Annotated in this window: 95 protein-coding genes, 2 tRNA genes and 1 pseudogene (2 of these 98 only partly in view); 40 read left to right on the top strand and 58 right to left on the bottom strand. The window is 70.1% G+C overall.

Annotation, left to right across the window (positions count from 1 at the left end):
* Window positions 1–628, top strand: partial view of an MFS transporter gene (locus tag FB384_RS11410; RefSeq protein ID WP_183785360.1) — the 3' portion only. 587 nt of this gene lie to the left of the window's left edge; the window shows 628 of its 1,215 coding nt (coding positions 588–1,215); its start codon lies off the left edge, out of view; the stop codon is at window positions 626–628.
* A 133-nt stretch (window positions 629–761) separates the two neighbouring features.
* Here the strand turns inward: FB384_RS11410 and FB384_RS11405 are convergent, their stop codons facing one another.
* Window positions 762–1,544 carry a metal-dependent hydrolase gene (locus FB384_RS11405; protein WP_183782509.1) on the bottom strand — a complete coding sequence of 261 codons (783 nt, stop codon included), beginning with the start codon at window positions 1,542–1,544 and terminating at the stop codon, window positions 762–764.
* Window positions 1,545–1,767: 223 nt separating this feature from the next.
* Here FB384_RS11405 and ligD (FB384_RS11400) point away from each other — a divergent pair, with 223 nt between their 5' ends.
* From ligD (FB384_RS11400) to FB384_RS11385, 4 genes are all read left to right on the top strand, one after another.
* Window positions 1,768–2,787 (top strand): non-homologous end-joining DNA ligase, encoded by a 1,020-nt coding sequence (ligD, locus tag FB384_RS11400; protein WP_183782506.1) that lies wholly within the window; start codon window positions 1,768–1,770, stop codon window positions 2,785–2,787.
* The gene (ligD, locus tag FB384_RS11395) at window positions 2,784–3,725 is read left to right on the top strand and encodes a non-homologous end-joining DNA ligase (protein WP_183782503.1); all 942 of its coding nucleotides are present in this window, start codon (window positions 2,784–2,786) and stop codon (window positions 3,723–3,725) included. Before ligD (FB384_RS11400) ends, ligD (FB384_RS11395) begins: the two co-directional genes overlap by 4 nt.
* Window positions 3,726–3,833: 108 nt before the next feature.
* Window positions 3,834–5,435, top strand: a complete 1,602-nt coding sequence (locus tag FB384_RS11390) for an ATP-binding SpoIIE family protein phosphatase (protein ID WP_183782500.1) — start codon at window positions 3,834–3,836, stop codon at window positions 5,433–5,435.
* Window positions 5,432–5,755, top strand: coding sequence for an STAS domain-containing protein (locus tag FB384_RS11385; protein ID WP_183782497.1), 324 nt, complete (start codon window positions 5,432–5,434; stop codon window positions 5,753–5,755). The genes FB384_RS11390 and FB384_RS11385 overlap by 4 nt, the downstream gene beginning before the upstream one ends.
* A gap of 116 nt (window positions 5,756–5,871) precedes the next feature.
* Here the strand turns inward: FB384_RS11385 and FB384_RS11380 are convergent, their stop codons facing one another.
* The 3 genes from FB384_RS11380 to FB384_RS11370 form a co-directional block, all read right to left on the bottom strand.
* Window positions 5,872–6,591, bottom strand: coding sequence for an SIS domain-containing protein (locus tag FB384_RS11380; RefSeq protein ID WP_183782495.1), 720 nt, complete (start codon window positions 6,589–6,591; stop codon window positions 5,872–5,874).
* Between the two features lie 124 nt (window positions 6,592–6,715).
* On the bottom strand, window positions 6,716–8,347 hold the full coding sequence (locus FB384_RS11375; RefSeq protein WP_183782493.1) for an amidohydrolase: 1,632 nt from the start codon (window positions 8,345–8,347) through the stop codon (window positions 6,716–6,718).
* A 259-nt stretch (window positions 8,348–8,606) separates the two neighbouring features.
* A complete protein-coding gene (locus FB384_RS11370; protein WP_183782491.1) occupies window positions 8,607–10,043 on the bottom strand; it encodes an FAD-dependent oxidoreductase in 1,437 nt (478 codons plus the stop codon).
* A gap of 107 nt (window positions 10,044–10,150) precedes the next feature.
* On the opposite strand from FB384_RS11370, the gene FB384_RS11365 reads away from it, so the two are divergent.
* From FB384_RS11365 to FB384_RS11350, 4 genes are all read left to right on the top strand, one after another.
* Window positions 10,151–10,885: a TetR/AcrR family transcriptional regulator gene (locus FB384_RS11365; RefSeq protein ID WP_183782489.1), complete on the top strand. Its 735-nt coding sequence runs from the start codon at window positions 10,151–10,153 to the stop codon at window positions 10,883–10,885.
* 156 nt (window positions 10,886–11,041) lie between these two features.
* On the top strand, window positions 11,042–12,388 hold the full coding sequence (locus FB384_RS11360; RefSeq protein ID WP_183782486.1) for a DUF2252 domain-containing protein: 1,347 nt from the start codon (window positions 11,042–11,044) through the stop codon (window positions 12,386–12,388).
* An 11-nt stretch (window positions 12,389–12,399) separates the two neighbouring features.
* Complete coding sequence (locus tag FB384_RS11355) at window positions 12,400–13,992, top strand: alkaline phosphatase D family protein (protein WP_323985196.1); 1,593 nt, start codon at window positions 12,400–12,402, stop codon at window positions 13,990–13,992.
* 58 nt (window positions 13,993–14,050) lie between these two features.
* Window positions 14,051–14,446 (top strand): hypothetical protein, encoded by a 396-nt coding sequence (locus tag FB384_RS11350; protein ID WP_183782484.1) that lies wholly within the window; start codon window positions 14,051–14,053, stop codon window positions 14,444–14,446.
* A gap of 42 nt (window positions 14,447–14,488) precedes the next feature.
* Here FB384_RS11350 and FB384_RS11345 read toward each other — a convergent pair.
* Window positions 14,489–14,561, bottom strand: a tRNA-Thr gene (locus FB384_RS11345).
* A gap of 269 nt (window positions 14,562–14,830) precedes the next feature.
* Between FB384_RS11345 and FB384_RS11340 the strand changes: the two genes are divergently transcribed.
* From FB384_RS11340 to otsB, 3 genes are all read left to right on the top strand, one after another.
* Window positions 14,831–16,357 carry a threonine/serine exporter family protein gene (locus FB384_RS11340; RefSeq protein WP_183782481.1) on the top strand — a complete coding sequence of 509 codons (1,527 nt, stop codon included), beginning with the start codon at window positions 14,831–14,833 and terminating at the stop codon, window positions 16,355–16,357.
* Window positions 16,358–16,591: 234 nt separating this feature from the next.
* Window positions 16,592–17,995, top strand: a complete 1,404-nt coding sequence (locus tag FB384_RS11335; RefSeq protein ID WP_183782478.1) for an alpha,alpha-trehalose-phosphate synthase (UDP-forming) — start codon at window positions 16,592–16,594, stop codon at window positions 17,993–17,995.
* A 201-nt stretch (window positions 17,996–18,196) separates the two neighbouring features.
* A complete protein-coding gene (gene otsB / locus FB384_RS11330) occupies window positions 18,197–20,725 on the top strand; it encodes a trehalose-phosphatase (protein ID WP_228726008.1) in 2,529 nt (842 codons plus the stop codon).
* Between the two features lie 252 nt (window positions 20,726–20,977).
* On the opposite strand, the gene FB384_RS11325 is transcribed toward otsB, so the two are convergent.
* The 3 genes from FB384_RS11325 to FB384_RS11315 form a co-directional block, all read right to left on the bottom strand.
* Window positions 20,978–21,334 carry an iron chaperone gene (locus tag FB384_RS11325; protein ID WP_183782475.1) on the bottom strand — a complete coding sequence of 119 codons (357 nt, stop codon included), beginning with the start codon at window positions 21,332–21,334 and terminating at the stop codon, window positions 20,978–20,980.
* Window positions 21,335–21,510: 176 nt separating this feature from the next.
* The gene (gene radA, locus FB384_RS11320) at window positions 21,511–22,878 is read right to left on the bottom strand and encodes a DNA repair protein RadA (protein WP_183782472.1); all 1,368 of its coding nucleotides are present in this window, start codon (window positions 22,876–22,878) and stop codon (window positions 21,511–21,513) included.
* Between the two features lie 129 nt (window positions 22,879–23,007).
* The gene (locus FB384_RS11315; RefSeq protein WP_258937092.1) at window positions 23,008–23,553 is read right to left on the bottom strand and encodes a copper chaperone PCu(A)C; all 546 of its coding nucleotides are present in this window, start codon (window positions 23,551–23,553) and stop codon (window positions 23,008–23,010) included.
* Between the two features lie 361 nt (window positions 23,554–23,914).
* Between FB384_RS11315 and FB384_RS11310 the strand changes: the two genes are divergently transcribed.
* The 7 genes from FB384_RS11310 to FB384_RS11280 all read left to right on the top strand — a co-directional run bounded on the left by FB384_RS11310 (window position 23,915) and on the right by FB384_RS11280 (window position 30,460).
* Entirely contained in the window at window positions 23,915–24,406 is a 492-nt protein-coding gene (locus FB384_RS11310) for a CarD family transcriptional regulator (RefSeq protein ID WP_030532268.1), read from the top strand.
* A gap of 86 nt (window positions 24,407–24,492) precedes the next feature.
* Window positions 24,493–25,128 (top strand): IspD/TarI family cytidylyltransferase, encoded by a 636-nt coding sequence (locus FB384_RS11305; RefSeq protein WP_228726007.1) that lies wholly within the window; start codon window positions 24,493–24,495, stop codon window positions 25,126–25,128.
* A complete protein-coding gene (gene ispF, locus FB384_RS11300; protein ID WP_183782469.1) occupies window positions 25,125–25,592 on the top strand; it encodes a 2-C-methyl-D-erythritol 2,4-cyclodiphosphate synthase in 468 nt (155 codons plus the stop codon). The genes FB384_RS11305 and ispF overlap by 4 nt, the downstream gene beginning before the upstream one ends.
* Window positions 25,593–25,664: 72 nt before the next feature.
* On the top strand, window positions 25,665–26,351 hold the full coding sequence (locus FB384_RS11295) for an HAD family hydrolase (protein ID WP_183782466.1): 687 nt from the start codon (window positions 25,665–25,667) through the stop codon (window positions 26,349–26,351).
* A gap of 17 nt (window positions 26,352–26,368) precedes the next feature.
* Window positions 26,369–27,751 carry a cysteine--tRNA ligase gene (cysS, locus tag FB384_RS11290; protein ID WP_183782463.1) on the top strand — a complete coding sequence of 461 codons (1,383 nt, stop codon included), beginning with the start codon at window positions 26,369–26,371 and terminating at the stop codon, window positions 27,749–27,751.
* A 4-nt stretch (window positions 27,752–27,755) separates the two neighbouring features.
* Window positions 27,756–28,724: a 23S rRNA (guanosine(2251)-2'-O)-methyltransferase RlmB gene (rlmB, locus tag FB384_RS11285; protein WP_183782460.1), complete on the top strand. Its 969-nt coding sequence runs from the start codon at window positions 27,756–27,758 to the stop codon at window positions 28,722–28,724.
* A gap of 299 nt (window positions 28,725–29,023) precedes the next feature.
* The gene (locus FB384_RS11280) at window positions 29,024–30,460 is read left to right on the top strand and encodes an MBOAT family O-acyltransferase (RefSeq protein WP_183782457.1); all 1,437 of its coding nucleotides are present in this window, start codon (window positions 29,024–29,026) and stop codon (window positions 30,458–30,460) included.
* Between the two features lie 273 nt (window positions 30,461–30,733).
* On the opposite strand, the gene FB384_RS11275 is transcribed toward FB384_RS11280, so the two are convergent.
* From FB384_RS11275 to FB384_RS11260, 4 genes are all read right to left on the bottom strand, one after another.
* Window positions 30,734–31,285, bottom strand: a complete 552-nt coding sequence (locus FB384_RS11275; RefSeq protein ID WP_221212698.1) for a DUF1697 domain-containing protein — start codon at window positions 31,283–31,285, stop codon at window positions 30,734–30,736.
* Between the two features lie 98 nt (window positions 31,286–31,383).
* A complete protein-coding gene (locus FB384_RS11270; protein ID WP_183782453.1) occupies window positions 31,384–32,424 on the bottom strand; it encodes a methyltransferase in 1,041 nt (346 codons plus the stop codon).
* A 203-nt stretch (window positions 32,425–32,627) separates the two neighbouring features.
* The gene (locus FB384_RS11265; RefSeq protein ID WP_323985194.1) at window positions 32,628–33,566 is read right to left on the bottom strand and encodes a hypothetical protein; all 939 of its coding nucleotides are present in this window, start codon (window positions 33,564–33,566) and stop codon (window positions 32,628–32,630) included.
* Between the two features lie 137 nt (window positions 33,567–33,703).
* Complete coding sequence (locus FB384_RS11260) at window positions 33,704–34,804, bottom strand: DivIVA domain-containing protein (RefSeq protein WP_183782450.1); 1,101 nt, start codon at window positions 34,802–34,804, stop codon at window positions 33,704–33,706.
* 111 nt (window positions 34,805–34,915) lie between these two features.
* On the opposite strand from FB384_RS11260, the gene FB384_RS11255 reads away from it, so the two are divergent.
* From FB384_RS11255 to FB384_RS11245, 3 genes are all read left to right on the top strand, one after another.
* Window positions 34,916–36,145, top strand: coding sequence for a DUF445 domain-containing protein (locus FB384_RS11255; RefSeq protein WP_183785346.1), 1,230 nt, complete (start codon window positions 34,916–34,918; stop codon window positions 36,143–36,145).
* A 712-nt stretch (window positions 36,146–36,857) separates the two neighbouring features.
* A complete protein-coding gene (locus FB384_RS11250; protein ID WP_183782447.1) occupies window positions 36,858–37,061 on the top strand; it encodes a hypothetical protein in 204 nt (67 codons plus the stop codon).
* A gap of 45 nt (window positions 37,062–37,106) precedes the next feature.
* Window positions 37,107–38,423 (top strand): alginate O-acetyltransferase AlgX-related protein, encoded by a 1,317-nt coding sequence (locus FB384_RS11245; RefSeq protein WP_183782444.1) that lies wholly within the window; start codon window positions 37,107–37,109, stop codon window positions 38,421–38,423.
* Here FB384_RS11245 and FB384_RS11240 read toward each other — a convergent pair.
* The 3 genes from FB384_RS11240 to FB384_RS11230 are packed head-to-tail and all read right to left on the bottom strand — an operon-like array spanning window position 38,377 to window position 41,343.
* Entirely contained in the window at window positions 38,377–39,270 is an 894-nt protein-coding gene (locus FB384_RS11240) for a metal ABC transporter permease (RefSeq protein WP_183782441.1), read from the bottom strand. The two genes, FB384_RS11245 and FB384_RS11240, sit on opposite strands and share 47 nt — an antisense overlap.
* Window positions 39,271–39,322: 52 nt before the next feature.
* On the bottom strand, window positions 39,323–40,183 hold the full coding sequence (locus FB384_RS11235; RefSeq protein ID WP_183782438.1) for a metal ABC transporter ATP-binding protein: 861 nt from the start codon (window positions 40,181–40,183) through the stop codon (window positions 39,323–39,325).
* Window positions 40,180–41,343 (bottom strand): metal ABC transporter solute-binding protein, Zn/Mn family, encoded by a 1,164-nt coding sequence (locus FB384_RS11230; RefSeq protein ID WP_183782435.1) that lies wholly within the window; start codon window positions 41,341–41,343, stop codon window positions 40,180–40,182. The genes FB384_RS11235 and FB384_RS11230 overlap by 4 nt, the downstream gene beginning before the upstream one ends.
* A gap of 446 nt (window positions 41,344–41,789) precedes the next feature.
* Between FB384_RS11230 and FB384_RS11225 the strand changes: the two genes are divergently transcribed.
* From FB384_RS11225 to FB384_RS11210, 4 genes are all read left to right on the top strand, one after another.
* Entirely contained in the window at window positions 41,790–42,890 is a 1,101-nt protein-coding gene (locus FB384_RS11225) for a LacI family DNA-binding transcriptional regulator (RefSeq protein ID WP_183782431.1), read from the top strand.
* A gap of 71 nt (window positions 42,891–42,961) precedes the next feature.
* Complete coding sequence (locus tag FB384_RS11220) at window positions 42,962–43,465, top strand: beta-class carbonic anhydrase (RefSeq protein ID WP_183782428.1); 504 nt, start codon at window positions 42,962–42,964, stop codon at window positions 43,463–43,465.
* 57 nt (window positions 43,466–43,522) lie between these two features.
* On the top strand, window positions 43,523–44,392 hold the full coding sequence (locus FB384_RS11215) for an HhH-GPD family protein (protein ID WP_258937211.1): 870 nt from the start codon (window positions 43,523–43,525) through the stop codon (window positions 44,390–44,392).
* Window positions 44,393–44,631: 239 nt separating this feature from the next.
* Complete coding sequence (locus FB384_RS11210) at window positions 44,632–45,630, top strand: peptidoglycan recognition protein family protein (RefSeq protein WP_183782425.1); 999 nt, start codon at window positions 44,632–44,634, stop codon at window positions 45,628–45,630.
* A 119-nt stretch (window positions 45,631–45,749) separates the two neighbouring features.
* Here the strand turns inward: FB384_RS11210 and FB384_RS11205 are convergent, their stop codons facing one another.
* The gene (locus tag FB384_RS11205) at window positions 45,750–46,511 is read right to left on the bottom strand and encodes an alpha/beta fold hydrolase (RefSeq protein WP_183782422.1); all 762 of its coding nucleotides are present in this window, start codon (window positions 46,509–46,511) and stop codon (window positions 45,750–45,752) included.
* 13 nt (window positions 46,512–46,524) lie between these two features.
* On the opposite strand from FB384_RS11205, the gene FB384_RS11200 reads away from it, so the two are divergent.
* The 4 genes from FB384_RS11200 (at window position 46,525) to FB384_RS11185 (ending at window position 50,340) form a co-directional block, all read left to right on the top strand.
* Window positions 46,525–47,997 (top strand): M1 family metallopeptidase, encoded by a 1,473-nt coding sequence (locus tag FB384_RS11200; RefSeq protein ID WP_183782419.1) that lies wholly within the window; start codon window positions 46,525–46,527, stop codon window positions 47,995–47,997.
* 352 nt (window positions 47,998–48,349) lie between these two features.
* Window positions 48,350–48,667, top strand: a complete 318-nt coding sequence (locus FB384_RS11195; RefSeq protein WP_183782416.1) for an antibiotic biosynthesis monooxygenase family protein — start codon at window positions 48,350–48,352, stop codon at window positions 48,665–48,667.
* Window positions 48,664–49,500 (top strand): SIR2 family NAD-dependent protein deacylase, encoded by an 837-nt coding sequence (locus FB384_RS11190; RefSeq protein ID WP_323985193.1) that lies wholly within the window; start codon window positions 48,664–48,666, stop codon window positions 49,498–49,500. The genes FB384_RS11195 and FB384_RS11190 overlap by 4 nt, the downstream gene beginning before the upstream one ends.
* 36 nt (window positions 49,501–49,536) lie before the next feature.
* Entirely contained in the window at window positions 49,537–50,340 is an 804-nt protein-coding gene (locus FB384_RS11185; RefSeq protein ID WP_183782413.1) for an SDR family oxidoreductase, read from the top strand.
* A gap of 477 nt (window positions 50,341–50,817) precedes the next feature.
* Here the strand turns inward: FB384_RS11185 and FB384_RS11180 are convergent, their stop codons facing one another.
* Window positions 50,818–53,379 carry an ATP-dependent Clp protease ATP-binding subunit gene (locus tag FB384_RS11180; RefSeq protein WP_183782410.1) on the bottom strand — a complete coding sequence of 854 codons (2,562 nt, stop codon included), beginning with the start codon at window positions 53,377–53,379 and terminating at the stop codon, window positions 50,818–50,820.
* 426 nt (window positions 53,380–53,805) lie between these two features.
* Between FB384_RS11180 and FB384_RS11175 the strand changes: the two genes are divergently transcribed.
* Window positions 53,806–54,870 carry a (2Fe-2S)-binding protein gene (locus FB384_RS11175; protein ID WP_228726006.1) on the top strand — a complete coding sequence of 355 codons (1,065 nt, stop codon included), beginning with the start codon at window positions 53,806–53,808 and terminating at the stop codon, window positions 54,868–54,870.
* 494 nt (window positions 54,871–55,364) lie between these two features.
* Here the strand turns inward: FB384_RS11175 and FB384_RS11170 are convergent, their stop codons facing one another.
* From FB384_RS11170 to FB384_RS11130, 9 genes and pseudogenes are all read right to left on the bottom strand, one after another.
* A complete protein-coding gene (locus FB384_RS11170; protein WP_183649029.1) occupies window positions 55,365–55,715 on the bottom strand; it encodes a histone-like nucleoid-structuring protein Lsr2 in 351 nt (116 codons plus the stop codon).
* Window positions 55,716–55,979: 264 nt separating this feature from the next.
* On the bottom strand, window positions 55,980–57,485 hold the full coding sequence (gene lysS / locus FB384_RS11165; RefSeq protein WP_183782407.1) for a lysine--tRNA ligase: 1,506 nt from the start codon (window positions 57,483–57,485) through the stop codon (window positions 55,980–55,982).
* A 74-nt stretch (window positions 57,486–57,559) separates the two neighbouring features.
* A complete protein-coding gene (locus tag FB384_RS11160; RefSeq protein WP_183782404.1) occupies window positions 57,560–58,366 on the bottom strand; it encodes a type III pantothenate kinase in 807 nt (268 codons plus the stop codon).
* A 7-nt stretch (window positions 58,367–58,373) separates the two neighbouring features.
* On the bottom strand, window positions 58,374–58,889 hold the full coding sequence (gene panD, locus FB384_RS11155) for an aspartate 1-decarboxylase (RefSeq protein WP_183782401.1): 516 nt from the start codon (window positions 58,887–58,889) through the stop codon (window positions 58,374–58,376).
* Between the two features lie 11 nt (window positions 58,890–58,900).
* On the bottom strand, window positions 58,901–59,923 hold the full coding sequence (gene panC / locus FB384_RS11150) for a pantoate--beta-alanine ligase (protein WP_183782397.1): 1,023 nt from the start codon (window positions 59,921–59,923) through the stop codon (window positions 58,901–58,903).
* 17 nt (window positions 59,924–59,940) lie between these two features.
* Window positions 59,941–60,837: pseudogene (locus FB384_RS11145) on the bottom strand (Rossmann-like and DUF2520 domain-containing protein); the annotation flags it as partial.
* A 124-nt stretch (window positions 60,838–60,961) separates the two neighbouring features.
* The gene (locus FB384_RS11140; RefSeq protein WP_183785340.1) at window positions 60,962–62,080 is read right to left on the bottom strand and encodes a PrsW family intramembrane metalloprotease; all 1,119 of its coding nucleotides are present in this window, start codon (window positions 62,078–62,080) and stop codon (window positions 60,962–60,964) included.
* Window positions 62,081–62,276: 196 nt separating this feature from the next.
* The gene (locus FB384_RS11135) at window positions 62,277–64,721 is read right to left on the bottom strand and encodes a DUF6779 domain-containing protein (RefSeq protein ID WP_183782391.1); all 2,445 of its coding nucleotides are present in this window, start codon (window positions 64,719–64,721) and stop codon (window positions 62,277–62,279) included.
* Window positions 64,722–64,808: 87 nt separating this feature from the next.
* A complete protein-coding gene (locus FB384_RS11130; protein WP_183782388.1) occupies window positions 64,809–65,252 on the bottom strand; it encodes a DUF3180 domain-containing protein in 444 nt (147 codons plus the stop codon).
* Between the two features lie 230 nt (window positions 65,253–65,482).
* Between FB384_RS11130 and FB384_RS11125 the strand changes: the two genes are divergently transcribed.
* Entirely contained in the window at window positions 65,483–66,463 is a 981-nt protein-coding gene (locus FB384_RS11125; RefSeq protein WP_183782385.1) for a MerR family transcriptional regulator, read from the top strand.
* 133 nt (window positions 66,464–66,596) lie between these two features.
* On the opposite strand, the gene folK is transcribed toward FB384_RS11125, so the two are convergent.
* The 13 genes from folK to dacB form a co-directional block, all read right to left on the bottom strand.
* Window positions 66,597–67,088 carry a 2-amino-4-hydroxy-6-hydroxymethyldihydropteridine diphosphokinase gene (gene folK, locus FB384_RS11120; RefSeq protein ID WP_183782382.1) on the bottom strand — a complete coding sequence of 164 codons (492 nt, stop codon included), beginning with the start codon at window positions 67,086–67,088 and terminating at the stop codon, window positions 66,597–66,599.
* Between the two features lie 199 nt (window positions 67,089–67,287).
* Window positions 67,288–67,647 carry a dihydroneopterin aldolase gene (folB, locus tag FB384_RS11115; protein WP_183785338.1) on the bottom strand — a complete coding sequence of 120 codons (360 nt, stop codon included), beginning with the start codon at window positions 67,645–67,647 and terminating at the stop codon, window positions 67,288–67,290.
* A gap of 23 nt (window positions 67,648–67,670) precedes the next feature.
* Complete coding sequence (folP, locus tag FB384_RS11110) at window positions 67,671–68,471, bottom strand: dihydropteroate synthase (protein WP_183785336.1); 801 nt, start codon at window positions 68,469–68,471, stop codon at window positions 67,671–67,673.
* A 35-nt stretch (window positions 68,472–68,506) separates the two neighbouring features.
* Window positions 68,507–69,121 (bottom strand): GTP cyclohydrolase I FolE, encoded by a 615-nt coding sequence (gene folE, locus FB384_RS11105; protein WP_258937076.1) that lies wholly within the window; start codon window positions 69,119–69,121, stop codon window positions 68,507–68,509.
* A gap of 25 nt (window positions 69,122–69,146) precedes the next feature.
* Window positions 69,147–71,636 carry an ATP-dependent zinc metalloprotease FtsH gene (ftsH, locus tag FB384_RS11100; protein WP_183782380.1) on the bottom strand — a complete coding sequence of 830 codons (2,490 nt, stop codon included), beginning with the start codon at window positions 71,634–71,636 and terminating at the stop codon, window positions 69,147–69,149.
* A gap of 315 nt (window positions 71,637–71,951) precedes the next feature.
* Entirely contained in the window at window positions 71,952–72,737 is a 786-nt protein-coding gene (locus tag FB384_RS11095) for an ESX secretion-associated protein EspG (RefSeq protein ID WP_183785332.1), read from the bottom strand.
* Window positions 72,738–72,826: 89 nt separating this feature from the next.
* Complete coding sequence (locus FB384_RS11090) at window positions 72,827–73,621, bottom strand: ESX secretion-associated protein EspG (protein WP_183782377.1); 795 nt, start codon at window positions 73,619–73,621, stop codon at window positions 72,827–72,829.
* 6 nt (window positions 73,622–73,627) lie between these two features.
* Entirely contained in the window at window positions 73,628–75,136 is a 1,509-nt protein-coding gene (locus tag FB384_RS11085) for a hypothetical protein (RefSeq protein ID WP_323985192.1), read from the bottom strand.
* An 18-nt stretch (window positions 75,137–75,154) separates the two neighbouring features.
* On the bottom strand, window positions 75,155–75,520 hold the full coding sequence (locus FB384_RS11080; protein ID WP_183782374.1) for a hypothetical protein: 366 nt from the start codon (window positions 75,518–75,520) through the stop codon (window positions 75,155–75,157).
* Between the two features lie 184 nt (window positions 75,521–75,704).
* Entirely contained in the window at window positions 75,705–76,283 is a 579-nt protein-coding gene (hpt, locus tag FB384_RS11075; protein ID WP_183782370.1) for a hypoxanthine phosphoribosyltransferase, read from the bottom strand.
* Window positions 76,284–76,297: 14 nt separating this feature from the next.
* Window positions 76,298–77,353 (bottom strand): tRNA lysidine(34) synthetase TilS, encoded by a 1,056-nt coding sequence (tilS, locus tag FB384_RS11070; RefSeq protein ID WP_183782367.1) that lies wholly within the window; start codon window positions 77,351–77,353, stop codon window positions 76,298–76,300.
* Entirely contained in the window at window positions 77,332–78,393 is a 1,062-nt protein-coding gene (locus FB384_RS11065; protein WP_323985191.1) for a zinc-dependent metalloprotease, read from the bottom strand. The genes tilS and FB384_RS11065 overlap by 22 nt, the downstream gene beginning before the upstream one ends.
* Before the next feature lie 106 nt (window positions 78,394–78,499).
* Entirely contained in the window at window positions 78,500–80,467 is a 1,968-nt protein-coding gene (gene dacB, locus FB384_RS11060) for a D-alanyl-D-alanine carboxypeptidase/D-alanyl-D-alanine endopeptidase (RefSeq protein ID WP_183782364.1), read from the bottom strand.
* Between the two features lie 705 nt (window positions 80,468–81,172).
* Between dacB and FB384_RS11055 the strand changes: the two genes are divergently transcribed.
* Entirely contained in the window at window positions 81,173–81,688 is a 516-nt protein-coding gene (locus tag FB384_RS11055) for an inorganic diphosphatase (protein ID WP_183650962.1), read from the top strand.
* A 129-nt stretch (window positions 81,689–81,817) separates the two neighbouring features.
* Here the strand turns inward: FB384_RS11055 and FB384_RS11050 are convergent, their stop codons facing one another.
* From FB384_RS11050 to FB384_RS11030, 5 genes are all read right to left on the bottom strand, one after another.
* Window positions 81,818–82,999: a benzoate/H(+) symporter BenE family transporter gene (locus FB384_RS11050; RefSeq protein WP_183782355.1), complete on the bottom strand. Its 1,182-nt coding sequence runs from the start codon at window positions 82,997–82,999 to the stop codon at window positions 81,818–81,820.
* Window positions 83,000–83,038: 39 nt separating this feature from the next.
* The gene (locus tag FB384_RS11045; protein ID WP_183782352.1) at window positions 83,039–83,716 is read right to left on the bottom strand and encodes a hypothetical protein; all 678 of its coding nucleotides are present in this window, start codon (window positions 83,714–83,716) and stop codon (window positions 83,039–83,041) included.
* Window positions 83,717–83,765: 49 nt separating this feature from the next.
* Window positions 83,766–84,305 carry a gamma carbonic anhydrase family protein gene (locus FB384_RS11040; protein ID WP_183782349.1) on the bottom strand — a complete coding sequence of 180 codons (540 nt, stop codon included), beginning with the start codon at window positions 84,303–84,305 and terminating at the stop codon, window positions 83,766–83,768.
* 64 nt (window positions 84,306–84,369) lie between these two features.
* Window positions 84,370–85,188, bottom strand: a complete 819-nt coding sequence (locus FB384_RS11035) for an IclR family transcriptional regulator (RefSeq protein ID WP_183782346.1) — start codon at window positions 85,186–85,188, stop codon at window positions 84,370–84,372.
* 94 nt (window positions 85,189–85,282) lie between these two features.
* Window positions 85,283–86,893: a long-chain-fatty-acid--CoA ligase gene (locus FB384_RS11030; protein ID WP_183782343.1), complete on the bottom strand. Its 1,611-nt coding sequence runs from the start codon at window positions 86,891–86,893 to the stop codon at window positions 85,283–85,285.
* A gap of 124 nt (window positions 86,894–87,017) precedes the next feature.
* On the opposite strand from FB384_RS11030, the gene FB384_RS11025 reads away from it, so the two are divergent.
* The 4 genes from FB384_RS11025 to FB384_RS11010 are packed head-to-tail and all read left to right on the top strand — an operon-like array spanning window position 87,018 to window position 91,024.
* Window positions 87,018–87,893: an isocitrate lyase/PEP mutase family protein gene (locus tag FB384_RS11025; protein ID WP_183782340.1), complete on the top strand. Its 876-nt coding sequence runs from the start codon at window positions 87,018–87,020 to the stop codon at window positions 87,891–87,893.
* 5 nt (window positions 87,894–87,898) lie between these two features.
* Complete coding sequence (locus FB384_RS11020) at window positions 87,899–89,167, top strand: 3-isopropylmalate dehydratase large subunit (RefSeq protein WP_183782337.1); 1,269 nt, start codon at window positions 87,899–87,901, stop codon at window positions 89,165–89,167.
* Complete coding sequence (locus tag FB384_RS11015) at window positions 89,164–89,685, top strand: 3-isopropylmalate dehydratase small subunit (RefSeq protein WP_183782333.1); 522 nt, start codon at window positions 89,164–89,166, stop codon at window positions 89,683–89,685. The genes FB384_RS11020 and FB384_RS11015 overlap by 4 nt, the downstream gene beginning before the upstream one ends.
* 22 nt (window positions 89,686–89,707) lie before the next feature.
* Window positions 89,708–91,024: an MFS transporter gene (locus tag FB384_RS11010; RefSeq protein WP_183782330.1), complete on the top strand. Its 1,317-nt coding sequence runs from the start codon at window positions 89,708–89,710 to the stop codon at window positions 91,022–91,024.
* An 80-nt stretch (window positions 91,025–91,104) separates the two neighbouring features.
* Here FB384_RS11010 and FB384_RS11005 read toward each other — a convergent pair whose 3' ends face one another.
* The gene (locus FB384_RS11005; RefSeq protein WP_183782327.1) at window positions 91,105–93,729 is read right to left on the bottom strand and encodes a helix-turn-helix transcriptional regulator; all 2,625 of its coding nucleotides are present in this window, start codon (window positions 93,727–93,729) and stop codon (window positions 91,105–91,107) included.
* A 160-nt stretch (window positions 93,730–93,889) separates the two neighbouring features.
* Here FB384_RS11005 and FB384_RS11000 point away from each other — a divergent pair, with 160 nt between their 5' ends.
* Window positions 93,890–94,756 carry an alpha/beta hydrolase family protein gene (locus FB384_RS11000; protein ID WP_323985190.1) on the top strand — a complete coding sequence of 289 codons (867 nt, stop codon included), beginning with the start codon at window positions 93,890–93,892 and terminating at the stop codon, window positions 94,754–94,756.
* A 560-nt stretch (window positions 94,757–95,316) separates the two neighbouring features.
* On the opposite strand, the gene FB384_RS10995 is transcribed toward FB384_RS11000, so the two are convergent.
* A tRNA-Thr gene (locus FB384_RS10995) sits at window positions 95,317–95,390 on the bottom strand.
* 132 nt (window positions 95,391–95,522) lie between these two features.
* Between FB384_RS10995 and FB384_RS10990 the strand changes: the two genes are divergently transcribed.
* A complete protein-coding gene (locus FB384_RS10990; RefSeq protein WP_183782324.1) occupies window positions 95,523–97,187 on the top strand; it encodes a hypothetical protein in 1,665 nt (554 codons plus the stop codon).
* Between the two features lie 294 nt (window positions 97,188–97,481).
* Here FB384_RS10990 and FB384_RS10985 read toward each other — a convergent pair whose 3' ends face one another.
* The 6 genes from FB384_RS10985 to FB384_RS10960 all read right to left on the bottom strand — a co-directional run bounded on the left by FB384_RS10985 (window position 97,482) and on the right by FB384_RS10960 (window position 109,053).
* A complete protein-coding gene (locus FB384_RS10985; protein WP_183785324.1) occupies window positions 97,482–98,675 on the bottom strand; it encodes a DNA polymerase III subunit delta' in 1,194 nt (397 codons plus the stop codon).
* The gene (locus FB384_RS10980) at window positions 98,669–100,837 is read right to left on the bottom strand and encodes a bifunctional MFS transporter/dTMP kinase (RefSeq protein WP_183785321.1); all 2,169 of its coding nucleotides are present in this window, start codon (window positions 100,835–100,837) and stop codon (window positions 98,669–98,671) included. The genes FB384_RS10985 and FB384_RS10980 overlap by 7 nt, the downstream gene beginning before the upstream one ends.
* Window positions 100,838–101,253: 416 nt before the next feature.
* Window positions 101,254–101,835, bottom strand: coding sequence for a hypothetical protein (locus FB384_RS10975; RefSeq protein ID WP_183782321.1), 582 nt, complete (start codon window positions 101,833–101,835; stop codon window positions 101,254–101,256).
* Window positions 101,836–102,219: 384 nt separating this feature from the next.
* On the bottom strand, window positions 102,220–105,294 hold the full coding sequence (gene topA / locus FB384_RS10970; RefSeq protein WP_183782318.1) for a type I DNA topoisomerase: 3,075 nt from the start codon (window positions 105,292–105,294) through the stop codon (window positions 102,220–102,222).
* A gap of 577 nt (window positions 105,295–105,871) precedes the next feature.
* Entirely contained in the window at window positions 105,872–106,465 is a 594-nt protein-coding gene (locus tag FB384_RS10965) for a hypothetical protein (protein ID WP_183782315.1), read from the bottom strand.
* Between the two features lie 305 nt (window positions 106,466–106,770).
* Window positions 106,771–109,053, bottom strand: a complete 2,283-nt coding sequence (locus FB384_RS10960; protein ID WP_183782312.1) for a sodium-translocating pyrophosphatase — start codon at window positions 109,051–109,053, stop codon at window positions 106,771–106,773.
* 242 nt (window positions 109,054–109,295) lie between these two features.
* On the opposite strand from FB384_RS10960, the gene FB384_RS10955 reads away from it, so the two are divergent.
* A complete protein-coding gene (locus FB384_RS10955) occupies window positions 109,296–111,986 on the top strand; it encodes a DEAD/DEAH box helicase (RefSeq protein ID WP_183782309.1) in 2,691 nt (896 codons plus the stop codon).
* Here the strand turns inward: FB384_RS10955 and FB384_RS10950 are convergent.
* From FB384_RS10950 to FB384_RS10925, 6 genes are all read right to left on the bottom strand, one after another.
* The gene (locus FB384_RS10950; protein ID WP_183782306.1) at window positions 111,956–112,609 is read right to left on the bottom strand and encodes a bifunctional DNA primase/polymerase; all 654 of its coding nucleotides are present in this window, start codon (window positions 112,607–112,609) and stop codon (window positions 111,956–111,958) included. The genes FB384_RS10955 and FB384_RS10950 overlap by 31 nt on opposite strands.
* A 163-nt stretch (window positions 112,610–112,772) precedes the next feature.
* A complete protein-coding gene (locus FB384_RS10945; RefSeq protein WP_323985189.1) occupies window positions 112,773–113,441 on the bottom strand; it encodes an Rv3654c family TadE-like protein in 669 nt (222 codons plus the stop codon).
* Window positions 113,438–113,857 (bottom strand): TadE family type IV pilus minor pilin, encoded by a 420-nt coding sequence (locus FB384_RS10940; protein ID WP_308216693.1) that lies wholly within the window; start codon window positions 113,855–113,857, stop codon window positions 113,438–113,440. The genes FB384_RS10945 and FB384_RS10940 overlap by 4 nt, the downstream gene beginning before the upstream one ends.
* A gap of 128 nt (window positions 113,858–113,985) precedes the next feature.
* Window positions 113,986–114,498, bottom strand: coding sequence for a DUF4244 domain-containing protein (locus tag FB384_RS27100; protein ID WP_267459324.1), 513 nt, complete (start codon window positions 114,496–114,498; stop codon window positions 113,986–113,988).
* Window positions 114,499–114,583: 85 nt separating this feature from the next.
* Window positions 114,584–115,303 (bottom strand): type II secretion system F family protein, encoded by a 720-nt coding sequence (locus FB384_RS10930; RefSeq protein WP_183782303.1) that lies wholly within the window; start codon window positions 115,301–115,303, stop codon window positions 114,584–114,586.
* Window positions 115,300–115,343: the 3' portion of a type II secretion system F family protein gene (locus FB384_RS10925; protein WP_183782300.1), read on the bottom strand. 805 nt of this gene lie beyond the right edge of the window; only the last 44 of its 849 coding nucleotides appear in the window; its start codon lies beyond the right edge, outside the window; its stop codon occupies window positions 115,300–115,302. The genes FB384_RS10930 and FB384_RS10925 overlap by 4 nt, the downstream gene beginning before the upstream one ends.

Genomic DNA, 115,343 nt, shown 5'->3' with positions numbered 1-115,343 from the left:
GCGGTACCTGGTCGCCGCCCCGCTGCTGCGGTCGGTCACGATCACGGTCGCCCTCGGCTCGTTCGCCTCCAGCGCTGCGACCACCATGCTCGTCCTGTACGCCACGGAGGAGCTGGGCATCGGCCAGGTCGGCTACGGCGCGCTGCTGGCGTGTTTCGCGGTCGGCTGGGTCGTCACGTCCCTGTTCGTGCGCCGGCTCGTCGACCGGTTCGGCTACGCGTGGGCGATGCGCGGCGCGCAGACCGGAGCCGCGGTGACGCCGGTGCTGATCGCCGTCGCACCGCCGTGGCCGCTGTTCGTCGGCGCGGTGCTCGTGGCGCAGTCGTCGTCGGTGCTGGTGTGGAACGTCTGCTCGCAGTCGACGCGGCAACGCTTCACGCCCAACCGCCTGCTCGGGCGGGTCCTGACGAGTCACAAGGCGCTCGCCTGGGGCCTCACCCCGCTGGGCGCGCTGACGGGCGGATTCGTTGCGGCGCACTGGAATCTTCGCGGGGTGTGGTGGATCGCCGCGATCATCCACGCCGTCGGTGCCGTGATCGTGTGGCGCACCATGACGCCCGCCGCCTTCCGGCAGGCCGAACACGATCACGAGGACCTCGAAGCCGAAGGGCACGCCGACCGCGCGTGACCCGCCGGCCCGGCGACGCCGGTGCCGACCTCGCACGACACGCCTGGGATCCGCAACACGGCCCCCGGAATCCGCGACACGGGCCCCGGAGAACGCAACACGGCGGGCACGGGCTGCCGTCCGGGCGGGACCGTCAGCCGTTTGCCGCGGGGGTGCCGGACAGCAACGGGGACACGAGGTCGATCAGCCACGGCAGCACGCCGGGCAGCAACAGCACCGCGAGTACCGAGAACAGCGGGAAGATCAGCTTGTTCTCGACGCCCTTGCCGGTGCGGAACCTCAGCAGCGAGGGCGGCCGCAGCTCGTACCAGGTCTCACCCGCGATGGGCAGGGGAAACAGGAACGGGCAGCCGGATTCGGTGAGCGCGTCGCCGAGACAGTGCGTGACACAGCCGACCGCGACGGCCAGCCCGAGGAGTCCGCCCATGGCCTCGAGTTCGGCGAGTGCGTGCGGGTTCACCTCCCACGCCCACCAGATCGCCGCCCCGCCCGCCACGGGCAGCAGCCAGTCACCGAGCGCGTCCTCGGCGAGCAGCAGGCCGAACACGACCACGCCGGCCACGACCCATGCGCCGCCCGCCTCCGTTCCCATGGCCACCGCGAATCCGAGCACCGCCGCGAACAACACGGTGTGGGAAAGATGCCGGTGCATACCGCTGTGGTCCTCGTCGCGCGGGCCCTTGGTCACCGAGTACACCGCCGACGACGCCGCGCGCAACATCCGCGAGACGAGCCGGGTCAGTGGGCCGAGCAGTTTCGACGCGCGGGCGCCCGGATGGTCGAGGTCCGGGAGCAGGGCGTAGCCCGCGGTCGTGGCGGCGAACACCAGTGTCTGGGCGAGCGAGGTGACGCCGGCCAGCGGTGCGACGGCGAGCCCGGCGCACCAGCCGGTGAGCGCGTGCGTGCGGCCCATCATCGGGGAGCGGTCCTCCGGTGAGTCGGGAGCAAGATCATCACGCAGTCTTTCGCACGCCTGCCGGCAGGTGAGCGAGCCCCTACGAAAGTCGGGAATCGGCCCACGAGGTAGGCAGGCGTGAACCACTCGGTGATACTGGCCGGGCTCGCCGGGTCGCGGCGCAGCGAGGGCGCGCCGCCGGCTCGGCGGGTGGACGTCGGCCGGATCGGGTAGACCTCATCTCATGACGGCGGACGACGACGATCCCGTGGGGCACGAACCGCTTCCCCCTGTCCTGCTGCCGATGCTGGCCACGCCGGGCACGCTGCCCGAGGGCGAGGGCTGGTCGTACGAATTCAAGTGGGACGGCGTGCGCGCACTCGTCCGCGCCGACGGTGACGAGTTCGCCGTGTTCTCCCGACGGGGCGGCGACATCACCGACACCTATCCGGAGCTGGCCGGACTGGCCTCGCAGTTGACCACGCCGGTGTGGCTCGACGGCGAGATCGTGGCGCTGTCCGGTGGTGTGCCCAGTTTCGCGGCGCTGCAGAAGCGCATGCACGCCGGACGGGACCGTGTGGCGCAGCTGGCGGTGCGGACGCCGGTGACCTATGTCGTGTTCGACGTGCTGCACCACGACGGCCGCGGGTTGCTCGCCTCGCCGTACGCCGAACGTCGCGAGCTGCTCGAATCACTCGGTCTCGCCGGATCGCACTGGACGGTGTCCCCGTGTTTCGACGATGGTGCGGCCGTCGCCGACACCGCGGCGCGGCAGGGGCTCGAAGGCGTGGTCGCCAAACGGTCGTGTTCGCCGTACCGGCCGGGCCGGCGCAGCGAGGACTGGGTGAAGGTCACCGAGAACACCACGCTCGAGGCCGTCATCGGTGGCTGGCGCACCGGCGAGGGCCGGCGGGCCGACACGTTCGGCTCGCTGCTGCTGGGCCTGCCGCGCGAAGACCCCGGCGACGCCGATTCCGGCCCGGACGATCCCGCCCACCCGCTGCGCTACATCGGACAGGTGGGAACGGGATTCACCGACGACGTGCTCGAGGAGCTGTCCGCCCGGCTTCGGGAGCTCGAAACGGCCGACCGCCCGTTCGCCGCCGACGAGGTTCCGCGCGAGCGCGCCCGCGGCGCACACTGGGTGCGCCCGGTGCTCGTCGGCGAGGTCGAGTTCAAGGCGTGGACCGACGACGGCAGGCTGCGCGCGCCGTCCTGGCGCGGGCTCCGCCCCGATCGCACCCCGGAGGAGTTGTCGCAGTGAGCACGGACCCGAACAACCCGGTCGTCGACATCGAAGGCCGCTCGCTTCGATTGTCCAATCTGGACAAGGTGTTGTATCCGGAAGCGGGGTTCACCAAGGGCGAGGTCATCGACTTCTACGCCGCGATGGCACCCGTGCTGCTGCCGCACGTGCGCGACCGGCCGCTGACACTGAAGCGCTTCCCGGACGGCGTCGAGGCCACGTCGTTCTTCGAGAAGAACGTCGCCCGGCACGCACCGGACTGGGTCCGAACGGTGCGCATCGACACGCCGGGCAGCTCCCGTGGTGCGGAGTACGCGGATTTCGCACTGGTACAGGATTTGCCGACGCTGGTGTGGACGGCGAACCTCGCGAGCCTCGAACTACACGTGCCACAGTGGACGGTCGGACCGCGGGGCGGCGTGCGCGAACCCGACCTCCTGGTGTTCGACCTCGATCCCGGGCAGCCGGCCACGATCGTCGAGTGCTGCCGGGTCGCGGAGCTCCTACGGGAGGCGCTGGCCGACGACGGTTTCGAGGCGTACCCCAAAACCAGCGGATCCAAGGGGATGCAGCTCTACTCGCCCATCCGCACCAACGATTCGGGCCACCCGCGGGAGTACGCCAGACGGCTCGCGCAACGCCTCGAGAACGACCACCCGGACCTCGTCGTGTCCCGCATGACGAAGAAGCTCCGTGAAGGCAAGGTGCTCATCGACTGGAGTCAGAACAATCCGCAGAAGACGACGGTCGCACCGTACTCGCTGCGCGCGCGCCCTCACCCGACCGTCTCAATTCCGCTTGCATGGAATGAAGTTGCACATTGCAGCAACCAGGTTGACTTGACATTCACCGCTGCGGACGCCAAGGACCGCGTAGCGTCACACGGTGACCTGTTCGAACCCCTCCTCGGCGGGGAGCGACCCCTACTGCGAGCAGACACGGGCAACCATGGGTAGCGCGAGGTCGACGCTGCGTGAAAACGCGTGAAGCCGAAACCGTAGGCACCGAGGTGGAGTCGCGGCGAACGAATGCTGTGGCCCCGCCGGAGGGTTAGCCTGAAACACATGCCGAAGTCCCGTGCGGGCAGCGCCACTGATCGCCTCCACCGGATCGAGGTGGTCACCGATGCCGCGCTCGCCCACCTGGAGGTCGAACGGCTGCTCGAGGAAATCCTCGAACGGATCAGGGAACTACTCGCAGCCGACACCGCCACCGTGCTACTCCTCGATTCGAGCGCACACCATCTCGTCGCCAGAGCCTCGGCGGGCATGAAGGAGGCCGTCCGCCAGGGCGCGCGCGTGCGCGTCGGCGAGGGGTTCGCGGGCAGGATCGCGGCCACCCGCGAACCGCTCGTGCTCGACCACGTCGACGAGACCACGGTCGTCAGTCCCATCCTGTGGCACCGCGGAATTCGGTCATTGGCGGGCGTTCCTCTCATAGCGGACGGCGAGCTGCTCGGCGTATTGCACGTCGGTGCACTATCGACGCGCGCGTTCGACGACACCGACGTCGAGTTCCTCCGAGTGGCAGGCGATCGCGTCGCGATGGCGACCCGCAACCGGTTGACCGGATCCGGGCAGGCCGCCGCGCTGTCACTGCAGCGCACCCTGCTTCCGGGCGCACTTCCCGAGATCTCCGGTCTCGACATGGCGGCGCGATACGCGCCGGGCGAGGCTGGCGGTGTCAGCGGCGACTGGTACGACGTGTTCAAACTGCCGTCCGGCTGGCTGTGCGCCACCATGGGCGACGTGGTCGGCCGCGGCCTCGATGCCTCCACCGTCATGGCGCGGCTGCGCACCGCCATCCGTTCGTACGCGCTCGATTCGGCCGACCCGGCCGAGGTCCTGACCAAACTCGACCGCCACATCCGACACTTCGAACCGAACATGATGGCGACCGTGGCCTACGCGATGTGGGAGCCCTCGCTCGACCGCATCCATCTCTCGCTCGCAGGCCACCTGACTCCGGTGATCGCGCCCGACTCCGAACCGGCCGAACTGCCGGACGTTCCCGTCGACCCGCCCGTCGGCGCGGGTACCGTGCCCCGGCCGCGCCGGACGACCGCCATCGATGTCGCCGCGGGCACGACGGTGCTGTTCTACACCGACGGCCTCATCGAACGCAGGCACCGGCCGCTCGACGAAGGACTGGCGTTGTTGCGCGGCGTCGTCCGGTCCGGCCCCGCCGAGTCGCTGTGCTCCGACGTGATGTTGCGCCTCGTCGGTACCGACCCGACCGACGACGACATCGCGTTGCTGGCGATCCGCCGCCCTCCCGACGCGATTCAGCCCGAACTGACACTGACACTGGAGGCCGTCCCCGAGTCGCTCGCGGAGGTCCGCGCTGCGTTGCGCCGGTGGCTGCTCACCGTCGGCGCCACCGAAGAAGACCTCGACGACCTGCTGGTCATCATCGGCGAGGCGGGCGCGAACGTCATCGAACACGCCTACGGGCCCGGCGGCGGCCGGTTCCAGGTGCAGCTGACGGCTTCCGACGGGCACATCGAAGGAACGGTGCGGGATCAGGGCAACTGGCGGGCCGCACGAGGAACGAACAGAGGCAGGGGGACGCAGCTGATGCAGCAACTGAGCGATGAGCTGCGCATCGACCACGATGACGAAGGCACGACGGTACATCTGCGCAGAAGTCTGGGGAGCCGGTCATGACGGTGGCTCATGTCGAGCTCCGCCGCGACACCGAATCGCAGTCGGTCGAGATCACCGTCACGGGCGAGATCGACCTCTCCAACGCCGAACAGGTACGAAGCGAGCTGTACGGCGCGATCGCGAACAATCTCATACGAGTGTCGCTCGACCTGACCGGAGTGTCCTATCTGGACAGTTCTGGCCTGCGTATCCTGTTCACACTCGCCGACCGGCTGCAGCGCATGCAGACCGAACTGGACATCGTCGCACCGCCCAGGACGCCCGTGCGGCGGATCGTCGAGCTCGCCGGGTTCGACGCGGTGGCGACACTGCGTCCCTGACGGCGCAGGTCTCACCGGCGTCCTGCCTGCAGCATCGCGGGCGGACCGCAACCGGGCGGCGCACCGCGACCCGGGCCCACCGCCCGGCCGTGGCGGTGGGCCCGGGTCGGCCGCGATCAGCCCAGGTCGGCCGTCAGCTCGGGAATCCGCTCCGAGTAACGGGCGAACAGTTCCGCGTTGCGCTCGTCGCCACCGGCGACGTTGGCGCTCGTCCACAGTGGAAGAACACTGCCGCGCTGCTCCGCCTGCCGGTGCAGCTCCGCCAGCACGGCCGACCAGGTGTACGCGCCGAGGACGGTCGACACCGCCGACGTACGCGGCGAACCCGCCGGATGGACGGCGTCACCCGCCGGCACGCCCGTGTCGAGCACGAGGTCGGCATGGTCCGCGACCCGCGTCCCGGACCGGTCCGTCGACCCGGCCGACGCGGCGATCGACGTGACGGCGATCACCGGAACGTCGCGCGCCACCGACTCCTGCGCGATCTCCACCGGATACGGGTTCCGCCCGCTCGTGGAGAACACGACGACCACGTCCGGCGGCGTCGGCTGCGCCTCCTTGATCAGCGCCCTGCCACGGCCGATCTCCCGTTCCGCGGCCGTGCTGCGCAGTGCGCCGCCGAGCGGTACGACCTCCGGGTCCCACAGCGGCCGCACCGCGGCGAGCCCGCCGGCGCGGTAGAACGTCTCACACACCATCGCCACCGAGTGGCCGGCACCCGCCGTGTGGATGACGCCACCGTCGTCCACGCAGTCGAGCAGCATCGACGCAGCCCGTTCGATCGCGGCCGAGTCCTCGTCGACCGCGTCGAGCAGCTCCCGCACGGTATCCCTCATCGCGTGCACCTCCCAGGTTCGCTCTCGCAGGCGCCAGGTTCGCACCACGCGCCGGGCACAGCGGGCGGCACCCACGTACCGTGTCGGCTTCGTCTCACTCCGTGTGCCGAGGTTTGGCGGCCGATCAGCCGGGGAACGAGAACCGGTCGGCCCCGTGCACGGCCTCGCCGGCGACGAGCGTGGCCTGCACGCCGATCTCACCGATCTTCGAGTCCGGCACGGCCGTGGGGTCGTCGTCGAGCAGCACGAGGTCGGCATACGTGCCGCGGTCGATGCGCCCGCGCACGTTCTCCTGCCCAGCGGCATAGGCGGCACCGGTGGTGAAGGCCCGCAGCGCCTGTTCGGCGTCGACGCGTTCGTCGGGCGAGGCGACGGCGCCGCTCTTGGTCTTGCGTTCGACGAGCGACTGCATGCCCAGCAACGGCGCTCCCGCCGACACGCACGGCCGGTCCGAGCTGCCCACGACAGGGAGCCCCGCGTCCACGAACGACTTGCTGCGGTACACCCACGGCATGCGCTCCTGGCCGACGGCGTCGGCGATCGTGTCGCCGATCTCGTAGAGGAACCGCGCCTGCGGCACCGGAACGACGTCGAGGGCGGCCATCCGTGCGAGGTGCTCGGGCCGCGTCATGGCGGCGTGCTCGATCCGGTGCCGCACACCGGGACGCGGCAGTTCCCGCTGCGCCTGCTCGAAGATGTCGAGGGTGAGGTCGATGGCGCGGTCGCCGATCGCGTGGGCGGCGACCCGCCAACCGCCGTGGTGCGCAGCGAGGATGGCCTTGCGCAGCACCTCGGGGTCGTCGCCCAGCAAGCCGTGGTCGTCGGCGCCGCCGTGCCCGCAGAACGGCGCCGTCACGGCGGCGGTCCGGCTCGACAGTGCACCGTCGGTGAAGATCTTCATGGGGCCGATGCGGAGGAACTCGTCGCCGAATCCGGTGCGCAGGCCCAGATCGAGGCCGAAAGCCTCGTCGACCTCGTGCAGCACCTCGCGCGCGGGCATCAGTTCGACGCGCTGGTTGAGGTCCCCGCGGGCGCGCGCGATCTGATAGGCGGCCGCCTCGGCGGGGCTGTGGCCGATCCAGCCGCCGCCGATACCCGCCTCGGTGACGTGGGTGAGGCCCTCGGCCGCGTACACGGCGGAGGCCCGCGTGATCGCGTCGGCCAACTCGCCGACCGGGTACGGCTTCACCAGCCGGTCGACCAGCTGCTGGGCCTGCTCCGCGAGCAACCCGGTGGGCTCCCCGTCGGCGCCCCGTTCGACCGCGCCGCCCGCGGGGACCACGGCCGAACCGTCCAGCACGCCGGTGAGCTCAAGGATCTTCGTGCTCACCGTGGCCATGTGCGCCGAGCGGTGCTTGAGCCACACCGGCCTCCCACCGCCCGCACGGTCGAGCGCCGCGCGGTCCGGATGCCCGCCCAGCGCGAAATCGTCGTATCCCGAACCGATGACCCAGCCGTCGGCCGGCAACTTCGCCGCCTCCGCCGCGACGATGTCGTAGAGCTGCTCCGGCGTCGCCACGGTCGACAGATCCGTCTCCGCGAGCGAGAGGCCGTACCAGACCATGTGGTTGTGGGCGTCGGAGAAGCCCGGGGTGACGATCGCACCGTCGCCGTCGACGACGTGGCGGGCGGGCAGCTCCGCGACCTCGTCGTCCACCCCGACGATGCGCCCTCCCAGCACTCCGATCGTGTGAGCACTCGGGTGGGCGGGGTTCAGCGTGAGGGCGCGCACGTCGCGCAGCAGCAGATCCAGCATGGCGACAGGGTAGGCGCATCCCGACCCGGCACGCCCCGAATCCCGCCACCCTCTCGCGTGTCCTGCACCCAGCACCGCGTGTCCTGCACCCGGCACCGCGTGTCCTGCACTCGGCACCGCGTGTCCTGCGCCCGCCCCGTTACCCGACCACCACCCCCCAACGCCGCGCTGACGCGCGACTGCGCCCGCCCGTCGCCCAACCGCCAACCCCCCAACGCCGCGCTGACGCGCGACTGCGCCCACTCAGCCGGACCGCAACTCACGCCGGCGGGCCGGCTCCCGCCTCGGTCGCTGCGGGGGCCGCGGTCGGACGGCGGGGCACGGGAGCCTCGTTCGCCTCCGCCGACGACGGCGCGACCGTCCGGCCGTGCCGACGGCGACGCAGCGACGCGCGGGCCACGCGCAGCCCGGTACTCGGCGTCAGCAGCCGGGTCGGCGGCGCGAACAGTGTGAACACCTGGAGGAACCGGTCCAGCAGCACGGGGTCGGCTGCGATCGCCGCGAAGAACGTGTCCCCGAACGGCGCAAGCGCGCGAATCGGCCACGGCAGGGGGCCGGTGGCCCCGCCGAGGATGGCCCGGTCGGCGACGGCGGCCAGGTGCCACGTGTCGCCGATCGGTTTCGCGGCGGCGCGGAAGTACCGGCGCGGCAGGTCGTGCGGCCCGTCCAGCAGCGTCGCGGCCAGCGCCTCGGCCTGCATCGCTGCGACCGTCATGCCCTGGCCGTACGTCGGGTTGAGGCTGCACACACCGTCGCCGAGCACGAGCAGCCCGTCGGGGAACGTGCGCATCCGGTCGTAGCGGCGCCAACGGCTGGTCGGGAACGTGCGCGAGTTCGGTTCGGTCAACGGTTCGGCGGAGCGCAGCGCGTCGACCACGTGCACGGGTGCGAACTCGGCGGCGAAGTCGACCATGTCCGTCGTGGCCGACGGAGGCGCGTGGCCGCCGACGCCGAACACCGAGACGTCCCACATCTCGCCCTCGTGGCGGAACATCGCGGTGCCGGTCGGGCGGTCGGCCGTGGCGCTGATCAACACCATTTTCTCGGTCAGCGCGCCGGAGTCGATGCGCAGCTGCACGCTGGAGTAGGCGCCTCTGACCTTGACGGAGTCCTCTGCCGGGCGCGGGAAGCCGAGCTCGTCCAGCCACACCGGGGTGCGGGACCCGCGACCCAGCGCGTCGACGACGAGGTCGGCGTCGAGCTCGAACGGTCCGTCGGGCGCCGTGGCGCGCACCCCCGCCACGCGTCCGATTTCAGCCCTGAGTCCGTCCACAGTGCACTGTTCGAGGATCCGCACGGTGGACAACGCCGCCAGGTGCTCACGAACCCGGTGTTCCAGCATCGGACGACTGGGCACGTGGATCGCGGCTTCCGGCCCGGGCGCCGTCCCCACGAGGTGATGCCCCAGGGGTTCGAAGTGGATCTCGTCGGCGTCGTCGCGGATCACCGGCACGCCGCGGCCTTCGAGGTCGGCGAGCAGCCCGGGGAAGAACGCCTCGAGGGCCGCGCCGCCCCGGGGCAGCAACGTGTGCCCGTGCGGCCCCTGCGGGACTCCCCGTCGCGGGCGCGGGGCGGATGGGAGTGCGTCGCGATCGAGCACGGTCACCGACTCGTAGTGCCCGGCGAGCACGCGTGCGGCGAGCAGCCCGCCCATTCCGGCGCCCATGACGACGGCGTGTGCCCCGTGTGTCTGCATTACTGGCCTCCTTGACCGATCGAATCCCTGTTCCGGGGTGTCGCCCGAGGCAGGAAAAACATTGTTATGTTGCTATCCATAACATAGTTACGGCAGGGTTGGCCACCATGAGCACGAAGGAGCGCCTCGTCGAAGCCGGGCTCCGGCTACTCGAATCGGAGGGGCCGGAGTCACTGAACGCGCGCAAACTCGCCGCCGAGATCGGCGCGTCGACGATGACCGTCTATACGCACTTCGGCGGAATGGCAGGGCTGTACGAGGCGCTCGTACGACAGGCCTTCGTACAGTTCGCACAGGCCCTCGCCGCGGTCGAGCGCACCGACGACGCGGTCTCCGACCTGCTCACCCTCGGCCTGGCCTACCGCGACTTCGCCTCCGCCAGCCCGCAGCGGTACCGCCTGATGTTCGGGGTGACCGCACCCGGCAGCGGAATCGCGGCGCCGCACGATCTGACCGAGGAGGGAACGCCCAGCGGGATCCCGGAAGCCTCGGAGACATTCGGCGAGCTCCGCAAGGCCGTGCAGCGCGCACTCGACGCCGGGCGGATCGACGGTGACGACTCCGTCGCGATCGCGGCCCAGTTCTGGAGCATGATCCACGGTTTCGTGCTGTTGGAGATGTCCGGCTTCTTCGGCACGGAAGGAGGCGGCGTCACCACGGTCCTCGCCCCACATGCGACGAACCTGCTGATGGGACTCGGCGACGACCAGGCCGCGGTCGCGCGCTCGGCGCAGTCGGCGCGCGAGCGGTTCGGCGACGCGACGACCACGACGAGGCCCGGACCACCCACCGCCGACGTCCGGCGCGGCCCGCGACCGCGCACGGACCGTAAGCGGACGTGACCACACGCCGAGACGTCCCCGGCGGGCCGATCGACGGCACCGGCCTGCAACGCCCTTGACGTCACCGACTCGAATGTTTGACTGAGTCCGGTACGGGCCGCGGAGGCGAAGCCGCACACGCCGCTACGAACAGGACGCAGGTCGAGAATCGTGGGCATGCACAACGGCAGGAGCCGGCTGGACGAAGAAGACCGGAAGAACGAGATCATCGACGTGTTCGTCGACGCCTTCGGGGACATGATCAAGGCGGATCCGGACGCGTTCCGCAAGAAGTTCCGCAAGATGGCCGACAACCCGTTCGCCTTCTACCGCGGAGCGGCCTGCCTGTTCTACCGGGACATGGCAGGCGCCGACGACCCGTGGAGCGATGCGCGCACCGGCCGCGTGTGGATCCAGGGGGATCTGCACGCCGAGAACTTCGGCACCTACATGGACTCGGCGGGCCAGCTCGTCTTCGACGTCAACGACTTCGACGAGGCCTACCTGGGCTCGTTCACGTGGGACATCAAGCGGTTCTGCGCATCGGTGGCGCTGCTGGCGCGGCGCAAGGCGATCTCCGACGCGGACATCGAGACGCTCATGGCCGGTTTCGTGCGGTCCTACATCCGCATGGTGCGCGCATTCGCCGACGGCACGCGTGACGAGGAGGAGTTCAAACTCCACCTGAGCAACACCGAGGGTGTCGTCCGCGACGTGCTGCTCGACGCCAAGCTGCAGACCCGGATCGGCCTGCTGGAGGAGGCCACCGTCGTCGAGGAGCACGAACGGCGGTTCCGGCCCGGCCGAGGCGTGCGGCGCCTGGCCGCCGATGAGTACGCGCTGGTCGAACAGGCCTACCACCGTTACCTCGAGACGATCCCGGAAACCAAACGCTTCGAGAGCCTCACCTACGACGTCAAGGACATCGTCGGCCGCAAGGGATTCGGGATCGGTTCCGCAGGGCTGCCCGCCTACAACGTCCTGGTGGAGGGGCGCACCGAGGCGTTGGAGAACGACGTGATCCTGTCGATGAAGCAGGGCAACGTGGCGGCGCCGAGCCGGGTCGTCGACGACGAGGCCATCCGGAGCTACTTCGTCCATCACGGGCACCGCACGGCCGTGTCGCAGCGGGCGTTGCAGGCGCACGCCGACCCCTGGCTCGGCCACACCGAGCTCGGCGGCGAGGGCTACGTCGTCTCCGAGCTGTCCCCGTACGTGCAGGACCTCGACTGGTCCGATCTCACGGAGCCGAAGGAGATGCAGCCGGTGATCGACTACCTCGGCCAGGCGACGGCGGGGATGCACTGCGTCTCCGACGCCGACTCCGAGCAGTCCCTGGTCCCCTTCCAGAGCGAGGAGGCGATCCTGTCGGCGATCGGCTCGGACGAGGACGGTTTCGTCCGCGACATGGTGACGTTCGGCGCGCAATACGCGCGGCAGGCGCGGCAGGACAGGGAGCTGTTCGTCGACGCCTTCCGAAACGGCGAGATCCCCGGTCTCGAACCCTCCGCCCCGATCCTGTGAACTGGTCTGTCGTGACGGCACAACTTCTCCTCGGACCACTGCTGCGGCACGTCGGCGAGACCACGGCGACGGTGTGGGTGGAAACGGACTCCGCCTGTGAAGTCGAAGTGCTGGGCAGCACGGCCCGCACCTTCGAGGTCTACGGCCACCACTACGCCCTGGTCGTCATCCACGGGCTACGGCCGGGCACGAGCACGCCGTACGAGGTGCGCCTCGACGGTGAGCTCGCCTGGCCGGAGTCGGGGTCGACCCTGCCTGCCAGCCGGATCCGCACGCTCGGTGCCGGTACCTTCCGGCTCGTGTTCGGTTCGTGTCGAAGGCCGGGGCACGAACGGGGCATCGGCTCCGACGCGCTCGTCGCGTACGCGCGCAGGATGACCGGGCTGGCGGAGTCCGAGTGGCCGCAGGCGCTGCTGCTGCTCGGTGATCAGGTCTATGCCGACGAACCGACGGCGGAGACGAAGGAGTGGCTCGCCGGCCGCAGAGACCTGCGCACGCCACCGGGCGTCGAGGTGACCGACTTCGACGAGTACGCCCACCTCTACTACGAGAGCTGGACGGAACCACTGCTGCGGTGGCTGCTGTCGACGGTGCCGACGTCGATGATCTTCGACGACCACGACGTCCGCGACGACTGGAACACCTCGCGGGCATGGCGCGAGCAGATGTGGACGAAACCGTGGTGGCCGGAACGGATCCGCGACGCGCTGGTCTCGTACTGGGTGTATCAACACCTGGGCAACCTCGGACCCGACGAGCTCGCCGACGACGAGGTCTTCAAGGCGGTCACCGACCACGACGGCGACGCCGCGCCGCTGTTGCGCGAGTTCGCGCAGCGCGCCGACGCCGACAGCACCAGCGTCCGATGGTCCTACCGGCGCGATTTCGGGCGGATCAGGCTGCTGATGATCGACACCAGGGCCGGGCGCATGCTGGAACCCGGTCGCCGGGCGATGGTCGACGACGACGAGTTCACCTGGATCGAGGCGAACACCGAGGGCGAGATCGACCATCTGCTGCTCGGGTCGTCACTGCCGTGGCTGCTGCCGCACACCTTCTCCGACGCGGAGTCGATCAACGAACTCGCCTGCGAGAGACCGGGGCTGCGCGGCCGGCTGGCGGAGACGATCCGCCAGGCCGTCGACCTGGAGCACTGGGCGGCGTTCCGGAAGTCGTTCGACCGGCTCGCCCGGCTCATCCGGCGGGTCGCGAACCGCCGCGACGCGCCCGCCTCGGTCACCGTGCTCTCCGGCGACGTCCACCATCACTACGCCGCCGAAGCCGAGTTCGACGAGCCGGTGCGGGCACGGGTGCACCAGCTGACCTGCTCGCCGGTGCACAACGAAGCGCCCGCCTACATCGCGTGGGGTTTCCGGATCGCATGGTGGCGGCCACTGGCGGCGGTCGCGCGCCGGTGGGCCCGGCGGGCCGGAGTCGCGCCGCTCGACGTGGAGTGGCGGCGCGTGTGGGGCCCGCACCTGCCCAACGCCATCGCCACCGTGGAGGTCGACGGACGTGCGGCCACGGCGATCTACGAACGCGCCACCGGCGACGAACTCGTCACCGCCGTACGGCTGCCGCTCACGACATCCGCCGACCGGTGAGGACGGTCCCGGACTAGTCGGCCGGCACGCCTGCCAGCTGTGTGAGGACACAGGCGTCATGCACCAGCCCTGGTCGGACGGGTCGATGTTGCGCACGATCGAGATGGACCGCCCGAACGGGTGCGGCGACTCGTGGACCCATCCCCACGCCGAACGGCACCGAGTAGTCGACCAGGCCGACAACCGGCCCACGCGGGTCCGAGGGATGGCTACCGAGTCGCCGGAGATCGTGCCCGCGAGCGGTTCCAACAAATGCGAGGTCGACTACTTCACGTGGGACGGCCACCACTTCGTCCAGCCCGCCGGCGCCGAGGTGGCCGTCGAGACCCTGTTCGATGCGACCCGAGAGTGTGTTGCGACCGGTCGACACCCCACGCGTTCGCAGTGGCGGCCACGCACTGAGCGACGCCGATGCGACGAGCCGCCGCTGGCCTACGACGGAGACCGAACGTAACCAGGGGGCTTCCGGAAACCGGAAGCCCCCTGGCCACATCGGAGCCGGCAACAGGATTCGAACCCGCGACCTGCTGTTTACAAGACAGCTGCTCTACCAACTGAGCTATGCCGGCACGGCTCCCCACGGGGCGAGCGCGCGCATCCAGTATAGAACCGCGGCCCCGGCGCGGACGAACCTCCCTGAACCCGCAACACACAGCAGCCCAACACACCTCGAACACACACTCCTACCTGCGAAAACGCCTACAAGTGAGTAAATTGGACTCGGCGCAACAGATCGTTCCGAAACGTGGCACAGGACACATGATCCGGGGTGCAACGGCGCGGGCCCGACAGCCGATGCCATGGGGGAACAGATGAGCAGCTAGGGAGGTGGGGCCGTATGAAACTGAAGCCGCGCGCGAGAACGGCGGGACATCGCCGGCACGCGTGGCAGATCCTCGAAGCGCCGGCCGAGGATCGCAAGCACGAAGGCGACAGCAACCGTGGTTCTCGTCAGCAACGCGGCCGCAATCTCCGGCAGCGCGCCTGGCAGATCCTCGAGGCCCCCACCGGCGAGCACCCCGCGGTCGAACCCGACGCGGCCATCGGCCCCCAGCTGCCCGACGAACCGACCGTGCACATGGTGCTCGACCTCGTCGTCCGCATCGGCGAGGTCCAGATGGCCAGCGGAGCCGGTGCCTCCGACGTCACAGCGACGATCCTCGCTCTCACCCGCGCGCTCGGCCTGCCCCACTGCGAGGTCGAGGTGATCTTCACGTCGATCACCGTGTCGTGCCACCGGGGCAGCGACCTGTCGCCGGTGACGGCGCTGCGTGTGGTCCGGTCCCGGAGCCTCGACTACACACGGCTGTCCGACACCGAACGCCTCGTGCAGAGGCTGCTCCGCAACAAGCTCAGCGCAGAGGAGGCCTACGCCGAACTGCACCGCGTCACCGGCGCCGGCCACCCGTACCCGCGGTGGGTGTCGACGCTGGCGTGGGGCGGCATGGCCGGCTTCATCGGCCTGCTGCTCGGCGGTGACATCTGGACCGCGTTGGTCGCGTTCGTGATCAGTGCCGTGACCGACCGGGTCGGCCGCATGCTGAACCGCGTCTCCATGCCGTTCTTCTTCCAGCAGATGACCGGCGGGGTGCTGGCGTCGGCGGCGGCGATCGGCGTGGTCAACCTGGGTCTGCTGCCGCTGGAGAGACCGACGTTGGTCGTGGCCGCGGCCCTGACGGTGCTGCTGTCCGGGCTGTCGACCGTCTCGGCGGTGCAGGACGCCATCACCGGCTACTACGTCACCGCGGCGGGCCGAAGTCTCGAGGTCGCCCTGATGTCGGCGGGACTGATCGCCGGCGTGGCAGGCGGCATGCAAATCGCCGAGTACTTCGGCGCCGCGAGCACCCCCGTGCCGTCGGTGCCGTCGCTACAGGTGCTGAACCTGCCGATCGTGATCCTGGCCGGCACGGGTGCGGCGGCGTGCTTCGCGCTCGCGTCGTACTCGAGCCTGCGCCCGCTGCTGGTCGCCGCGTGTGCGGGCGCGGTGGGCGCGTGCGCCTACGGCACGCTGATGGTGATCGAGGCGGGTCCGATCGTCGCGTCGGCGGTGGCGGCCACGCTCGTCGGCCTCGGCGGCGGCGTCATGGCGCGCAGACTCAAGGTGACACCGCTGGTCGTGGCCGTATCCGGCATCACTCCACTGCTGCCGGGTTTCGCGACCTACCGCGGACTGTCCGAATTGGCCGATTTCGGTAATATGACGCCGCTGATGGGTGCGGTCGCGACGGGTATCGCTCTCGCCTCGGGCGTGGTGTTCGGCGAGTTCCTCGCCCAGCCCGTCCGAACCGGACTCGGCAGACTGGAACGCAAGCTCGCCGGACCACGCATGGCCGGGCCCCTCGATCCAGGAGGAAGCCCGGAATAGCCGCGCCGCGCTAATGTTCAACCCATGGCCCCCGCGCAGGAGAAGCCGAACGCAGTGCCCACGAACGCAGCGCCATCGCACGCAATGCCCTCGAACGCAGCGCCATCGAACGCAGCACCCTCGAAGGCAGAGCCCTCGGACGTCACGCCTTCGAGCGGAGCATCGTCGAACGGAGCCGAACCCGGCGGTGCCCCGGAGCCGGGGTCCGGCCGGGAACACGCGGGAGCGGAGTTCGTGGTCGTCGCCAACCGGCTGCCGGTGGACCTCGAACGCACGGAGGACGGGAACCAGCGCTGGACACAGAGCCCCGGCGGGCTCGTGTCCGCGCTGGAACCCTTCCTCCGCTCCCGCAACGGCGCATGGGTCGGCTGGCCGGGCGTGCCCGACGTGGAGGTCGACGAGTTCAGCGATGACGGCCTCGTGCTGCACCCCGTGCGGCTGAGCTCCGCGGAGGTCCGTGACTACTACGAAGGCTTCTCCAACGCCACGCTGTGGCCGCTGTACCACGACGTCGTCGCACGCCCGATCTTCGACCGCAGCTGGTGGGACGCGTACGTGCGCGTCAACCAGCGGTTCGCCGAGGCCGCCGCGGCCGTGGCCGGCGACGGCGCCACCGTGTGGGTGCAGGACTACCAGCTGCAACTCGTGCCGACGATGCTCCGCGAACTGCGGCCGGACCTGCGCATCGGCTTCTTCCTGCACATCCCGTTCCCGCCGGTCGAGCTGTTCATGCAGCTGCCGTGGCGGGCGGAGATCGTGCGGGGCCTGATCGGTGCCGACCTCGTCGGTTTCCACCGGCCCGGCGGCGCGCAGAACTTCCTGTGGCTGGCGCGCCAGCTCATCGGACTCGAACCGAGTCGCGGCTCGGTGGGCGTGCGCTCGCGGCCCGGCATGGTGCAGGTCGACGACCGCACCGTGCGGGTCGGCGCGTTCCCCATCTCGATCGACGCCGCGGGCCTCGACAAGCTCTCCCGCACCCGATCCGTCATCGACCGTGCCGCGCAGGTGCGAGAGGAGCTGGGCAGCCCGAAGAAGATCCTGCTCGGCATCGACCGGCTCGACTACACCAAGGGCATCGACCTGCGGCTGCAAGCCTTCCACGAACTGCTGCAGGAGGGCCGCGTCGAACCGGACGACGTCACGTTCATCCAGCTGGCCACACCCAGCCGCGAACGCGTCGAGCACTACCAGCAGATGCGCGTCGACATCGAGCAGATCGTCGGGCGCATCAACGGCGAGTTCGGCCGGGTCGGGCACACGGTGCTGCACTATCTGCACCAGTCCATCGACCGCAGCGAACTCGCGGCCATGTTCCTGGCCGCCGACGTCATGGTCGTGACCCCGCTGCGCGACGGCATGAACCTCGTCTGCAAGGAGTACGTCGCTGCCCGCCACGACCTCGGCGGCGCGCTGCTGCTGTCCGAGTTCGCCGGCGCAGCGGCCGAACTGAGCAGCGCTTTCCTGGTCAACCCGCACGACCTGGACGGGGTGAAGAACGCCCTCGAACAGGCTATTAAGCTCGACCCCGCGGAAGGTCGCCGAAGGATGCGCGCCTTGCGTCGTCAAGTACTGACGCACGACGTCGACAGGTGGGCGCGCTCGTTCCTCGAAGCCCTCGGGGCCGGGCCGACGACCTGATCACTCCCCTCGCGAGGGCGGGTGTAGAAGTCACGCAGTCACTTGACGTGGGGCTCTCCGCCTGCGCCACCGCAGGTTCGCAGCGTGCAATCCCCGGCAAGCGGGCGGTTCCCCGCACGGGGACAGCCGATCAGGTGAACCGGCACTCGCCACCCGCACCGCTACGCAAGCCACTCTGCACATCTTTCCCAAGGAGGAGTGTTGACCGCCGAGGCCTTGCCCGCTGAGCTGCGGCGCGCGATCATGCAGATCGCCAGGACGCCGCGCCTGCTGGTCGCTTGCGACTACGACGGCACACTGGCGCCGATCACCGAGAAGCCCGACGAGGCACGCCCGCTGGCCGAATCGGTCGGCGCGCTCCGGTCGCTGGCCGCGCTGCACGAAACCACGACCGCCGTGATCTCCGGCCGGGCCCTGCGCGACCTCGCCACGCTGTCGCGACTGCCTGCCGAGGTGCACCTGGTCGGCAGCCACGGCTCGGAGTTCGACGTCGGCTTCGTGCACGACCTCGACGACGAATCCCGCGAGCTGCGCGACAGTATCGAGACCGAGCTCACGCGCATCGTGGACGGCGCCGCGGGCGCCGAACTGGAGGTCAAGCCCGCGGGCGTCGCGGTGCACGTCCGCCGCGCCTCGCGGCAGGACGCCGCCCGCATCGTCGACGCCGTCCACAACGGACCCTGCACGTGGGACGGCGTGTCCGTCACCGACGGCAAAGAGGTCGTCGAGCTGTCGGTCGTGCAGACGAACAAGGGCAGTGCGCTCGGCACATTGCGCCACCAGGTGGGCGCCACCGCCGCCCTGTTCATCGGCGACGACGTCACCGACGAGAAGGCGTTCGAACAGCTCACCGGCCCCGACCTGGGCATCAAGGTCGGCGACGGTGACACGCTCGCGCACCACCGGGTCGGCGACACCGAACAGGTCGCCACCATCCTGGCGTTCCTGCTCGAGGAACGCCGCAACTGGCTCTACGGCGAGCAAGCCGCCCCGATCGAACGCCTGTCGATGCTGGCCTCGGCGCGTTCGGTGGCGCTGCTGACACCCGACGCGAAACTCACCTGGCTCGCCCACCCCGGCCCCGACTCGGCGGCGGTGTTCGCCGACCTGCTGGGCGGCGAGGGCGCGGGCCACTTCACGATCGCCCCGCACCGCAACGGCCTTCCGCTCGGCCAGCGCTACCTGCCGGGCACGATGACCGTCGAGACGCGCTGGTCGCGGCTGCTGGTCACCGACTACATGGAGCCGGAAGCGCCCGCCCACCGCACCGACATCGTGCGCGTGATCTCCGGCGAGGCCACGGCGGAGATCACCTTCGCACCGCGGCCCGAGTTCGGCGGCGTGCCCGTGCGGCTGGTGCAGCATGACGAGGGGCTGCAGGTGCTCGGCACCTCCGAGGCCTTCGTGCTGCGCTCGCCCGGCGTGCAGTGGGAGATCAGCAGCGACGGCATCCACGACACGGCGACCGCGCTCGTGCAGCCACAGCCCGGCGCGCCGATCGTGCTGGAGCTGCGCTGCGGCACCACCGACCTCGGCCCGCACGAACTTCCCGAGATCGAACGCCGCGCCGAGGCGGGCCAGTACTGGAGCTCCTGGGCGGGCACGCTGAAGCTGCCCAGCGTGGAGTCCGAACTGGTCACCCGGTCGGCGCTGACCCTTCGGGGACTGATCCACGCCGACACGGGCGGCGTGATGGCGGCGGCCACGACGTCACTGCCCGAGGAGATCGGCGGCGTCCGCAACTGGGACTACCGGTACTGCTGGATCCGCGACGGCGCGATGACGATGCGCGAGCTGGTCACGCTCGGCTCGCTCCACGAAGCCGAAGCGTTCCTCGGCTGGCTGCACGGCGTGCTGTCGACACTCGCGGGACCGGAACGGCTGCACCCGCTGTACACCCTCGCCGGCACGCAGCTCGGCGCCGAGGCCGTCATCGACTCGCTGCCCGGCTACAAGGGCTCACGGCCGGTGCGCGTCGGCAACCTCGCCAACCACCAGGTGCAGCTCGACGTCTTCGGCCCCGTCGTCGAACTCGTGATGACACTCGCCGAGGCCCGCGGCGACCTGCGCGACGAGGACTGGCAGATGGTGCGGGCGATGGCCGAGGCGGTCAGCCGCCGCTGGGACGAACCCGACCACGGCATCTGGGAGGAGCGGCACGTGCCCCGGCACCGCGTGTACTCCCGCGTGATGTGCTGGCAGACGCTCGACCTGGCCATCCGTCTCGGCGAGGTATACGGCCGCGAGATCCCGGCGAGCTGGCCGGAACTGCGCGACGAGATCGCCGCCGACGTGCTCGAGAACGGCTGGAACGCCGAGGTCAAGGCCTACACCACGGCCTACGACGGCACCGACCTCGACGCCGCGTCGCTGTTCGTCGGCCTGGCCGGCCTGCTCGACCCGCAGGACGAGCGGTTCCAGCAGACGGTCACCGCGATCGAGGCCGAGCTGCGCAGCGGTGCGACCGTGTACCGCTACCACCGCGACGACGGCCTGCCCGGCGGCGAAGGCGGCTTCCACCTGTGCGCCGCGTGGCTCATCGAGGCGTACCTGCTCACCGGACGGCGCACGGAGGCCGAGGAGCTGTTCGACCAGCTCGTCGACGCCGCGGGCCCGACCGGGCTGCTGCCGGAACAGTACGACCCGGTCGCCGAGCGTTCACTCGGCAATCATCCGCAGGCGTACTCCCACATCGGACTCATCCGCTGCGCGAGGCTGCTCTCGCGGTGACGACGTCCGTCGATGGGGCTGTCCGGTCACAAGATCGGACAGCCCCATTTTGTGATTCACATCACAAAATGGCCGAGTATGCACCAGCACGCGCGCCTCGGTACGTCCCTCCCGCGTAGCCGGCCGGGGCGTACGTCGGGGGCGTCCCGGCCGGCTGACCGGAACGCCACGCCGCACGGCCCGGCGTCTGATCGAGCGCGCCGCCCTCCGCCCTCGATCTGCCTCCACCCTCGATCTGCCCCGCGCCCGCGTTCAGACCCCGGCGGCCTTCCGCGAAGCGCGCACCAGATCCTCGACGAGGCCGTCCGGAATCGGTTTGCGCGGCGTGAAGGTGATGCCTGTCTTCGTGGACTTCAGGCCGGCGGCCGCGATCGCGTCGGCATGCTCGGCGACAGCGCCCGGCTGGACATACAGCCCGCACTGTTTGCTGAATGCCGCATAGCTCGCGATCACAGTGCCGTCGATGCTGAAACCCGGCATGTTGTACGCGACGATCTCCTCCGCGTCCGGCAGCACGCGTGCCAACAGCTCACGCAGTGGAGTCAATGAAGGCCGGAGCGCTTCGGGCGCAGCCGCGATGTAGGCGTCGTGGTCCGCGATCGATGTCATGGCGGCGTCTCACTTCCTCGGGTGACCAGGCACTGACAACACATCCGCGCCGGGCACGCTCCCCAAGGCCCGCACGGTCGATCCAGCCCGCACGGTCGATCGAGCCCGCACGACCCTTCATCCTGCCAGGCAACCTCAGCGACACCAGGCGGAACGACGGGCCTCGACGGCACCCGTCAATCGGGGACGTACTGGACCGCGTGGACGGCGCTGGCCAGGTCGGCGACCTCGAGAGCCTTGATGCCGTCGGGCAGCGGCCCCGGATCCGGCGGTACGAGCGCATGCGTGAAACCCATGCGCGCCGCTTCGGTCAACCGTCTGCCGACCCCGGTCACCCGCCGCACCTCACCGGCGAGGCCGACCTCCCCGATCGCGACCAGCTTCGGCGACAGCGCCTGATCGGTGAACGCCGACGACACCGCGAGCGCAGCCGCGAGGTCCACCGCGGGCTCGGTCACCTTCATCCCGCCGACGGTGGCCACGTAGACGTCCTTGTCTCCGAGCTGCACGCCACCACGCTTCTCCAGCACGGCCAGCACCATGCTCACGCGCGAGGAGTCGAGCCCACTGACCGCGCGCCGCGGCTGATTCAGGTACGACTTCCCGACGAGCGCCTGCACCTCGGCCAACAGTGGACGCTTGCCCTCGACCGTCACGGTCACCGCGGTACCCGGAACCGCTTCGGCATGTCGGTTGACGAACAGCCCCGACGGGTCGGGAACACCCGCAATGCCGTCGTCGCGCAGTTCGAAACACCCGATCTCGTCGGCGGCCCCGAACCGGTTCTTCACCCCGCGGACCATGCGCAACGTCGAATGCCGGTCACCTTCGAAGTGCAGGACGACGTCGACGAGGTGCTCCAGCACGCGCGGCCCCGCGACCGAACCCTCCTTGGTGACGTGCCCGACGAGCACCACCGGCAGTCCTCGTTCCTTGGCGAGCGCGACGAGCGCCGACGTGACCGCCCGGACCTGGGTGACACCGCCCGGCGAGCTGTCGACCTGCGGGGACGACATGGTCTGGACCGAGTCGACGATCAGCAAGCCGGGCTTGACGTCGTCGACGTGCCCCAGCAGCGCGGACAGGTCGCTCTCGGCGGCGAGGAACATGGCGTCGTCGACGTTGCCGGTGCGCTCGGCGCGCAGGCGCACCTGTCCCGCCGATTCCTCGCCTGTGACGTACAACGCCGCCGAGCCGCTCTCCGCCGCCCAGCGGTACGCGACCTCGAGCAGCAGGGTCGACTTGCCGACCCCGGGCTCGCCTGCCAACAGCACCACGACGCCGGGTACGAGCCCGCCGCCCAGCACCCGGTCGAGCTCGGACACACCGGTCGGAGCCGCCCGCGACGACTCGACGTCCACCTGCGCGATGGGCCGCGCGGGCGCGCTCGGCGCGCCCGCGGCCACGCGCGCGACCTGCGGACGCGCGTCACCGCGTTCCTCGATCGTCCCCCACGCCTGGCATTCCGGGCACCGGCCGACCCATTTGGCGACCTCGTAGCCGCATTCGGCGCAGCGGTAGGTACTCGACGTCTTCTTGGCCACGCCGGGGACCGTATCGGCCGCCACCGACAGTCCGGCGCCGCCGGCCACCGGCACGGGCCGCGGCGAGCCGGCGACTGCAGCGACCCGGCGAGCTTCGACTCAGCGGACTCCGACTCAGCGGATTCCGACTCAGTGGCCTCCGCCGCCGTGCTCCTCGTCGTCGGCGGGAGCGTCGTGCCGCGGCTCGTCCGAAACCTTCACGGGCAGCACCACCTCGACGGTGCCCGCGTCGCGGAAGGTCAGCGTCGCCCTGACGTCCTGGCCGGGCCGGATCTCCCGCTTCAGGCCTTCGAGCGTGACCTCGCCGTCCAGCTGGCCGGCGTCGGGCTTGCCGGGGCCGACGGCGAGCGTGGTGTCGGCGGGCAGCGACGTCTCGCCGGCGATCGCGACGTTCTCAGCGGCGTCGCTCGTCACCGACTGCAGCTCGTCGGCCCGCTCGCCGGAGTTGACGATGCTCATGACCACGTCGGCGTCCGAGCCCTCCAGGTACGCGGCGGGCTGCACGTTCTCGGGGAAGGCGAGCTCGGCGTTGCGCACGGCGATGTCGCCCACCTCGGTCGAACCACCGTTGACGCCCGCGACCTGGGTGTCCGTCTGCGTGATCTGGCCTGCGCTGCATCCCGCGACGAGGAGCGAGATACCTGCGATGCCCGCACCGATCATGCGACGTTTCACTGCTCGAGTCCTTCCTTGCGCCTGCAACGCGTCACCTCCCCTCCCGGGAGAAGAGGTACAAAGGCAGACTATCCCGGCCGCCGCGGGCAGACATCACCTGGTGGCGAGCACGACACTGGGTAGGGGCCGACACCCCTGACCGGGCACTTCACCGGGAATCGGACAGCGAAAATGTCCATAATGGATTTCAAAACCGCGGGAAACGGATCCCGGCCCACCTGCGTGAGTATACGAATTCCGCCGTTGTCAAGCCCCCTAAGCCGTATGATTAGCCCACTGACCTGCGAGGACGAAGGCAGCCGCCTGGTTGGGCACACGTCGGACGTGCTAAGCTGGATACAGCGAAAGGGGCAGAGGACACATGGTTTTTAAGGTCGGAGAGACCGTCGTCTACCCGCACCACGGTGCCGCACTCATCGAAGCGATCGAGACCCGCGTGATCAAGGGCGAGGAAAAGCAGTACCTCGTCCTCAAGGTCGCGCAGGGTGATCTGACCGTTCGCGTTCCCGCTGACAACGCCGAGATCGTCGGTGTTCGTGACGTCGTGGGCGAAGACGGCCTCAATCACGTTTTCGACGTGCTGCGTGCTCCCCACACCGACGAACCGACCAACTGGTCGCGTCGGTACAAGGCCAACCTGGAGAAGCTCGCCTCCGGCGATGTGAACAAGGTGGCCGAAGTGGTGCGCGACCTCTGGCGGCGGGAGAAGGATCGTGGCTTGTCCGCCGGTGAGAAGCGGATGCTGGCCAAGGCGCGACAGATCCTCGTGAGCGAGCTGGCGCTCGCCGAAGGTACCGACGAAGGCAAGGCCGAGGTGCTGCTCGACGAGGTTCTCGAAACCGCGGTCGTCTAGCTCCAGCGATTGCACAAGGTCATAGGACCCTGAACGTCATCGCACTGGTTCCGCTCGGGGACGGGGATGCTTCGCGCTCCGGCGCGTTGCTTCCCGTTCGCGGGGAACCGTTGTTGTCACATGCCGTGCACGGCCTGCTCGACTCCGGCTGCGTGGACCGGATCGTCGTGGCGGGACCGGCACGGCATCGTGCTTCCTACCCATCTCTGACCTGCGACGGCGACCGTGTCGTGTTCGCCGCCGAGCCGACCCAGGCAGACTCCGCCAAGGGCGCGAACTCCGGGGATCATGCGCTGCGCTCGGCGCTGTCGACCGCGGCACCCGGCCCTGACGACGTCGTGCTGGTACACGACGCGACGCGTGCGTTCGTCCCGGCATCCGTGGTCTCGGCTGTCGTCGACGCGGTCCGCGACGGGGCGGCAGGGGCCGTTCCGGTCGAGCCCGTCGCCGACACGGTCAAGGTCGTCGACACCGAGGGGATCGTCCACGGCACCCGCGACCGGTCGCTGCTCCGGCACGCGCAGGCACCCGTCGCCGTCCGCGCCGACGTCCTCGCCGAGCTGCTCACCGGTGACGCGGGCCCCACCGACGCCGCCGAGCTGATCACGCGGCTCGACGGTCGCGCCCGCCCCGTTCCCGGTGACCCGCACGGCATGGGCGTCCACACTCCGTTCGACGTCGCCGTCATCGAAGCACTGCTGAGTACGGAGAACACCGCATGACCCGCATCGGCCAAGGCGTCGACATCCATCCGATCGAAGCAGGCAGGCCGTGCTGGATGGCCGGGCTGCTCTGGCCCGACGACGACGGCTGCGCAGGCCATTCCGACGGCGACGTCGCCTCCCACGCGCTGTGCGACGCGCTGCTGTCCGCCGCCGGGCTCGGTGACCTGGGTGCGGTGTTCGGCACGGGCGATCCGCGCTGGTCGGGTGCCCACGGAGCGGAACTGTTGGCCGAGGTGCGCCGCCGTGTCGAGACGGCCGGTTTCGGCGTAGGCAACGCGGTCGTGCAGGTCATCGGCAACCGCCCCCGGATCGGCATCCGCAGGGACGAGGCGCAGCAGGTGCTCTCGGACGCCGTCGGAGGTCCGGTCGGCGTCTCGGCCACCACTACGGACGGCCTCGGCCTCACGGGACGCGGCGAGGGCGTCGCCGCGATCGCCACGGCACTGCTGCTGCCCCGCTGAGCACGAGTGCCGCCGGATACGTGGCCACCTCGGAGATCACGACCGCAGCGCCGCACCGGTAGTCTCGTCGGCATGGCGATACAGGCGGTGATGTTCGACTTCTCGGGGACGCTGTTCCGGCTCGAACACCGGCAGTCGTGGTTCACCGGCCTCGTCGACGACGACGGCAGGCCCCTCGACGCCGACGAGCAGGCGGAGCTGATGCGCCGCATGACCGCACCCGTCACCCTCACCGTGGACCTCGACGAGCAGCACCGCGAGGCCTGGGAGCACCGCGACCTCGACCCGGAGCTGCATCACAAGGCCTACCTGGAGATCCTCAAGCAGAGCGGCGTCCCCGGCACCGACCAGGCGGAAGCGCTGTACCGCAGGCTCATCGACCCGGCCGAGTGGACGCCGTATCCGGACACCGCGAGCGTGCTGAAGGAGCTCTCCGGCGCGGGCGTCAAGGTCGGGGTACTCAGCAACATCGCGTTCGACATCCGGCCCGCGTTCACAGCCAGGGGCCTGGACGCCTATGTCGACGAGTTCGTGCTGTCGTACGAGGTCGGCTACGTCAAGCCGGATCCGGCGGTGTTCCGGATCCTGGTCGAACGCCTCGGCAGCCCCGCCGAAAGTACTCTCATGGTCGGCGACCACACCGACGCCGACGGCGGGGCGACCGGCATCGGCTGCGAGTTCGCGCTGGTCGAGCCGCTGCCCACGGCCGAACGGACCGACGGACTACGCGCCGCCCTCCGCGAGCACGGCGCGCTGTAGCCCGTACCATTTCGGGCGTGGCCCTTCATCTCTACGACACCGCGACCAGGGACGTACGGGAGTTTCATCCCGCACGCAGTGGAACGGCGTCCATGTACGTCTGTGGGGCCACCGTCCAGGGCGTCCCCCACATCGGGCACGTCCGTGGCGCACTGAACTACGACGTCCTGCGCCGCTGGCTCGTCCACAACGGACTGGACGTGCTGCTGGTCCGCAACGTCACCGACATCGACGACAAGATCCTCACCAAGGCCGCCGACGCGGGCAGGCCCTGGTGGGAGTGGGCCGCCACGCACGAGCGCGCCTTCGAGGACGCCTTCACCGTGTTGGGCTGCCTGCCACCGTCGATCACGCCGCGCGCCACCGGCCACGTCACGCAGATGATCGAGCTCATCCAGCGACTCATCGACCGGGACGCCGCCTACGTCTCGGGCGGCGACGTCTACTTCTCCGTGACGTCGCTTCCCGACTACGGCACGCTGTCCGGCCAGCGCCCCGACGAGGTGCAGCAGGGCGAGACGGGAGCCGGCGGCAAGCGCGACCCGCGCGATTTCACGCTGTGGAAGGCCGCCAAGCCCGGCGAGCCGTCGTGGCCGACGCCGTGGGGCGACGGCCGGCCCGGCTGGCACCTCGAATGCTCCGCCATGGCGACGACGTACCTCGGCTCGGAGTTCGACATCCACGGCGGCGGCGTCGATCTGGTCTTCCCTCACCACGAGAACGAACGCGCGCAGTCCCACGCGGCAGGCGACGGCTTCGCCCGGTACTGGCTGCACAACGCCTGGGTGACGCTGTCCGGCGAGAAGATGTCGAAGTCGCTCGGCAACATCGTGGCGATCCCGGAGATGCTGCGGAAGTGCAGGCCCGTCGAACTGCGCTATTACCTGATCCAGCCGCACTACCGGTCGACGATCGAGTACTCCGACGAGGCGCTGGCCGAGGCCGCGCAGGGGTACCGCCGCGTGGAACAGTTCCTGCGCCGCGCGGGCGGCACGACCGGGGTGCGCATCGGCGAGGTCCCCGCGGAGTTCGCCGCCGCCCTCGACGACGACCTCGGCACCCCGCAGGCGTTCGCGGTCCTGCACAACACCGTGCGCGACGGCAACACCGCGCTCGACGCCGGTGACGAGACGAAGGCGCTCGAATTCGCCGAGTCGGTGCGCGCGATGGTCCACGTGCTCGGCCTCGACCCGCTGTCTGAGCAGTGGCAGGACGCGGCGAGCCACAGCGGTGAGGCCCATGCACTGGCCACGCTCGTCGACGCACTACTCGACGAGCGCACGCGAGCCAGGGCCGACAGGGACTTCACCCGTGCGGACGCCATTCGCGACCAGCTGACCACCGCGGGCATCGCGGTGGAGGACACCCCCAATGGTCCATCGTGGACAGTGAGGGATTGAGGACATGGCCGGTAACTCCCGTCGCCGCGGCGCGGTCCGCAAAGAGGGCACCAAGAAGGGTCAGGTCGTCGGTTCCGGCGGCAACCGGCGCAAGGGGCTCGAAGGCAAGGGACCGACGCCGAAGGGCGAGAACCGCCCGGGGCACCCGAAGCAGAAGAAGGCCACTCAGCAGGCCAAGCGCGAGGACAACCGGCAGCGCGCGCAGAAGAAGGCCGCCGAGGGCCCTGAGATCATCGCGGGCCGCAACCCGGTTGTCGAGTCGCTGCGCACCGGCGTTCCGGCGACGGCACTGTACGTCGCGCTGAACATCGACGCCGACGACCGCGTCAAGGAGGCCGTGCAGCAGGCCGCCGACAAGGGGATCTCCATCCTCGAGGTGCCACGCGACGAGCTGGACCGCAAGACCGGCGGCGCCGTGCACCAAGGCCTCGGCCTGCAGGTGCCGCCGTTCGAGTACGCGCACCCCGACGATCTGCTCGCCGCCGCGCACGACTCGGGTGAACCGCCACTGATCGTCGCGCTCGACGGCGTGACCGATCCGCGCAACCTCGGCGCCGTGATCCGCTCGGCCGCCGCCTTTGGCGCACACGGCGTGCTGCTGCCGCAGCGGCGCAGCGCGGGCATGACGGCCGTCGCGTGGCGCACCAGCGCGGGCACCGCGGCCAAGCTGCCGGTTGCTGTGGCGACGAACCTGACCCGGCAGCTGCAGTCGTGGGCGTCCGAAGGCGTGATGGTCGCCGGGCTGGACGCGGACGCCACGCTCGACGTCGACGGTCTGGACATCGCCACCGACCCGTTGGTGGTCGTCGTCGGCTCCGAGGGACGTGGCCTGTCCCGCCTGGTGCGCGACAACTGCGACGTCACCGTGTCCATCCCGATGTCGCCGGAGGTCGAGTCGCTCAACGCGTCGGTGGCCGCCGCCGTGCTGATGGCCGAGGTCGCCCGGCGCCGTCGGGCGGCCGGGCGGGTGTAAGAAACGGCGCGGCCGGGCGGGTGTAAGAAACGGCGCGGCCGGGCGGGTGTGAGAAACGGCGCGGCCGAGCGCGTGTAAGACACGGCGCGACTGGTCGGGTATACACCGCGCTGCCGAGCAGGTGTGAGCGGCCGGTGGGAGTCGCGTGGCACGGTGTGTCCGGATGGACACGGTGCGGCCACGCCGGTGCGGATCTCCTCGGCAGGTGTGAATCACACCGCGGCAAGGTGCCGGTATCGGGCGTACACGACTTCCCGCTGAGCTAGGGTCTCCTCGGATCAGCCGAGGGGGCCCGCCGGATGTCGTTCGTTTCACCACTGTTCCTGTGGTACTTCCTGCCCGCGATGCTCGTCGCGGTGTTGGTGTGCCCGCGGGCGTGGCGCAACGGCATCGTCGCCGTCGGCAGTCTGATCTTCTACGCCACCGGCGCCGGTGCGTTCACGCTGCTGCTTATCGCGTGCATGGTGGTGAACTTCCTCGCGGGCCCCGCACTCGAACCGGACGACTGGGGGCTGGGCGGCAGCTCCCGCAGGCGCAGACTGCTGATCGGTGTCATCGCGTTCGACCTGTCGATCCTGCTGGTGTGGAAGTACGCGGGATTCGCCACCGAGCAGATCGCGTGGTTCGCGCAGCTGTTCGGCGGCGACTTCCCCGTCGCCGAACTGGCCCTGCCCATCGGCATCTCGTTCTTCACTTTTCACCACATTTCGTACATCGTCGACATCTACCGCGGTGAGCGCCGCGCGCTGCGCAACCCGGTGTCGTTCGGCACGTACATCGCGATGTTCCCGCAGCTGGCGGCGGGGCCGATCGTGCGATACCACGAGATCGCCGACCAGCTGCCGCAGCACCGCCACCACCGGTTGGACGACATCGCCGCCGGGTTCCCCCGGTTCGCGCTGGGCCTGTGCAAGAAGGCCGTCATCGCCGACTCGCTGGCCCCGTTCGTCGCCGCGTGCTTTTCCACGCCGGCCGACGAGATGACGTTCGCGATCGCGTGGCTCGGCGCCATCGCGTTCACGCTGCAGCTGTTCTTCGACTTCTCCGGTTACTCCGACATGGCCATCGGCCTGGGCCGCATGCTCGGGTTCCGCCTGCCGGAGAACTTCGCCCGGCCATACTCCTCGGTCACGATCACGGACTTCTGGCGACGCTGGCACATGTCCCTGTCGCGCTGGTTCCGCGACTACGTCTACATCCCGCTCGGCGGCAATCGCTCCGGTGGCCACAAGACGTACCGCAACCTGTGGATCGTGTTCGTGCTGACGGGGTTCTGGCACGGTGCGGCGTGGACGTACGTGATCTGGGGCGTGTACCACGGTGCGCTGCTCGTCCTGGAACGCGCGACCGGCTGGGCGCACACGCCGGATTCCACCGGTCCGCGGATCGCGCGGCGCGCCCTGACGCTCGTGCTCGTGATCATCGGCTGGGTGTTCTTCCGCGCTCCCGACCTGGGCCAGGCGCTGTCGATGATCGGGCACATGTTCGCACCGGACTTCGACGGCCTCACGGATGTCGCGGCCTCGGCACTGACGAATCAGCGGCTGGTGTTGCTGCTGCTCGCCGCGGTGGTGTTCGTGCTGCCCGCGACTCCGGTCATGGGGCCGCTACTCGAATCGGCACGGACGAAGCAGGCGAACGCCCTCCGCGTCGGCGTCATGACGGTCGGCGTCGCCTACGCCGCGATCCTGGTCGCCACGGGCACCTTCAGCCCGTTCCTCTACTACCAGTTCTGAGGGCACCGGTTCGACGACCTGCCGCGTGTCCTGCGCTCAGCACCGCGTGTCCTGCACTCAGGGCCGCGTGTCCTGCATTCAGGGCCGCGTGTCCTGCATTCAGGGCCGCAGCGGTGTTGCTCCCGCCCGTCGCCCACCACCGCTCGACCGAGCGGAGCAGCGCGAACCGGTAGGCAGACACGACGTGGGCGGCAACCCGTCGTGTCGCACTTTCCGGGGCGCGTGTCGCGGGTTCCGGAGCGCGTGTTGCGGATGCAGGGCCGACTATTGCGGTTACGCGTGGTCCGGCATCCGCTTGAGGATGCGGTGGACGGTCAGCCACGTGCGGGTCGTGATGTCCTTGCCGAACTGCCGTTCCAGCCAGGTCATGAAGAACGGTGACGACGTGTTGTCCGAAACAGCCAGCACGGCGCGCGCAGCGGTGTCGTAGCCGACCATGCGAACCGTCGGATCGCCGGTTTCCGGGAACGAGGTCGGCACCGGGTCGAGCGGCGACTTCAGGAATGTCGCCGTCAAATACGTCTCGCGCGTGTGCTCCAGATCCCCGAACGGTTCGCCATCGGCAAGGGCCTGCAATTCGGTGCGGCTGCGCACGATGGTTCCGCCGCCGATTCCCAGTTCGCCGCGCAGGGCGGACTGGATCCGGTCCTCGAGCGCCGCGGTGTCGGTGGTTTCCGTTGCGAACACGATGTTTCCGCTGGACAGTACCGAAACCACGCCGGTGAATCCCAGGCCGTCGAACACCTCGCGCAGCTTCTCATTGCGCATGTTCGGGTTACCGGGGCCTATCCCCCGCAGCAGTGCGCAGTACCACGTCGACGTCACACCGCCACCCTATGCCGAAACCCCGACACCGGCGCACGGATGCGACGTCCTGCATGAGTGCAGGACACGCGGTGCTGAGTGCAGGACACGCGCGAGGGTCAGCCGGTGAGCGTGGCCTCGATGATCTCGTACGAACTCGTCTCCGCGGTGGGCACCACGCGGTCCAGGCGGAATCCGGCGTTCGCCAGCAGGTCGGTGAACTCAGGCAGCGTGCGCTCACGACCGGTGACCATTCCCAGCATTGTCAGATCCACCTGTTTGCTGGCATGCACTTCGCCGGTGATGGGCATGATCATCTCGACCACCACGAGCCGCGCTCCCACGGCGGCCGTACGGGCGATCCGCGTCAACAGGGCCTTACAGGATTCGTCGTCCCAATCGTGCAGCACCGTCGACAGCACGTAGACGTCGGCGACCGGCACCGCCTCGAAGAAACTGCCGCCGACCACATCGACACGACCGTCGAACCCCTCCTCGGCGACACGCGTACGCGCAGCAGGGACGACCGCAGGCAGGTCGTGCACGACGCCCCGGCGATCCGGATGCTCGCGCAACAATCGGAGCAACACCGATCCGTCCGCGCCGCCGAGGTCGGCGACGAGCTCCCCGGCGGGCAGCCGATACCCGGAAAACACGTCGCTCTGCATGCCATCGGTAACCGAAGCCATGGCGGCACTGAACTGTTCCGCCCGCTCCGGTTCAGCGTTCAACCACTCGAAAAAGGACTGTCCGAAGTAGATGTCGGCGGCGGGGCGTCCTGTTCGGACCGTATCGACGAAACGCTCGAACGGCAGGTAATGCGTTTCCATCAGCATGATGGCCAGGTCACGCAACGACCCTGACACGTTCGAAGCGAGTGTCGCGCCCAAATCGGCGAGGACGAACTCCGTGTCGCCGCGTTGTTCCACGACGCCGAAGTCGGTCAGTGTTCGCAATACCCGTTTCACCGCAAGAGCGTCGGTGCCCGTGCTCGCCGCGATCTCGGCGACCTCGCTGACGCCCTCATTCATCACCGTCGCGATGTCGAGCTTCGCGACGGCATACAACGCCTGCGACACCTCGAAACCCGCGAGCAGCCGCACCATTCGTTCCGGGCCCGCGCCCTGTTCCGGCGTCGCCCCGTCCCCTCCGGTCGCCATTCGTGACCCTCCCGGCGGTCGGCACACCGGCGAACCATCGCGACAACAGGATCGTGCGAGGCGAATGGCTCACACCGGACATTTCATGCTAACCACACATGTCAACGGGTGAGCACAACACGAGCCCCGGAGGACGCAACACGGGCCCCGGGAAACGCAACACGAGTCCCCGAAGCCGCAACACGGACTGGGGCCGAGGGGCGTTACTCCGCGGCGGGGCGATCCTCGGGAAGCAACGCCAGCTGCTCCGGGTGGAACGCGTCGCGGCGCGGCGGCGGCAACCACGCCTCGGGCCGAGTGGCGCGGTGCCTGCCCAGGTCGGCGAGACTGATGGGCACGGAGAAGTCCACGCCGTACGCCTTCGGATCCGTCACCCGCCCCAGGCTCAGCTCGTCCGCGGCGACGCCGATACCGATCGCCGCGACATAGCTGTCGTCGAGGTCTCCGGTGAATCCGGTCCAACCTCCCGCAAACTCCCAGATCCGCGCACGCACGGACATCCCGTCCACGCGCCAGGTCACGCGTTTCCACTTCTCGTACCGCCGGGCGTGCTGCTCCGCGTGCGCGAGCAGCGATTCGATCAGTCCGTCCGGCCGCGGCACGCTGCTGTCGGGCAACGTCAGGTTGACCAGGCCGAAGGCGGCTCCGAACGCCACCTCCGCCAGCGGGTCGCCGCCGCCGGGGCACATGGCGCGTTCGTAACGCAGCCGCGGCATGCTGCCGACACGCAGCCCGCGCTCGGTGTCGGCCAGCCGCTGCCCCAGCCACAACGCCCAGGGCGCACGCCCCGTCTCACCCAGGCCGGAAACGGCCTCGGAGCCCGCGTCCGGCTCGACCGGACCGACGTTGCCGCCTTCGAAGAAGTCGACCCAACGGGGTCCGGGAATCGACGGGTGCAATCCGTACACGGGAAAGTCGACCGGGACCGGGCTCGGCTCCGCGGCCCCATCCCCGGAACTACCGGGGCCGCCGTCCACATCGCCGGCACTGCCACTGTCGGTGCTGCCGCCGTCGGTGGCCGACGACTCGCCGGCCCCGGCCACGACCACCTCGGCGGCAGCGTCCGAGGCGGCGGACCGTTCGGCACCGGCCGTCGCATCGTCCGCGGCGGCCTGCAATGTGTCAGGCGTTCTCGTACTCACGGCGTGGATCTTGCACCCGTTCCGTCCGTATTGACAGCACCGATGTGATCTTCCCCGGCACGTGACGACCGGCATCGGCCGGTCGACCCGGCGTGCTGTAGTCGCCACATACCGGCGTCACCCGAGTCTCGCACGCTTCACGCCGATGTGACGTCCTCACCCTTCCCGTCCGACTTGGCCGGACCGGGTTTCGGCGTCGCCTGCGTGCCGCCAGTCTCGCCGTCCGCGGCCTTCGCCGAGGTGCTTCCCGCCTTGCCGGACGCGGATTCACCTGCTCCCGCCTTGCCGGCCGCCGCCTTGTCCGAACCCGTCTTGTCCTGCGCCGTCCCGCCAGTGGTCGCCTTGTTCGGCGCCGGCTTGTCCGAGGTCGCCGCTGCCGTGCCCGTCGAGCCGGACGCCGCCGCGGTGGCCTTCGCGCCGTTGGCCGCACCGGCACCGTCCGCTCCGGCACCGTCCGATCCAGACGTCGCCCAATCGAGTGATTCCGGTTCCGGCCCGAGCTTGTCGAGCGCGTCGCTGAGTGCGGCGTTGCTGGCGGCCAGCCGGTCGGCGACGGTCCGGCGCAGTTCGTGCGCCTGGGCGTGCTTGCCCTTGGCGTCCGCCAATCGGGCCTCGGCCTCGGCGATCATGGCGTCGGCGCGGCTCTTCGCGTCGTCGCCGAGCTCCTTGGCTGCCTTCTCCGATGCGGCCTTGGCCGCGGCGATCTCCTCGGAGGACTTCTTCTCCGCGGCGGCGATCTTGTCCTGCGACGCCTTCTCCGCGTCGGCTCGCTTCTTCTCGGCCTGTTCGTCGAGCCGGCCGCGCTCGCGCTCGGCCTCCTCGGCGAGGCGTTTCGCCTCGGCGCGAGCGTCCTCGCGAGTCTTCTCCGCGTACGAATCGGCGGCCGACCTGGTCGCGTCGGCCTCTGCCTCCGCCTTCTTGCGCAGCTCGTCGATCTCTTCTTCGGCGAGCTTCATCATGGTCTTGACCCGCTCGCTCATCGCCGCGGGCCCGGTGGGCTCCTCGGCCATCCGGGTGAGCGCGGCCTTGGTTTCGACGAGCTCCTGCTGTGCGTGCCCGAGCGCCCTGGTCAGGTCGGCGACCGACGCCGTGGCGTCGTCCCGGCTGCGCGCGGTCTTCTCCAGCTGCGAGTTCAGCTTTTTGACGTGCTCGTCGACCTGCACCTGGTCGTAACCGCGGAACACGGTCGTGAAGGTGCCGGATTTCGGGGGATTCGGGGTGACATCGGCTTCGGCCATTCGGCAACTTTAATGAGTTGGCAGCGTGAAGCCCATACCTCGTGTCACAACCCGTCGCGATACTGTTCTCCGGCGTGACCGGCTAAGGGGGAAGGAGACCGCGACGTGAACATCGACGCGATCGTCGCCGACATCTCGCAGCACTGGCCGCTGTACACGGCCATCCCCTTCATCGCGGCGCTGATCGGCTACGTCACCAAGCGCGTCGCCATCGAAATGATGTTCCGCCCCATCGAATGGCGGGGCATCAAAGGCACGTTCCTCGGCTGGCAGGGCGTCGTCCCGCAGCACGGTGGCCGCATGGCCGCGATCGCGACCGATCTGCTGACGAAGAATCTCCTCGACATCAAGGACGTCTTCGCGCGGATCGATCCCGATCGCATCACCGAGGAGATCGAGCAGCCGCTGCTGCGGACGGTCGACGACGTCGCGCGCGAGGTGCTCGCCGAGAACCATCCGCGGGTGTGGGAACGCCTCCCCGCCGTCGCACAGGACCTGGTGATCAAGCAGATCCAGGCGCAGACACCGCAGCTCGTGCGGCAGCTGATGCTGGAAATGCGGGAGAACGTCGACGATTTCCTCGACGTCAAGGAAATGACCGTCCGCCGGCTCACCGACGACAAGAAGTTGCTGGTGAAGCTGATCCGCGAGACGTCGCGTCCCGAGATGGCGTTCATCGCGCGCTCGGGCATCTACTTCGGTTTCGCGCTCGGCATCGTCCAGGCATTCGTCTGGGCCGTGACGAAGAACCCGCTGGTCATGCCGGTCTTCGGCGCCGCGGTCGGCCTATTCACCGACTGGCTGGCGATCAAGTTGATCTTCGTGCCGCGCGAACCGGTCCACGTGACCCGCAAGCTGTACTTCCAGGGCAAGTTCCAGCGCAGGAAGGCCGAGGTCGCCCAGCAGTACGGCGAGATCATCGCCCGCGACGTGCTGACGGTGCCGAACCTGATGGACGCGATCCTGCGCGGCCCGCGGTCCGACCGGCTGATGGCGATGATCTCGCGCGTCGTTGCCGACGCGGTCGACGAACAGGCGGGAAACGCCCGGCCGTTGGTGACCGCGACACTCGGCACGAAGCGGCTCGAGGAGATGAAGCGCTCGGCGGCCGACAAGGCGATCGCGCGGGTGCCCGAGACGGTGCGGTACGCCGAGGGCTATCTGACCGAGGCCATGGCCGTCGCGCGGCTTGTCGAGGAGCGGATGAACAAGCTGACGCCCGTCGAGTACGAGGGGCTGCTCCGGCCTGCGTTCCGCCAGGACGAGTGGAAGCTCGTGGTCGTCGGCGGCCTGATCGGCGGCATCGTCGGCGAGCTCCAGGTCCTCGTCATGCTGCACTGACTGCCGCCGTCACCGTTCGTGTCCGCGTCAATTCGCGATGTGACAATAAAGCGCCCCCGCCGGAAACCGACGGGGGTTGGCTCTATGACTGTGCGAGGAGTCCTGCCCTCGCTTCTGTCTGGAAGTTTAGATGAGACATGAATCTTGAGCAATGTAGCTCGAGCCGGCAGGCCTACCGTGCCGTCGCGAGGCACCTCTCGGAACCACGGCTGTCGTCCTACGTCACGGTCGCGGGCAATGTGACCGATGCGGTGCGTCTGTACCGCTGGAATGTCGAGATGTCCGGAGCCATCTACGAAGCCTTGGGGCTGGTCGAGGTCGTGCTGCGGAACGCCATCGACCGTGAACTCCAGAAATGGAACCTTGCTCGACCCACACCGACCGGCGAGCCGCCGTACGGCACCAACTGGATCGAACGCCCAGCGCCTCCCCTGTGGGGCGTACTCAACAAGAGGACGCGCAGGGGACAGGTCGTATCGACCTACGCCACAGCCAGGGAGCGCGCTATCAAGGATTCGACTCTCAGGGATCCGAGCCACCCTCGTCGCCACCACCTGCCGATCATGACGACGTGGTTGCCCACACCACGTTCGCGACCTGGGTGCGTCTACTGCCACACAAGCGGGACGCCGATGGTCGGGCAGGGCCGGGCCCACAACGAGGCCTCTGGACACACGCCCTGCGACACGCGTTCCCGTACAAACCGGACCCGTTGGTCATCCACCACTGGGCAAATCGTCTCTACCTGTTGCGCAACCGCGTCGCGCACCTCGAGCCACTGGTCGCCACCGATGTCCTCGGCTATCACCGTTCGGCAGCCCGGCTGCTCCGCGCAGTCGACCCGACCATCGGTGACTGGTACAGCAGCATCAGCCGCATTCCGCATGTTCTGAAAAAGCACCGTCCGCCTGGTTGACCGGTATCGCCCACCGGCCACGACGGGTGTCGATACCGTGTTCGCGTGACCGACACGTCCCGGAAGCTGCCGCCCGTGCACGAGGCGTGGCTGCCGCGCGAGCACTCGCTGTATCGCCCGCGCCACGGCAAGCGGCAGGTCACGGCCCTCGTGTGTGCGGCCGCGTTCTTCGCCGCGCCCGCGCTGGGATGGGTGTTCGGCGGCAGGCCGAGCGAGATCGAGAACCGTGAGCTCGCGAGCTTCCCCAGCCTCGCCGACGGGTGGGGCTTCTTCACGGGCATGCCGCAGTGGGCGACCGATCACCTCGTGTTCCGTGAGGGCGCCATCGAAGCCGCCGACGGCATCAGTCACGGACTATTCGGCGAGCCCGCGCCGATGGGCCAGGGCGAGGGCACCGGCCCGATCCCGGGAGTTCCCGACGGTCCACAGGGCCAGAGCGGCGACGGCGACGCGCAGGACGGGCAGCAGCAGAACGCCGGCTACACCGAGGTCATCGAGGGTTCCGACGGCTGGCTGTACTACGGCGACGACGTGAAGGGCAAATGCTTCCCGGAACGTCCGCTCTCCGAGACGTTCGAACGCCTCGACCGGATCCGTCACGCCGTCGAAGCATCGGGACGCCGGTTCGTGCTGACCATCGCGCCGGACAAGACGACGATGGTGCCGCAGCACCTGCCGGACAGTTACGCGGGCAAGGAGTGCTCCACCGAGACGACCGAGCGGTTCTGGAAACTCGCCGCGCAACTGCGGAGCTTCCTGGACGTGCGCCCCTCACTGGAGGACGCCGAGCAGCAGCTGGGCCACCCGCCGTACTTCGCCAACGACACGCACTGGACCGACGACGGCGCCGTGATGCTGACCCGCGACGTCGCCGAGGCACTCCAGCCGGGGGTGACCGACACGTGGCGCAGCCGCGGCGTGGGGTGGTCGACGTCGAACGGTGACCTCGCGTCGATGCTGGGCCGTTCCGAGCCGAAGACGTCGGTCCGGTACGAACTGATGCCCGACGGCAGCACCGACCGCACGCAGGACACGCTGCGCAAGTTCGACGGCCCGGTGCGCTACGACGCCGATGCGGGCAGGGACATCGAGGGCACGATCGGCGCGCCGACGGCCCTCATCGGCGACTCGTTCACGTTCGCCTCCTCGCGGTACCTGCCGGCCGCGTTCGCCGACCTGACGCTGCTGAGCTACCCGCAGCTCGGTGACCACAAGAAGGCCACGATCGACACGTTCATCCGGTCCGAGATCGTGGTGGTGCAGACCGTCGAACGCTCCGTGGCCGAAGGTGACCTGCCGCTGATCGACGAGGGGTTCATCGAGCTGATGGAACGGCGGCTCGCGGCGAATCCGATCCGCTGAGGTCGCGGAGCGACCGCTGCCTGCCGCGCACGTAGGCGATGACGCGGCACACCAGGTAGATCGTGAACGAGATCGCCGTGACGAAGAAGCTCACGGGCGCGCCCGGCGCGAGGCTGAGCACGATGCCGCCGAGGGCCGCGGCCTCGGCGAACACGACGGCCAGCACGGTCGCCCGCCACGGGCTCGCGGTCACGCGAGCGGCCGCGGCGGCTGGTGTGACCATGAGGGCGACGACCAGCAGCGCACCGACGATCTGCACACCCAGCGCCGTCGCGACTCCCACCAGGACCGCGAACAGCGGCGACAGCCACCGGACCGGCACACCGCGAGCGACCGCGACGGCCGGGTCGACGGTCGCGAACAGCAGCGGCCGGTAGATCATGGCGAGCACGATGAGCACGACGATCGCCGCGCCGACGAGCAGTTCGAGGTCCTGCTGTTCGATCGCGACGATCTGCCCGACGAGGATGCCGAACTTGTTGCTGGACCTGCCGTCGTAGAACCACAGCAGCAGTACGCCGAGACCGAGACCGAACGACAGGATCACGCCGATCACCGAGTCACGTTCGGACTCCCGACCGCCGAGCAGGCCGAGCAGCAGTGCGGCGATGACGGCACCGGCCAATGCCCCGTAACTCACGCCGATGCCCAGCAACAGCGCCGCCGCGGCGCCGGTGAACGCCAACTCGGCCGTGCCGTGCACGGCGAACGACATCCGGCGCATCACGATCAGCGGCCCGAGTGCGCCTGCCACCAGGCCGAGTACGGCCGCGGCGCCGAGCGCCATCAGCACGAAGTCGAGTTCGAGCAGCCGCGCGGTCAGCTCGAAGTCGAACAGCTTGTCCATCAGCGGGCCTTCGTAGGGATCGTCGGTGGGAATACGGGGTGGGGAGCACGCCTCACACGGGTTCGGCGTGATCGTGTTCGTGATGGTGCACGGTGTCCTCGCACAATGCGCTCTGCGCACCGGCGACGTGGATCTGCCCGCCGACCCGGACCACCTCGACCGGCGCGCCGTAGAGCTCGGTAAGCGTCTCCGACGTCATCACCTCGGCGGGCGTTCCGATGCGGAACCGGCCGCCGACCAGGTACAGCACGCGGTCCACGTGTGGCAGCACGGGGTTGATCTCGTGGGTCACGAACAGCACCGCGGTGCCGGTCTCGCGCCTGCGCCGTTCGATGAGCTCGGTGACGGTGCGCTGGTGGGTCAGGTCGAGGGACGCCAGCGGTTCGTCGCACAGCAGCAGGTCGGGTTCGCCGATCAGCGCCTGCGCCACGCGGAGCCGCTGCTGCTCACCACCCGAGAGCAGGCCGACCGGCGACGCGGCGTACGACGTCGCGCCGACCGAGTCGACGGCTTCGGCGACCTTGCGCTTCCTGGCCCGGATGCCGCGCAGGCCGGTGCCCCAGCGGTCGCCGTCGAGGCCCAGTCCCACGAGGTCGCGGCCACGCAGCGTCAGCTGCTGGTCCATGGCCCGCTGCTGGGGGACGTATCCGACACGGTGGTTGCCCTTGCCCGGCGCCGTGCCTGCGACGCGGACCGTGCCCGCGCTCAGCGCCTGCAGGCCGAGCAGCACCTTGAGCAGCGTCGTCTTGCCGGAACCGTTGGGGCCGAGCACGGCGACGAACTCGCCCGGTTCGATACGCAGGTCGAGGCCGGACCACAGGGTGCGTTCACCGAACGCCAGCGCCGCGCCCTCGATCTGGACCGCTCCGGTCGCGACCGCGCGGTCCGTCTCGTCCGTGCCCGTCGTGCTCACTGACCCAATGCTCCCGCCAACTCCTCGATCTGGCCGGTCATCCACGCAATGTAGTCGTCCTGGCCCTCCGGCAGTGTCTCGGTCATGTCGACCACCGGCACGTTCGCGCCTTCGGCCTCGCTCGTGAGCTTCTCGGTGACGGACGTGACGGTCTGCGGGTTGTTGACCACCGCGTCGATCTCGCCGTTCTTGACGAGGTTCGTCACCCGCTGCTGGGCCGCCACGGGCACGTCGGTCTCGTTCTCGATGGCCCGCGTGTAGTCCTGCGGCGTGACGTCCTCGAGACCGGCTCCCTCAAGCAGGTAGTGCGCGACCGGCGCGGTCGCCAGGACTCGCCCGTCCGGGATGTCCGCGATCTGCTGTTCCATGCCGTCGAGGCGCTTCTTGAACGCGGCGGCGTTGTCGGTGAAGGTCTGCTTCTGCCCCGGATCGATCTCGGCCAGCTCGGCGGCGACGTCGTCGGCCACCTCGCCGACCACCTCCGGGTCGTACCAGACGTGCTCGTTGTCACCGTCGCCGTGGCTGTGCCCCTCGTGACCGTGGCCGCCCTCGTCGCTGTTGCCCTCGTCGCTGTTGCCCTCGCCGTGGTCGTCGCCGTGGCCCTCGTCGTCGTGGCCGTCCTCGGCGCCCTCGCCCTGCTCGCCGTGGCCCTCGTCCTGGCCGTCCTGGCCGCCCTGGTCATCGCCGTGGCCGTCGTCGGTGCCGTGATCGTGGTCGTCGTGATCGTCACCCTGCTGGGAGCGCAGGCCGTCGGGACCGCTCTCACCACCGTGGCCGTCCTCACCGTGGCCGTGCTGGTCACCGCCGTCGTCCTCGACAGCCACGACGAATCGCTTGCTGGTGGACTGCTCGGCGAGCTGGGTGAAGAAGTCGTCGTAGCCGCCGCCGTTGTAAACGAGCAGCTCGCCGTCCTGCACGTCGGCGGCGTCCTCGGCGGTCGCCTCGTAGGAGTGCGGGTCACCGGACGGGTCGTCGATGAGGGACTTCACCTCGACGTGCTCGCCGCCGACGGCCTTCACCACGGAACCCCAGACGTTCGTGGACGCGACGACCGTGATCGCGGAGTCGTCGCCGGAACCATCCTCGGATCCGCCGCACGCCGTAGCCGCAATGAGCGCCGCCGCCATCGGCACCGCCGTGAATGCCCGCGCCTTGTTCATCGTCCACCACCCTGCCTGTACCCGGGCCCGCTTCCGAGAGGGCCGCTGTCACGGTCAGTATAGATAATGGAAATCGTTCCCAACGAAGCGACCGCTGGATTCGGTGACGAAACCCGACAGAGGGATTGCCAGTTCGACGCAGGGTCATCAGAGCGGCGTCATCAGTGCGGCGTCATCCGAGCACTGCCACCAGAGCGCTGTCACCAGAGCGCTGTCACCAGAGCGACGACATCAGAGCCGCCTCGCCGGGGCGGCTCTGATGTCGTTGCCGGTGGCCACTCGCGACCGTGACGAGCCCGCCGCGCCCGCCACGCCGACTTCCTCGCACCGCCGCGCCCGCCACGCCTGCCGAGCAGGCCTCCTCGCACCGCCGCGCGACGGCCGGCAAATGTGATCGACGCGGGCCTCCGGTTCTGCACCATGTTCTGAACCGTTACGGTTTGTTCATGAACCGGCCGATGCGATCGAGGCGGCAGGCCACACTGGCGTCCCTCGCCGCCGAACTTGGCGTCTCGCGTACGACCGTGTCCAATGCCTACAACCGGCCGGACCAACTGTCACCCGAGCTGCGCAAACGCGTCCTCGAAACCGCGAAGCGGCTCGGCTACGCAGGACCCGACCCGGTCGCCCGCTCGCTGCGTACCCGCAAGGCGGGTGCCGTCGGACTGCTCCTGACCGAGAACCTCTCGTACGCCTTCCGCGACCCCGCCGCCGTCGGCGTGCTCGAGGGTCTCGCGCTCGCGTGCGAGGACGCGGGCGTCGGCCTCACCCTCGTGCCGGGCAGTCCCGGCAACGAGGACGTCGCCGCCGTGCACCGCGCGGGCGTCGACGGCTTCGTGGTCTACTCCGTGCCCGACGACGACCCGCACCTGGAAGCCGCGTTGCAGCGGCCCGTGCCGACGGTGATCGTCGATCAGCCGCAGCTCGAGGGCTTGGACCGCGTCGGCCCGGACGACGAGGCCGCCACCATCGACCTCGCCAACCACGTCGTCGGCCTCGGCCACCGGCAGGTCGGCGTGCTGTGCATGCGGCTGTCGAGCGACCGCAACGACGACTTCGTCTCCCTCTACCGCCAGCAGGACGCCCACTACCACGTGCAGCGCGCCCGGCTCGCGGCGTTGCAGCGGACGTTCGAGGCCGCGGGGGTGTCGTGGGAATCGGTGCCCGTGGTCGAACGCTTCGACCACCACGTCGACGACGGCGCGTCGGCCGCGCGGCAGCTGCTCGACAAGCATCCGCGGGTGACGGCCCTGATCTGCACCTCCGACATCCTCGCGCTCGGCGCGCTCGCCGAGGCGGGCCGTCGCGGCCTGCGCGTGCCCGCCGACCTGACGATCACCGGCTTCGACGGCATCGGCGAGGCCACCCGCGCCGGCCTGACGACCGTGCACCAACCAGTGCTGGAGAAGGGCAAGGCCGCGGGCACGCTGCTGCTCGGCGCGGGCGACCGCGTGGCGTCGAAGGTCATCACGCTGCCGACCGAGCTGCGCGTGGGCACCACGTCCGGCCCGCCGCGGACCGCCGAACAGCACTGGTTCGGACCCTGATCCACTCCGTCGAGCGTGACGAACACCAACCCGACTTGTGCCGGAGACGCCGGGCGGGTCATATAGGCGTCATGACCGCGATCGACCTGCTTCTCAAGCGCAACGCCGAACTCGGCGACGCCGTCACCGGCGACCGTTCGTCCCCCCGCCCCTCCCAGCACGTCGCGATCCTGACGTGCATGGACGCGCGTATCCGGGTGTTCCAGCTGCTCGGGCTCATCGAAGGGGAGTCGCACATCCTGCGCAATGCGGGTGGCGTCGTCACCGACGACACCATCAGGTCGCTCTCGCTGAGCCAGCGCAAGCTGGGCACCCGCGAGGTCATGGTCATCCAGCACACCGACTGCGGCCTGAACTCGGTGACCGACGACGGCTTCAAGGACGAACTCGAAGCCGACACGGGGCTGCGCCCGACGTGGGCGGTCGAGGCGTTCCGTGACGTGGAGGCCAGCGTGCGCACGTCGGTCCAGCGGGTGAAGCAGAGCCCGTTCCTGCCGCAGCGCGACATGGTGCGCGGCTTCGTCTACGACGTGCACACGGGCCGGCTGTCCGAGGTGGAGCGGGCGGCGGAGTGACCTGATCGCCCGCGCGGGCGCCGGTGTTTTAATGCCTGCGTGGTGCTGACCGCCGACATCGCAGCCGAAACGCTGCTCGACTGGTACTCCGAAACCGCACGCGACCTACCGTGGCGCAGGCCCGACTGCGACGGCTGGGGCGTGCTGATCAGCGAGATCATGCTGCAGCAGACGCCGGTCGCGCGCGTGGAGCCGATCTGGCACGAGTGGCTGGAACGCTGGCCGAAACCGTCCGCGTTGGCGGCCGCGACGCAGGCCGAGGTGCTGCGCGCGTGGGGCAAGCTGGGCTATCCGCGCCGGGCGCTACGGCTGCACACGGCCGCTGACGTGATCGCCCGTGAGCACGGCGACGTCGTACCCGACGACGTCGACACGTTGCTCGCGCTGCCGGGCATCGGGGCGTACACGGCGCGGGCGGTCGCCGCGTTCGCCTACGGCAAGCGCACGCCCGTCGTGGACACGAACGTCCGCCGGGTCGTGGCACGGGCGGTGCACGGCGCGGGCGATGCAGGTCCGGCGTCGAACACGAAGGACATGGCCGACGTCGAGACATTGCTACCGCCCGACGAGTCTCGCGCGGCGACCATGTCGGCGGCGCTGATGGAGCTGGGCGCGCTCGTGTGCACGGCACGTTCGCCGCAGTGCGCGGACTGCCCGGTCTTCGACGACTGCGCCTGGGTCCGTGCGGGCAAACCCGCCTACGACGGTCCCGCCAAGCCGGTGCAGAAGTTCGCCGGGACGGACCGGCAGGTGCGCGGCCTGCTGCTCGACGTGCTGCGCGGGACGGACGAACCGGTATCCAAAACGCGGCTCGACGTCGTGTGGGACCGCGCGGGACAGCGCGACCGCTGCCTCGACTCACTGCTCACCGACGGCCTGGTCGAGCAGACGGCCGACGGCAGGTTCGCGCTTCCCGGCGAGCACTGATCACAACCGGTGATGATCACCCATGCGATTAGCCCGTTCGACTGATACGACTTTGGGCGTTCTGTCCGTTATCGGACCGGTTCTCGCAGGTCACAGCACTGGCCAGCAGTGAAAAGTTTTCACGACGGTGACCCGAACTTCGTCGGTAATTATTCGCGACAGTTGATGTTTCGTGCTCCGATATCCCCACGCAGCGATAGTCCCGCGCAGCCACAGCCAGTGGAGGGAGCTCGAACGACATGTCCGACCAGCCCGAATTCCACCGTCGAACCCTCTTCAAGGGCGGACTCGCCGTCACCGCCGCGGGCGCCCTGACCACGCTCGCCGCCACGCAGGCGAACGCGGCGCCCACGTCTGCACCCGGGACACGCCGCGCCACCCCGAGGGCCGACCAGCCACTGATCTACACCACGACCGACTGGGGCGCGCAGGAACCGACCCAGGACCCGATCATCCTCGACGACCCGCCGACATACATCGTCGTCCACCACACCGCGGGAGCCAACAGCGAGGACTACTCCGTCGACCACGCGTTCCAGATCTCGCGCGACATCCAGCAGCTGCACATCGACAACGGCTGGGGCGACTCGGGCCAGCAGTTCACCAACAGCCGCGGCGGCCACATCACCGAGGGCAGGCACCACTCGCTCGAGGTCGTCCAGGATGGCACCCAGCACGTCCAGGGCGCGCACGTCGGCGGCAACAACTCGACCTGTATCGGCATCGAGAACGAGGGCATCTACGTCGACGTCGACGTCACGCAGGCGTTGTGGGATTCCCTGGTGCAGCTCGTGGCGTGGATGGCCGCGCAGTACGACGTCACCACCGACCTGATCATGGGGCATCGCGACTTCAACTCCACCCAATGCCCCGGCGACGTCCTCTACGGCCGGCTGCCGGAACTGCGCGAGGAAGTGGCCGCACAGCTCGGCACCCGCGCCGCCCAGCCGAAGTCGTGGCCGCTGCTGACACCCGGTGACGCGGGCCCACAGGTGCGGACGGCGCAGACCCTGCTGCGGGAACGAGGTGCGAACGTCGCGACCGACGGCGTGTTCACCGCCGCGATGGCCCGCGAGGTGGCGAAGTTCAAACGCGCCAACAGCGTCCAGCAACTGACGTGCGGTGCCTCGCTTCATCGGAGTGCCGACGAAAGCGGTTACCTCGGCGCCGATGTGTGGCCGCTGCTCGCCGCGACGGGCGCCGAGCGGGAAGAACTGCGAGCCCGCCTGGCGCAGTAGCCCGGCCTCCCGCCCGCGTCGCTACCGCTCGTCTCCCGAGCACCGCCCTCAACGACCCGCGGCCGCGCGGCTGCGTTGCCGGGGATCGTGTTGCGGATTCCGGGGCCGGCCGCACGCGATCAGCGGCCGAGCGCACCTGACAGGAACGCCTCGACGGCGCCCCGGTACTCCTCCGGCGCGCTGTCGTGCACCACGTGTCCGGCGCCGTCGACGACGAGGTGCTTTCCTCCCGCTCGTTCGGCCAGCTCGGCCTGCTGACCCGCCGGCATCACGGTGTCGCCCGCCTCGACGACGAGGAGCGGACAGTCGACCTTGTCCACATAGGACCAGTATTCGCGCCGTCCCCATTCCGAGGCGATCGCGTACAGATTCTCGAGGTCGGCGATGAGGTGATACCCGTCGGCCCGCTCCTCGAAGCATTCGGCGAAGTAGTCCCCCGTGTCACCGAAGAACTCACGCACGTGGGCCAGCGACGTGAACGGCTGCGGCCACGATTCGAAATGCCCGCGCCAGGTTTCGACGGTGCGGCCGCGCAGGTCCGGCGCGTAGTCCTCGACCACGACGGCACGCACCAGCTCCGGCCGGGTCGCGGCGAGCGTGAGCGCGTGCAGCCCGCCCATCGAGTGCCCGATCACGACGGCGGGTCCCGCGTCGAGCCGTTCGACGAGTTCGGCCACGTCGGCGGCGAAGTCCTCGGTGGCGGCGGGCAGCGAATGTGGGCTGCGGCCGTGACCGCGCGCGTCGAGGCCGACGACGTCACCGTAGGACGTGAGCCACTGCGCGACCCGCCACCATGTCGTCGCCCTGCCCATCAGCCCGTGCAGCAGCACGATCGGCTGTCCCGCGCCGCCGAACCGCACGGCACCATCACCCAACCGCATCTACGCTCTCCCTATGGCCATTCGCCGGGCCGGATCCTGCGTGCTCGCTCTCGTGTGCACCCTAACGGCGTGCACCTCCGGCGGGGGCGAGCCGCGGCCCACCTCATCCGAGCGCCTGCCCACCGCGTCGACGGGACACAGCCCCGGTGCGCTGCAGCAACGACCCGCCGAGCCGGGCGCACCCGGGATCGGCGACCCGTACTACCCGGAGGCGGGCAACGGCGGGTACGACGCGCTGGACTACGACGTGTCCGTGCGCTACGACCCCGACTCCGGGGTGCTCCACGGCGACACCACGCTGACCGCCCGCGCGACGAAACCGCTCAGCCGGTTCAACCTGGACCTGCGCGGGATGATCGTCGAATCGGTGCACGTCGACGGCGCACGCGCCCGGTTCGACCGCGAGGACGCGCACGAACTGGTGATCACGCCCGCGCGTGCGAAGGCGGGAAACCAACGGTTCCGCGTTCGGGTGCAGTACCACGGCACACCAGGACGAACGACCAGCGGACTCGGCAACAACGGCTGGCACCGCACCCCGTCCGGCGGCGCGTTCGCGATGGGTGAGCCGCCGTCGGCGTCGTTCTGGTACCCGTCGAACGACCATCCGCGCGACAAGGCGACGTTCCGGCTCACCGCACGCGTGCCGGAGGGCTGGACGGCCGTGTCGATCGGCCGCGAGGAGCGGTCGGCCACCCGTGACGGCTGGACGACGTCGCGGTGGGTCGAGTCCGAGCCGGTCGCCGGGTATCTGACGACCGTCGCGATCGACCGATTCGACGTCACCCGCCGCACCCTCGGCGACGGGACACCGGTGTTGAACGCCTTCGCACCGGGCTCGGAGGATCTGCGACAGGACGCGCGGCGCACCGGCGAGGTGGTGCGGTTCCTCGAATCGCGGTTCGGCGACTACCCCGCAACCACCACGGGCGGCATCTACCTCGGCGCCGACACCGGGTACGCACTGGAAACACAGGGCAGACCCACCTACGACGCCGACGCCCGCCTCTCGACGATCGTCCACGAGCTGGCACACCAGTGGTACGGCAACGAGGTGTCCGTGTCGTCGTGGGCCGACATCTGCCTCAACGAGTGTCTCGCCAGCTATGCGCAATGGCTGTGGTTGGAGGGCAAGGAAGACGTCGACCTGGACGCCAGGTACCGCGACACGATCACCGCGACGACACCGGAATTCTGGGCGCCACCGCTCTACGACATGGGAGCCGGCAACGAGTTCAGAGGCGTGTACGACAAGGGAATCCTGGCGATGCACGCGCTCCGCAGGCAGCTCGGCGAGAAGGCGTTCTGGACGGTGCTGCGGTCGTGGCCCGGCGAGCATCCGGAGGGCAACGCGTCGTGGCCGGAGTTCGAGCGGTTCGTCGAACGCACCTCCGGACAGCACCTCGACGGGTTCTTCACCGCATGGTTCCACCGCAGCGGCCTGCCCGACGAGCAGTATCTGTACCCGGGGACACTGTCGAACTGAGCCATCCTAGCCCGTACATTGTGGACAGATGATATCGGCGATTGCGGCCGGGCGGCATGGGGAACGCGCGCGTGAGGGGACGGCGTGGCGTGAGGGGACGGCGCAGCGTGCGGCGACGGTGGGGCATGCGGCGACGGCGCAGCATGCGGCGACGGTGCGCCGACGCGGGCGACGTCACCGCGGACGACAAGTTCCGCGGACGGCACCTCACCCCGAGACGACCCGCCGACCGACCCGAGGCGGCCTTCGGGGACGAGACAGAGCACGGCCGCCGCGGCGTGCCCGAAGCCGCGACAACCGGCCGAGCCGCGGCTGCTGCGGCGGCACCCCAGTCGCCAGTACCCTCGGCACCATGGCTGTTGTGAAGATCAACGCGATCGAGGTCCCCGAAGGCGCAGGCGCCGAGCTGGAGAAGCGGTTCGCCGCACGGAAGGGTTCGGTCGACAACGCTCCCGGTTTCCTCGGTTTCGAGCTGCTGCGCCCCGTTTCGGGCGAGAACCGCTACTTCGTCTACACCAAGTGGGAGACGGAGGAGGACTACCAGGCCTGGGCCCAGGGCGGCGCGAAGGAAGCCCATGCTGGCGAGCAGCAGAAGCCCGTGGCCAGCGGCGCCAACCTGCTGGAGTTCGAGGTCGTGCTCGGATCGTCACCCGACTCCTCGGACGAGTGAGCGACGCGCTCGACCACGAAGACGAACTCGAACGCGCGGCGGAGCTGATCGGCTACGCCGACGCGTTGCTCATCTGTGCCGGCGCGGGCATGGGCGTGGATTCCGGCCTGCCCGATTTCCGCGGTGACGAGGGTTTCTGGCGCGCCTATCCGCCGTACGCACGACTGGGACTGAGTTTCGTCGAGGTCGCCGACCCGGTGCACTTCGCCGCTGATCCCGAACTCGCCTGGGGCTTCTACGGCCATCGGCTCGAGCTGTACCGGCGCACCACGCCCCATCCCGGGTTCGACATCCTCCGCCGCTGGGCCGCCGGGAAACCGGACGGCGCACGTGTCTTCACATCCAATGTGGATGGCGAATTCCAGAAGGCCGGCTTCGCCGGTGTCGCGGAGGTACACGGCTCGATCCATCATCTGCAGTGTCTGACCGGCTGTTCCGCCGGCATCTGGCCTGCCGACGACATGACCGTCACCGTCGACGAAGCGACCATGCGCGCCGAGGAACCGCTGCCGTCGTGTCCTGGCTGCGGTGCCCTCGCCCGGCCGAACATCCTCATGTTCGGCGACGCCGACTGGCTCGGGGAGCGTTCCCAACAACAGCTCGACGAGCTCCAGGCCTGGCGGCGCCGCACCGACAAGCTCGCCGTGGTCGAACTCGGCGCAGGGCTGGCCGTGCCGACCGTGCGCAGGCAGGCCGAGCTCGCCAGCGCGGCCGACGGCGGGTTGATCCGCATCAACCCGCGCGAACCCGAAGTCCGCCACGACCGCGGCATATCCCTATCCGTCGGCGCATTGGACGCGCTGCGGGCCATCGATGCACGGTTGAACAGCTGAGACGTCCCGTCCGCGCCGACCAAGGGAGACCGCGCCATGACCATCCTGGTCACCGGAGCCACCGGCAACATCGGCCGCAAGACCGTCGACCACCTGCTGAAACGCGGCGCCACGGACGTCAGGGCGCTCACCAACAACCCGACGAAGGCCGACCTGCCCGACCACGTCGAGGTGGCCGACGGCTACCTGCGCAGGCTCGAGACCCTCCCCGAAGCCTTCGAGGACGTCACCCGCATGTATCTGGCACCGACCCCCGAAACCGTCGAAGGGGTGCTGGAACTGGCCCGCGAGGCGGGCGTCGAGTACATCGTGGATCTGTCCGGCGAGCACGAATCCTGGTGGGGCACGGTCACCCGCGCGGTCGAGGACTCCGGTATCCCGTGGACGCACCTGTGGCCGGGCGATTTCATGGAGAACTCGCTGCTGTGGGTCGACCAGATCCGCCGGACCGGCGCGGTACACGAGCCGTATCCCGACGCCACCAGCGCGCCGATCGCCATGGACGACATTGCCGCCGTCGCCGCCACCGCGCTACTCGATCCGACGCCGGGCACGTCGCATCCACTCACCGGGCCCGAGGCGCTCACCCGCACCGAGCAGGTCGCCCACCTCGCCGCAGCGACGGGCAGCGACCTCCGGTTCGTCACGTCGTCACGCGAGGACACCCTCGCTCACCTGCAACCTTCGATGGGCGAGAACGCCGAGTTCTACGTCGACAACGTCCTCCCGCTGCTCGACGCCGAACCGACCCCGGCCAACGCCACGGTCGAAGCCGTCACCGGCACGCCGGCCACGACGTTCGCCGACTGGGCACGCGCCAACGCCGACGCCTTCCGCTGACCGTCCCGGCGCGGCGCCCCACAGAACGCGGCGGCGCGTCGGCGTGTCCCCGCGAGGAGTGACGGCCTGGGCGCTTGGTGGGCGCAACACCGCCCCTGGAAAGCCCCACACGGTCCCCAGCGGCCGCAACACGGGCCCCCGAGAACGCAACGCCTCCGGGAGTTACGACACGGGCTTCCGGAGGACGCGACACGACCCCCGGAAAGCGCAACGCGGTTCCCGAGAACGCAGTCGCGCAGCTACGCGGCCATGAGGTGTGTCGGCCGGGTGCGAAAGGCGGGAGCAACACGCGGGACTGAGTGCAGGACGCGTCTGGGTGCAGAACACGCGCGTCTGAGTGCAGAACACCCGCGTCTGAGTGCAGAACACGCGGATACGAAAACGGCGGGCACCGCCTACGCGGTGCCCGCCGTTTCTGCCTACTCGGCCGATTCGGTCTGCCTACTCGGCCAGTCCGGTCTGCCTACTCGGTGGTCGTCACTCCGACTCGGTCTCGCCGGAGCCCGAACCCGAGCCTTCCTCACCGGCGGCCATGCTGACCGGCGGCGCGTCCGGAACGTCGATCGGCTTCTGCTCACCGCGGAAGGTGAACGTCGCCTGATCGTCCTTCTCGTCGCCGACTTCCCAGCCCTCGACGTCCACGATGATGATCTGGCCCGGCTCGACCTCGCCGAACAGGATCTTCTCGGACAGCTGGTCCTCGACCTCGCGCTGGATGGTCCTGCGGAGCGGACGGGCACCGAGCACCGGGTCGAAGCCGCGCTTGGCGAGCAGCGCCTTCGCACGGTCCGTGAGCTCGATGGCCATGTCCTTGCCCTTCAGGGCCTCCTCGACACGCGTGACCATGAAGTCGACCATCTCGATGATCTGGTCCCGCGTGAGCTGGTGGAAGACGATGATGTCGTCGATCCGGTTGAGGAACTCGGGCCGGAAGTGCTTCTTCATCTCCTCGTTGACGCGCTGCTTCATCTTCTCGTAGCGCGTCACCTCGTCGTTGCCCGACGAGAAGCCGAGGCTGACGGACTTCGAGATGTCCGACGTGCCCAGGTTGGAGGTGAAGATCAGCACCGTGTTCTTGAAGTCGACCGTGCGGCCCTGACCGTCGGTCAGGCGGCCGTCCTCCAGGACCTGCAACAGGGTGTTGTAGATCTCCTGGTGGGCCTTCTCGATCTCGTCGAACAGGACCACCGAGAACGGCTTGCGGCGCACCTTCTCGGTGAGCTGGCCGCCCTCCTCGTAACCGACGTAGCCCGGAGGGGCACCGAACAGCCGCGAGGCGGTGTAGCGGTCGTGGAACTCGCCCATGTCGATCTGGATGAGCGCGTCGTCCTCACCGAACAGGAAGTTCGCCAGCGCCTTGGACAGCTCGGTCTTACCGACACCGGACGGGCCGGCGAAGATGAACGAACCGGACGGGCGCTTCGGGTCCTTCAGGCCGGCGCGGGTGCGGCGGATCGCCTGCGACACGGCCTTGACCGCGTCCTCCTGGCCGATGATCCGCTTGTGCAGCTCGTCCTCCATGCGGAGCAGACGCGTCGTCTCCTCCTCGGTGAGCTTGAACACCGGGATGCCGGTCCAGTGGGCGAGGACCTCGGCGATCTGCTCGTCGTCGACCTCGGCGACGACGTCCAGGTCACCGTCCTTCCACTGCTTCTCGCGCTCGGACTTCTGCGACAGGAGCGTCTTCTCCTCGTCGCGCAGGGATGCGGCCCGCTCGAAGTCCTGGCCGTCGATGGCCGACTCCTTGTCCCGGCGCACGTCGGCGATCTTCTCGTCGAACTCGCGCAGGTCCGGCGGAGCGGTCATCCGGCGGATGCGCATCCGGGCGCCCGCCTCGTCGATCAGGTCGATCGCCTTGTCCGGCAGGTACCGGTCGTTGATGTAGCGGTCGGCCAGCGTGGCGGCGGCGACCAGCGCGGAGTCGGTGATCGACACGCGGTGGTGCGCCTCGTAGCGGTCGCGCAGGCCCTTGAGGATCTCGATCGTGTGCTCGAGCACCGGCTCGCCGACCTGGATCGGCTGGAAGCGGCGCTCCAGTGCGGCGTCCTTCTCGATGTACTTGCGGTACTCCTCGAGCGTCGTCGCACCGATGGTCTGCAGCTCGCCGCGGGCCAGCATCGGCTTGAGGATGCTCGCGGCGTCGATCGCGCCCTCGGCTGCACCCGCGCCGACGAGCGTGTGCAGCTCGTCGATGAACAGGATGATGTCGCCGCGGGTCTTGATCTCCTTGAGGACCTTCTTCAGGCGCTCTTCGAAGTCACCGCGGTACCGCGAGCCCGCGACCAGCGAGCCGAGGTCCAGCGTGTAGAGCTGCTTCTCCTTCAGCGTCTCGGGCACCTCGCCCTTGACGATGTTCTGCGCCAGGCCCTCGACGACGGCCGTCTTGCCGACACCGGGCTCGCCGATCAGCACCGGGTTGTTCTTGGTGCGGCGCGACAGCACCTGCATGACGCGCTCGATCTCGGAGTTCCGGCCGATCACCGGGTCGAGACCGCCGTCGCGCGCAGCCTGCGTCAGGTTGCGGCCGAACTGGTCGAGCACCAGCGACGAGGACGGGGTGCCCTCACCGCGGCCGCCGCCGGCCTCCTGCGGCTCCTTGCCCTGGTAGCCGGACAGGAGCTGCAGCACCTGCTGGCGCACGCGGTTGAGGTCCGCGCCGAGCTTGACCAGGACCTGGGCCGCGACGCCCTCACCCTCGCGGATGAGACCGAGCAGGATGTGCTCCGTACCGATGTAGTTGTGGCCGAGCTGCAGCGCCTCGCGCAGCGACAGCTCCAGCACCTTCTTGGCACGCGGCGTGAAGGGGATGTGTCCGCTCGGGGCCTGCTGCCCCTGGCCGATGATCTCCTCGACCTGCTGACGGACGCCCTCCAGCGCGATACCCAACGACTCGAGCGCCTTGGCGGCGACACCTTCACCCTCGTGGATCAGACCCAGGAGGATGTGCTCGGTGCCGATGTAGTTGTGGTTGAGCATCCGGGCCTCTTCTTGGGCCAGGACGACCACCCGCCTCGCGCGGTCGGTGAACCTCTCGAACATTCCCACTCCCTCGACTGCTGCGCCGGCGGCCCGACCCATCGGTTCCTCGTGATGGGTTCGGCACCGTAAGACCACTCTAGTAGCCATGCGTGTCCGGTGGCCTACCACTCACATGAATCCGGCGGGTCCCGCGGCGGGCTCGCCGGATCCTGCCATTTCCGGGTTGTCGCTGGCTATGGCGCTGTTTCCGCTGGGTGCAACGAGTACGCGGCGGCCGCGATTCCCCTACCCCGGGCGTGTCCGCTTCCGGCGAACACGCCCGTGAGCCCGCGTCACGCGCCGTGTGCAGCCGGTTCGCGTTCCCACTGTTCCACCATCGTGTCACCCGCCTGGCGCAGTCCACCCTTGCGGTTAAGGTTAGCCTCCCTTAAGTACTCCGGCGTCGGGGGCACCCGTCGTCGCGTCGTCACACCGTTGGAGCAAGCCGTGACCGTCGACCGATCCGTGCGTGACGCTGCACACAGCGTCGACGGCGAAGCGGCCGTCCGGGGCGGCACGGATACCCACGCCGACACGGCCATCCCGTCCCGTCCCGACAGGGCCGGCACGAGCAGGTCCGATACCGACGGGGCCGGCACCGCCCGCAGCACCCGGCCCGGTACGCCCGGGCTCGGCACCACTCGGATCGGCGACCGCGCCACCGACACCGCCCGCAGCACCGCCCTCGGCGCGTCGCTCGCCCGGATCGACGCGGCCCAGGACCGGTTCACGCTCACCGCCTCGGCCTCCGGCCCCGACTGGATCCGCTGCTCCGACCTGCTCGACGACCCGCAGCACCTCACCGCCTGGTGGGCACGCACCACCCAGTGGCTGCAGGACACCTACGGCGAAGCGCCGGGCCGTACCGCACTGGCCTACGTCATGTCCTGGTACCTGCGCATCCCCGCGTACGCGGGGGCGGCCCTGCTGTTCCACGAGCGCCGCGTGCCCTCACTGCGCCCCGACGACCTCGCCGTGCGCCTTGCCACCGACGGACGGCCGAGCCCCGAGGCGATCGCCGTACTCGGCAAGGGCTTCGCGTGCCTGCCGTTCGACCCGGCATGCGCCGACCCGCAGACCTCGGTCGCCGCCGACGAACGCGAACTCGCCGCCATACTGCGGGGCCGCTACACGGGCCACGCCGCCCGGTTCGTCCGCACCTACCGCCGCGCCGGCCGGATCGGCACACACACCCTGTGGTCGGCCGCCACGGACGCGCTCGACGACTGCCTCTGGTGGGCCGGGCGCGACTGCGGCGACGAGGGCGCCGGGGTCGCCGACGCCACGCTGGTGCTCGACGCCCCGTTCGCACCGCTGACGTCGCCGTCGACGCTCGGCACCGACGACGACGGCTGGGCGAGGCGGCGGCAGAGCTGCTGTTTCACCCACCTGCTCCCCGGCCGCGACGAGTGTGCCGGCTGCCCCCGGCTCCGCCGCCGCACCCCGGAACGGCAGCCCTGGGACCGGAACCACGAGGCCCCGAACTGCGAGGACCGGCACCGCGGGGACTAGCGCACGGCCCACTCGCGCGGCCGTACCGGCGAGCGGCCCGGCTTCCCGTGCTGGTGCGCCACGCGGTTCGCCGGCAGGACCGCCAGGCCGAATCCCTCCCCGCCATTCCCAGTGCACCGTCCGTCACGGGCTCCGGCGCGGGGACCTTCACGTCCGAACCGAACGCCCCGCCCGCCTGCCGCCCCATCCGCCCGCCGAATTCAGCACACGGCGCCGGGCGGGGACCCGCATCAGATTCCGACGAGGACCGCAGGCGAGTTCTCTCGCGGCCACAGGAACCGGAGGGGCGATCGCGTTGTCGTCCGTGCTCGGCCCATCGAACCGCGGCGGACGCGAAGCCGCCCGCCGATACGCGATATCGCCTCCGCACCGGCAGATCCGTTCGCGGCGTAAGCGGGATCACAAACACGAAGGGCCTCCCGGCGACTACCGGGAGGCCCTTCGAAGGCTCGTTCGAACGCGGGCGGCGACGTGCGCGCCCGCGGAATGCCCACTCAGTTCTTGCGGTGGTAGGCGTCGACAACCTCGGACGGGATACGGCCGCGGTCGGAAACGTCGTAACCGTTCTTGCGCGCCCAGGCACGAATCGCCTGGTTCTGTTCACGGTCGACCGCAGCACTACGGCCTGCCTGCGGCTTCGACGCGGTGGCGCGGGTCGTGCGCTTGCGACCGCCCGCCCGGCGGGCGTGCTCGACGTACTGCGCGAGCGCGTCACGCAATTCCTCGGCGTTTTCCGCCGAGAGATCGATCTCGTACGTCACACCGTCCAGACCGAACTCGACGGTCTCTTCCGCCTCCGACCCGTCAAGGTCGTCGACGAGGGAGACGAGAACCTTCTGCGCCATCCTTGTTTTCCTCCTGTGAAACCTGCGATAGACCGATGAGACCGCCGATCCCCATCGGTGCCGGAAACCTCATGGAACCGTACAACCGAACCGGCTTGCCGATCCGGCCGGGCCAGCCGTCCCCATGAGGCAAAGTCGGGGAACTGCTGACAGTAATACCCCTGCGAACTCATAAAAGCAAATCAGGCGCCCGAGTTTTGTCGGGTTTCCCGATGGATGGGAGACGACTTCGCCTCGCCTCCCATCCAGACGGGTAGATCGAAACTATTCGGGCCGGACCAGCGGAAACAGGATGGTTTCCCGGATACCGAGGCCGGTGAGGGCCATGAGCAGCCGGTCCACTCCCATTCCGGCGCCGCCGGTAGGCGGCATTCCGTACTCGAGCGCCCGAAGGAAATCCTCGTCCAGCTGCATGGCCTCGGCGTCACCGCCTGCCGCCAGCTTGGACTGAGCCGTCAGCCGCTCCCTTTCGATGACCGGATCGACCAGTTCGGAGTAGCCGGTGGCCAGCTCGAATCCCCGCACATACAGGTCCCACTTTTCCGCGATCCCCGGCTTGGTCCGGTGCGCACGCGTGAGCGGCGAGGTTTCCTCGGGGAAGTCCCGCACGAATGTCGGCGCGTACAGATGGTCGCCGACGAGCTCTTCCCACAGTTCTTCAACCAGCTTGCCGTGGGTGAGCTTCGGATCGACCTCGACGCCACGCGCCTCGGCGACGGCGTGCAGTTTCTCGGCCGTCGTTTCCGGGGTGACTTCCTCACCGAGTGCTTCGGAGAGCGACTCGTACATTGTGATCGACGCCCACTCGCCGGAGAGGTCGTACTCCGTTCCGTCGTGGAGCGTGACGATCTGTGAACCGAATGCGGCGACCGCGGCTTCCTGGACGAGCTGTTTCGTCAGGTCGGCGATTGTGTCGTACGTCGCATACGCCTCGTAGTATTCGAGCATCGCGAACTCGGGGGAATGCGACGAGTCGCTGCCCTCATTCCGGAAGTTGCGGTTGATCTCGAAGACCTTCTCGATACCACCGACGACGCACCGCTTGAGATACAGCTCCGGGGCGATACGAAGGTAGAGGTCCATGTCGAAGGCGTTGGAATGGGTCGTGAACGGCCTGGCGGAAGCCCCGCCGTGCAACGTCTGCAACATCGGCGTCTCGACCTCGGTGAATCCGCGGCCGTGGAAAGAATCGCGCAGTGCACGAAGCACGTTCGCGCGCGTGCGCACGACCTCACGGGCCCGCGGCCGCACGATCAGATCGGCGTAGCGCTGCCGGACCCGGGATTCCTCCGACATCTCCTTGTGCGCGACCGGCAGCGGGCGCATCGCCTTCGACGTGAGCTGCCACGAATCGGCCATGACCGACAGCTCGCCGCGCTTGGAGGTGATCACCTCACCGTGGACGAACACGTGGTCGCCGAGGTCGACATCGGATTTCCACGCCGACAGCGACTCCTCGCCGACGTTGGCCAGGCTCAGCATGGCCTGCAGCTCGGTAGCGTCGCCCTCCCGCAACGTGGCGAAGCACAGCTTGCCGGTGTTGCGCATGAACATGACGCGGCCGGTGACGCCCACGACGTCACCGGTCTGCGTGTCCGCTGCCAGGTCCGGGTGAGCGGCACGCACCTGCGCGAGCGTGTGCGTGCGCGGCACCTCGACCGGATACGGCTCGACACCGCCGGTGAGCAGGCGGTCGCGCTTGTCCCGGCGCACCCGCATCTGCTCCGGCAGGTCGTCGTCGCTCTGGGAGTGTTCCGGGATATCGCTCATGCGCACCAGCGTACGAATGGCCGAGGCGAGCTCGTGAACCGGCTCCTGCCATCGACCGAACCGTCGCGCGGGTGCTAATTCCGCCGGGCGGCGCGGCCGGTACCGCGCTCCGGATTCCGTTCGTGGACGAGCCGGAGACCCAGCAGCGTGAGATCGGGCCGGTGTTCGGTGATGGTTTCCGATTCGCCCAGCACCAGCGGTGCGAGCCCGCCGGTTGCGATCACCTCGACGGGGCCGTCGCCGAGTTCTTTCGCGATCCTGCGGACGAGACCGTCGACCTGACCTGCGAAACCGAACAGAATGCCGGATTGGAGGCATTCCACGGTCGTCTTCCCGATCACCGAACGCGGCGGTGTCAACTCCACCTTGCGCAACGCCGCCGCCCGGGAGGCGAGCGCGTCGACGGAGATCTCGATGCCCGGTGCGAACGCGCCGCCGAGGAACTCACCCTTCGCCGAAATCGCGTCGACGTTCGTGGACGTGCCGAAGTCGACGACGACACAGGCGGTCCCGCACAGGTGGTACGCGGCGAGCGTGTTGACGAGGCGGTCGGCACCGACCTCCTTCGGGTTGTCGACGTGCAGCGGTACGCCGGTGCGCACGCCGGGCTCGACGACGACGGTGGGCACGTCGGCGTAGTAGCGGCCGAGCATCACCCGCAACTCCCGCAGCACGGCGGGCACGGTCGACAGGGCGCTGATCGCGGTGATGCTGTCGGCGTGCTCGCCGAGCAGTCCTCGCATGGTCAGCGCCAGTTCGTCGGCGGTGATCTGCGAGTCGGTGCGCATGCGCCAGTCACGCACCAGTTCGACGCGGGAACCCTCCTCGGGATACAGGCCGAGGGAGATGTTGGTGTTCCCGACGTCGATGGTGAGCAGCACGCGCGCCTCAGCCCTCCGCGTACAACAGGGCGTCGAGGCGGGCGGCGTCGGCGGTCTCGGCCACCGGGTACGCGGGCAGCTCACCCTCGATGAACGCGTGCCCGGTGTCGTCGATCGGCAGCGCACCGGAGACCAGGCCGGAGCCCTCCGGGGCGTGGCCCGCGTCGGCTCCGCGGTCGGCGATGCGGTTGTCGGCGTCGACGAAGATGACCCGCGGCCGGAACGTCCTGGCTTCGGCGTCGTCCATCTGGCCGTAGGCGATGAGGATGACGATGTCGCCGGGATGCACCAGGTGGGCGGCCGCGCCGTTGATGCCGAGCACCCCGCTGTCACGCTCGCCCGGGATGACGTAGGTCTCGAGCCGCGCGCCGTTCGTGACGTCCACAATGGCCACCATCTCGCCCGGCAGCAGGTCGGCGGCCTCCATCAAGGTCTCGTCCACCGTCACCGAACCCACGTAGTGCAGGTCGGCCTGTGTGACCGTGGCTCTGTGGATCTTCGACTTGAGCATGGTGCGGTGCATCTTCGACTCCCTTAATACCCCTGCTGAGACGGAGTTGTTCCCACTGGGGCGGCGTTCCGGCCTTCGCCTGCCACGTCGTCGCCCGCCGCGTCATCGCCTGCCACGTCGTCGTGGTCCGCCGCGTCCTGGTCGTCGCCCAGTCCGGCGGCGGCGGCACCGAGCGGCACCGGCGTGTTGTCGATCAGCCTGGTGCGGCCGACCCTGGCCGCGATCAACAACCTGGCCTCACCATCGACGGGTGCGGGCCCCAGATCGGTTCCCCTCAACTCCAAATATTCGATCTTGATTTCCGGGTGCGCCGCCAGTTCCCTGCGTGCGGCTTCCAGCACCGCCTCCGCGCCGTCGGCTCCCGCGTTCACGCCCATCCCCAAGGCGGTCGACAGGACGGCGGCGCTGCGGCGATCCTCTTCGGACAGATACGCGTTCCGCGACGACAGGGCCAGCCCGTCGTCGGACCGCACCGTCGGCACGCCGACGATGCGCGTCTCCAGGTTCAGATCCTCGACCATGCGCTTGACCAGCACGAGCTGCTGATAGTCCTTCTCCCCAAAGAACGCGTAGTGCGGGCGCGTGATGTTCAGCAGCTTGGCCACGACGGTGAGCATGCCGCCGAAATGCCCCGGCCGCATCTCGCCCTCGAGTTCGCCGCCGAGCGGACCGGGGTCGAGCGTCACCGTGACGCCCGATTCGCCGTACAGGTCCTCGACCTCGGGGACGAACGCGAGCTCGACGCCGAGTTCCCGCAGCGTCTCGAGGTCGTGTTCGAGCTCGCGCGGGTAGGCGTCGAAATCCTCGCCCTCGCCGAACTGCAGCGGGTTCACGAAGATCGACACCGCGACGATCGTGTTCGGCAGCCGCTTGGCCCTGCGGATCAGTTCGCGGTGCCCGGCGTGCAGCGCACCCATCGTGGGCACGAGCGCGACGTTGCGGCCGACCCCGCGGAGCGCAGCCGTCACCTGCGACGCCTCCGTGGGACGGCGGTAGACGTTGAGCTCGCCTCGCGTGAACTTGGGCGTGTGCTTCGGGAAGGTCATGGGAGGTTCTCTGCCTGTCACGATCGGTTGTCGAGGAGGTTTTCCAGTTCGGCTGCCGCGTCGTCGCCGAGCAGCCCGGCGAGTCTCGCCCGCGCGACGGTGCGGCGCGCCAGCGCGGCGTAGGTCGGTTCGACGTCCGGCGCCCGCTCCGCCAGCACCCGCAGGTGTGCGGTCACGGTGCCGGTGTCACCGCGTGCGACCGGCCCGGTCAGGGCGCGGCCGTGGTGGCGGAGCGAGTTGTCGAGCGAAGCCGACAGCAGCGGCGCGACGACCCGGTCCGGGTGATCGACGCCGGCGTCGGCGAGCAGGTCGACACAGTCGGCCACGACCGTGGCCAGGTGATTGGCGCCGTGGGCCAGTGCCGCGTGGTAGATCGGACGGGCGGCCTCGGGCACGCGGACGGGCTCGGCGCCCATCTCGACGGTCAGCGCCTCCCCGACGTGCCAGGCCGCGTCGTCACCCGACGTCGCGGTGATGCCGACACTCGCCGTGGTCAGCCGGTCCAGGTCCTCGGCGCGACCGGTGAAGGTCATGACCGGGTGCAGCGCCAGCGGCAGCGCACCCGCGTCGGAGGCGGCACGCAACGCACCTACGCCGTGGGCACCCGACGTGTGGACGACGATCTGGCCGGAGCGCAGCGCACCGGCACCCGCCAGGCCCGCGGTCATCGACTCGAGGACGTCGTCGGGCAGCGCCAGCAGCACCAGATCGGCGCGGCGGGCGACCTCGTCGGGCGGCAGGATCTCGGCGTCCGGCAGCAGGCGTTCGGCGCGCAGCACGGACGCGTCCGACACCGCGCTGACCGCGGTCACGACATGTCCGGCGCGGGTCAGTGCCGCACCGAGAACACTGCCGACGCGTCCCGCCGACACGACGCCCACCGCGAGGCGGGCAGGCCGCGTCATCGCGCGCCCCTTCGGAGGCTCATGGCCGCAAAACTCCCAAAACTCGTTCCAGTCCCGACCTCGTCGCGGGTACCAGACGACGCCGCGAGCGTAGCGCCGATCCGGACGTCGTCACGCGCTCGGGTGACCAGCTTCACCCGCTGCCCGCGAGGCTCACGGCGTCGGCCCGCGCCTGCCTGGCCTCGGCGAGCAGGCCGTCGTGACGGGCGCGGTCGCCGTCGGTCGTCACACCCCTGCGCCGCAGGAACGCCAGCTCGGTCACGGCGGCCTGGTAGTCCCCGACGGCCCGCGCAGCCTCGGCACCCGATTCGCGGCGTGCCTGCCTCCGCCACTGCCTGCGGGCGGCCAGGTCCGACAACAGCTCGATCTCCGAAGGGGCGATCCAGCCGCGACGGGCCATCGCAGGCAGCGCCCCGGCCACGATCCGCTGCTCGCGGCGACGCTGCCACACCACGATCAGGCCGACGCCGATGAACAACGGAGCCATGATCAGGAAGTACACGTTGAGGAACGTCCGCGCCCCGCCGAACGTCGCCGCGGCGTTCCACAGCGCGTGCAGGCACACGGCACCGACATAGGCCGCCACGGGCAACGTGAACCGGGCGGCGCCGTAGTAGCGCTTCTGCACCGTGAGCGCCACACCGATACCGATGACCACGGAGAACAGCGGATGCGCGAACGGCGACATCACCCCGCGCAGCGTGAACGCCGCGAGCACGCCCGAGGACATGCCGCCACCGAAACCGGCCTCGTTGAACGCGCTGGCGAAGTAGTAGACGTTCTCGGTGAACGCGAACCCGGCCGCGCTGAAACCCGCATACACGATGCCGTCGACCACGCCGTTGAACTCGCTCCGCCGGTGCAGCAGCACCGCGACGAGCGGTACGGCCTTGATCGCCTCCTCCACCAGCGGAGCGGAGATGACGGTCGCGATCCTGCTGCCGCCCTCGAAGCCGAGGAGGTAGTCGCCGACGCTCTTGGCGGTGTCGTTGACCAGCAGCGCCAGCAGCGTTGCCACGCACGCTCCCCACAGGAACGTCAGCAGCAGGTACTTGGCGGGTTCGGGTTCCCAGCGGTCGACCCACAGCAGCGCGGCCGTGACGATCGAGACCGGCACCACGGCGGCGATCACGCCGACGATCACGGGCAGCGCCCCCGCCTGGACGGTGACGAGCCCGAAGACGATCAGGCCGCAGATCGCGACCGCGACCATGCCGGTCACCGGCACCAGCACGGTGACCAGACGTGTCATGTTCCGCCGGGCGTGCCGCACGACGGTCGCCGCTCCGTTCACGCCGCGCAGGGTAGTAGCCGGCCCCGATGCCCGGGTGAGTGATACGGACCGGCGAGCGTCGGCGTCACGGGATGACAGCGCCCTCCGCGGCACCCGGCCGCGGAGATCGCGACCACGGTGCCCCGGAGGGCGCGGCGTGACGAAGCGGGGAGGTTCAGTCCTCGGCGCGACGGCGACGGCGCGGCGTCGTGTCGCCCGTGCCGTAGGCGGCGAGGAGTTCGCTCACCGAACGGCCGGAGGAGTGTGAACCGGTGGGCTCGCCGTCCTCGGGATCCGGAGCGCGGCGACGACCGCCGCCGGCCTCGGAGGCCTCCTCGGCCTGCGACTCGTCGTCCTCCGGCTCGGCACGCCGGCGGCGACCACCCGGCTTGCGCGCGAGATCGCGCACCTCGGGCGGCAGCGTCGGGTTGACGACGGAATCCTCGCCGGAGGCCTCGGTCGAGTCGGCCGCGCCGGCGGGCTGCTCGGGGTAAGACATGGGTGGAAGGGGTCCCTTCGCGATCGGTTGTTCCGCCTGAGCCACCTCGGGTGCCGGCTCGACGGCCTTCGGAGCGCCGGCGCGTGTGTCACGCGCCCCTCCGGAGTCTCTCTCGGGGATCTGAGCGTAAGCGGTCTGTGATCCGGGCTTGTCCATACCCTGACCAGCCGACGCCCCAGGTTGCGAGGCAGAACGCGCACGCGCACCCGCTTCACTCTCCTGAGTGAGGCCAACGTCACGTCGATTTTGACCCTCATTGCGGGATTCGTTCGGCCGTGAGGGTGACCCCGTGGATCGGTCCTGCTCGGCCGCAGGCGCCACGGGCTGCTGCGCCGTGGCGGCTGCCGCGTTCCGCTCCCGCTGGTCGGAACCACCGCGGCTGCCCTCGCGCGGTTCCTGACCGGTCCGGCTCGGCTGCCCTGCCGGCTGCTGCGACGAACGCGACTCGGCGGCACGCGGCGGAACCGGACGGGCGGGCGCCGGCGGCTGGGGCGACTTCACCCCAGGCTCCGGCGACTGCGACCGGCCCGGCGCCTGCGGAGCGCCCGCGCGCTGTGCCGGACGGAAACGTTCCTTCGCCGTCGCGGCTTCGCGGGCACGTACGCGGCGCGTCGGGTCCTCGTCGGGCGAACCGGCCGGCGCGCCGCCTGCCCGGTCACCGGCACCGGACCCGCCGTCCGCGCGGCCGTCGGGCGCGGCCTCGGTGCGGTCGTCGTCGAGGGCGCCGTCGTCGAATTCCCCGTCGTCGTCGAACCCACGGTCGTCGAAGGCCGTCGACATGCCGGGGCCGGCCTGAGTGCGAGCGGCGTGAGATTCCGAAGGACCCCGCTGCGGCCGCCCGCCACCCTGCTGCGGTCGAGCCTGCCGCGTCGCCGCAGGCTGAGACTGTGCCAGCTGCTGAGACTGTGCCGACTGCGGGGACGGTGCCGTCGGCCTGGACGGTGCCGGGTGCGCCTTCCGCGCGGGCGGCGCCTGTTTCGCACCGGGGCGTTGCTGCGGCGGCACCGGAGGCGAACCCGCCTGCTGGCGCCGCTGGGGACCACGGGCCTTACGAGGAGCGCCACGCGGATCCGCGGCCGGTGCCGGAGCCGGAGCGCGGTCGGTGTCCGACTCGTCATCTACGTCGGCGCCGTCGTCGGTGTCGTCGGCGTCGTCGGCGTCGTCGGCACCGGAGTCGTCGGCGTTGTCGTCGGCGCGGGCCGCCGGTGGTGCGAACCAGGCCGTCGACTGCGATGCCGGGTCGGAACGACCGGGCTGCCGCCGGGGGATCGCACCGTTCGCCGCGCCGGTTCCGTTGACCGCACCGTTGGGCGCGGCACCGTTGGGTCCTGCGCCGTTGGTTCCTGCGCCGTTGGGCGCGGCCGCACCGGCTCCGCCTCCGTTCCGTGCCGCACCGTTCGCCGCAGCACCGTTCGCCGCAGCACCGTTCGCCGCAGCACCGTTCGCCGCAGCACCGTTCGACGTGGCACCGTTCGAAGTGGGCGACGAGCCGTTGCCGCCACGTCCCGCCGTGCCGATGGCCTTGGCGATGGCGCCGGCGTCGCCGCTGTCGGCCTCGACGACGCGGCCGATGAACTCGGTGGGATTCTCGCCGCGGCCCGCGGTCAACCGGGGCTTCTCCGAGCTCTCGCTCGCGGTGACGAGCGGCCGGTCGTCACCGAACGAGCGCATGCGGGTCGACTGGGCGGTGAGTGCGATCCGCTCCCACATCACCTCGCCGCCGAAAAGAGACTGCAGGCTCTCCCGCAGCGACGAGACCTCCGCGCGCAACGCCTCGAGTTCGGCCCGCGACTCGTCCTCGACCCGCTCCCTGGTCTCGGCCTCCACTTCGAGTTCGAACTCGTGACGGGCGGCTACCTCACGCTCCAGTTCCAGTTCGTAGATCTCCTGGGCCTTCGACGCGGCCACCTCGGTTTCCGCCGCCTTCTTGCGGTACCGAGTCGCGAGGAACGTGCCGATGAGCGCCGCCCAGAGGGCGGCCAGGATGCCGAGCCGCAGCAGCCGCATGTCCTCGGCCAGGATCAGAGCGACGGTGGCGCCGAGCGCGAACAGCACGCCCACGGCCGGCCACAGTCGGCCGCCCGATCTGCGGCCGGGCTCGTCCTCACCCTCGCCAGTCATGCCGGATACCGTACCTTCCAGTTGTCCGATCGTGACCTCGTCGGTACTTCGAGCGGCGGGTTCTGATCGCTGGCCGGTCGGTTGTGATCACTCGTTGCGGTCGCCGGTATCCGGTGCGCGACAGCAGTGTTCGAGCCACAACGCGGCACCGATCAACGCCGCTGCACAGCCCGCCCCGACGACGGCGGCCGGCAGATCGTCGGCGGCCGCCGTGATGTCGCTCGCCTGCGGCGCGAGGAACGCCACACCCGCGAGCCAGGCGCCGAGCATGAGGGCCCCGAGTAGCGACGACGCCTTCGCGAGCGCGACCGCACGGGCGATACCGAGCCCCGTGATGACACGTCCCTCGCGGATGCGGGCGCGCACCACGAACGCCAGCACCGTCTCGATCGCGGCCAGCACGAGCAACGTCGTACCCGCGAAAGTCGGCAGGCTCGGCAGTTGGCCGTACGCGAACTCGAAGAGCAGATACACCGCGACGAGCCCGATCAGCCCGGCGACGACCAGCTCGCGAGGGCGCGTGAAGTGCATGTCCCAACCGTACTGGGCAGCCGCGACTCCACGACCCCACGTGCGTGTCCTGCACCCAGACGCGCGTGTCCTGCACTCGGACGCGCGTGTTCTGCGTTCGGACGGGCGAGTTCTGCGTCCGTGTGTCCGTCCGGTCCGGCCCGTCTCCGCATTTGTCGGGCGTCGGTCCGGGATTTGTTGTTGACTCTCCACCGACTGGAGCCTCGAAGCTCGGATTCATGGAGGCGGAGATGACCCCATCGGGCAAGTTCACGATCGGCGAACTGGCACGGCGCACCGGCCTGCCGGTGAAGACGATCCGGTTCTACTCCGACGAAGGTCTCGTGCCTCCCAGCGACCGCACCGCGGCCGGTTACCGGCTCTACGACGTCACTGCACTGGCGCGGCTCGAACTCGTGCGCACGCTGCGCGAGCTCGGTCTGGGCCTCGCCGACATCGAACGGGTGCTCGCCGGTGCGTCGACGGTCGCGGAGCTGGCGAAGGCGCACGTGGCTGCGCTCGACGACCGGCTGCGCGAACTGCGCCACCGCAGGGCCGTGCTGCGGGCGGTCGCGAACCGTGAATCCGAGTTGAAAGAGGTGGAACTGATGAACAAGCTGGCATCGATGTCGGACGAGGAGCGCAAGCGGCTCGTCGACGAATTCTGGGACGAGGTCACCGCAGGCCTGGACGTGGACACGGAGTTCTACGCATGGATGCGGTCCGCCAAGCCCGAGCTGCCGGACGACCCGTCCCCGGAGCAGCTGGAGGCGTGGATCGAGTTCGCAGAGCTCGTGTCCGACGCCGAGTTCCGGGCCCTGATCCGGGGTATGGGTGAACAGCAGGCGCAGCGGCGCGAGGCGGGCCACAACATCGACGCGTTCTCGTGGGCGCAGAAGGACCGTTGGGACGACTGGCACGCACGGGCGCAGGGCTTCTCCGACGCCGGGGTGTCCCCGGCCGCAGCCGAGGGCAAGGAACTGGCCGACGAGATCGTGCGAGCCTCGCTCGGGGAGGGCGACACGTCCGCGTGGTTCGTCGGTGACGGCGTTCCCGAGCCGGTCGACGGCCCCGAGTACCGCACGTGGCTGGCCGGCCAGATCGACACGGGCGGGGACGCCAGGGCCGAGCGCTACTGGCAGCTCCTGGCGATCGTCAACGGCTGGCCGCCCATCCCCAGCCGGATCGCGGCGACGGAGTGGATCGTCTCGGCGGTTCGCGCGTCGGCTTAACCGGCCGACGCGACAGGCGCCCGCATGCTCGACCGTGAGGGGACAGGGCTTTCGACCGCCACCCCTCGCGGGCATGCCGGCGCGTGGCCGCGTTCGATGCCTCGAAGGTGCCCTTGAGGGCACCGCGGGTGGCTCAGAGCGACAGGTCCGTGCGCTTGCGTACGCCGTCGCGGTCGGCCGGGGGCAGGGCGGTGAGCAGGGCGTCAGCCCGTCCGACACCCGGCACCTCGGCGTCCGGGTGGATCTCGAGCCACGGGATGAGCACGGTCGCGCGCTCGGCCGTCCCCGGGTGCGGCAGTCGCAGCTCCGGGTCGGCCGAGCGCACGTCGTCGACCGAAACCACGTCGACGTCGAGCGTCCTCGGGCCCCACCGCTGTTCACGCACGCGCTCGGCCTCACGTTCGAGGGCCTGCCCGGCGCGCAGCCACGCCCAGTGGTCGCGCGCCGGGTCGGCCACGATGCACACCGCGTTGAGGAAGTCGGGCTGATCGGTCACGCCCCAGGGCGCGGTCTCGTACACGCTCGACACCGCGACGAGGCAGTCCCGCAGGCCGTCGACGGCCAGCCGCAGATACGCAAGCCGGTCGCCGAGGTTCGACCCCAGCGACAACACCGCCGTGCTCATCGGACGCCTCCCCGATGCCTCAAAGGCGCCCTCGGCGACGTCCAACTCCGGGAGGTACAGAGCCCACGGAAGATCCGGGGCTCCCGCCCGCCGGCCCGGCCACCACCCCGCACCGGCACGACGACGCGCGGCAGTGCCTGAGTGCCCGAAGGTGCCTTTGGGGGGACGCCACCCGCTGTCCTGCCTGGCGCGGCCGGGGTCAACGCTGCCTCCCGACGGTCACCGCGACGTCGGCGAACGTCAGCGGGATCGGCGCCGTCGGCTTGTGCACCGTCACCTCGACCGCCGACAAACGTTCGTCGGCCATCACCTCGTCGGCGATCCGGCCGGCGACGGCCTCGATGAGGTCGTAGGGCTCGCCGCCCACGATGTCGGCCGCCAACTGCGCCAGCTCGCCGTAATGCAGCGTTTCGGTCAGCTCGTCCGACGCCGCGGCTCGCGTGAGGTCGAGCCACGCCGTGATGTCGACGACGAACTCCTGGCCGTCGCGCTTCTCGTGGTCGAAAACGCCGTGCCTGCCGAACACCCGCAGGCCGGTCAGTGTGATGCGGTCGCGCACCTGCGCCGGCGTGTCCGGCCCGCTCACCGGCCGCCCTCGGCCCAGGCTGCGGCGACCTTCACCGCGTCCAACGACGCGCCGACGTCGTGCACCCGTACGCCCCACGCCCCGGCGGCCGCGGACAGTGCGGAGATCGACGCCGTGGCCACTTCCCTGCCCGACGCGGGCCGTGGTTCACCGTCGGCGTCGGCCAGCAGCGCGCCGAGGAATCGTTTCCGCGAGGCGCCCACCAACACGGGAAAGCCCATGTCGATGAACTCGTCGAGCCGGTGCAGCAGCGCCCAGTCGTGCTCCGCGCGCTTGGCGAAACCCAAGCCCGGGTCGAGCACGATCGCGTCGTCGGCCACACCGGCTGCCAGCGCCTCGTCGATCCGCGCGCGCAGCTCGTCCCGCACCTCGGCCACCACGTCGGTGTACTCGGCGAGCGCGTTCATGTCTTTGCTGTGACCGCGCCAGTGCATGATCACAAATGGGGCGCCGGTCTGCGCGGCGACCTTCGTCATGTCCGGGTCGGCCAGTCCGCCGGAGACGTCGTTGATGATCCGCGCGCCCGCTTCGACCGCGGCCTCGGCGACCGCTGCGCGCGTGGTGTCGACCGACAGCCGGAGACTGTCGGCCGCGAGCTGTCGCACCACCGGCACGACCCGCGCCAGTTCGGTGTCTGCGTCCACCCGCTCGGAACCGGGCCGCGTCGACTCGCCGCCGACGTCGATGATGTCGGCGCCGCGCTGCCACATCGCGTGTGCGTGCGCGAGCGCGTCCTCGCGGCTCAGGTATCTGCCGCCGTCGGAGAACGAGTCCGGCGTGACGTTCAGGACGCCCATCACCGCACAGCGATCCACCGTCGGAATGCGCTCGTTCACCGGCTCCCCTTGATCAGCTGCAACGCTTCGGCACGCGAGGTCGCCGAACGTTCCATGATCCCGCGGACCGCCGACGTCGTGGTGCGTGCGCCCGGCTTGCGGATACCCCGCATCGCCATGCACAAATGCTCGGCTTCGATCACCACGATCACACCGCGCGGGTTCAGCCTGCGGTCCAGCGCGTCGGCGACCTGGGTCGTCAGCCGTTCCTGCACCTGCGGCCGCTTCGCGTACAGGTCGACGAGCCGGGCCAGCTTCGACAGGCCCGTCACCTTGCCCTGCGCGTTCGGGATGTAGCCGACGTGCGCCACCCCGTGGAACGGCACCAGGTGGTGCTCGCACTGGCTGTACAACGGGATGTCCGTCACCAGCACGAGCTCCTCGTGGCTCTCGTCGAACGTCCGGTCCAGCACGTGGTCCGGATCGTTGTACAGCCCGCCGAACATCTCGCGGTACGCCCGCGCCACCCGCGCGGGCGTTTCCCTCAGCCCGTCGCGGTCCGGGTCTTCCCCACAGGCGAGCAGCAGTTCGCGCACTGCGGCCTCCGCACGCGCCTGATCGAACGACCGGCCCGTGGCACGCGGTGCGTCGACGCTGTCCTCGTCGACCACCGCGTACCCGTTCTCGGAGATCTCGCTAGCGATGGTGACCGTCCTGCTCGTCGGAGCCGCCCTCGTCCTGTGGGCGCTGTTGCGGCTGGGGATTCGGGTTGGGCTGGGCCCACGGTCGCGTCGGCCGCGGGTTCGGCGACGTCGCGGGCGTCCACCCGGGAGGCGCGCCGTAGTTCGGCGGGCCCGCGGGCCGCGACCCCGGCTGCTGACCGTACGGCTGGCCCGGCTGGCCCTGACCGCCGCCCTGCTGCGGTCCCGGCCATTGCCGACCACCGTTCTGGCCACCGTTCTGCCCGTGCGTGCCGTTCGGACCCGACGGCGGCGCGTACGGGTTGTACGAACCGGGAGCCTGCTGGTCGTCCTGCGGTCCACCCTGCGGCGCTCCACCTTGCGGCGCCCCGCCCTGCGGCTGACTGCCTTGCGGCGCCCCGCCCTGCGGCTGGCCCGGCTGCGGCAGCTCGCCGCTCTGCGGTTCCTCCCCGACCACCGGAGACTGCGGGGCTGGCGCCGCGACGGGCGCGGGCTCCGGCTGCCGCGGCGGTTCCGGTTCGGGCCACGGCTCACCCCGCTCGGCGGCCAGCTCGCGCGGCGTCTTGATCGGCGGCTTGTCCGAAGGAAGCCGGTCGCCGAACTCGTTGAACACCGTGATCCGCGGGCGCTTCTCGACGGCCGAGAAGATCCGCTCGAGGTCGCGGCGCTGCAGCGTCTCCTTCTCGAGGACCTCGACCACCAGCTCGTCGAGCACGTCGCGGTAGGTGTTGAGCACCTCCCACGCCTCGGTGTGGGCGGTCTCGATCAGCTTGCGGACTTCCTCGTCGATCTCGTGCGCGACCTCGAGGGAGTAGTTCGCCTGCTGCCCAGCGGCACGGCCCACGAACGGGTCGCCCTGCTCCTGGCCGTACTTCACAGCACCCAGCCGCGGGCTCATGCCGTACTCGGTGACCATCGCGCGGGCGATCTTCGTGGCCTGCTCGATGTCGGAGGACGCACCGGTCGTCGGCTCGTGGAAGACCAGCTCCTCGGCCGTACGTCCGCCCATGGCGAACACCAGCCTGCCGATCATCTCCGAACGGGTCATCAAGTCCTTGTCGTCCTCGGGCACGATCAGCGCGTGCCCGCCGGTACGACCGCGCGGCAGGATCGTCAGCTTGTACACCGGCTCGATGTCCGGCATCGCCCACGCGGCCAGCGCGTGACCGCCCTCGTGATACGCGGTGATCTTGCGTTCCTGCTCGGAGATGATCCGGCTCTTCCTAGCCGGGCCGCCAACCACGCGGTCGACGGACTCCTCCAGGTACGCATCCGTGATCACCGTGCCGTGCTGGCGTGCGGTGAGCAGCGCCGCCTCGTTGATGACGTTCGCCAGGTCCGCACCTGACATGCCGACCGTGCGCTTGGCCAGGCCGTTCATGTCGACGTTCTCGGCCAGCGGCTTGCCCGCGGAGTGCACCTGCAGGATCGCCTCACGGCCCCGCAGGTCCGGCGCGGCGACCGGAATCTGCCGGTCGAACCGGCCCGGCCGCAGCAGCGCCGGGTCGAGGATGTCCGGACGGTTCGTCGCGGCGATGAGGATGATGCCCCCGCGCGAGTCGAACCCGTCCATCTCGACGAGCAGCTGGTTCAGCGTCTGTTCGCGCTCGTCGTGGCCGCCGCCCATGCCTGCACCGCGCTGCCGGCCCACCGCGTCGATCTCGTCGACGAAGATGATGCACGGCGCGTTCTGCTTGGCCTGCTCGAACAGGTCACGGACACGCGAGGCGCCGACACCGACGAACATCTCCACGAAGTCCGAACCGGAGATCGTGTAGAACGGCACGCCGGCCTCACCGGCCACGGCCCGCGCGAGCAACGTCTTACCGGTACCGGGCGGACCGTAGAGCAGCACGCCCTTCGGGATCTTCGCGCCGAGCTGCTGGTACCGACCGGGACTGCTCAGGAAGTCCTTGATCTCGTGCAGTTCCTCGACGGCCTCGTCGGCACCCGCCACGTCGTGGAACGTCGTGGTCGGCATGTCCTTGTTGAGCTGCTTGGCCTTGGACTTGCCGAAGTTGAGGACCTTGTTCCCGCCGCCCTGGGCGTTGTTCATCATCCACATCAGCAGCAGCAACAGGATCCCGAGCGGGATCATGTAGATGAGCATCTGGGTGAAGAACGAGTCCTGCGTGACCGTGGTGTCGAACTTGATGCTCTGACCGTTGTCACCGGAGCCCGTGCGGGCGTCGAGCAGCACGTTGTACAGCTGCCCGGAAGCGCCTCCAGGGAACTTCGTGATGATCTGCTTGGCGTTCTCGCCGTCGACGTTGATGCCCTCGGACAGGTGCAGCTTGAGCTGCTGCTCCTTGTCCTCGAGATTCGCCTCGGTGACGTTGCCGGATTCGATCTGCTGCACGGCCTGCGACGTCGGCACTGCCGTGTAGCCACGGTCGCCGTCGAAAAGCATGCTGAACGCGAAATAGAGCAGCAGAACCGCGACTATCCACAGCAGTGGGTTCTTGAGCAGGCGCTTGCGGTCCATTAGATCCGGCCGTTGAGGCCTCGACCCTCCCTGGTTAGGCGGTGGGTGGTGACTTCCGCCGTCACGGTCTTGTCAACTCCCGCTGGTGCACGGTTCGCACTCCCGCGGCGAATGCCGTTCTATCAGGGTACCGCCCGGTGAACGGGGCCATCGGGGCGTCCTCGACGAAATCCGCGCATCGGCTCCGGCCACCTCGGCAGCCGTCACCGATAAGTCAACGGACACCACCCGGCACATGTTCCCGCTGCGTGCGCGGCATCACCTGATCCACTCGCGACAGCCACGGCCGGACACCGGCCGACGGGCCGCGCCCGCTCAGCGAACGACCCCGGCCAGCAGCTCACCGAGCCTGCTGCGCAGCGTCTTCGCGTCCGCGGGAGCCACGGTCACCCACTCGCTGCCGTCGCTGCCGCTGGCCGACGTGCTCAGGTAACGGCCCGTCGCCGTGTCGAACCACGCCAGCACCGCCGAGCGCTGCTTGTAGCCCAGCTCGTCCCTGCTGTTCGCTGCCAGCTGACCGCCCCGCAGCCTCGGCTGGGCGATCAACTGCGAGTACGCCTCCCGCGGGTCCCTGGCACGGTCGGCGAACCCACCGCGCTTACGACCGTCACCGTCGCCGCCGGTCCTGCCCGCAAGGGCACCGGTACGGTCCGGCCGCGCCTGCAGCGCCTCGCCCAGCGGCAGCGTGATCGACGCTTCGGTGCCGCGCTGCGCCTGCGGAAGCAGGTCGACCACGCCCGAGGCCAGGCCGTCGGGGTAGGCCGCGCGCAGCCGCACCCCCTCACTGTCCTGGATGGCGAGCACCGCCTGCTTGCCGTCCGAGGCGGCGATCGCCCCCACCGGCGGATGCTGGAACTCCGGGATGAACAGTGCATCGACCGTCATCGACGCCCTGCCCAGCAGGTCCAACCAGCCCTCGACCGGGGAGCCCTCGATGCCACGGGCCTCGATCTCCTGCTCGGCGCGGTCCCGCAGCATGCGCCGCTGGTTCTCGGTCTCACCGTGCGAGGCGACCTTGAGCGGGTACGGCAACTCGCCCGCACCCATCCGCTCCCACAGGAAGTCGAACGTGACAGGGCTGAAGAACTCCTGGGTGGTCACGATCCTCCCGACCATTTCGGAACTGGCGATGGTGCTCGTCTGATGCGTGAACATGAACCGACCTCGTCAGCGCTTCTCCCTGCCCGCCGTCACAGCGACGCCGTCGCCGCAGCGCCTGCCGCACCGGCGAGCATTTCGGAAAGGCGGTGCCGCAACGTCGGAGCGTCCGCGGGGGCGATGGTGATCCAGTCCCGGCCGTCCCGGCCGCGACTGGCCTGCGTGAAGTAGCGGCCCGACTCGGTGTCGAACCAGCTGAGTACCGGCATCCGCGTCCGGCCACCGGACGGGTTACGGGCGTTGGCGCCGATCTGCCCGCCCCGCAGTCGCGGCTGCGCGTTGAGCCGGGCGAGGGCCTTGCGGTCGTCGTCCGGCCCCGCCTTGCCGTCGGGACCGGCAGGGCCGCGCCGCTGCAGGAAGTCCACTCCCGACCCGGACAACAGCTGCTCCAGCGGGACGGTGATCGACTTCTCCTCGCCGCGACGTTCGGCGGGCAGCAGCCCCACCACGGCGCTGGCCAGGCCGTCGGCCGGTACCCGGTCGATCGAGTATCCGCCGGAGTCCGAGATCACCAGCACGCCCTGGGGTCCGAGCGCAGCCGCAATCGCCAGATGCGGTTCGTCGTCCGGTGCGTCGACCTGCACGGAGTCCAGGCTCACCTGTGCCGTCGCGAGGCACCCGAACCAGTCCTCGATCAACGGCGCGGGCCTGCCGGACTCGTCGACGAGCCCCCGCGCAGCCAGCTGGGCCAGAGTCTGTGCCCGCAGTGTCGCTCGCTGCTCCAGCGTCTCCCCGTGCGATCGAACCTCGAGCGGATAGGGCAGCTCACCGGCGCCGAACGACTCCCACAGGAAATCGAACTCCAGTGGCGTGAGCCGCTCCGCCAAAGGTCATCACTCCTCGTCGTCCGGGCCCCAGGCGCCGAGCACGGGCGGTGCCGTCGCCTGGTTCGCTCCGAACACGTCGTCCGGGTCGGCCTCGATGAGGAACGACGCGTGCGTGTGTTCCTCTTCTCCCTGGGCATTACCCGCGGCGGCGCCCGCGGCACCCATACCGCCGGCGCCCATGCCACCGCCACCCATCGGAGTGGCGGCAGGGGCCATCGCGGCGGCCTCGCGGCCACCGATGACGCCGCCCGCGCCCGGCATACCCGAGTTCTGCGGCTGCTGCACCGACGCCGCGGGCTGGGCCGCCTGCTGCGACTGCGCCGACGTCGCACCCTCGTCGTGCTGCTCCTTGTCGGATGCGCTGGTCTTGCTGCCCTTCGCCAGCGCACGGCCCGCGAGCGCGGCGCCGCCACCGGCGAGCGCGGCACCACCTGCGACCGCGCCGAGACCGCCTGCCGACGGGCTCGACGGCGCCGCCTGGCCGGCCGCGGAGACACCCGGAGCGGGCGCCTGTGCGGCCGGCTGCTGCGGGGCCTGCGGTGCGGGCTGCTGCGGCGCCTGCGAAGCCGCCTGGTGAGCGGGGCCGCCGTGGGCCGCGAGGCCCTCGGCGCCGCGCACGCCACCCGTCGGGCCACCCGTGGCGACCGAACCGACGGAACCGACCGCGCCGGGACCCCCGACCGACGACACGTGCGTACCGCCCGAGTTCGTCGACTGCTTCAGCCCCAGCGACTCGGGCCCGAAGCTCGGCGTGGAGTTGTCGACCTCGGACATCGCGGCGGTGTAGGTGTTCAGGTACTGCACCTGCTGGGCCTTGACCGCGCGGGCCTGGTCGAACTTCTCCTTCATGTCCTTGGCCATCGCCGCGGGACCCATGGCCAGCATGTTCGCGGTCTCCGAAGCCGGGTCGAACTCCTCCGGCTGCGGCATCTTCTTCAGCTCGGCGGCGGCGGAGGCCTGCTGCGACAGCCGCTGGCTCATCGCCCTGGCCGCCTCGGCGGCCTGCGAGCTGGAGTTGGCGATGCCCACGAGCGCGCCCTGCGCGGCACCGGCGGCCTGGCCGATCCACGCCGTGCCGAGTTCGCTGATCGTGGCGTAGAGGTCTTCGGAGACCTGCTGCAGCGTCGTGCCGTGCCGTCCCCACGAGCTGCCGATCTCCTCGGCACTGCCCGGCACGTTGTTGACCGTCGCGAAGGCGTAGAGCTGCTTGCTCTCGTGGGCCTCCCAGTTGGGACGGTCGGCGATAGCCCGCTCGCTGTCGTAGGCGAAGCCGTCCTGCCGGTTGCGCGCACGGCCGACGATGTCGGAGACCTCGCCCGCCTCGCCGAGCCGCACGCCCCCGCCGACGCCCGCCAGCGGCGCGGGGCCGCCCTGCAGTCCGGCCTCCACCGGAGCGGGGCCTGCCTCGAGGCCGGACTCGATCGGGGCGGGACCCGCCTCCAGCGGGGCGTCCCCGGCCGCACCGTCACCGGCGAGGTCGGAACCGATCAGACCGGAATCGTTGTCGATGTTCACTGCTCACTTCCCCCTGCGTCAGAGCTGCCCGGTGAACGGCTGGGCGTTTTCCTCGTCGATGTCGCGGTAGCGGCGCATCGCCGTGGTGATCGCCTGCTCGGCCTCGTCGTACTGGGTGTAGAGGTTCCGGAGTGCGTCGGCGTACGACTCGCGGCCGCCCGCGCGCTCGGAGAACTTGGTGGCCATCGCGTTGCCGACCGGGTTCGCACCGATCTGCGGCGGGGTCGACAGCTCCTCGGCCTTCTGGATCAGCGCCTCGACCGCGTCCTTGCCGGTGCGGAGCTTGTTCAGCACCGTCTCGGCGTGGTCGGGGTCGATCCCGACCTGGCCGTTGACCGCCGCCTGGCGGAACGCCGCCGCGTCCGCGTGACTGCTGTTCCCCATCTTCCAGACTCTCCCTACGTCCCCTCAGAGCCGACGGCAGGCCTTTCGGCAGCCGACCTGCGATCTTCGCTTAGGTTAACGCATCAACGCGTTCGGTATGACGCGATCGAAGGAACCGCGGTTCCGCCTTCACCCGCGTGGCCCGAACCAGCTGCGATGTGCTCACCTCAGGTAGCGGATCGCCCTACGTTGAATACACCTTCGGGTCGAGCGTGCCGATGTAGGGCAGGTCACGATAACGCTCCGCGTAGTCCAGACCATAGCCGACGACGAACTCGTTCGGAATATCGAAGCCGATGTACTTCACCGGCACGTCGACCTGCACCGCCTCGTGTTTACGCAGCAGTGACACGACGTTCAGCGAACGGGGGTGGCGCGCCGTCAGGTTCTTCATCAACCATGACAGCGTCAGGCCCGAATCGACGATGTCCTCGACGATCAGCACGTCCCTGCCCGCGATGTCGCGGTCCAGGTCCTTGAGAATCCGCACCACCCCGGACGAGCTCGTCGACGAGCCGTACGAGGAGACGGCCATGAACTCCAACTGCGCGGGCACCGGAAGCGCACGCGCGAAGTCGGTCATGAACATGACGGCGCCCTTGAGCACGCCGACCAGCACGAGGTCCGTGCCACTCGACTCGCCCTCGCCCGCCGGGTCACCGCCACCGGTGTAGTCCGCGGCGGCCTTCTCGGCCAGCTCGGCGATCTTGTCCTTGATCTCTTGCTCGGTGATGAGGACGGAGGCGATGTCGCCTTCGTACACGGCAGCTGTCCCCTCTAGCGGTGGTGTGAAGTCGTGATGATCCCGGCCGCCGCCGGTTCGACCCTGAGCTTTCCACGTGCCCGGCTCGCCTCAAAATCCCCCGGCAGCCATACGCCTCCCTGACCCCGCCAATCGGCGACGAGCGCGTCGACGGACCGCAGGTGCGCGTCCGTGAGCTCTCGCACTCCGGCGCCGAGCAGCCAGCTCCGCAGCGCACGCCGCCGCAGTGCACCGGGGGCGGACTCGAGGACAGGTACCGACAGTTCCGGCGCGGTGCGTCGGCCCTCGTCCGCGCCGCCGCACGTGTCGCCACGCGCGGCGGCCAGCAGCTCCTCGCCCAGGTCATCGAGCACGTCGACGTCCTCGCGCAGTTGCGCGGCCGTCCGCGCCAGCGCACCCGCGACACCGCCGCCGAGCACGTCCTCGAGCGTCGGCAGGGCCTCCTCGCGGATCCGCACGCGCCGGTAGCGGCTGTCGGAGTTGTGCGGGTCCTGCCACGGCACTATGCCGAGTTCGTCACACGCGGCCCTCGTCGTCGCCCGCGGCAGGCCGAGCAGTGGCCTTCCCCACGGCGGGTCGTAGGGGCGCATGCCCGCGATCGAACGAGGCCCCGAACCCCGGCCGAGCCCCAGCAGAACCGTTTCGGCCTGGTCGTCGCGAGTGTGGCCGAGCAACACGGGCGCACCCGCCGAGGCCTCCCGCAACGCGGCGTACCGGGCCCTGCGCGCGGCCGCCTCCGGACCGCCGCGCCCCGACACCGACACCGGCAGCACCCGGACCTCACCCACGCCGAGTTCCCGCGCCGTGGCGGCCGCCTTCTCCGCGACCTCGTCGGAGCCGGTCTGCAGTCCGTGGTCGACGACGAGCGCCGTCACCGGCAGGCTCCGGCAGGTGTAGGCGGCCGCCTCGGCGAGCGCGAGCGAATCGGCACCGCCGGAGACCGCGACGCACAGCGATTCCGCAGCCGACTCCGGCAACGTTCGCATGAACTCCCTGACGGCCTTGCGGACCGCCGCGACGGCGTGGAACCCGCTCCGGCCGGACGCGGTCAGTGGACCCGCCGCACCCATGCCTGCGGGTCCTTGATCTCGGCGCGGGTCGGCAGGGTCTCCGGCGAGGTCCACACGGCGTTGAAACCGGCCATGCCCACGGCACCGACGACGTGCTTGGTGAACGCGGCGCCCTGTTCGTACTGCCGCACCTTGGCGTCGACGCCGAGCAGCGCCCGCAGCAGCCGGTCGAGCAGGCCGCCGCCCTTGCGCCGCTCGGTGAACCGCTTGCGGATCGTCGCCACGCTCGGCACCACGTCCGGGCCGACGGCGTCCATGACGTAGTCGGCGTGCCCCTCGAGGAGTGTCGACAGCGCGATGAGCCGGTCGAAGACCTCGCGCTGGCCGGGTGACTGCATCAGCTCGGCGAGCCCCAGCACGTCGCGGGACTCGGATTCGCGCAGCGAACGGAGGTTCTCCGGCAGCCGCTGCAGCGTGGCGGCGATCGTCTCGTCCGAGCCCGCGAAACCGCTGACGAGCTTGCCGACCTCGGCCGCGAAGTAGTCGCGCAACCAGTCGACGGCGGTGAACTGCAACCGGTGCGTGCATTCGTGCAGGCACACCCACAGCCGGAAGTCCCTGCCGGGCACCTTCATCGCCTGTTGGGCGGTGACGACGTTCGGCGCGACAAGCACCAGCTCACCGTCGGTGTCCGGCCCGCCGAACGGGTCGTACTGGCCCAGCACCCGTGAGCCGAGGAACGCCAGCACGACCCCCGTCTGCACGCCAGCGCCGCCCGCGACCAGGGACGACAGCTTCGAGGCGCGTTCCGGTGGCACGGCACGGCTCGTCAACTCCCCGAGTCCCGCTGCCGCCGACCGCACCCAGCCGGGCCGGTCGACCACGGTCCCCGGCGGCACCGGCAGCCCTGCGCCGAGACCCGTCAGCTCGCGGACGTAGCGCTCCGCGTCGACGGTCAGGTCGCGCAGGTCGGCGACCACACGGTCGGCCTCCTCGCGGGACACCGACGGTCCGCCGCGTGCCAACAACGCTCCCGTCGACGCCGCCACGGACCAGTCGACCAGCGGACTCGCGGGCGCTGCCTTCGTCTCGGCGTTCACGCCCGCGACGCTACCCGTTCGACCGGCGCCGTCCCACCGGCCGACACTCCCGGTGGGCGGTGCCGGGCACGACTGAACGGCGCACTAGCGGCAGCCGCACTCGCACCTAGCGGCAGCCGCACTCACGCAGCGTCGCGGTGACGGTGTCGAGAGCGTCGCGGGCGGCATCGGTGTTGCCCGCCTTGGAGGTGACCAGCGAGAACGCCAGGGTCCGCCCGTCGACGGTCACGACCTGGCCGGTCAGTGCGTTGGTGCCGGTCGACGGGATCGTGCCGGTCTTGGCGCGTACCCAGCCGCGGCCCTGCGCGGGCGTGCCCTCGGTGTAGCGCTCGGCGAGCGTCCCGGTGCCGCCGGCGACGGGCAGGCCGGCCAGCAGCGGGCGCAGCTTCGACGTGCGCTCGTCGGCGTGCGCACTGCCGCCGGGTGCCGCGGCGACGGCCATGACCTCGGACAGCAGCTTCGCCGTGACGCGGTTGTCGACCGAGAGGCCGCTGCCGTCGTGGAGCGTCGCGCCGCCGACGTCGAAGCCGTGTTCCCGCAGCACGTCGAGGGTCGCCTTCGCCCCGCCCTCGAACGAGGGCTCCCGCTCCTTCGAGATCGCGATGTGGTGTTGGATCGCCTCGGCGAGGGTGTTGTCCGACAGCTGCAGCATCTGCTGGACGAGCCGCTCCATCGGCGCCGACTGCACCTCAGCGATGGGCTCCGACTCCTCGAGCTGTGCCGCTCGGCTGCCTTTCGTCAGCTCGGGGTCGACCTCCGCGGCGGCGAACTTGCCCGCCAGTTGGTCGACCATCCGCTGCGCCGGGTCACCGAACCGTTCGGACGTGTCGTCGAGCGGGTCCTGCCGCCCGCCGTCGAGCATGATCGGGGCGAGCGGCGCGGCGTACGTCGACGGGGCGTCCTCGTCCGCCCAACCCTGCCCGGTCTTGTCGGTTGTGAACACGCTCTGTTCGAGGGCGACCGCGCGAACGTTCCCGTTGGTGGCCTCGTCGATCTGCTTCGCGAGCTCGTCCAGGTGGGCCGCACCGTGGTAAAGCGATTCCTCACCTTCCGGCAGCGACGACAGCGTCACGTCGCCGCCGGCTCTCACGATGATGCCGCCCCGCCCGGGCACCGCCTCGTACGCCTTGGTCGACAGTCGCATGTCCGGGCCGAGTTCGAGCAGCGCCGCCGCGGCGGTGAGGATCTTCGTCGCCGACGCGGGCGTCACGGCCCGGTTCTCACCCTGCGACCACAGGGTGTCGCCGGTGGTCGCGTCGACGACCGTGCCGCTGAGCGTGCCCAGCGCACCCGAGCTCGCAGGCCCCTCGAGCGCCTGCCGCAGACCGTTCGCCGTCGGCCCGTCGCCCTGCCCTCCGATGGACTGCAACTGCCGGGTGACGGCGACGGGTTCGGGTTCGTCGCCCTTCGGCAGGTTCGGCGCCCACGGCAGCCCGAGGCGGTTCGACACGGCAGGCAGCGCCAGCGTGATGCCGAGGGCGACGACGAGCACGAGCGCCAACCCGCTGAACAGCAACGCGCGGCCACGTCGGCGCTTCGGTTCCGGTTCGGGGTCGGAATCGGCGGCCGCCGGCCCTTCCGGTCCGGTCGGCGGGCCGTCGGAACCGTGGTTCGCCGCGGAGGCGTTCTCGGCGGCACCCGTCCCGGCAGCGGCCACGGCATCCGACACGGTGGCGTCGCTGTCGGTGCCGTCGCGGTCGGCACCGCCATCACCGTCGGTGCCGCCGTCACTGTGGGTACTGCCGTCGGCACTGCCGCGATAGTCGCCGCCGGTGGCATTGCTGTGAGGGAAGCCGTGGTGGACGGCGCCACCACGATCGCCGGCGTCAGCGGCGGTACCGCGGGGGTCCGTGCCGTGCGGGTCCGTGCCGTGGGAGCCCCTGCCGTGGTGAGCAGCGGTGCCGGGCGCGGCGGTCCTGCGCGTCGCGGAGCTGTGACCGGCGGAGCTGTGGCCGGCAGGGTTGGGAGCGGCGGAGTTGGGACCGGTGGGGTTGGGAGCGGTCGCGTCGGGGTCGCCGGAGCCGGTGCGGGCGGTGCCGTCCGGCTGGGCGGGCCGAGCCGGCTCGATACGCATCGGATGGGCGGTCGTCCCGGCAGGCGGGACCGGAGTGGTGGAGATCGGTGGCTGCGCAGGGCGTCGCGGCGGCCCCGGCCGCTGGTGTTGCGGCGGCGGGGGCCCGTGTTGCGGATCGCGGGGCTCGTGTTGCATTCCCGGGGGCTGGTGCTGCGCCCCAGGGGGACCGTTCGGCACTTCCGGGGGCTGGTGGTGCGACTCCCGGGGCGGGGTCGGCCGTTGCGGCCGGGGCTGCGCCGCCGCGGGCGGAGCGGGCCACGCTTGCGGCGAGGGCGGGCCCGGAGCCGGAGACGGCGACCCCGTGGACGAAGGCGAGAACGGGGACGCTGCGGACTCCGGAGAGACGGCGGCCTCCCGAGCGGCGGCCTCCCGAGCGGCGGACTCCGGGGACGTGGCGGACCGCGGTGTCGAATCGACGTCGTCCGACGGCCACGCCGGTCCGCCGCCGTCGGCTGCCCCACCGCCCGCTGTGCCGCCGTCGGCTGCTCCGCCGGCGCCGTCCGCGCCGGTGTCGCGTTGTGACACGTACCCCTCCAGCAAGTCCCCACTACGTGCTAATGCGTTCCGCTACTCGAACGGGGCAGACATCACACTAGTGCCATCCTTAGTGCTACCTGACCGAGCGGTGGGTCACACTGGTCGGGTAAGGACATGACATTTTCAGCCGCGAGCGACGCGGCGCCGACGAGATCAAGCGAGGACGCCGTGGACTTCGACGTCACGATCGAGATCCCCCGCGGGGAGCGCAACAAGTACGAGGTGGACCACGAGACGGGTCGGATCAAGCTCGACCGGACGCTCTTCACGGCCACGCAGTACCCGGCCGACTACGGCTTCATCGACAACACGCTCGGCCAGGACGGCGACCCGCTCGACGTGCTCGTCCTCGTGCAGCAGCCGACCTTCCCCGGCTGCCTGGTCAAGTGCCGCGCCGTGGGCATGTTCCGGATGCGTGACGAGAAGGGCCCGGACGACAAGGTGCTGGCCGTTCCGACCGGCGACCCGCGTAACGACCACCTGCGCGACATCCACCACCTGAACGAGTTCCACAAGCTGGAGATCGAGCACTTCTTCCAGGTGTACAAGGACCTCGAGCCCGCCAAGAGCGTCGAAGGCTCGTCGTGGGTCGGCCGGATGGAGGCCGAGGCCGAGATCGAGCGTTCGCTGGAGCGTGAGCGTGAGCGCCTCGAGAAGGAGGCCGCGGACGCCGGCAAGCACTGAGCCGCAGCCGCAGTCGTTCAAGGGGATCCGACCACACCGGCCGGGTCCCCTTTTTCGTGCCCGACCTGTTGCCCCCAGGGGCACTTTGGTTGCACCGAACGCAACCAAAGTGCCCCTGGGGGCGCTTCCTCAGGAGCGGCGGCGGGTGATCAGGGCCGTGAGCACGCCTGCGAGCAGGCCCCAGAACGCCGAACCGATGCCCAGCAGGGTCATGCCGGAGGCGGTCGCCAGGAACGTCACGGCGGCAGGTTCGCGCCACCGCTGGTCGCCGAGCGCCGAGCTGAGCGAACCGGTGATGGTGGCGAGCAGGCCGAGCCCGCTGATGCCGATGATCAGGGCTTCGGGGAGCGCGCCGAGCAGGGAACCGACCGTGCCCGCGAAGACCCCGATGACCAGGTAGAACAGGCCCGCCCACACGGCGGCGAGATAGCGGCGGCCACGGTCCTCGAGCGCTTGCGGTCCGGTGCAGATCGCCGCGGTGATGGCGGCGAGGTTGAGGCCGAAGCAGCCGAACGGTGCGAGCAGCAGGTTCGCCACTCCGGTCGTGCCGATGACCGGTGACAGCGGCACGTCGGTATAGCCGTCGCCGCGCAGCACCGCCACGCCGGGCAGGTTCTGCGACGCCATGGTCACGATGTACAGCGGCAGTCCGACGCTGATGATCACCTGCCAGTCGAACTCCGGCATCGTGAACACGGGCGCCCCGAACGCGAGGTCGACGCGGTCGAGCTGCAACGTCCCGGTGACGGCCGTCGCCGCGACACCCGCGGCCAGTGCGACGAGCACGGCGTAGCGGGGTGCCCACCGCCGCGCCAGCAGGTACGCCAGCAGCATCGGGAACACGACGGCGAAACTCGTCTCCAGTTCGCCGAACAGGTCGATGCCGAACTGCACGAGGACCCCGGCCAGCAGCCCGGAGGCGAGCGCGACCGGGATGCGGTTCATGACACGTTCGAACCAGCCGGTGACGCCGGTCAGCGTGATCAGCGCGGCCGACACGACGAACGCTCCGATCGCCTGCGCCATGGGCACGCCGTGCAGGCTCGCGGCCAGCAGCGCGGCGCCCGGGGTGGACCAGGCGGTCACGATCGGCGCGCGGTACCGCAGCGACAGGCCGATGGAGGTGACGCCCATGCCGACGCACACGGCGAGCATCCACGACGTGACCTCGGCCGGGGATGCGCCCGCGGCCCGCGCGGCGGAGAAGACGATCGCGGCCGTGCTGGTGACGGCGACGAGTACCGAGATCAGGCCCGCTGCCACGGCGGTCGGCGGGAACGCCCTGCGCACGAGGGTCTTCGGGGCCGTCATGCGGTGGTGGTCATGCTGTTGTCGCTCACTTCGCTCGTGCTACCGGCCTGCGGTCGACGGGTCCGCCCGTTCGGGTGATCCTACCCAGCGGCCCACGGCGGTCCGGGTGACGAGGTAGAGCACCGCGGCGTTGAGCAGATGCCACAGGAAGTGCGTGCCGGGCGGAAACGAACCGCACACGGTGTGGTCGACGGATCTGAACGTGAGTGAAAGGCCGAACAGTCCGCCCGCGGTGAGCAGCGCAGGCCACACGGCGTCCCGCGCGGTCAGTGCGGCGAGTACGAACAGCGCGACGAGCGGGGCGGCGTACTGGGCACCGGGCAGACCGAGCGCGTCGGCCCCGGCCACGACCGGTACCGCGAGGGCGAGGAACGCGGGGACGGCCAGCCAGGCCCATCGCCAGGGTGCGCGCAGGAACACGTGGGCGAACACCACGGCGTAGGCGAGTACGAACAGTGCGATCGCCGCGGAGTCGACGGTGCCCGCCCAGCGGGTGGCGAGCATGTGGAAGGCGGTGCTGGCGACGAAGATCAGCGCGAGCCCCGCGGCGAGGACGCGCGGTCCGACCTCGCCGCGGGACTGCCGCCAGACGGCGACGGCGGCGAGCAGGAACCCGACGTTGCTGATCGTGTTGAACGGCTCCCCGAGGAGTCCGGGGGCGAGGCGTTCGCAGTAGCCGTCGACGTAGGCGGCCCACTCCGCGGCGTGCTGGGTCACGGACCCGGTCTACCTGCCGAAGGTGAACACCGCGCGACGTGGGCGGGGCTTACTCGGGCCGGTCGGGTTCGGCGATCTCCTCGACGCCCTCGGCGTGGCGGCGAGCCAGTTCCCGGTAGATCGCGGCGTTGTGGTCGATCCAGCCGCGGGCGGAGTCGGTCAGCGGGACGAACTTCTTCGCGGGGCTGCCCATCGCGATGACCTCGGACGGCACCTCGGTGCCCGGCGTGACGGTGGACCCGGCGGCCACGAGGGTGCGCGCGCCCACGGTGGACAGGTCGAGGACCGTGGCGCCGTTGCCGATCAGCGCCTGCTCGCCGACGGTGCAGTCGTGGACGATGCAGGAGTGGCCGACGGTGGCGTTCGCGCCGACCTCGCACACCCCGTCGCCCACGTGCAGTACGGAGTTGTCCTGCACGTTCGCACCCTCGCGGATCACGATGCGGCCGAAGTCCGCGCGGACGACGACGCCGTACCAGACCGACGCGCCCTTCTCGACGACGACGTCGCCCACCAGCGTGGCCGTCGGCGCGATCCACGCCTCGGGGTGGACGGAGGGGCGCTTACCTTCGAACGCGAACATCGGCATGGCCACAGCCTAGATGTGCCGTTCACCCCGGAGGACTAGACGTGTGCCACACGGACGGCCGGGTTCAGCCCGCCACGTCCAACGACGATCCGAGGCGAGTGGAGATCGTGGCGGCGGCCTCTCTGACCGCACTGATGATGCTGACGAGCTGACTGCCCCTGAAATCGCCGGCAGGTCCGCCGAGACTCACGGTGGCCTCCAGTTTCCCCGTGCGGTCGAACACCGGGGCGGCGACCGCACCGACACCGCTGAGGTAGTCCTCGTCGCTGATCGTGTACCCCTCGGCGCGGATCCTGTCGAGTTGGGATTCGAGGGCGTCGTGGTCCTGCAGCGTGTGCCGGGTGAATGCCGTCAGCGGTTCGGCCAGCCAGCGTTCCCTGAGCTCCGGGACGAACGCGAGCATGGTCATCGGCCCCGCGGCGGCGTGGTATGGCAGCACCGTCCCGATGCCGATGTGCTTCACCGACAGCGGGCTCGACCCTTCGTAGCGGTCGATGACCACCGCGCCGCTGTCGCCGGGGATCATCAGATACGCCGTGTCGCCGAACTGCTCGGCGAGCGACAACAGCGAGGGCCGGGCCTCGTCACGGAGACTGAAGTCGGCGAGCGCCACCGAGCCGAGGCTGAACAACTTCATACCGACCTTGTAATCGCCGTCCGGCGTCCTGGTCAGCCAGCCCATCCGCACGAGCGTGCTGAGCAGCCGGTGGGTGGTGGTCTTGTTCAGACCGGTTGCCGCGCACAGTTCCGTGAGCCCGAGGACCGGTTTTCCGCTGTCGAAGGCGTCCAGCAGCTGACCGGCTCGGACCACGGAGTTCACCATGTTCTTCGCGTCGTCGGTCTTCGCGTCGTCGTCGTGGCCGTCGTTGTCTTTCGGTGGCATCCGTTCACTTTCCTTCTGCCGTGGGAACTCCTCGGCGTGAGGCGAACCGTGTGCGCGCAGACGCGGTGTCTGCCGGCACGATACGTCGGCGTATTCAGGCGTACTCGCCACGGAGTCGCTTCTTGTCCAGCTTGCCGACACTGGTCTTGGGAACCTCCGCGACGAACTCGAACCGGTCCGGTACCTGCCAGCGCGGCACTCTCGCGGCGAGGAAATCGCGCAGCTGCGCCGCATCGACGTCACGTGCGACCACGACCGCGAGCGGGCGCTCCTCCCACTTCGGATCCGGCACGGCGATCACGGCGGCCTCCTGCACGGCCGGGTGCGCCAACAGGTGGTTCTCCAGCGCCACGGAGGAGATCCATTCGCCACCGGATTTCACCAGATCCTTCGTGCGATCGACGAGCCGCACGTAGCCGCGTTCGTCGACGGTCACGACGTCACCGGTACGGAGCCAGCGTTTTCCTCCGTGCTCCACGAATTTGTCGGCCACGGCCCCGGCTTCCGCGCCGTAGTAGTCGGCCACGACGTAGGGGCCGCTGATCTGCAACTCGCCGATCGATGCGCCGTCCCGCGGGGCAGGCACGCCGTCCTCGACGGCGCGCAGATCGAGGCCCGGCATCGGCCTGCCCTGGCTGGACTTGCTGGCTGCCGCCACCGCCGCCTCGGCATCCGCGGGCGGGTTCGCGATGAGCCCGACCGGCGAGCACTCGGTCATTCCCCATGCGTGCACCGGTTCGATCCCGAGTTCGGCCAGTTCGGACAGCAACGTCTCCGATGCGGCCGAACCACCGATCACGAGGCGCTGCACGGAACTCAGCGCGTTCGGGTCGACCTCACCCGCACCGACCGCGGCGACGAGATTCGCCCACACCGTGGGGACTGCGGCCGAGAACGTGACGCCTCCGGCCGCGAAACACTCGGCAAGGCCGGCGGGATCGGTCCGTTGCGCTGGCAGCACGAGGCTCGCACCGGCCAGCAGACTCGCATACGGCAGGTTCCACGAGTTCGCGTGGAACATGGGAACCACCGGGCAGACCACGTCGTGTTCGGAGATCGCGAACGTGTCGGCGCCGCACAGCGTCAGGGCGTGCAGATACACCGACCGGTGGCTGTAGACGACGGCCTTCGGCCACCCCGTCGTGCCCGAGGTGTAACAGATTCCGCTGGCCTCGTTCTCGTCCGCGGGGCGATACCAGGGGCCCTCCCGCGGCGGGACGCCGGACGGGTCGGTGAAGCGGCTGACGACGGCGTTGCCGTGACGTTCGGGGAGTTCGGCGATGTCGCCGTACACGATGACGTGCTCGACGCACGCCGGGAGCGCGACGGCTGACCACTCCGGCCACAGTGCGGCGTCCACGAGCACCACCCGGTCGCCCGCGTGCTCGACCGTGTAGGCGATCTCCTTCCCGCTGAGCCTGATGTTGACGGTGTGGAGCACCAACCCGCTGCCGGGGACGGCGACGTACGCCAGCAGGTGCTCGCGAGTGTTCGGCGCGAAGGTCGCGACCCGGTCGCCGGCGCGCAGCCCGAGTTCGGTCAGCCTGCCGGCGAACGCGCGCGCCTGGGCGAACAGTTCGCCGTAGGTGGTCGTCGTCGGTCCCGCGGCGCCGCCGAGCACCACCGGGCGGTCGGCGAAGAGCGTTTCGCACCTGTCGAAGACCTGGTGGAGGCCCAGTGGTTCCGGCTGCATCACCGCTCTCATCCGAACTCCCTTCTCGCGTTTCACATAACGGTACATGTTCCGTTTTATCCGGCAAACAGTTGACACCCAGGCACAAGGCTTTTTAGTTTGCTTGAAACTAGTTCCGGATAACGGAAGGTGGACAATGTCGACCACCACATCGACCGCCACACTGCGCGAACTCGTCGACAACGACCTGGTGTTCGCCCCCGGCGTGTGGGACGGGCTCACCGCACGCCTCGCCGAACAGGCCGGGTTCACCGCGCTCTGCGCGTCCGGGTTCGCGGTCTCCGCGGCCCTCGGCTACCCCGACGCAGAGCTGTACACGATGACCGAGAACCTGGACGCGGTCCGCACCATCCGCGAAGCCAGCGCACTGCCCCTGGTCGCCGACATCGACACCGGATACGGCAACGCCCTCAACGCCGCACGCACCGCGCGAAAGTTCGCCGACGCGGGCGTGCAGGCCGCGTTCATGGAGGACCAGGAATCCCCCAAGCGCTGCCCCGTCTGCGTCGGAGACCCGGTTCCCCTGCTCGACGCCGAGACGGCGACGGGCAAGATCCGGGCAGCCGTGGACGCGGCCGACGGCCGGATGCTGATCATCGCCAGGACCGACGCCTCCGGTGACGAGGCGCTCCGCCGCGCCGAGGCCTATGTCGCCGCAGGCGCGGACATGATCATGCCGGTCACGAAGACGTTCTCGAGCGCCGAGCAGTGGGCGAAATGCCGTGAAGTCTCGGGTGTGCCGCTGGTCGCGACACTCACCGCGTCGACGTGGACGGAACGGGATTTCACCCCCGAGGTGCTGCGACAGATCGGCGTGCGGCTCGCACTGTTGCCGACGCAACCGCTGATGGCCGCGGCAGGCGCGCTCCGCACCTGCCTCCAGCGCCTGGCCGGGGGCGAGCCTCCCGCTCAGGTGAGTGCGGATTCCCTGCAGCACCACGAGTTCGTCGACATGATCGGTTTCGCGGACGTGGAAGCCGACCAGCAGCGCTACCTCCCCGCGGGCCGGTGATCGACATGCCGCAGACCATCACCGAGAAGATCCTCGCCCGCGCCGGCGGCGTCGACAGCGTCCGGCCGGGACAGAACCTGCCGTTCCGCCCCGACCACATGATCGCCTACGACTTCCCCGGCTACACCGACGTCATGTTCCGGCAGATGCACGAGGACTTCGGCATCACCGAACTCGCCGAACCCGAGCGGTACCTGGTCTTCATCGACCACATGCTCACCAAGGGCGACGACAAGGAACGCGACATCCACAAGGTGACCAGGGAGTGGTGCGACTTCTACGGCATCACCCTGCACGAGGCCGAAGGCATCGGCCACCAGGTCGCCGCGGAGCTCGGCTACGCACTGCCCGGCCGGTTCCTCATCCACTTCGACGGCCACGTCAGCGGCCTCGGCGCCTTCGGCGCACTCGGCTGGGGCGTACGCCGCGACCTCCTCGAGGCGTGGGTCAGCGGTCAGCTCTACCTGGACGTGCCCGCGTCCGTGCGCTTCGACCTGACCGGCGAGTTCCGGCCCGGCGTCGACAACCGGGACCTGATCCACGCGATCATCGGACAACTCGGCGCCGACGGCTGTGCCCATCAGGTGATGGAGTTCGGGGGGCCCGGTGCGGAGGCCATGAGCATCGACCGGCGCCAGGGGCTCTGCGGCATGGCCATGTTCACGGGCGCCGTGTCCGCGATCTTCAACCCCGACCGCGCGGCGCTCGAATACGCGGCCGGGGTCGCGCGGGGCCCGTACGAACCCGTCGCCAGCGATCCCGACGCCGAGTACAGCTCCCGCCACACGTTCGACCTCTCGGCCATCGAACCCCAGGTGGTGCTTCCCGGATCGGCCAGGTCCGCGAACACCCGCGGAGTGTCCGAACTGGACCGCACGGCGGTGACGAAGGCGTTCATCGGTTCCTGCGCCAGCGGACGCATCGAGGACATCCGGGACGCCGCGCAGCTGCTGGACGGGCGGAAGGTGGCCGCCGGCGTCGAGCTCAACGTCGTCCCGACGTCCGCCGAGATCCACCGGCAGGCCGAGCAGGAAGGACTGCTCGACGTCCTGCGCGGCGCCGGGGCCAACATCCACACCTCGAGCTGCGACTTCTGCTTCGGCTACCAGAAACCGTTGCAGCCGGGCGAGAAATGCATCTCCACCGGGGTGTTGAACATCTCGGGCCGCATGGGCAGTACGGCTTCGGAGATCTACATGGGTTCGGCCTCGACGGTGGCGGCCAGCGCGATCACCGGGTGGATCAGCGACCCGCGGGAGGTGACGGAGTCATGAGTGGTTACCCGCCACCGCCCGAGACGATCCGTGGCCGGGTGGCATGGATCTTCGGCGACGACTTCGACGTGGATCTCATCATCGGCGTGGAGAACATCAAGTACTACGACGCCGACTTCCTCCGCGGCGTCACCATGCAGGCCTACGACCCCGAGTTCGTCGACAAGGTCGAGCCCGGCGACGTCATCGTCGGCGGGCGGAACTTCGGCTACGGCCATCCGCACTATCCACCGCTCGTCGCTCTCCGCAATCTCGGCGTCTCCGCCGTCATCGCGGACTCGTTCTCACCGGGATTCTGGCGCGGCGAGACCTACAACGGGATGCCGCTGATCACCGCGCCCGGCATCAGCGAGCACGTCAGCCGCTGGGACCCGGTGGAGGTCGACTGGCGAAGAGCCAGGGTCACTCTGCCCACGACGGGCACGACCCTGGAGGGCACCCCGCCCAGCGAACGCGTCACCAAGATCATCGAGGCAGGCGGGAGCCTTCGGCTGCTGCTCGCCGAACACCGCCGTTGACCAGTGCCCCGGAGGAACCGTCATGACCCCGACAAACGGCGCCACCGCAGTCGCCGCCCCCAGCTTCTCGCCCCGGCTCACCCGGCGTGCCGCGCTCGCCGGTGGAGTCGGAACGCTCATCGAGTACTACGACTTCAGCGTGTACGGCTTCCTCGCCGTCACCATCGCACCGCTGTTCTTTCCCAACTCGGACAGCACGGCGTCGATGCTGGCCGCGTTGGCCGTGTTCGCATCAGGTTACGTCGTCCGACCACTCGGCGGGGTGTTCTTCGGCTGGCTCGGTGACCGGTACGGCCGCAGGGCACCGCTCGTCGCCACGATCGTCGGGATGGGGCTGTGTTCCGGACTGATCGGCATACTGCCCACCTACGAATCCATCGGAGTGATCGCCCCCGTCCTCCTCGTGGTGCTGCGACTCGTCAGCGGGTTCTGCGCGGGCGGTGAGATCGGCGGTGCCGCCACGTACATCGCCGAGTCCACCCCACCCGAGCGGCGCGGCTTCTTCGGCTCCTTCACCCCGTTCGGTTCCACCTTCGGCTTCGCGACGGCGGCCACGGTCGTCGCCGTGTTCACCAGCAGCGTCGGCACCGACGGAATGACCGCCTGGGGATGGCGCCTGCCGTTCCTGCTGTGCTTCCCGTTGGCACTGCTGTGCCTGTGGGCGCGAGCGCGACTCGAGGACACTCCCGAGTTCACCAAGACGAAGGAGGAAGGGCGGCAGGCGAAGTGGCCGCTGCTGCAGGTGCTGCGGACCAACCCGGTCGGCGTGCTCCGCGTGATCGGCGTGGCCGTCGCCACCAACGGCACCGGTTACATCGGCCTGACGTACATGAACATCTACCTCATCGACGACCTCGGCTATCCGGCCGGTCAGGTGTCGTGGTTGTCGGCCGGGGTGATCGCGCTGGCCTGTCTGACCATGCCGCTGGTCGGCCTCCTGTCGGACCGCTGGGGGCGCCGGAAGGTGATCGCCGCGGGCGTCGCCGGCTATCTCGTCATCAGCTATCCCGTGCTGGCGCTCATGGAGTCGGCGGACAGCCTGATGTTCGTCGGTGTGCTGTACCTGGCGTTCATGATCCTCAACGCGTTGCTGCAGGTTCCGGCGTTTCCGATGTTCACGGAGTTGTTCGGCGGCAGCACGCGGTACACGGGCGTCGCACTCGGTTTCAACCTGGGCACGATCCTCGCCGGCGGCACCGCGCCGTACATCGCGACGCTGCTCGTGCAGCAGACCGGCGACCGGCAGTCGCCCGCCTTCTGGGTGATGGGCGCAGCGCTGATCGGGCTGCTGAGTCTCGTCCGGCTCCGGGAGACCGCGAACACCGCGCTGCCGCGCTGACCTCCAGCCCCGCTGACGTCCAGCCGCGCTGATGTCCAGCCGCGCGGCACGGCCGGACGGGACGCCGGTCCGCGTCCTGCTCACTCGTGGCGGGGCGAGGGCCCGGACGCCGCGGCGACGAGTTCCACCCGCGAGCGCACACCGAGCCTGACGAAGATGTTGCGCAGGTGGTGCTCGACGGTGCGCCGGGAGATCGCGAGCCGTTCCGCGATCTCCCGGTTCGTCCGTCCATCCGCGACCAACCGGACGATGCGTTCCTGTTGTGGTGTCAGGTCTTCGCCCGTCGAGGGAGCGGCCTCCTCGGCACGGTCGCCTGCGGCGCGCAGCTCGTCGCGGATCTGCGCCGCCCAGTAGTCGGCTCCCGCGTCGTCGGCGAGGCGGAAGGCGTCCCGCAGCACCGACCGTGCCTCGCGATTGCGCCGCTGTCGCCGCAGTGCCCTGGCGTAGGCCAGCTCGGTGCGGGCGAGCTCGAGCGTCATGCCGCCGGAGCGCTGGAGTTCGACGGCGTCGCGGAACTGCGCCTCCGCCGTGGCCGGGTCGGCTGCGAGCAACGCCCGGCAGCGGTGGGCGAGCGCGAGCCACACGCCGGTCCCCGTCGACTCCGCCCACGCCTCGTACCGTTCGAGCGCCCGCCGCGCGCTGTCGGACTCCCCGCACCGGATCGCGGATTCGACGAGCTGCGGGATCGCCGCGACCTGCACCGTCGACCGGCCCGTCCCCGGGACGAACAGGGTGTTCAACCGCCGGAACGCGTCGGCGGGTCGGTCGTCGAGCAGGTCGGCACACCCGCGCACCCAGTCGGCAAGCGCGGCCGCACGGCGGAGTCCGACACGGTCGATCCGGGCCTGCGCCGACGCCACCCGCGCCAGTGCCGCGTCGCGGTCGCCGAGCGAGACGTAGGCCAGGCCAGCGAGCACCTCGTGCTCGGCCGCCGTGTTGCGCTGCCCGCTCGCCGCGGCCAGGGCGACACCTTCTGCGCTCGCCTCCACCGCGGCGTGCGGGCGGTCGAGCAGCGCCGACGTGAGCGAGAACTGGTACAGCGCCGTGGGCAGAAGGGTCGGGTTGTCGCCGCCTCGGGCGCGGGCGACCGCCGCGGCGGCCCGGTCGTGCGCCAGCCCCGGACGGCCGAGGGTCATGGCCGCCTCCGCCGCGCACAGGGCCCCGCGGACGTCGTCGCCCGCCTCCTCGAGCACCCGCCGCAACGCCGCGGCACCGGCCGCGTGGTCACGCGTGAACATCGCGGCGATGCCCGCGAGATGCGTCGCCACCAGTGTTTCCGTCTCCGCGGCCCGTCTCGCCGTCTCGGCGTAGCCGCAGCCGTCGGCGGCGGTGCGGCGCGCTTCGGCCGCGAGCAGGAACGCATCGGCCGCCTCGTCGACGGGCAGGCTCTGCGCGGCGAGCATGAGCTGGTGCGCCGCGACCTCGGGAGCACCGTCCCTGAGTTCGATCTCCCCCGCGGCGACGAGGATCCGGCCCGCCAACGGGCCGGATGGTGCGTGCTCGCGGGCGTGCCACAACAACCTGCGCGCCGGTCCGACTCGTCCCTCGGCCCAGTACCGGCACGCGGCACGTCGCAGCCGTTCCGCCTTCTCTGCTCCGGGAGGAGTGAGCCGTGCGGCCCGATGCCAGGCGAGCGCGGCCGTGTCGGGGTTGTCGTCGGCCGCCGCCGCGAGCCGGTCGGCCACGTCGGTGCGGCCGTCGGCGCAGGCCCGGTGCCATTCCCACGCCGCGCGGTGCCGCTGCGGGTCGAGGGACGCGGCGAGCGCCGCGTGCGCCTCCCTCCGCTCGGCGTCGGACACCGCGGCGTGCACGGTGGCGCCGACGGCCGGGCTGACCGCGCGGACACCGTCGGTCGTCGTCCGCACCAGCCCGCAGCGCTGCACCTCGGCGAGCACGGGGTCGGCGGCGGACACGGGGCCGTCGGAGGACATGCCGGTGGCGCCGAACGCCTCGGACGGCTCGGCGCACGCGGCCCGCAGCACGAGCGCCCGCGCCGCCTCGGACAGGCCCCGAAAGGTACGCACCACCGCGTCCCGGCCACGGCCTCCCGCGGGCAGCTCGCGCGGTGGCGGCTGCCTGCCCGCGGCCTGCCCCGCGGTGAGGGATTCGGCGAGTTCCAGCAGGTCGGACGGGTTTCCGCCGGCGGTCTCGACCAACTCGGCGGCAACGGGTGCGGCGATCCGCCCCGGCACGAGGCGCAGCGCCTCGTCGTCGGTCAGCGGCGGCAGCCTTTCGACGTCGAGGCCGGCCAGCCGGTCGGCCTCCGGTGCCTCCGGCGGCACCGTGAACACCACCGCGACCGGGCCTCGCGCGCATCTGCGTGCCATGAACGCCAGGACGTCGAGGGATTCGACGTCGAGCAGGTGGGCGTCGTCGACGAGGCACAGCACGGATCCGCCCGCCGCCAGTCGCTCGTACAGCGTCGTGGCGTGCCCTGCGACGTCGCCGACCGCTCCGGGCGCGATGCCCGCGGCAGCGCACAGCCGCTGCAGGCCGGCCCACGGCAGCTCGGACTCGGCAGCGAAGCCGGTGACCGTCGCGGTCCGCACCGGCCCGTCCGTCGGCACGGTCTCCACCAGCGTGGTCCTGCCCATGCCGCGGACGCCGGCGAGCACGAGCGCGCCACCGCGTCCCGCGCCCACGTCGTCGTGGAGTGCCGCGAGGCGTGCTCGGACGTCGTCCCTGCCCACGATCACTGCGGCCATAGCCCTCCGCCCTGGAAAGGCAGTCGATTCGACGTCCGGAAGATCCGCTGTCGGTGACTTTCTCACACACCCCCGGTGATTACACCGATGCGCAGCGGTGCGGTGCGAGGTGAGAGTGATCGGGCCAGAAGCCGGATCAACCGGAATTCGAGGAGGAACAGTGCGACGAACGAGAGTGACGACACTCCTGTCGGCGGCCGCGCTTGCGCTCGCGACCGCCTTCGTCGGCCCTGCCGGGCAGGCGGCCCACGCTGCGGGGACGTATCAGCACGGCCCGGATCCGACGGAGGACAGCATCGAGGCTCCGCGGGGGCCGTTCGATGTCGCGGAGGACCGCGTTTCGAGCCTGGTGTCCGGGTTCGGCGGCGGGACGATCTACTACCCGACCGCGACCGACGAGGGCACGTTCGCGGCGATCGCGATCTCCCCCGGCTACACGGCGAGCCAGTCGAGCATCGCCTGGCTCGGGCCGCGACTGGCTTCGCAGGGTTTCGTCGTGTTCACGATCGACACGAACAGTCGTTACGACCAGCCCGGCAGTCGCGCCGACCAGCTGGTCGCCGCGCTGGACCACCTCACGCAGGACAGCGACGTGGCCGACCGCGTCGACCCGGAGCGGCTCGGCGTGGCCGGGCATTCGATGGGTGGCGGCGGCACGCTCGAGGCCGCCCTGGAGAACTCGGACATCGACGCGGCCGTGCCGTTCGCGCCGTGGCACACCAGGAAGGACTTCTCGGGACTGTCGACGCCGACGTTCATCATCGGCGGTGAGTCCGACTCGGTCGCACCGGTGCGGCGCCACTCGGAGCCGTTCTACGAGTCGATCCCCGACAGCACCGACAAGGCGTACATGGAGTTGGAGCGCGCCAACCACTTCTTCCCCAACTCGCCCGACACGACGACGGCGAAGTACACGCTGTCGTGGTTCAAGCTGTTCCTCGACGAGGACGAGCGCTACGCGCAGTTCCTGTGCCCGGCGCCCGATGACTCGGACATCGGCGAGTACCGCGACACCTGCCCGTACTGATCGTGGGTGACGGCGCGGGGCTTTCCGTTCGGCGGAAGGTCCCGCGTCTTCGGGTTCAGACCTCGCCGAACGTCCACCGGTATGCGCCGGACTGGTACCGAGGTACGTGCGGAAACGTCTGCGCAGGTTGACCGCCGAGGCGCGGCGAACGGCCCCCGCCTGTGCCGCACCCCCTCCGAGGAATCGACACAACGACGACGCTGTCCCACCCCGGCCGCCACCCGCACGGGCGAAGCGAAGCGAGCGCACGCCGAGCAACCCACACCCCTGAAACCTGCACCCCAACCTCGGGCAACCACCCACGCACGCAACCGGCGATGCGAAGCGAGCCCACCCGACGCAACCACCCCACGAACCCCCGAACAGCCCCCGGCATACGCACCCCGAGGTTCCCCGAACGACACCGAACGTGCCGGAGGCTGCCCAACCAAGGCGACCACGACGATGGGGGTCCGGGGGACGCCCCGGGCGGGGTCTGGGGGCCACGCCCCCAGAACACACTGCGATGCCCGAACACAGCGAAGGCGCCCCACGCGACGAGCATGGGGCGCCTTCGGGCGAGCCGCCTAGGGGAATCGAACCCCTGACCTACGCATTACGAGTGCGTCGCTCTGGCCGTCTGAGCTAAGGCGGCGTGGACGTGATGTCCTTGTGCGTAAGACTATACCGGACGCTCATGCGTCACCAACGCCCCCCTGGCTCGTTACAGGATCAAACAGGCATAGCCACCCCGACCGGCTTCACCTGCACTGGAGGACCCACCACTATGCGCCGACGACTGGCCCGCTCGGCAGCGCTGCCGCTGGCGGCCGCCATGGTCGTCCTGGCCGCCGGACCTGCGGCCGGACAGACGATCCCGACCACTCCTGTTCCCCCGCCCGCCGATCCGGATGCGCCGCCGGCGTCGGGGCCGACCAAGACGAAGGCCAAGGCCATCGGGGAGGCGGGCACGGCGCTCGGCATGGTGCGGTTGTTGCCGCAGGCGGTGCCGACGGACGCGATCCTGCCGGGTGCGGAGGAGGATCTGCCGAAGCAGTCCGCGTTGGAGGGCGGTTTCGGGTTGTCCAACGCGCAGGTCGATTCGGAGGCGTATCTGACGTACGAACGGTCGATCGCGTCGGCGGCGCCGGCGGGGGTGGCCATCGGTGGCAATTCGCCGATGCCGCCGGGGTCGGTGACTCAGACCGCGCTGCCGGACAACGAGAAGCCGGTGTCGACGGGCATCAACGCCCCGGACAATCCGTTGGTCAACCTGAGCGCGCTGAACGGTTCGGCGCATGCGCGGTGGAGCGAGGAGCTGGGGCCGTGTGTCGGCACGATGGCTGACGCGTCGACGTCGACGGCCAGTGCGTCGCTGGTGAACTCGATCCCGACCATGCCGGATCTGGGGCAGCTCAACGGCTCGGATTCGGGCGCCGAGGAGGCGCTGAGCAAGTTGGGGTCGTTCGCCGATCTCGGTGGCATGCTGTCGGGCCAGCGCACGAACGACGCCAAGCCGGCAGCGGACGGCAAGGGGTCGCTGGTCAGCGCGCCGAACACGCTGTCGACCCGGTCCACGGTGCGGCTGGTCGATATGCCGGGCACCGATCGCAAGGCCGTGGAGTCGACGTCGACCATGCAGGTGGCCGACATCAACATCCTGAAGGGCACGCCGCTCGGGCTGACGGTGAAGGTCGCGAGCCAGCCGACACTGCGGGTGTTGTCGACGGGCAAGGCGGAGACGTCGAAGGTCGAGTACAAGGCGCCGGTGCTGACGATCGAGCGGAACGGCGAGGAGCTGTTCACCCTGGACGCGGCGAACCCCACGGCCGACATCCCGGTCGGTGTGCCGACGGAGGGCATGAAGAAGCTGCCCGGGTACGAGCAGGTCAAGGACGCACCCGTGGTCGGCGATCTCGCCCAGACGATGAACGACGGGGTGAAGGCCCTGAACGACACCGCGGCCAAGAAGGTCCTGGACCTGGGTGTGCTGCGGCTGAGCATCGCCGAGCTGACGAAGCGTGGCAGTGAGCAGGCCGAGCCGTTCAAGGGGTATCAGCAGGGCGCGTCGGCGCGGCTGCTGGACCTGCAGATCCTGCCGACGCAGAAGTTGAAGAGCATGCTTCCCGGCGATGCGGCGGAGAAGCTGCCGTCGTCGTTGGCGCAGGTGTCGCTGGGTGAGCAGATCGCGCGCGCGTTCGCTCCGACGGGCGGCGTCGACTGCAGCAAGCCCGAGCCGGCTGCCCCGCCGGAGGGTGGCGGCGCCGCCCCGCCCGCGGGTCCGGACAAGCTGGCGCAGACGAGCGGTGCGTACGCGTCGGTGCCGATCTTCTGGACGGGTACGGCGATGCTGCTGATCGGCGCGGTCCTGGTGGCCGTGTCCCCGGGCCGCCGGGGTGGATCGGCAGCGGCGGCGGCTCCGCCGAAGCCCTCCCCTCGCCCGAGGGAGTGAGCCCCCGAGGAAGTGAGCCCCTGAGGGAGTGAGGCCCTTCCCTATGGGAGCCGAAGTCAGCGATGCCCCCATGGCGCCCCATTGGCGCCATGGGGGCATCGCTTTGGCACTGCCACGCGGAGCGCGTCCGTGTGGGCGGGTGCTGGGAGAGGGGCGGAAGCCCCGAATCCTCGCTTCGCACGCCGCGGACCGCCGGCAAGAACGCCTTCCGGCCGGCCCGGCCACCACCCCTCATCGACACGCTGACGCGTGGCTGCTCCCGCCCTCAGGTGCCCTTGGGGCACAAGCAGGCCGTCAGCCCTCGCGGAGGGTGGTGATCATGGCCTCGACTGCGATGCGCGGTTTGACGTTCCAGGTGATCGCTTCGCGGCATTCGAGGACCGCTTCGAGGCGGCGCAGTGTCGACGCCGGCGTCCACTCGCGTGCGGCCTCGCGGCTGTGTTCGGCGAAGTCGGGGTGGTTGAGAATGGCGCCCGCTCCGCTGGAGGTGACGAGCACGTCGCGGTAGAACCCGGCCAGGTCGATCAGCGCCAGGTCGAGCGTGTCCCGCTGGGTTCTGGTGGCCCGCGATTTCTGCCGTTTCTCCAGCTGTTTCACGGCGGCATCGGCGGAACGTTTCGCCGCCGCCACGCCCTTGCCGGTGCCGCCGGAGCCCATGGCGGTGCGCAGCTCCTCGGCTTCGGCCTCGTCGCGTGTCTTGCTCTCGTCGGCGGCGTCGGACTCGGCGGTCTTGATCAGTTCGTCGGCGCACGTGAAGACGTCGCCGGGCCTGCGAAGTCCGAGCGGGATGCGCAGCACCGAGTCGCGCCTGCCACGTGCCGCCTCGTCGGTGGCGAGCCTGCGTGCCCTGCCGACGTGCCCGCCGCACACCGAGGCGGCCCAGCGCGCGGTCGATTCGTCGACACCGTCGCGCTCGGCCAGCACCCGTGCGATGGCGTCCGGCGGCGGCGTGCGCAACGTGACGAGCCTGCACCGCGACCGGATCGTCACGGACACGTCCTCGGGGTGGTCCGACGGCGCGCACAGCAGGAACACCGTGCGGTCCGGCGGTTCCTCCACGGCCTTGAGCAGCGCGTTCGAGGCTCCCTCGGTCAAGCGGTCCGCGTCCTCGATGATCACGACCTGCCATTCACCGGTCGTGGGCCTGCGCGCGGCGGCCTGCACGAGCGCGCGCATCTCCGCGACCGAGATCGACAGCCCTTCGGGGACGACGAGTCGGACATCGGCGTGGGTGCCTGCGACGGCGGTGCGGCAACCGGTACAGCCGCCGCAGCCCGTACCCGTCGAGCACTGCAGCGCGGCGGCGAACGTCCGGGCGGCCACCGACCGGCCCGACCCGGGCGGGCCGGTGAACAACCACGCGTGGGTCATCCCGCCGCTCGTGTCGGCCTCACCCGCGACCAGCGCAGCGGCCGCCGACGCGGCGGTCTGCAACGTCTCCACGGCCGGTTCCTGACCGACCACCTGTGACCACACCGAGGTCACGATGCGGTCCCCTGCGTCGCGCGTTCGTCAGCGCCGGTCTCGTCCGTGGCCTGCGCTTCGGCAGCCCCGTCGGTCCCGGCTGCCCCGTCTGTCCGGGCGCGGGGCGAGTCCTGGGACGCGGAGCCGTTCGCGTGGCCGGACTTCCGGCGCCGCGCGCTCAGCCCCGGCACCTTCCCTGCGAGGGCGCACTGGACCGCGGTGTGGATCCGGTCCGCGACGTCGTCGGGGCTGCCGTCCGCGTCCACGACGACGTAGTGCTGCGGGTCCGCCGACGCCATTTCGGTGAGCAGCTGCTGCACCCGCCAATGCTGCGGGCCGGCCGACGTGCCGTCCGCACCGCCCTCGGCGGTCCCCGCCCCCGGGTCGGTGTCGAGCAACACCGCCAGGTCGGGCCGCAGCCGTGCCGTCGCCCAGTCGGCGAGACCCTCCAGCTCGGAGGCGTCGAGCCCGGCCACCGCGGACAGGTGCGCGAGCGGCGAGTCGACGAACCGTTCCATGACGACGACGGCGCCGGAGTCGAGCGCAGGCCGGATGTCGCGTTCCACGATGTCGGCGCGCACCGCCGCGGCCGCAAGCGCTTGCGCACGTGCGCTGGACAGCGATGCTCCTGAGACGATGCCCCGCAGGCGTTCGTCGTCGAGCGCCGGATCGGTGGCGAGTACGACGTCCCGCTCCCCGGTGCGCAGAGCGTCGGCGAGGCGGGCCGCCTGCCTGCCCGTGTCGGTCTCGGTCGTGCCTTCGAGCGCGATGAGCAGGCCGTTCACACGCCGTGGCCGCCTGCGCATGACGTTGCGCAGGTCGGCGAGGATCGGTTCGGTGCGGCGCGAGTCCATCTGCCGGTACGCGACGACGCCGACGAGCGCGGCCAGCAGCCCGCCGCCCAGCAACACGGGCCGCGTGCCGTCGATGATCAGCTCGTTACCCCACACCGTGATCTTGTGCGGCTGCACCAAGCCGATGAGCACCGGCACGGTCGCGGTCGAACCGAAGATGATGATCTTCAGTAGCGACTGGTAGATGGCGTTGATGCGGCCGCGCATCGAATCGTCGATCTGCGAGCCGATGATCGTCACGCCGGTGAGGAAGCCTGCACCCGCGCACCCACCGACGGCGGCCGCCGCGACGAGCGACACGGCCAGGTGCGGCGACAGCGCCACGACGATCAGCGCCAGGCCCGCCAGCACGATGCCCACGCCGAACAGCCGGTCGTGTGGCAGCCTGCGGGCCAGCTTCGGCACCACCGCCAGACCTGCCGCAGCGCCGACGAAGACCGCCACGAACAGCAGGCCGAACGACGCTTCGCCGCCGCCCAGGCTCAGCGAGTACGGCTTGGCCGCACCGATCACGGCGCCGCCCGCGGCGAACGCGCCCATCATCCCGATCAGCAGGCCGCGGACCAGCTTGGTACGCCGGATGTAGCTGAAGCTCTGCCGCACCATCGCGATGAAGCCGACGTCGGCGTCGTCGCCGCTCGACGCGGTGTCCTGCGCGGCGGTGCTCGCCGGCACGGGGTGAACGTTGCGGAGCGACAGTTCCGGGATGCGGGTCGCGATGAGCAGGGCACTGGCCAGGTACAGCAGCGCGTTGATGAACACGACGGCGTTGGCGACACCGAACTCGCCGAACGCGTCGGGCGAGATCCCGAGCGTCGTCTGCACACCGGTGAGCACCGAGTACAGCCCGGCGCCGCTGACGACCGCGAGCCCGTAGGTCATGAACAGGCCGAGCTGGTTGGCCGTTTCCACCTGATCCGGCCTGCGCAGCAGGTTCGGTACCGCAGCGTCCTTCGACGGGATCCACATCATCGCGGCGGACCCGGCCATGAAGTTGGCGACGAACAGCCAGATCGGTGACCCGACGATCGGGATCGAGAACAGCAGCGCGAACCGTGCGAGGTCGGCGCAGATCATCACCTTGCGGCGGTCGAACCGGTCGGCCAGCAGGCCGCCGAGCGGCGCGAACAGCAACCCTGGCAGCAACTGGGTGAGCACGACCCCGACGAACGCGAAGTTCTGCAGCAGATAGTCGTCGGTGTACTTCGTGACGAGGCCGGTGAGGCCGAGCATCGCGAGCCAGTCGGCCACGCTGCACAGGTACGTCACCGCCCACAGCCGCCGGAACGGCCGGATCCCCAGCACGCTGCGTGCCCGCCGGGTCGTCGACATCTCGTGGTGCGCCGGCGAACCCGCCGCCACGCGCGGCGCACCCTCGGTGTCACCGGGGGCGGTGCCCTGCGCCGTGGAGGCGTCCGCCGACGCGCGGTCACCGCGTGTGTCGGCGTTCTGTGTCCCCCGAGCTGCCTCGCTGATGTGCCCCACCCCACATGACCGGCGCTGCCTGTGCGGCCAGGGTATCGCTGGCCTGCCCGCCCTTGCGGGGTGGACCAGCGAAGACACCGCGCGTAGGCAGTACCCCACCGACGGTGATGCCACACCGGGCGATTCACCGAAATGGGACAGCAGGTCGGGCGCCGGTGGTCAGGCGTGGCCTCGGCGCGCCCCGGGTGGGCCGGTACGCGCCATGACCGGCGCCGAGCCGGTGAATCGGGAGCGGCCGCGACGCCGTCCCCGGCAACGCCCGGTCAGGAGAAGATGCTGCTGACGCTCTCGACGAAGCTGACGACGAACTGGATCGCCACGATCACGAACACGATCAACAGCACGCCGGCCACGATCATGCCGGTCGAGGCGTTCGACGGCTTGCGGACCGTGACGCGCTGGTTCAGCGGCTGCTTCACGGGCTTGGCTTCCGCGGGCCGCTGCGCCTGCTGGGACTGCCGCCCCCTGCGCAACATCGCAGGCAGCAATTGGCCCCGCATCCGCGGCCTCGGGAGTTTGCCGAGCCTGCCCCTGACGCCGTTCGTTCCGGTGCCGGTGGTCTCGGTGCCCGCGGTCTCCTCGTCCCCACCTTCCGAATCGCCGTCCTGCGCGTCGGCGTCCGAGGTGCCGCCGGCGTCCCCGGAACCGGCCTGTTGCGCCTGCTTCGCGTCCTCCTCGGCAAGCGCCGCCGCGGCCTTGTTCCGGATGACCTCCAGATCCGGCACGGTCGACTGTGCGGGAGGAATCATCGAACCGGACCCGTCCGTGGCGGTGTCCGCGTCGGCCAGTGAATCGCTGTAGCCGTGCGCTGACTCCGGAGCCTGGGTGCCGTCTCCGCTGCCCACGCGTCCTCCTCGTACCTGCTTCCGATGCGGGAAACCCGCCATGACATGCCGTCGGCTGTCAGGGTAGCGGTCCCATCACACCGCGCATCCGCCAACAGGACGATGACCCGGCTCACTCACGAGCCGCGGCGACCGCAGCGGGTAGTCCGCCCGAGGTCGACCGTGAGCAGTCGCCCGACCCCGAGAGATCCCGCGTGCGCTGCGCAAACACCCGACGACACACACCACGGGAGCCGGGCGGAGCCGACCCGGTCCGACGCATGCCCCCGGTCGGCGACATCCGTCGGACCGGTGAACGCCCGTACGGCGGCGCCCCGCCCGCACCGACGACACGGCTCCCGGCGGGTGATCCCACCGGGAGCCGTGTCGTGTTCACCGGACCTGCTACTTCTTCGCGGTCGTCGTGCTCTTCTTCGCCGTCGACTTCGAGGCCGTCGACCCGGACGTCGACTTCTTCGCGGTGCTCTTCGTGCCCGTGCTCTTCGTGCCCGTGCTCTTGGCGGCCGTGGACTTGCCGGCGCTGGACTTGGTGGCCGTGCTCTTCGTCCCGGTGCTCTTCGTGCCCGCGCTCTTGGTGGCCGTGCTCTTCGTGCCCGCGCTCTTGGTGCCGGTGCTCTTGGTGCCCGCGGTCGACTTCTTGCTCGTCGTCTTCTTCGCAGGCCCCTTGGCGCGCTTCTCGGCGAGCAGCTCCTCGGCGCGTTCCTGCGTCAGGTCCTCGACGCTGTCGGACTTGCGCAGTGACGCGTTGTACTCGCCGTCGGTCACGTACGGCCCGAACCGGCCGTCCTTGACCACGATCGGCTTGCCGGAGACGGAGTCCTCCTTGAGCTCCAGCAGCGGCGGCTTCGCGGCCTGCCTGCCCCGGCGCTTCGGCTCGGCGTAGAGCTTCAACGCCTCGTCGAGCGTGATGTCGAAGATCTGATCCTCGGTGGCCAGCGACCGCGAGTCGGTGCCCTTCTTCAGATACGGCCCGTACCGGCCGTTCTGCGCGGTGATCTCCTCGCCCGACTCCGGATCCGTACCCACCACGCGCGGCAACGACAGCAGCTTCAGCGCGTCGTCGAGAGTCACCTCGGCGATGTCCATCGACTTCAGCAGCGACGCGGTGCGCGGCTTCGGCTTTGCAGTCTTCTTCGCCGTGGTCTTCTTGGCGGTGGTCTTCTTGGTCGCCGTCTTCGTCCCGGTCTTCTGCTCCCCCGAGGAGTCCTCGCCCCCGTCGGACTCGGCGGCAGCCTCCTCCGCCGAGTCCTGCTCGGCCGGTTCCTCCTCCGGTTCCGGCAGGATCTCCGTGACGTACGGGCCGAACCGGCCCTCCTTCACGACGATCTCGTGCCCGCTCACCGGGTCGGTGCCCAGCACACGCCCTTCCTGCGGCGTCGCGAACAGCTTCTCGGCGATCTCCAGCGTCAGCTCGTCCGGCGGCAGATCGTCGGACAGGTTCGCCCGCTGCGACTTGCCGTCCACCTCGCGTTCCAGATACGGCCCGTACCGGCCCACGCGCACGACGACGTCGCGGCCCTCGGAGTCGGTGAACATCGGGATGGAGTTGATCTCCCGCGCGTCGATGTCCTCGACACCCGACCCGACCAGCTTCTTCAGCCCGCCGATGCGGCCGACCGAACCGTCGACGCCCAGATCGCCGCCGAAGTAGAAGCGCGACAGCCAGCTGGTGCGCTTGTCGTCACCGCTGGCGATGCGGTCGAGCTCGTCCTCCATCGCAGCGGTGAAGTCGTAATCGACGAGCCGCTCGAAGTGCCGCTCCATCAACCCGACGACGGAGAACGCCACCCACGACGGCACCAGCGCGGAACCCTTCTTCCACACGTAACCGCGGTCCTGGATGGTCTTGATGATCGACGCGTACGTCGAAGGACGGCCGATGCCCAGTTCCTCGAGCTTGCTCACCAGCGCGGGCTCGCTGTAGCGCGCAGGCGGCGACGTCGCGTGACCGTCCGGGTCCAGCTCGGCAGCCGTGAGGTTCTGTCCCTCGGCGAGCTGCGGCAGCCGCTTCTGCTTGTCGTCGGCCTCGCCGCCCTCTTCGGTGTCGACGGATTCGACGTAGGCCTTCAGGAAGCCGGGGAACGTGATCGTCCGGCCGGAGGCCGAGAACACGCACTCTTCCCCGCTCGTGGCCGTGCCGGTGATCTTCACCGACATCGTCGTGCCCTTGGCGTCGGCCATCTGCGAGGCGATGGTGCGCTGCCAGATCAGTTCGTACAGGCGGAACTCGTCGGTCTCCAGCTCGCCCGCGACCTGACCGGGCGTGCGGAACACCTCACCGGCCGGGCGGATCGCCTCGTGCGCCTCCTGCGCATTCTTGACCTTGCGGTTGTACTGCCGCGGGCCGTTCGACACGTACTCGGAGCCGTACAGGTCGGTCGCCTGACTGCGCGCCGCCGACAGTGCCGCCTCCGACAGCGTCGTCGAGTCGGTACGCATATAGGTGATGTAACCGTTCTCGTACAGCCGCTGCGCGATCCGCATCGACCGCTCCGACGAGAACCGCAGCTTGCGGCCCGCCTCCTGCTGCAACGTCGACGTCATGAACGGCGCGTACGGCTTCCGCGTGTACGGCTTCTCCTCGACGCTGCTGACCGCGAAGTCACGGCCGCCGAGCGCTTCGGCCAGCCGGTTCGCCTCGGTCTCGTCCAGCACGCGGACCTCGGCCGAGGCGTCCTTGAGCTGCCCGTTCCAGCCGAAGTCCCGGCCGGTGGCGACGCGAGCGCCGTCCACCGCCGTCAGCCGCGCAGGGAAGTTCCGCGGCGCCGCGTCGGCACCGGCGTCCATCGTCGCCGAGATGTCCCAGTACGACGCCGAGGTGAACCGCATGCGCTCGCGTTCCCGCTCGACGATCACGCGGGTCGCCACCGACTGCACCCGGCCCGCCGACAGTCGCGGCATGACCTTCTTCCACAACACCGGCGAGACCTCGTAGCCGTACAGCCGGTCGAGGATGCGGCGCGTCTCCTGCGCGTCCACCAGGTCCGGGTCGAGCTCACGCGTGCTCTCCGCCGCGGCCCGGATCGCCTCCGGCGTGACCTCGTGGAACACCATGCGGCGCACCGGCACCTTCGGCTTCAGCGCTTCCAGCAGGTGCCAGGCGATGGCTTCGCCCTCACGGTCGGGGTCCGTCGCGAGGAAGAGCTCGTCGACGTCCTTGAGCAAGCCCTTGAGCTCGGTGACCGTGGCCTTCTTGTCGGCGGGGACGATGTAGAGCGGCTCGAAGTCGTTGTCGACGTCCACGCCGAGTCGCGCCCACGACTGGCCCTTGTACTTGGCGGGCACGTCCGCGGCGCCCCGCGGCAGGTCGCGGATGTGGCCGCGCGAGGACTCGACGACGTAGCCGTTGCCGAGATACGGCGCGATCTTGCGCGCCTTCGTCGGCGACTCGACGATCACCAGTCGTCGATTGCCGCCACCCGAACTCTCGCCGTTCTTCTTCCGCGTCGTTGCCGCCACGCTGTCCCGCTTCCTCACATCATCTATCGGACCCGCCAGTGTGCACGCTGAACGTCCGTCGTGTCTGCCCAGGTTCCTCAACACGCCGCATGCGACGTGTCAAGTGGTTCGGCCGATTCGTCCCCGATGTTTCCATGCCGCTGCGCCGACTCTCGCCCGCCACCCCTACGGTGACTACCCGCCTGCAGGTCGCACAGGTGATGTGGAACTCACCCGGCCGAGTCGACGGCCACGTGTCATTGAGACACCGCGACCCGCCCAGACATTCCCGGCCACCCGGATCACGAATCACGACACGGGGCCCGACCGGGCCACTCATGCCCCACTCCCGGGTGACGACGTGCGGGTCGGCGCCTCGTCGACGGCCTGACCCGGTCGGCGTCCGGTGAGCGCCGACTCGCGGTCGACGCCGTATCGACGTCCGACTTCGCAGCGTCGACCTCTGACTTCGCCAAGTCAACCGCCGGCCCCGCCGGGCCGACCGCCTGCACCGGCACGGCCCGCTCGATCCCTCGCGTCGCGGGAACGGTCGCGGGAAGGTTCGCCGTCACAACGCGCGCCCTGCGGCGTGCCGGGGTCACCGCCCCGCGATGCGGGCATCGCCGCGTGCCGTGAGCTGCCCGCAGGTGCCCGAACGGGTGCCCGCATCGCGCAGCTCGGGGACCCGATCGAGGTCGCCGAGAAGGTCGAGCGTGCCGACCCGGTCGAGCGTCGTGCGCACCGCGCCGACCGCGTCCGCCCCGCGCCGGTCGAGCGCACGCTTCGCGGCGACCGCCTGCTCCCGCACGCGGCCGTAGGCCTCGACCGTCGACACGCGCACCCGTTCGACACCGTCCACGCCGGTCTCCCCGAGCCCGCGGAGACGTTCCAGCGCGGTGTCGAAGCCGCCGATCATCACGGTCAGCAGCCTCGCCGACGTGGCGGAGGTGCGGTCGGGACTGCTGGCGTCGATCTCCGGGAATCGGCTCGCCGCGTCGACGACGTCCGCCGCCGCGCCGCAGTATTCGTCCACCCAGGCGGCGAGCTCGTCGTCGCGCCCTGGAGTGGCGGGATCCCCCGACGCCGCGGGACTGCCGGACGGCCGGTCCGCCTGCCTCGCCGACGAGTCCGGTTGACCACACCCGGCCAGCAGTGCACAGCCGAGAATCCCGCCGGCCACGCCGACCGTCACGAACCTCCGCGCCCCCAACGCCGCCCCTTCCGGTCACGGTTCGTACTGCATCCGATGCGGAGAGTACCGTCCGCATCGGTCGCGTATGCGAACACTGTGCCCATGCCCACGCCGTGCGGAGGCCTCCGAACGGCGAAAGCCCCCAGGAGTCACCTCGGTTCCGTTGATCCCACGCCGCCGTACACGTCGTGTCTCCGCCCGGGCGGCGGGGGAGACGGTTGATCGAGTACTGCCACCGGTTGGGTGGCGGAGACGGGAGGGCGCAACCAAGGTGCCCCTGGGGGCATCGGCACGGTGCCTCGTGATCAGGCGTTCGTCGAAGCCTCGGCCGGCGTTTCGGTCATCGCCGAACCGCGCCGCTTCGACACCACGATGGCCGCGACGATGATCGCCACCGACACGACCGAGAACGTGATCCGCAGCGCCGGAGAGGCACCTTCACCCACCGTGAGCTGCACGACCGCGGGTGCGATCAGCAGCGACACCAGGTTCATCACCTTCAGCAGCGGGTTGATCGCCGGCCCCGCGGTGTCCTTGAACGGGTCGCCGACCGTGTCACCGATGACCGTCGCCGCGTGTGCCTCCGAGTTCTTGCCACCGTGGTGACCGTCCTCGACCAGCTTCTTCGCGTTGTCCCACGCACCGCCGGAGTTCGCGAGGAACACCGCCATGAGCGTGCCGCACGCGATCGCGCCGCCGAGGTACCCGGCGAGCGCACCCGTACCGAGTCCGAATCCGACGGCGATCGGCGCGAACACCGCCAGCAGCCCGGGCGTCGCCAGCTCGCGCAGCGAGTCGCGGGTGACGATGTCGACGACCTTGCCGTACTCCGGCCGCGTCGTCCCCTCCATGATCCCCGGGATGTCACGGAACTGCCGTCGCACCTCGTAGACCACGGCGCCTGCCGCGCGCGACACCGCGCTGATGGCCAGGCCCGAGAACAGGAACACCACCGCGGCGCCGATGATGACGCCGACCAGTGTGTTCGGCGAGATGATGCTGTCGACGAACGAGTCTGGGACCGAGTCCCCCACCGTCCTGCCGACCTCGGTGAGCGCGTCGCGGATCGCCGACGAGTACGAGCCGAACAACGCCGTCGCCGCCAGCACGGCCGTCGAGATCGCGATGCCCTTCGTGATCGCCTTCGTGGTGTTACCGACGGCGTCGAGCTCGGTGAGGATCTGAACGCCCTCGCCCTCCTCGAGGTCGCCCGACATCTCCGCGATGCCCTGGGCGTTGTCCGCCACCGGGCCGAACGTGTCCATCGCGACGATCACGCCGACGGTCGTCAACAGGCCCGTACCGGCCAGCGCCACCGCGAACAGCGCGACCGCACCGCCGAGCAGGTAGGCACCGAACACGGCGGCACCGATCACCAGAGCCGTGTACACCGCGGATTCGAACCCGAGCGAGAGGCCCGAGAGGATCACCGTCGCCGCACCCGTCTCGGACGTCTTGCCGACGTCCTTCACGGGCTTGTTCTCGGTGCCCGTGTAGTAACCCGTCAGCCACAGGATCAACCCGGCCAGCACGATGCCGATCAGCACCGAGAGCGTCGCGATGACCGCCGGGTTGCCGGACGCCCCGTCGAACGAACTCGGCAGGAACACGAACGCCGCGATCGCCGACAGCACCGCCGAGATCGCCGCCGATATGTAGAAAGAGCGATTGATCGTCGTCAGCGCGCTCTCACCCGAGCGCGCCTTGGTGATGTAGATGCCGATCACCGCCGTGATCACACCGATCGCCGGAATGATCAGCGGGAAGACCAGTCCCTCGCCGCTCGCGCCGAACGCCGCACTGCCCAGGATCAACGCCGCCACGAGCGTCACGGCGTACGACTCGAACAGGTCGGCGGCCATGCCCGCGCAGTCGCCGACGTTGTCGCCCACGTTGTCGGCGATCGTCGCCGCGTTGCGCGGGTCGTCCTCGGGGATGTTCTGCTCGACCTTGCCGACCAGGTCGGCGCCGACGTCGGAGGCCTTGGTGAAGATACCGCCGCCGACCCGCATGAACATCGCGATCAGGGCGGCACCGAAACCGAAGCCTTCGAGCACCTTCGGCGCCTGGCCCGCGTAGACCAGCACGACGACGGCGGCACCGAACAGGCCGAGACCGACCGTGATCATGCCGACGACGCCACCGGTACGGAACGCGACACGCATCGCCTTCTCCCGGCCACCGGGCTGCCTGGCGGCCGCCGCCACCCGGACGTTCGCTCTCGTCGCCAGCCACATGCCCAGGTAACCGATCGAGAACGAGAACACCGCGCCGATCAGGAAGAACAGCGAACGTCCGATGCGTTCGTTCCAGTCTTCGGCCGGTAGGAACAGCAGCAGCAGAAACACGATCACGCCGAAGACGGCCAGTGTTCTGCGTTGCCGGTTGAGATAGGCAGCGGCGCCCTCCTGCACCGCGGTGGCGATCTCGCGCATCCGCTCCGTGCCCTGGTCTGCCGCCAGGACCTCCTTGAGCAGGACGTATCCGAGTGCCAGTGCAGCCAGGGCGATCACGGCGACCACGGCGACTATGCCGTAGTCACCTCCGGCCAGCTCCGGAGAGCCGGCCGCGAGGAAGTGCCGGGACATGCGTCCTCCTGAAACGTCGCCTACGCCAGCAGCGACTGGTCGGCCGCGGCACTCCGCGGGCCCCACTGTGTCGACGCTGACATGGGATGTGCACCACTTTTTGCGGTTTGTCGGCGCAGTGTATTGGTATCGGAGTCGATCTCGGGAGACCTGTTCCGGGGCGGATACCCGGCGTAGTGGTGTGTCACCGGTCACCCTCAGGTGGCGATGATCACAGCGACGGCTGTGCGATTCTCGAACAGATGAACGAAGCCTCGACCACGCGCGCACGCCGGCTGCTCGAGCGCGCGACGGCCGGCATCCCCGAGCGGCGCGACCCGGTCACGCACGTCGCCGACCTGCCGGGGCGCGACGCCGAGGTCACCGACTGGCCTTCCTGGGCGCCGACCGAGGTCGTGGCCGCCCTGCGCAGCGGCGGCATCGACCGTCCGTGGACCCACCAGGCGACGGGCGCCGCGGCCGCGTGGGAGGGCTCCGACGTCATCGTCGCCACCGGAACCGCGTCCGGGAAGTCGCTCGTCTACCAGCTGCCCGTGCTGTCCACGCTGGTCACCGATACCTCGTCGACCGCGCTGTACCTCGCGCCGACGAAAGCCCTCGGCGCCGACCAGCTCGGCGCCGTGACGGCCCTCGACCTCGACGGCGTACGTGCCGCGTCGTACGACGGCGACACCCCGCGCGAGGAACGCGACTGGGTCCGCAAACACGCACGCTGGGTTTTCAGCAACCCCGACATGCTGCACCGCGGCATCCTCAGTGGGCACGCACGCTGGGCGGCGTTCTTCCGCAAGCTGCGCTACGTCGTCGTCGACGAGTGCCACAGCTACCGCGGCGTGTTCGGGTCGCACGTGGCGTTGCTCCTGCGGCGGCTGCAACGCGTGGCCCGCCACTACGGCGCCGAGCCGGTGTTCGTGTTGGCGTCCGCGACGACCGCCGAACCCGCCGAGTTCGCCGCTCGTCTCACGGGCAGACCTGCCACGGCGATCACCGAGGACACGTCGCCGCGAGGTCCGCGGACCGTGGCGCTGTGGGAACCGCCGCTGCTCGACGAGCTGACCGGGGAGAACGGTGCGCCCGTGCGCCGTTCCGCCGGGGCCGAGGCAGCGCGCATCCTGGCGGAGCTGGTGATCGAGGGCGCTCGCACGTTGGCGTTCGTGCGGTCTCGGCACGGCGCGGAACTGACGTCGCTGGGCGCGAAACGCATCCTGGCCGAGGTCGACCCCGCCCTTGAGGAGACGGTCGCCGCCTACCGCGCCGGCTACCTGCCGGAGGAACGGCGGCGACTCGAAGCCGATCTGATGGCACGGCGACTCCTCGGGGTGGCGACCACCAATGCGCTCGAACTCGGCGTCGACATCTCCGGCCTTGACGCGGCGGTGCTCGCCGGTTACCCAGGCACGTTGGCCTCGTTCTGGCAGCAGTCGGGCCGCGCGGGACGAGCGGGCGACGACGCACTGGTGGTGTTCGTGGCGCGGGACGATCCGCTGGACACCTACCTCGTGCACCATCCGGAAGCCCTGCTGGATCAGCCGGTCGAGACCGCCGTGCTCGACCCGGACAATCCGTACGTGCTGGCGCCGCAGTTGGCGTGCGCGGCCGCGGAGGTTCCGTTGAAGGCGGGCGAACTCCAGACGTTCGGTGGCGACGAGGCGCGTGCGGTCCTGGACTCACTGGTCGCCGACGGAGTACTGCGCCGCAGGCCTAGCGGGTGGTACTGGACCTCGCGCGACCGGCCGCAGTTCGATGTGGACATCCGCGGGTCGGGCGGGGAGCAGGTCGCGGTCGTCGAGGCCGAGACGTCGAGGCTGCTGGGAACGGTCGATCCGAGTTCGGCGTGTACGACGGTGCATCCCGGTGCGGTGTATCTGCACCAGGGGTCGTCGTACGTGGTCGACGAACTGGACTTGGACACCGGGCTGGCGCTGGTGCACGCCGAGGACCCGGAGTGGAACACGTCGCCGCGCGAGGTGATCGACATCGAGGTGCTGGCGACACAGCAGAAGCAGCATTTCGGCGGCGTGACCGTCTGCCTCGGCGATGTGGCCGTGTCATCGCGGGTCGTCGGCTATCTGCGCCGGCTGCCGTCCGGTGAGGTGCTCGATCAGGTTGCGCTCGACCTGCCGGAAGAGGAGCTGCGCACCAGGGCCGTCTGGTACACGATCAGCGACGAGCTGTTCCAAAGCGCGCCGCCCACAGCCTCGGAGGCCGGCTCCGACGCCGACGGTGGGGATTCAAGCGAAGCCTCCGCGGGCGGTGCGGATGCGGACGGTGCTGGGGTGGGAGGCGCTGTTGTGGAAGGCACCTCTGCGGGCGCCGCTGCGGGCGGCGCTGTCCACGTTGTCGGAACCGCCGCCGGTGACGTCGGCGGTGTTGTCGGGACCGCCGCCGATGGGCCTGCCGGTGAAGCGACTTCGACCGACGCCGGCGGCGACGGTGCACGTATCAGCGCGAGTTCCGGCAGCGGGACCGGTGGGGACGGAGATGCTGCAGGGCGCCGGGAGGCGCCGGGGCTGGGATCGGCGCGCCTTCCCGGCGCCCTGCATGCTGCCGAGCACGCAGCGATCGGCCTGCTACCGCTGTTCGCTACGTGCGACCGCTGGGACATCGGCGGAGTGTCCACCGCGTTGCACGCTGACACCGGGGAGGCGACGGTGTTCGTGCACGATGGTCATCCCGGGGGTGCCGGTTTCGCCGATCGCGGGTTTGCCGCGCTGGTCCCATGGCTGGCCGCTACGCGGGAGGCGATCGTCTCCTGCGAGTGCCCGGCCGGGTGCCCGTCCTGCGTTCAGTCGCCCAAGTGCGGGAATGGCAACGAACCGCTGGACAAGGCGGGGGCTGTGACCGTGCTCGACATCGTGCTCGGGGCGCTGGGACGCGATGGCACACACGGTCACGAGGTGGTTCAGGCCGCGGACGGAGCCGCGGCAGGCTGATCTTCGGGAGCGAGTACCGAGGTGGTCGAACCTGCCACGGCCGCGTCGTCGTGCTCGCCGAGCAGAGCTCGGACCAGCACCTCGTGGACGGTCGACGCCTCCGGCAACCGCCAGCCCCAGATCTCCGGCTTGACGCGCCAGTGCACGACGCCCTGGCGATACGGGGTCGGCGGGAGCGGGACGTATCCGTCACGGCCGTGGCAGGTCACGTCCTCGTTTTCGGCGAGCGCCGGGTGCACGGCGTCGGTCGAGGCGGTGAGGAACAGCCACCGGCCGTTCGGCATCGCCACGATCGGCGCCGGACGGCCCGTCACCCGCAACAGGGATGCGGCCCGCCGACCGAGCTCGTCGCCGACCTCGAGTGCATCGACCATCGTGCCGGTTGCGACGAGCAAGCTGCACGGTTTGCCGGTGAACCACGCGGCGACCTGGCGCGGGTGTGCGCCGAGACGGTCCTGCCAGTTCTCGTGAGCGGGTGCCGGGTACTCCCAGTCGGCGCCCTCGCCCGGGGAGATCGTGCCCGGCAGGATGGGCCAGCCACGCTCGGCGAGGCTGATCGCCTCCGCGCGCAACTCGATCCGGAACGAGCCGCGCCAGCTGTCGGGCCACTCCATGTCCAACATGTCTTGCTCAAGCCTCCTGAAACCGTTCGCGCCGCTGCGTTGCGGCGTCTGATTTCACTTAACGGCAAGTTGCAGGCTCGGCGACAGAGGCACTCGACAACCGGACGTTCGGAGACGATGAGTGAGCATCGACACAACGGTTGCGCCGAACGTCGGTCGCCGGTCATCGGGTCCCGTCGCCGGTCGACATACCGTTCGTCGTGGCGGTGGCCTGGGACTCCACCCACCGAACACCGCTCGGCGGCGCCCGGCCGATCGGTGATTCCTGCGCAGAGTCCTTCTCTTCCACAGGCCGGGGATACCGTTCACCGCGTGCAGTCGACCGCTGCTCGTCGTCCGGGCGCGCTTCGGTGGCCGCCGGACCAGCACGCGCGCGGGCGGCGACCGGACCGAAGGCAGCGAGCCACGGCCCACCACCGGCCTCGACGGTCACGAGCGCGTCCGGGTGCGCTACGCGGCAGTCGGCCAGGTCGACGTGCATGCGGTCGGCGACCGTCCGGGCGAGCCGGCATGCTTCGCCCACGCTGCGATCCACCTTGCCGGCCGCGGCGAGTGCGGCCAGATCCGCGGCGTTGGCGACCTGTTGCCGAACCACAGCTACATGACCGACCAGCCACACGACGCCAGCGACAGCCAGCAGACCGGCGATCGCGAACGCGCCCCACACCGTGGCCATGCCCTCGTCCGCGTTCCGGGCCCGTACCTCGCGCTGCGACGCTGCCCTGTTCCACGGCCGTGCCGCACTCGGCGGCGTGGCCTCGCCAAAGTCCGCCGACGCGGTGTCCCCGCTGGGGTCCCGCCCGGAGCGCAGGTAGTGCCCCACGAACCTCACCGCGCCACCTCGCTCGCCATGGCTTCCCCGGCCCCAGCTTCCCCTGTTCCGCCTTCTCCTGTTCCGCCTTCTCCTGTGCCGGGTTCCCTTGTTCCGCCTTCCTCTGTTCCGGGTTCGCGGACCGCATAGGCCTCAGCCGAGAGCTCCATCCCCGGCAACAGACCGCCGAGAATCGGGCTGTGCACGGTGACGACGATGCCGGTGCCGTCACCGGCCGACGTCAACGTCGCTCCGTCCGGCGCCAGCCGTTCGACGGCTTCCCGAGCACGGGTTTCGTCCCCTCTGCCGAGCAGGCGCGCCGCTTCACCTGCGGCATCGGCGCAGCGCACCTGGTCCAGCATCGCCGCGACGACTCCCAGAACGAGTCCCAGCACCACGATCAGCGAGCACACCGTGATCGCGCCTTCGACGGTCACCGCACCACGGTCGCTCTCGTCGCACCGGCCGAACGCGTCCCCGTCCCCGCGCCCGTCCCGGTCGCCACAGCCACAGCCACAGCCACAGCCACCTGTACCGTCGCGAGCCCGCGGTTGCACGGCGAGCATCAGAAGTCCACCGACAGCGCCTGCTCGATGAGCGACGTCAGCGCGGATGTCACGGAGTCACCGGTGACGATCATGTACAGCACCGCCGCCAACGCCGCCGCGGCCAGGGTTCCTATCGCATACTCTGCCGTCGACATCCCCGCATCGACCTCTTTTTCGGCGTGCGCATCGTCCGGCTCGGCACGGCCGGGGACGGCAACGGTCCGGCCGTCGCCTCCGCCGAAGCTCCGTTCACCGTGCCGGTTCCCGGGAGGCTCGGCACCGATCCCTCCGTCACACGGCACCCGTTCCCGTTCCGGCCCCGGCTGTCTCGGAATCAAGGCGGCCAGATCCACCGCAGGTTCATCCACTGCCGATTTGTCGACAGTCGCATCGTCCACCACCGCCTCCGCAGTCCGAAGGTCGCTGCGCGGGGCCGCCGCGGATTTCCGCGAGCTGGCACCATCCCGTGGGGAGACTGCGTTCGTACTCGCCGGCCGAGCGAAGGGCAGCACCGTACGCACGATCGTCATCACTGTGTTCATGACTTTCCTTTCCCATCGGTTTCCGGCGGTCGGCACGCGCCGACCAGATTCAGTCCACATCGGACGTCTTGGTTCAGACCAGTAACTCGCTCGCGAGCCCGATCACCACCGGCGCGATACCGAGGCACAGGAACGCGGGCAGGAAGCAGAGACCGAGCGGCCCCGTCACCAGCACACCGGCTCGCTGGGCGCGCGCCTCGGCGGTGTCGGCGACAGCCTCGCGTTCCCGGTTGGCCATGTCCTCGGCGACGCCTGCGAGCGCACTGCCGGAGCGGGCTGTACGGCAGGCGGCACGAGCGAGTTCGGCCGTGGCCGGGCACTCCTTGGCCGGCAGCCAGGCCTGCTGCGGTTCGGCACCGAGCGCCAGCAGGCCGGCGGTGGCGTGCAACGCGGCGGCCGCGTCGGATTGCGCCGTCGGCGCCACCGCGTGCACTCCGGTGGAAACCGGCATACCCGAACGCAGACACGCGGCAAGCAGGTCACCGGTCGCAGCCATGCGCAACGGATCCGGCTCCTCGCGGCCTCTCTGCGCTCGCACCCGCGTGACGACCCACCACACGCCCGCACCGACGACGGGCGCCGCGACGACCGGCCCCGCGGCAACGACGAGCAGCGCGGCCGACACACCCGCGCACGCCGGCAACCCTCGCTCCGAAGACACGAGATATCGCAGTTGCCGCGGACGTTTCGCCAGAGTCGCCTGCGACGGGAGCAACGAACGGAGCCGGGACGCGGACACCGCCGGTGGCAACCAGAGCGCAGCGGCGAGCAACACCGGCACGAGGGGGCTCATCGGGGCAGCACCCTTCCCGTGATCGCCGACGTCCAGGCCA

Origin of the sequence: Prauserella sediminis (genome assembly GCF_014195435.1) — a bacterium.
Taxonomy (GTDB): domain Bacteria; phylum Actinomycetota; class Actinomycetes; order Mycobacteriales; family Pseudonocardiaceae; genus Prauserella; species Prauserella salsuginis.
Note: the sequence above shows the minus strand (reverse complement) of the source record. Positions and strands in the feature narration are given on the sequence as shown.

Coding starts and splice junctions, on each gene's coding strand:
- FB384_RS10980 (WP_183785321.1), bottom strand. CDS start 100,837: ATGTCGACGACCCGGCGGGCACGCAGCGTGCTGGGGATCCGGCCGTTC.
- FB384_RS11405 (WP_183782509.1), bottom strand. CDS start 1,544: ATGATGGGCCGCACGCACGCGCTCACCGGCTGGTGCGCCGGGCTCGCC.
- FB384_RS11140 (WP_183785340.1), bottom strand. CDS start 62,080: ATGACACGTCTGGTCACCGTGCTGGTGCCGGTGACCGGCATGGTCGCG.
- FB384_RS11025 (WP_183782340.1), top strand. CDS start 87,018: ATGTCGACCACCACATCGACCGCCACACTGCGCGAACTCGTCGACAAC.
- FB384_RS11080 (WP_183782374.1), bottom strand. CDS start 75,520: ATGGGGAACAGCAGTCACGCGGACGCGGCGGCGTTCCGCCAGGCGGCG.
- FB384_RS11270 (WP_183782453.1), bottom strand. CDS start 32,424: ATGGCGACCGGAGGGGACGGGGCGACGCCGGAACAGGGCGCGGGCCCG.
- FB384_RS11370 (WP_183782491.1), bottom strand. CDS start 10,043: ATGCAGACACACGGGGCACACGCCGTCGTCATGGGCGCCGGAATGGGC.
- FB384_RS11125 (WP_183782385.1), top strand. CDS start 65,483: ATGACCCCATCGGGCAAGTTCACGATCGGCGAACTGGCACGGCGCACC.
- FB384_RS27100 (WP_267459324.1), bottom strand. CDS start 114,498: ATGACGATCGTGCGTACGGTGCTGCCCTTCGCTCGGCCGGCGAGTACG.
- FB384_RS11240 (WP_183782441.1), bottom strand. CDS start 39,270: ATGGACAAGCTGTTCGACTTCGAGCTGACCGCGCGGCTGCTCGAACTC.
- FB384_RS11325 (WP_183782475.1), bottom strand. CDS start 21,334: ATGACATCGATCGCGGACCACGACGCCTACATCGCGGCTGCGCCCGAA.
- FB384_RS10930 (WP_183782303.1), bottom strand. CDS start 115,303: ATGAGCCCCCTCGTGCCGGTGTTGCTCGCCGCTGCGCTCTGGTTGCCA.
- FB384_RS11020 (WP_183782337.1), top strand. CDS start 87,899: ATGCCGCAGACCATCACCGAGAAGATCCTCGCCCGCGCCGGCGGCGTC.
- FB384_RS11210 (WP_183782425.1), top strand. CDS start 44,632: ATGTCCGACCAGCCCGAATTCCACCGTCGAACCCTCTTCAAGGGCGGA.
- FB384_RS11365 (WP_183782489.1), top strand. CDS start 10,151: ATGAGCACGAAGGAGCGCCTCGTCGAAGCCGGGCTCCGGCTACTCGAA.
- FB384_RS11200 (WP_183782419.1), top strand. CDS start 46,525: ATGGCCATTCGCCGGGCCGGATCCTGCGTGCTCGCTCTCGTGTGCACC.
- FB384_RS10955 (WP_183782309.1), top strand. CDS start 109,296: ATGAACGAAGCCTCGACCACGCGCGCACGCCGGCTGCTCGAGCGCGCG.
- FB384_RS11280 (WP_183782457.1), top strand. CDS start 29,024: ATGTCGTTCGTTTCACCACTGTTCCTGTGGTACTTCCTGCCCGCGATG.
- lysS (WP_183782407.1), bottom strand. CDS start 57,485: ATGAGCGATATCCCGGAACACTCCCAGAGCGACGACGACCTGCCGGAG.
- FB384_RS11375 (WP_183782493.1), bottom strand. CDS start 8,347: ATGCTGGATCTGCTGCTGCGCGACGTGCGCGCCCTCACGCTGAACCCC.
- FB384_RS11010 (WP_183782330.1), top strand. CDS start 89,708: ATGACCCCGACAAACGGCGCCACCGCAGTCGCCGCCCCCAGCTTCTCG.
- FB384_RS11195 (WP_183782416.1), top strand. CDS start 48,350: ATGGCTGTTGTGAAGATCAACGCGATCGAGGTCCCCGAAGGCGCAGGC.
- FB384_RS11390 (WP_183782500.1), top strand. CDS start 3,834: ATGCCGAAGTCCCGTGCGGGCAGCGCCACTGATCGCCTCCACCGGATC.
- FB384_RS11170 (WP_183649029.1), bottom strand. CDS start 55,715: ATGGCGCAGAAGGTTCTCGTCTCCCTCGTCGACGACCTTGACGGGTCG.
- FB384_RS11340 (WP_183782481.1), top strand. CDS start 14,831: ATGAAACTGAAGCCGCGCGCGAGAACGGCGGGACATCGCCGGCACGCG.
- FB384_RS11360 (WP_183782486.1), top strand. CDS start 11,042: ATGCACAACGGCAGGAGCCGGCTGGACGAAGAAGACCGGAAGAACGAG.
- FB384_RS11350 (WP_183782484.1), top strand. CDS start 14,051: ATGCACCAGCCCTGGTCGGACGGGTCGATGTTGCGCACGATCGAGATG.
- dacB (WP_183782364.1), bottom strand. CDS start 80,467: ATGCGTATCGAGCCGGCTCGGCCCGCCCAGCCGGACGGCACCGCCCGC.
- FB384_RS11015 (WP_183782333.1), top strand. CDS start 89,164: ATGAGTGGTTACCCGCCACCGCCCGAGACGATCCGTGGCCGGGTGGCA.
- FB384_RS11185 (WP_183782413.1), top strand. CDS start 49,537: ATGACCATCCTGGTCACCGGAGCCACCGGCAACATCGGCCGCAAGACC.
- FB384_RS10960 (WP_183782312.1), bottom strand. CDS start 109,053: ATGTCCCGGCACTTCCTCGCGGCCGGCTCTCCGGAGCTGGCCGGAGGT.
- tilS (WP_183782367.1), bottom strand. CDS start 77,353: ATGGGTGCGGCGGGTCCACTGACCGCGTCCGGCCGGAGCGGGTTCCAC.
- panC (WP_183782397.1), bottom strand. CDS start 59,923: ATGACCTTCCCGAAGCACACGCCCAAGTTCACGCGAGGCGAGCTCAAC.
- FB384_RS11030 (WP_183782343.1), bottom strand. CDS start 86,893: ATGAGAGCGGTGATGCAGCCGGAACCACTGGGCCTCCACCAGGTCTTC.
- FB384_RS11295 (WP_183782466.1), top strand. CDS start 25,665: ATGGCGATACAGGCGGTGATGTTCGACTTCTCGGGGACGCTGTTCCGG.
- FB384_RS10950 (WP_183782306.1), bottom strand. CDS start 112,609: ATGTTGGACATGGAGTGGCCCGACAGCTGGCGCGGCTCGTTCCGGATC.
- FB384_RS11130 (WP_183782388.1), bottom strand. CDS start 65,252: ATGCACTTCACGCGCCCTCGCGAGCTGGTCGTCGCCGGGCTGATCGGG.
- FB384_RS11220 (WP_183782428.1), top strand. CDS start 42,962: ATGACCGCGATCGACCTGCTTCTCAAGCGCAACGCCGAACTCGGCGAC.
- FB384_RS10990 (WP_183782324.1), top strand. CDS start 95,523: ATGCGCCGACGACTGGCCCGCTCGGCAGCGCTGCCGCTGGCGGCCGCC.
- FB384_RS11035 (WP_183782346.1), bottom strand. CDS start 85,188: ATGCCACCGAAAGACAACGACGGCCACGACGACGACGCGAAGACCGAC.
- FB384_RS11205 (WP_183782422.1), bottom strand. CDS start 46,511: ATGCGGTTGGGTGATGGTGCCGTGCGGTTCGGCGGCGCGGGACAGCCG.
- FB384_RS11050 (WP_183782355.1), bottom strand. CDS start 82,999: ATGACGGCCCCGAAGACCCTCGTGCGCAGGGCGTTCCCGCCGACCGCC.
- FB384_RS11225 (WP_183782431.1), top strand. CDS start 41,790: ATGAACCGGCCGATGCGATCGAGGCGGCAGGCCACACTGGCGTCCCTC.
- FB384_RS11380 (WP_183782495.1), bottom strand. CDS start 6,591: ATGAGGGATACCGTGCGGGAGCTGCTCGACGCGGTCGACGAGGACTCG.
- folP (WP_183785336.1), bottom strand. CDS start 68,471: ATGGGCGTCCTGAACGTCACGCCGGACTCGTTCTCCGACGGCGGCAGA.
- FB384_RS11260 (WP_183782450.1), bottom strand. CDS start 34,804: ATGGCCGAAGCCGATGTCACCCCGAATCCCCCGAAATCCGGCACCTTC.
- folK (WP_183782382.1), bottom strand. CDS start 67,088: ATGAGCACGGCGGTGTTGTCGCTGGGGTCGAACCTCGGCGACCGGCTT.
- FB384_RS11135 (WP_183782391.1), bottom strand. CDS start 64,721: ATGACTGGCGAGGGTGAGGACGAGCCCGGCCGCAGATCGGGCGGCCGA.
- rlmB (WP_183782460.1), top strand. CDS start 27,756: ATGGCCGGTAACTCCCGTCGCCGCGGCGCGGTCCGCAAAGAGGGCACC.
- FB384_RS11385 (WP_183782497.1), top strand. CDS start 5,432: ATGACGGTGGCTCATGTCGAGCTCCGCCGCGACACCGAATCGCAGTCG.
- ligD (WP_183782506.1), top strand. CDS start 1,768: ATGACGGCGGACGACGACGATCCCGTGGGGCACGAACCGCTTCCCCCT.
- panD (WP_183782401.1), bottom strand. CDS start 58,889: ATGCACCGCACCATGCTCAAGTCGAAGATCCACAGAGCCACGGTCACA.
- FB384_RS11040 (WP_183782349.1), bottom strand. CDS start 84,305: ATGCCGATGTTCGCGTTCGAAGGTAAGCGCCCCTCCGTCCACCCCGAG.
- ispF (WP_183782469.1), top strand. CDS start 25,125: ATGACCCGCATCGGCCAAGGCGTCGACATCCATCCGATCGAAGCAGGC.
- ftsH (WP_183782380.1), bottom strand. CDS start 71,636: ATGGACCGCAAGCGCCTGCTCAAGAACCCACTGCTGTGGATAGTCGCG.
- FB384_RS11180 (WP_183782410.1), bottom strand. CDS start 53,379: ATGTTCGAGAGGTTCACCGACCGCGCGAGGCGGGTGGTCGTCCTGGCC.
- FB384_RS11230 (WP_183782435.1), bottom strand. CDS start 41,343: ATGAACAAGGCGCGGGCATTCACGGCGGTGCCGATGGCGGCGGCGCTC.
- FB384_RS11005 (WP_183782327.1), bottom strand. CDS start 93,729: ATGGCCGCAGTGATCGTGGGCAGGGACGACGTCCGAGCACGCCTCGCG.
- FB384_RS11310 (WP_030532268.1), top strand. CDS start 23,915: ATGGTTTTTAAGGTCGGAGAGACCGTCGTCTACCCGCACCACGGTGCC.